This is a genomic window from Butyricimonas hominis (genome assembly GCF_014287455.1).
Lineage (GTDB): Bacteria > Bacteroidota > Bacteroidia > Bacteroidales > Marinifilaceae > Butyricimonas > Butyricimonas muris.
In genome coordinates this window covers 115,343-230,685 of record NZ_JACOOH010000005.1, presented here as the reverse complement: position 1 = coordinate 230,685, position 115,343 = coordinate 115,343, and the positions used below count along the sequence as shown (strand labels likewise).

The window sequence follows — 115,343 nt, the reverse complement described above, 5'->3', positions numbered from 1 at the left end:
GTAACAGATTTAATTTATCATTTGTCGCTTTCATTCGAATTATCATTTTCAATTTTAGAATATATCTTTAAATAATCAGCCACAGTATTACAGTTTTCCCATTCCTCAATAACACAAACAGATATATCATGACACTTAATATTACCATAATATCCTTGTATTATCTCCAAGTTTGTTCCTTGCACCTGTTGAGCAGTCAATTCCGAAACAACACCCTTCAATTTTGGAAAGTTCAAAAATTTCCAAATCTGGGCAGAATTATAAACAGCTCTAAAAGCCACCGGAATATTCAACAACTTATGACTTACATCGTAAATATAACGCACAAGATAATCTTGATCTACATATAAAACAACCGCTTTATCAGCCAAGATCAATTCCCTATTCACTGTTACAACATCTTTTTCAGACCTTAGCACGTTTTCAAAACTTTCAGAATCAAAAAACAAATCCCCCTCCACGAAGATCACTTCATCCGCCCAACTAATAGCCTCAATACCTTTAATCAAACTATAGCCGGAGCCATACGTGTTATACTTATCATTATAGACTAATTTTATCCGAGCCCTAAATCTCTGGCAAAATACATCAACATATTCTACTAATTTATCATACAGATATCCTCCAACAATAATATATTGATCTACTCCATCAGCTTTCTGAAGAATTTGATATAATAAGCTATTTTCAGGTTTATCTTTATAATAAAGACATTTCAAGACCTCTTCTTCCGTGTCCCGATTAAAGCGGGTAGCTGTACCTGCAACTGTAATGATTACGGCTTTCATTCCTTACATTCTTTACCTAAACACATATCCAAACCTTGCGAAAGCTTCACAATAGGCTCCCATCGGGCCCTTTGCCTAATTTTTTCAGTATTCAAAATCCTGCGTTCCGGATCTGAAGCCCGGTAACCTGAAAACAAAATAGCAGGTTCTTTAATCCCTAACTTAGATGCGATTAACTCTACCAATTCAACAATAGATATCTCCTCGTCTGTTGCCACATTATAAACAGAACCATCCAACGCCTCTATAGAACCCAACAATGCAAGTATAGCCCGACAACTATCAATATTATGCAAGAAAGAACGTTTATTTTTCTTCGAATTTTCCAATAACTCAACTTCACCTTTGTTCTTCAAACTTGTTATAATATGGGGAATGATATGCTTGGGATACAACTCATGATCACTATAAACATTAGCAAAACGGATAGAGCATCCTTTAATCAGTCCCCTATCAACCGCATCTTTCATGAAAAACTCCGTCAACAATTTCCCTACAGCATAACTTGTACGTTGGCTATGTTCAGCCGTAGCCAATACTAAATAATCACACTCTCTCACCCCTCCGTTTTCGTTCCACGATTGCATAGAATATACCTCTGAGGTTGAGCAATTAATATAGGCTTTAGCTCCTATTTCTATTGCCTGATCCAAAAAATTCTTCATGCCAGTAACATTTGTCATAAAAGTATTTTCAACTTTATAAAAATGCTCGGTATGAACAACGGCAGCACAATTTATATAAAAAACATCACAACCATCCTCTACTGCTTCAAGAGCAATTCGACCAACCATCTCCATCTGCTTCGCATTATTCAAATCGTATTGGAAGAATTCAAAATTCTCCCTACCGAGTAGATCACGAACCGAATCAATAGAACTAGCAAAAAAATTGTCAAACCCCACTACTCGATTTTCCTCTTTTTTTACTAATTGACGAGCCAACTCATTTCCAGTCATCCCCGTCACCCCACTTATTATATATGCATTCTTTTTCATATCTTATCAAATACCGTTTAACAATCTGTTTTTATAAAACACATCTACCGCATCAGTATATAAACTTTGTTCTAAAGCAATATCATATTCGACAGCATTATAGTGAAATGTATCGGTTCCCATATCCCAGTATAAATATTGAGCTTTGGGATTGTGATTCCTCGGTTGTCCAATCGATCCCGGATTCATAAACACAGTCCTTTTCTTTCCCCTAAACTCAATACATCCTCCAGCATAAAACATTTCTACATGAAGAGGGAAATGAGTATGTCCTGACAATACATAATCATACTTCGAGTAACTTTCTTCTTTCATTGATTCTGAAGTCAATTTTCCCCAGTACACATCCCGCAACTCCCCATGCAAACACAATACAGAACGACCATTTAATAATATTTCTGCATATCCTTCGCCCTGCATTCGACTTTGAATATACTCGTAACTATCAGCTGTCAAAATATCTTTCGTATACTTTAAAGTAACACGTCCCCGTTCACTCGAAAAACGAGAAAAATGTGTACTATCCATCAAAGCCTTTTCGTGATTACCGAATAAATTACACATTACTTCGTATTCTTTTGACAAGGCTTTTATTTCCAGTATAACCTCATTAGGACGCATCCCGTAATTTATGATATCCCCTAAAAAAAATATTCCATCAGGTTTATACTTTTCTTTAAAATCCCGTATTACCGCCTTTAGTGCAGATAAATTCGCGTGTATATCCGATAATATAACAAACTTACTACCCATTCTTAAGAAAATTCATAAAATCATGCTTATTCTCAACAGGAGAAGTTGCTGGACGCCCAAGATCTCCTCTCGAATCAATCCTCACTCGAATTTCCAGTAACATTGGCCCCTTAACTTCCCTTATATTCATCAATATTCTTTCAAGTTCATCTTTAGTTTTTGCCACAAACACATGTTTATATCCACAGGCTTTTGCCACAGCAGGAATATCCAGATAAAATGCCACCGTCGGTTGTCCGCCGACAGACTCATGTGCTCCATTATTAAATACGAAATGCCTGTAATTCATTGGTGCCAACTCGCCAATATTACTAATCGCCCCCATATGCATAATAAAAGCCCCATCACCATCAAAACAAAAAACTTCCCGATCAGTCTTCTCAATAGCAATCCCCAATGCAATTGAAGATGCATGCCCCATAGAACCAACGGTCAGAAAATCTCTCGCATGCCCTTGCCCTAACGCTGTCCTATATTCATATAATTCCCTTGACAACTTTCCCGTGGTAGACACAACAATATCCCGTTCCTTCAAGTGAGCAACAGTGATCTTCAAAGCCTCTTCCCGTGACAACGGATAATCATTTTCTACCTCTTTCTGCAATTTATACTTACCGAATAATCCTTTACGGATAAGCAGAACATGAGAAATACTCTCGTTTTTAACCTGTACAATCGCATTTTGTATTTGTTGCAATGCTAGCTCTTCCCTTTCATCCAATATCGTATACGGAATCTGCATCGCCTCCAACAAAGCAATAGTAACCTCCCCCTGCTTTTTATGTTGAGGCTCATCTTTTATACCCGGTTCTCCGCGCCATCCTACCATAAACAACATTGGCAATTTATACACCTTTTCATCAACTAACGATAACAAAGGATTAATAGCATTCCCTAAACCGGAATTTTGCATATACACCAACGGAATTTTACCTGTTGCCAGATAATATCCGGCAGCAACCCCAACTGCAGCGCCTTCATTAGCTGCAATTAAATTTTTTTCTTCCGGGGTAAAATCTGTAATATACGCACAAATACTTTGCAGTAATGAATCCGGAACCCCGGTAAAGAAATCCACTCCTTGGGCAATAAAGGCGTCGTACACTTTTTTTACATCAACCATCATCAATCTATTTTGTTCCCGGAATCAATTCTAATATTTGTTTTATTGGCATACAATAAGGATCTGCCTCCAGAGATCTTTCATTCTCAAGGATTATTCTTGCCACATTGTACATTGCCGGATAAGAAGCCCTCAACATGTGATTGGCGTAAATCACGATATTTACTCCCCATTCGTTCAGTGCTGTTTCAGTAAACTGATTATACGTCGTGGGTACAACCACGATAGGAGTCACTTTATCTTTCTCTCGGAATTTTTGACAGAACGCCTTTATATCTTCTCCCGACTTGTCTTTACTGTGAATCATCACACCATCAGCACCCGCCTCCACGTAAGCAAAAGCCCTTTCGAGGGCATCTTCTACTGGCTGTCCGCAAATCAAACTTTCAATTCGAGCGATAATCATAAATTCCTTTGTAACCTGCGCATTTTTTCCCGCACGCAACTTGTCACTAAACTCCTCGATTGTAGCTTGGTGCTGTTGAACAGACGTTCCAAACAAAGAATTCTTCTTCAATCCAACTTTATCTTCTATAATAACAGCAGAAATACCATGACGTTCCAACGTCCTAACCGTAAACACAAAATGTTCTATTTTTCCACCCGTGTCTCCATCAAAAATAATCGGTTTCGTCGTGCACTCCAATATATTATTCAAATCCTGCAAACGAGTCGTAAGATCAACAGCCTCGATATCCGGTTTACCTTTACTGGTAGAATCCGTCAAACTACTGGACCACATACCATCAAAAGCTTGTAATTTATCCCCTTTCTGTAAAGAAATACTCTCGATAATTAAACCGGACAAACCACTATGTGCCTCTAGTATTCTCACGATCGGCTTTGCGGCAATCAATCGACGAAGAGTTTTCAGTCGGACATCCGGAGTTGTCCCGATAGCTTTAATGTCCTTATCCAAACCTGACGAATTAATTCCCTTTGTATAAGGGATCTCTATCACTTCGCCTCCAATTTCTTTCATTACACGAAAAACATCTTCCCTAATTTGTTTCAAAGGACCTCCGACCCAATCATCCCCATGAATAATATAATCAGGTTTATATTTCAACAAATTGGGGACATAACTCCATTCTTCTTGCGGAACTACTCGACTAACCCCCTTAATATTAGCAACAACTTCCTCTCTTTGTTCATAGGACAAATGAGGCAAACGCTTATGTGAGGCTATAGCTTTATCGGTTAATAATCCGATCAAAACTTCTCCATATTTGGTAGCTTCCTTAATAATATTAATTAATCCCGGATGCATTATATCCGCCGTCATGCCTAAATAAACCACCTTCTGCATACTCTACAATTCTATATTCTAATTTCAAATTATACTGAAAATCAACCTACTATTTACTCAATAATATGAAAAAATTTATGCCGTATAGAAACTCGCCAAAGATACATAAAATAATACGATTCCCACTATATTTACTGTTCATAAATCAATCCCAGACCATTACACGTTGAATCAATTTATATAATACTGGATCAACCAATTCTAAAGAGCACCTTGAAATTGATAAAGATGATTTTCGGTACATGTAGAGTTTAATTTACAGCCTCAGGCAGTTGTGAGTTGAAAACAAATAATGTACTTTTGTGCGGAGAAAGAATAGAGAGGGGTGGTTTACCCTCCCATAATATAAATAATCACAGGTTAACGCAACTATTTCGCAAATACAGCATCCTTAATAAGTTGGCTAACCTTTTAAAAATGTTTTATGCAAGAATTTGATGTAACGGATTTGATCCGATTGTTATGGAGAAAAAAGTCTTTTATTCTTAAGACTACGTTTATATGTTTGTGTTTGGGCGTGCTTGTTGTGTTATTGAGTTCAAAACAATATACTTCTATTTCCTCTTTTATACCCCAAAAACCGCAAACGGATTTAGACAAAAGTGCTTTGGATGCTTATTTACAAAGGGAGAGTCCAAGTATTTACGAGGCAAATGAAGTGCTAAACCCAGGATTATACCCACGAGTTGTAGAAAATGTGACCTTTCGTAAAAAGGTCATGTATATGCCCGTTTGGGAAGGAAAAGATGGGAAAAAAGTTAATTTAGTGGAATACTTGAGTTCTGATGAGTATCATCCTTTTCATTTTGGCCGTTGGCTAAAGAAATACACGATAGGATTACCCGCCACGATTCGAACGGCAAAAAAGGGAGGTTTTGAAAATGCTATGGAACGAGACACTTCATTGCTTATATTATCACCAAAAGAACAACGGGCAACAGATGTATTGCAAAGAGGTGTGGTTTTATGGATTGGGGAGGACAATGCTTTGTTGCAAGTGACAACAGGAGACCCCGTGGTTGCGGCTCGTTTAGCCCAAAATGTACTGTCGTTGCTGAAAGAAGAAGTAACGAATTACCGTTCTGCAAAAATTGAAGAACAATGGGTATTTTTAAAACGGCAAATAGGAGTAGTTATGCAGGAATTGAAAGCCAAACAACAGGAAATGGCAGAATTGCAGACGAAACAACATATTCTTTCCACTGGAAATATTGATATACAGAAAGGCTATCTATTAGCTGAATATCAACATCTTTACGGTAGTTATCAAGAGTTGAATGGAAAATTGGAAAGATTAAAGTTAAAGACACAGGATAACACGCCGGTATTTACTATGTTAGAAGAAGTTTACGTACCTTATCAAGCATCAGCTCCAAGACGGGGAATTATTTTAACCGCATTCGTGGCTCTCGGACTATTTTTAGGAATGGTATTGGTAATCACACTACCTTATATAGCAGAAGTGACTCGAAGTAAATTTTTGATGCGTCATTTTTCGGTGAAAGGGGATCAAGTAAAAGATGTTGAATAAGCGACTGATAGGAAATCCGCTAGTTGAGAATTTTCTCTCGTTAGCCATTTTGCAGGGGATAAATTATCTTTTGCCGTTGATCACGATACCTTATCTTTACAACCATCTGGGAGTGGAGCATTACGGGTTAGTAAATTTTGCTATTGCTTTTATGCAATACTTTCTGATCGTGACCGATTTCGGCTTCGGATTATCTGGGACTCGCTATATCGCAGAAAACAGAGATCAGAAAGAGGCGATCAATACTTATGTGAATAGTGCAACTTTTTCCCGCATGGGGATTTGTATCGTTTCTTTCGTCATCTTATTGATTTGTTTGTTTCTAATTCCTTCTCTAAGACAAGAAAAGATGTTCTTCTTGTTATTTTTTGGGCAGGTAGTAGGAAATATTATGTCTCCCTACTGGTTCTTTCAAGGAATGGAGCAAATGAGATTTATCACGATAATGACTGTCGTAACAAAAGTATTGAGCCTAACACCTTTATTCTTTGTGGTAAAAGATAGTGCTGATTATTTTTATATCCCGATTTGTTATAGTGTGGGGAGTATCGGGAGTGGAATCATTTGCCTTTATTTGATGAAAAAACGGTTTGGAGTAAACTTCTTTTTTCCAAAAATAAAAAATATTATGACCGTGACAAAAGATAGTGCCAATTATTTTCTATCACGAATTTCTGTTTCGATGTTTACGAATACCAATACCTTTGTGTTAGGATTGGTTTTAGGTAACACCGCAGTTGGCTATTACTCTTTGGCAGACAAGGTTTATCAAGCGTTAACAGGGATATACCAACCTTTAGTGTCTGCAATATTTCCTTATATGACGAAAAACAAAAGAGTAGCCCTTTTCAAGAAGATTTTTATTTGGTCGAATTTGGCTAATATTTGCTTGGTTATTATTGTTGCCTTATGTATATCGGATATTATGCATTTATTGTTTCAGAATGTGGATGAATCTAGTGTGAACGTGATGTATATTTTTCTGCTTGCCTGCTTGGTAGCTTTGCCAAACACATTGCTGGGATATCCATTTTTGGCAGCATTGGGACATCCTAATTTTACAAACTATTCGCTAGTTGGAGTTTCATTGGTACATATTGTTATAATTACTTGTTTGTGGGGTAGCGGATGGATTTCTATTTATAGCGTGGCTTGGGTCGTGGTGATGACAGAAACATTATTGTTATTAGTTCGGGCTTGGGGCGGACATAAATATCAGCTTTACGGACAGAGTATAATAAAAAAAGTAATAAAATGAGTTTGAGTTATAAAGAGGTACGAACTTTTACTCCCATGGGGAAATGGAATACCAGATTGGTAGCGGATTGGCTATGTATGCCGCTGTCTCCTTTTTTTTCAACAAGATTCGTGGAGTGGAAATTGAGACCGAATACAATCACGTTATTCATGATTTTCTTCGGGGTTATGGGATCTGTGTTTTTTGCCTTGCCCGATTGGAGTTTTAAAGTGACGGGGATCATTTGTTTTTATTTGTGGTATGTGATGGATTGCAGTGATGGAGAAGTGGCTCGAATCACAAAACAATTCTCTACATACGGGCGGGATATGGATTATTGGGCACACCTAACTTGTCATCCATTAATGAATTTGGCTCTTTGGTATTCGTATTTGCAACTTGGGAGATATGACGAGAGGCTATTGGCTTTTGTGTTTATAGTATTTATTTCGATAGAATTCCAACATCGGGCTTTATTGACATTTCAAGCCTATCACCGGAAAGAAACAGGCACGGAAAATATTGATAATCCTTCTGTATTTCGATATATTTTCCGACAAATGTACCAATATCCGAATTTTATATTGCTGTTTCCATTAATATTCTTGTTGGAATATTTCACGAAAATTCCCACGTTCTATTTACTCGTGGGATGGTGCTCGTTTTTTGTCGTAGGAGTAGGACAAGCTTTATTGAGAATGATTGCATTTTGTTATAAGGGTTAAGGATGAGCGAAGAAAGAAAAATCGGCTTGAAAGACACGTTATCGATGTTACTATGGGGAGTAGTGATTCTTATTATTACTCGTCAAGTACCTTTCGTGTCGTATAGTATATTCGGTAATCTGGCTTTGCTAGGTATTGTCGTATTGAATATACGTTATAATGCAACCGGATTTTATCGCACATTTCTGCCTATTCTCTGCTGGTGGTTCTTTCTGGTATTTTACGCCTTGCTACAGGGGAACGAAGTGCCCCTCGTGGCTCGCTTTGCTCTGATTATTTTCTTCCTACTAGCGGTTTATTTCATCATTTTACCTTCTCGGATGATCAAGCTGCTGTTCGCTTTTACATTGTTACAATGTATATTTCTAATCGGACTAGAGTTTGTTCTTTTGCTCTTTTTTAATTTAGAGACATATGAACCACTCCGACATTATTTTATCAATCAGGGATGGGGAGACGTTTACACGTTCACGGGATATTTTTATAATATACCGGTAAAAGGTAACGCACTATTACCTTTCGTGTATATGCTATCGTATTTTGTACCTGTATTTCCGGAAAAAAGAAAACGTTTCTTCAGGTGTATATATTTGTTGGCTATCGTATTTGCCGGAAACTTTGCTTACCTAATCAGCTTGTTTTTCTTCCATTTTATACTCTTTTTCTTACAGAATGAGTCTCTCCGACGATTACAGATGAAGGTTCTAGGATTATCTTTTCTAATTGTATTGTTTTTTATCCCCGGATTGATTTTCGTGGAGAATGTCATGTCTAAAAAAGTAGATTCTATGGGGACAAGACAAGATCAAGTGGAGGTCTTGATACGAGATATGGGACAAGAACACATGACTATTTGGCTGGGAAAAGGATTAGGAAATACGGTTTCGGAGAAAACAGCTTATCGGGATTACACTGGAAATGTTTATTTCGAGTTACAGACGGTTTATTTCTTTAATCAATTAGGAATTGTGAATTTTATTGTTTTTATATTGTTGAATCTATTTTTGGCTTACACGAAGATTCGAGATCCTAGGTTGTTGTTCGCTTATTTATGCTATATTCTTTATGCATTTACGAATCCTTATATCTTGGATACGAATCAAGTGATTGTGATATTAACTTTAGTAATGGCAAATAAAATACTTGAAGATGAAAATAGGGTGTGTACTCGTAATGTATAATCCTCAACAGGAGTTGTTGACAGCTTCTTTAGACTCATTGAATAAACAAGTGGATGAAATCTTCTTGGGGGATAATTCTGTGAATATGCCGGATTTTATGGCAACATTACTTACTTTATATCCCAATGTGTATTATCGTGGTTTCAAGGAGAATTTAGGGATTGCCGAGGCACAGAACCGAGGGATCGCTTATTTCCAAGAAAAGGAATTTGATTTCGTGCTATTTATGGATCAGGACAGCTTGGCTCCGAAAAATTTAGTTATTTCTTTACTAGCAGATTACGCTCGTTTGCAGCAAACAGGAATTGCTATCGGAGGAATCGGTCCCCGCCCCTTTAATCGGAGCGAAGGAAAACCCTACGTGGGGGCAGTGAAGAAGGGAAAATTAATTTTACCGGGAATCACGGAAGTTGGAGAAATTATTAGTTCTGCATCATTGATTCCTATGGTCCATTTCAAGCAGATCGGAGGGATGGAGTCGAGTTTATTTATTGATGGGGTAGATCATGAATGGTGCTGGAGAGCCAAGAAGATGGGTGGATGGCGCTTTTTTATTTCAGAGAAAGTACAATTGAGTCATCAAGTAGGAGAAGGTGACCGACCGTTCATTCTTCGGAAAGTGGCTATACCCACGCCTTTTCGTACATATTATCAATTTCGAAATTATTTTAGATTGGTTCATCGGGGATATGTACCCTTGTATTGGAAAGTTTCTAATGGTTTCAAATATAGTATAAAAATTTTTTATTATCCTTTATGCGTCTCTCCGCGTATAAGTTACATGAAGCAAATATTAAAAGGAATTTATGCAGGAATTACAGGTAAATAAGGAAAGCTGTTTTTCGGTATTAATGGCTGTTTACACGAAGGAGCAACCGCTTTTTTTCAGAGAAGCCTTGCAAAGCGTATTTGAACAGAGTTTAACTCCGAATGAAGTGGTATTAGTGAAAGACGGTCCGCTAACTGAAGAATTGGATCAAGTAATTGCTGATTTTTCTAATGAAAGAAAACAATTAAGGGTTATTGCTTTAGAGGAAAATCGGGGACTAGGAGAGGCATTACGTGTTGGATTGGATGCTTGTTCTTTTGACCTAGTAGCACGAATGGATAGCGATGATATTTGTAAACCAAATCGCTTTGAAAAACAAGTTACCTTTCTGAAAGAACATCAAGAAGTGACTATTGTCGGCAGCTGGATAGAAGAGTTCTCTGATTGTAAAGAGAAAATAGAAGCAATTAGAAAATTACCTCAAGAAGATAAGAAGTTAAAGGTATTTATGAAATGGAGGAATCCATTTAACCATATGACGGTGATGTTCCGAAAAAAGGATATACTTGCAGTAGGCGGTTATCAACCGTTTTATCTATTAGAGGACTATTATCTTTGGAATAGGTTAGCCAATGCCAATTATTGCTTTGCTAATATTGGGGATTCTTTGTTGTGGGCAAGGGGCGGTTACACGATGCTGGAGCGACGAGGCGGGTGGAAATATGTCGTATCTGAAAGTCGATTATTAAAATACATGTATAGTTCCGGGCGAATTAATATTGCGGAATTCGGGATAAATTTGATAATGAAGAGTGTGATTCGTTTAATTGGAAAACGATTACGCCATACAGTGTATACGTTTTTTTTGCGTAAAAAAGTAAAATGTGATAAATAAATTCATGACAAGAAAACGACTTTACATGCAAATGACAAACACTCAACAATTCGTCAATAGAATTTACAAAGATGTAAACCTATAGAGAACCCACTGCAATCCTAGCCAAGTAATACCGTAGTCATACCCTACCTCCGGTCTTCCTCCGTTTATCACGCAGAGATTCTATTATCTCCAATATAGAATCCCCGCCCTTAAGGCACCAATTCACCGCCTCCGTGTACTTATTTCTATAGGTCTTGGGTAGTATTACGATAGGTTTTCAGTAAGACATTCACCTCGAATCACAGGAATTGAGCCATATACACGGGAAGATAAATAATTTGCTCTTCTTTACGAAGTTCCTTTGTATAAACGAGATAACGAGAAAGAATCTTATTGGAAAACTTATTGCAGAAAGCATTGATGCTCTCCCGGAAAGATCAATCTTTCTGAAATCGTCTTCATACAATTGAGTAATAGCTCTCTTTACCCCAAATACCCGAAAATCTCAAAATCTTCGTTCACAAATGGACCTCATTATCTCGTGAGAAAACAATAATTACATCAGAAACACTTTCACAAAACTTCCTCCATCCGCACTAGTTCATGATTACGGAACTGCATCACGATACAATGTAATTTCGTGTCATGTATCATCAGCTTCACTCGCGGAGCCACAGCATACCTCTTTATTTGCTCCGTGGCCTCCAACCATTGCATTTCGGCTTTGACATCAGTATCCTTTGCCGACAAATATTTCAATTCAATGATATAACTATGCTTCACCTCGTAATGAAGCAAATCAGGCATCAGGAATATATCACAGTAACCATGGTCCAATTCCATCTCCGGAGCTATCAAGTAATAGGCATTCGCACTCAAGTAAGCGGTAAAGAAACCTTGTATATTGCGCTCTCCCTCGATAGCACTACGCACCGAAGAATTCTCCTTATAGGCATGGGCAATAAATTCCAACGTTTCTCGCCAAGCACCATCGTAGGCCATGTTATCAAACAAATCTATCAAATTGTTCAAATCAATATACCTCCGGCTTTGGTACTCTTCCAACATAAATTCGTAATACTGCTTGCGTACGTTATTATTGGGAATACTCAATACTAAACGAGTACCCCGTGTAGCGGTAATTGTCAACATACCGTAATAAAACAGCAAACTAGGAAACACCTCCGGATTCGTTATCTCAGAGGCAGGAAAAGTCAGTTCCAAATTCGCCACAACCTGTCCTTCTTCCGCAATCTTACGTAACACCCCTTTACGATTACCATCCAACTTATCAAGCTGGAGAAGTTTTTTCATTTTATTATAATCCGTGCGGGTATTAGGATCTATCATCTCCTTGGGTGACTTGCCTAGACTTATGTAATTACGCAAATAATAAAGCACCATGTCGCAATTAAATATCTTCGGGTCACGTACCAAACTCTCTTCCGCAAAACAATAGTTGTCATACCACGGCTTCATTTCCGTTATCATCGCTTCGATATCCGGGTTCCCCGGCAACCGCCCCGCATCCTTATAATATTGAAGCATCTCTCGCACGTCCGTTTCAGAGAATCCCAACATCATGTTGAACTCGTGCTTGGTACTAATATTCCAACCAATATTGAATCCGCTGGTCAAATCGTCCAGTGTCACGGGACTTACCCCCGTCATGAAGATACGCTCGAACATACCCTTGAACTTTTTGAATATCTCGCGATAAAAACCGCTGGCATGGGTTAAAGCACGATACACGTCATTACCTTGCTCGTTAAGCACCACGTTGGTAAAGTTATCATATTCATCGACAATCAAGTAAAGCGGGTACCCCAAGCGTTTTGCCTCCACCTCGATAACACTCAACTTGTCGGCAGCAGACATCGAAGCGTAAAAACTCTCCACCACTCTCGGCAGATAGGCATCCTCGTAAGTTGCCATGAACCCGTCTAACTGACGACAACAATACAAATTGAAATTCTCCTCCAAAGAACTCATGCCCGCACCCGCTTTCGAGAAATCGAGAAAAAGAACTTGATACCTTCCCCGCAACGGCGTGGGATGTTTACCAATCCACAAATTCCCGAAGCGTTTCTCGAACTTCTCTTTCTGCGAAATATCGTAATACGCTTGTAACATACTTAGGAAAATACTCTTCCCGAAGCGACGGGGACGGATAAGGAACAAACTATTAGGCTGTTCTTCCAGCATGGGCAAATACATCGTCTTGTCCACGTAATACTCTACAAAGTTAGAAACACCATAAGGGATTCTCTTTACATTTTCCATCGTCATTTCAGCTGTTCAACTCATAATCAAGAGATAAGCAAAGATAGTCCTTTCCGGTTAAAAGCACAAGAGGGATTTATTACAAAATCGTTCACAAACGAACCACACTATCCTGTGACACGGCAGCAATTACATTACCAACCCGGGGCAATCGAACCAAAACCCGACACACACCCGGCTCATCAAGCAATTCTCCCTCAAGTCCTAAAAGTTTACCTTGAATGACACGAACGGGAGAAGTAACCGGAATATCACCTTCAACAACATCTATTTCCTCCGCGTGATCATTTAAAAGACGCAAGGATGTAATCTGTTGCTCGGAATACACGACAGGGGTTTCGCCCTCTCGTAAAAAAGATATTATGCCGGTAATGTCTTGAATTTTGGAAAACTCGGAACGTGTAAGCCGCACGAATACACAATTGCTAAACAGAGGAACTTCCACCCGTTTTACCTGATTATCCGAATTCCACTCCACCACACGCGAAGGGATATAATACACGATTCCGGCTTCATCAAGTCGTTTTTTTACACGTTTTTCCGCCCGAGAAGCGGTATATATAGCATACCAATTCGTCTGCTCCATTATTCTCTCACTTCTAAATTTTCAGTCACCTGAATTTTATCCAGCACCTCCTGCATGTGGTGTTGAACTCCCTCTTCTTCCATTTGAAAATCAATGGATTCATAAGTAGAGTTCTTGGATTTAAACTCGGGAACGATACATTTCATTTGTTTTACCACGGCAAAGTTATCCCTCGTTTGCAAAGCGATATCAAGAGCTTTGATCGAATCGACAACTTCATTATAATTATATTCACGCACTTTAGCAATCTTGATTCTCTCGTGCACGGTAGGTAAAGTGGTTTCTTTCACGTTAAGTACCTCCTCGTACAACTTTTCACCCGGACGCAAGCCCGTGAACACGATATGAATATCTTTACCTATCTCGTAACCGGAAAGTTTAATCATCTTCCGCGCCAAATCAACGATTTTGACACTCTTACCCATGTCGAACACGAATATTTCACCACCGTTACCCAATGCCCCGGCTTGAAGTACCAACTGGCAAGCCTCCGGGATAGTCATAAAGAAACGGGTAATCTCGGGATGAGTTACCGTAACCGGCCCCCCGGCCTCTATCTGTTTTTTGAAACGAGGGATAACCGAACCATTGGAGCCTAAAACATTTCCGAAACGCGTCGTGATAAAACGAGTATTCGCTATTCGATTTAAAGATTGTGTATAGATTTCCGCGATACGCTTGCTGGCACCCATGACATTGGTAGGATTCACCGCTTTATCGGTAGAGATCATCACGAAACGTTGGCAATCATATTTGACAGCACAATCAGCCACGTTTTTCGTTCCCAGAATATTGGTTTTCACACCTTCGATCGGGTGTTTTTCCATCATTGGGACATGCTTGTAAGCCGCCGCGTGATACACTATATTAGGTCTGCATGTTTTGAATATACCTTCTACCCGACTCTGGTCACGAACATCACCGATCTCGATCTTGTAATCGGTAAAACCACATTCTTCCTTTAATTCCAATTCGATATCATAAAGAGCAGATTCGGCTTGATCGAACAACACGATCATCGCCGGGTTGAAATGAGTCAACTGGCGCACGATTTCACTACCGATTGAACCTGCCGCACCCGTTACCAGCACGACCTTGTTCAATAATTGTTTACGCAAATTCATCTCGTCCATGTGGATCACTTCACGCTCGAGTAAATCCTCGATCTTTATATTTTTAATATGCCGCATGCTCAATTCCCCGTTTATCCAACTCTCGAAACGAGGTACCTCAAGCACGTTGACATTCGCGGTCAAACAGGTTTCCACGATCTCTCGCTTTTTATCAGCCGAAATCTGTTTTTTGGCAATCACCACTTTATCTACCCGGTGACGTTTCAACAGCCCGGGCAAAGCGGACATCTTGTATATTTTGACTCCTTCAAGTACTTTCCCCGCCTTGCGATTGTTCACGTCGATAAAAGCCAACACGTTATAAGTGGCATCTTCCACGTTATCCATGGCATGCTTTGCCATAATCCCGTACTCGTCACTACCACAGATAATCACGTTCTTTTTCGTGCGCTCGGCCCCGACGTACTGGGAAAAGATTTTTTTCACGATCGCACGACTCATCACCATCACGCTTGTCAATCCCACGTACTCGGTAAGAAGCACCGACAAAGGGATGTAAGTCTCGCCAAACACTAGAAAATAGATACCGTCTCCCATCAAAAGAGCTATCTCACCCGCTGTCAAGACGTAATAGATACGCAAAGCATCCTCTGTTCCCGAGAAACGCACTATGCCGGAATAAGTACGCCCCAACACGAAACTGATAATTCGGACTCCCACGATCACGAGGGCTCCGTTCAGAACAAAATCCAACCTCATCCGGTCAATTTGGAAATTAACCCAGATCAGATAGGCAACACTCACAGCCATTATGCACAACGCCACGTCTATCAAGAATACAATCCATCTAGGCGTGTAAGAAAATGAATGCAATGTCCTCATTCTGTAAAGACCATTTGTTATAAAAGCAACCATATCATTATTAGTATAAAATAAAAACCTTCGCGGATTACCATTCCTTAAAGGTGGACATCCGCGAAGGTAATAGAAATATATTAAAAAGAAAACTTTTTTAATATGCTTTTAATACGTTCACCTCTTCCGGCGTTAAAAATCGCCAACGTCCCCGCGGCAGATTTTTCTTCGTGATCCCGGCGAAAAATACCCTATCCAACCGGAGTATCTGGTACCCCAGATGCTCGAATATCCGGCGAACGATTCGATTCCGACCGGAATGAATCTCAATCCCGACCTGAGTCTTATCGTCAGCAGATACCATAACTTCATCGGCTTTAATAAAACCGTCTTCAAGGTCAATACCTTTCCGTATGGCATCCAAATCTCCGGTTTTTACCACCTTATCCAAGAATACGTGATAAATCTTCTTCTGGTTATACTTGGGATGCGTTAATTTTTTAGCCAAATCGCCATCATTCGTGAAAAGTAACACTCCTGTGGTCTGACGGTCCAAACGCCCAATCGGGTAAACCCGTTCTTTGCAAGCTCCGTCGATCAACGACATCACGGTTTTACGCTCCAAGGGATCTTCCACCGTGGTCACGTAATCTTTCGGTTTATTCAACACGAGATATACTTTGCGCTCCGGAACAATCACTTGCTCATCCACTTCAACTTTATCCGTCCGTTTCACTTTCACCCCTACCTGCTGTACAATCTCACCGTTCACCTTCACTCGTCCGGTAGTAATCAAAACATCCGCATCACGTCTGGAACAAACACCTCCTTTGGCAATATAACGGTTTAAGCGCAGTTCTGTTTCCTGTCCCTCGTTTTTCTTGCGAAACTCGATTTGCTTTTTCTTGCTGTATACACTTCTGGATGCCTCCTCGTTATCAAACGATCTCTTGGGACGCTCGGAAAACCGTTCGCGACGATCTCCTCGATCATCCCGATTTCCCTGCTCCCGACGATCATCTCTCCGGTACGCGTCACGATTTCTGTCTTGGAATCGATTTTCTCTGTTTCTATCCTGATCTTGCGGACGTCTTTCACGACGGTCTTCACGGTCTGAATTACGGTAATTATCACGATACTCTCTTCTCTCACGATTATCTCGATTATCTCGGTTATCACGGTCATTGCGATATTCCCGTCTTTCACGAGCATCTCGACTATCCCTGTTATCACGATACTCCCGTCTTTCCCGGTTATCACGGTTGTCCCGGCTATCCCGATCAAAAGATCTTCTCGGAGCACGGTTATTGTTATCCCGATTCTCGAAACGATTGCCTTCACGTGTTCCTCTTTCCCGGTTTCCATCCGTCTCCCGACGATAACGATTCCCGTTGTCGGAATCCCCGGATTGTTCTCTTTCTCTTTCCTTGTTCAAATCACGGATACCATTATATCCACGTTCACGGTCAGACCGCTCCGCGTTAAAACGGCTAGGTCTTCTGAATTCTCTTTCTCCACCCTCACGGTTTTCGAAATTCTGTGTTCTGCCCCGACGATTCTCATCACGATTCTCTGTCGGTCTAGTAATTCTAGGTCTTTTAGTTTCCCTACTCATGTTCTAAATCTCAATTTAATTTTTGATTTTATTTCAATCACGCGAGCCGATGCCCATTTCTAATTTTGAAACAGTGATCACCCTATTTATCTTTCATTTTCAATTTTACATTTTCAATTTTCAATTACTTCGGTGCCGCCCTATAAACGAAAAACGCCACCACAGAGAACAGGATATTCGGTATCCATACAGCTAATAACGGATTCATGTTTCCATTGGTTGCAAAAACTGTTGAAAATTGCATGAATAAAATGTACGAGAAACTGATTAATAAACCTAATCCCAAGTGGAATCCCATTCCTCCCCGTATTTTTCGGGAGGCTATACACACGCCGATTAACGTCAATATAAAAGTGGAAAAAGCACCCGAAAACATCTTGTACTTTTCGATCTGGTATTCCACCACGTTACTGCTTCCCCGCAATTTTTGACGGGCTATATACTCGTCCAACTCCGGCAATGTCAGACGTTCCTTGATTTTCTTCGGGTCTTCAGTAAATTCTTTTACACTGAAATTCAGTACGGTATCGATATCTTCTTTCCCGACAGTATAAGTTTCATTCGTCCCGTCAAATTCCCGTAAAACCCAATTTTTGATAGTCCATTTTTCTTTTTTATCATTCCACACGATAGAATTCGCAGACAATTTGCTGACCAGCGTGTCATCCTTGAACACCTCGTACGTGAAATTATCTCCCCGTTTGGCATATATACTGAACCCGCTCATGTAAATAAACTCACCGGGCGCCACCTGCTGGTGAATATCATTCTCCTTGAAATTATAAGGTTTCCAGATATATTTTTCAGAAAAATCAATCCGTTTTTTATTGGCATTGGGTATAATGAACGCGCTCAACAAGAGTGACAGACCGGCAATTACCCCCGCCGAAATCATGTACGGGCGCACCATACGCCGGAAACTGATTCCCGTGCTCAGAATAGCGATAATCTCACTGTTGTACGCCATCTTCGAGGTGAAAAAGATCACGGATATAAACGTGAACAAGGCGGAGAACATATTAGCGAAATAAGGCACGAAATTCACGTAATAATCGAAAATAATCGCCTGCACCGGGGCTTCTTTTTCAAGAAATTTCTCCAAACGTTCCGAGAGGTCGAAAACAATCACAATACTCAAGATTAGCACCATCGAGAAAAAGAAGGTACCCAAGAATTTCCGGATAATATAGATGTCTATTTTTTTCATTTTCACATGTACCTCGCGGCACTACAATCTTCTTGTAACTTTTTTAATCGTTCTCGTTTTCCACTCTACAAAATCCCCTGCCTGTATATGTCGGCGTGCTTCCCGCACCAACCACAAATAAAACGACAAATTATGGATCGAGCAAATTTGTAAGCCTAAAATTTCATCCGCTTTTATTAAATGTCGCAAATAAGCTTTCGAGTAATCGGTATCCGCGAAACTCAACCCGGCGGGATCGATAGGACTGAAATCATTCTCCCATTTCTTGTTCTTTATATTGATAACCCCTTCTGTCGTGAACAACATCCCGTTCCTACCGTTACGCGTCGGCATCACGCAATCGAACATATCCACTCCAAGGGAAATCGCTTCCAGAATATTTTCCGGCGTTCCCACGCCCATGAGATAACGGGGCTTATCTCGCGGCAAAATCCGATTGACAACCTGAATCATCTCGTACATGGTTTCCGCCTCTTCCCCGACGGCCAATCCCCCGATAGCGTAACCTTCCCGTCCCAAAGCCACGGCATGCTCCGCAGCACGTTCCCGTAAATCTTTATACACGCAACCCTGCACGATAGGAAAAAGTGACTGGTGATACCCGTACAAGGGTTCCGTCGCGTCAAACTGCCGCACGCATCTTTCCAACCAACGCTGCGTGAGTTCCAACGACTTTTTCGCGTACCCGTAATCACTCTGTCCCGGGGGACATTCGTCAAACGCCATCACGATATCCGCCCCGATCTTTCGCTGAATATCCATCACGTTCTCCGGCGTGAATAAATGCTTCGAACCATCTATATGCGAACGAAATACAACTCCCTCTTCCGTGATTTTCCGGCAGTCCCCTAAAGAAAATACTTGAAAACCGCCACTATCAGTGAGGATCGGACCATCCCACGAGTTAAACTTGTGCAAGCCGCCGGCAGCTTCCAATATACCCGTGCCCGGACGCAGATACAAGTGATACGTGTTTCCCAGAATGATTTGGGCTTTAATATCTTCCTTCAATTCCCTTGCATGCACGGCCTTCACGGTTCCCACCGTGCCCACGGGCATAAAAATCGGAGTTTCGATATTCCCATGATCCGTGGTCAACACACCGCATCGTGCCTCACTATTCTTGTCTTTCGCTAAAAGGGTATATTTCATCTAATCATGATTTTGAGCCTGCAAAGATAGCACAAGTAAACGAGAGTTGCAACACTAACTTTTTCGGTTCAAACGAATCATCTCCTGTAATCGCCTAAAACGGGCACAAACTTTTGACCACGTCCCCGCTTTGTCCCTAAAGCATAAACCGACATTATCCTTTATCGAGAATAGTGTCAGCGTGAAGGGTTGCTCTTTATACATTCGCACCCACACGTCATAAGTCAACATACAACACGCACGACATCTCCAAGCATTTTTACGCGGTTCGCGATAAATCATTTCCACGGCACAAGCATACCTCGAACCATCCGGGAGATCCACGAATAAAGAATCCGTATTGAAAACCGCGTTCGTTTCCACCGTAATCAATAATGTCACGGAATCCCTTGCATCCAAATAAGTATAATCATACAACAAAGACCCGCGACACAATTTCATATTCCCTTTCATCTCCGCCATTTTTTGAGGATACACGAAATAAAGCAATCCATCCGGATGTATTTTCTGCACGTAGAAACCTTTCAGATTCTGGGCTCCCAGCGGCAAAGCCATGAACAACACAAACACCAAAAACAATCTTCTCATAACTATTATATATATAAAAATAATCCGACCAAATTTACACCTAGTCGGATTAATACATGTTTCAATTAAATCTTCCGTTTACTCCCCGTAAACCATCACCTTATAAGTACTGAAAATTCCCAAAATACTCTTTTTCTGGCTGTCCACGTGGCTGATTTTCTTAATTCCGGCAGACTTGGCAGCGGCTTGAATAGAAGCATCTCCCGACAGATACACTCCCAAAATATTGTTCACGGAAGCAGTTCCTACCTTTGAGCCCAGCGGGTTGGATGTCACGTGTTCACCTGTTTGCACATCCATGTAAATAGCTCCCATTCCGGCTTGACTTGACAAAGACGCACAGCTTGACATACCCGCTGCCACTACCACTAGTAACAATAATCTTTTAATTGATTTCATAGTTTCTATTTTTAAATTTTAAATATAAGGTTCTTGTAACAACGCTCTTTTTAATATTTTTTCAAAAATACAAGAAAATCATAATTTCCCGTGCAATATAACGATGCGGGAATGACACGATTTTATTGCGAATCTTGCGACTGCATTTTCTCTTTTAACCGCTCGGACAAGTATGAAAAAAAGTCCCGTTTCAAAAGCAGGGAAACCCGAAATAACAGAGTCGTGTCAATACTTTCCTTTTGAAACAAACGATAAACGTTTGAACGATCGCATGACAATTTACGGGCAAACCAACTAATGCTCCGCTCCTGTTTTTCCAATTCCTCCTTAATTAAATCTCCGATACTTTTCTCCATAGTTTTTATCTCTATCCGTTACATCGCGAAAAACAACTGTCTTTCCATGAATTTCCTCTTTTTAACGACCGGGGACACCTTGGTACACCATCCATTTCCCATCAACTTTCCTCACATCCAAATTATCCGTTCTTTCTCTCTCTCCTTTTTTTTCTTTCAACAAGACCTGCACCTTTGCCTTAGTGCCATCTTCCGAAAACTCAATCCCTTTCACGGTTTCCTCGTACTTGGCTGCCTCTTCTTCCATGAATTTCAATACTTGTTTATCTTTAGCTTTTCCCGCTTTGACTATCTGGAAAAGCATATCATTTCCCACCACGTATTTCTCCATGGATGAATAGTTACCCTCTTTCGAGTCTTTATAAAACTTCAACGCCAAATCTTTCACTGTTTCCTCATCCGACTTACCACATGATGCCATTAAACCGCAAACGAGTAACAACATCAAACTAAATAATTTTGTTTTCATATTCAAACGATTAAATTAAACTTATTCCTCTTCTATCACGGCAAATTCATTCCATTTATTAGCTGCTTTATAAGTTTCAAGAGAACCTTTAGGCACAATCAATGTACACTCGGACGCATTCGCAAACGGTGAAAGCGATAAAACCAAAGGTTCTGCCCGATTACAACGCACGTACTTTATGTCCGGCATCCCGTAAAAAGCTTGATATCCCAATGAAACCAAGGTACTCGGGAGAATTATCGTATTTCCTATACTTTTACAAGCAAAGGCATAACTCTTTACCGTAGTCACCCCTTCCGGAATAGTCAAATTACCCGTGAAAGCGTCACAATAACTAAAAGCATTTTCCCCTATCATGCGTAACGAAGCAGGCAACACCAAAGCTCCGGACAAGGACTTACAATTCCAAAATGCGTTATCTCCAATCTCTTCCAAACCGGAAGGCAAAGTCAACGCCCCGTTGAATCCCCTGCAATCGGAAAACACAGAAGCCTCAATCACCTTTATTCCATTCGGTACAATCAAATTACCCGTGAAACCTGAGCAAGATGAAAACGCCCCTTTCCCGATTCGTGTAAGCGTTGACGGAAGACTCAATTGCCCCGTGAAAGAACAAGCTCTAAAAGCCTCCATTCCTATAGTTTCCAAACCGTAAGGTAAAGTCAACGCTCCCTCGAAAGCACAATCGGCAAACGCCTTGTCACCAATCGATTTCACGTTAGAAGGAACAACCAGATTACCGGCTAATTGAATACAATGATCGAAAGCACTCTCCCCTATCTCTTCCAACGCCGCGGACAAAGTTACCCCGGTAATTTTCTTACAATAATTAAAAGCTTCCTTACCAATTATCCGTACCCCATCAGGAATAATTACATCCCCCGTTAACGATTCGCAACCATTAAAAGCCGACTCTCCAATTTCAACACAAGTGGCAGGCAACACCAATTTCCCGTCAAAATAATTTCCATAAAAAGCCCTACGGCTAATCACCTCTATTCCATCAGGCAAAATCAAATCGCCACGCAAACCGGTGCATTGCGCGAAAGCGTACTCGCCTACTTCCTTCAACCCGTCAGGCAATTCCAGTGTTCCGGTAAAATTATTACAAGACTGGAAAGCCGCGTACCCGATTTTCGTCACGCTTCCCGGAAGTTTCAATTCCCCTTTAAAACCGCAATCATAAAAAGCATTGTCCCCAATCTCCTCCAGCCGAGATGGTAACACAATATACCGGAAAGCACTCTTCCCGTGAAAAGCCCGAGCGGGAATACTGGTATCTTCCACCTCTTCCATATCGATACTTGTCAACTTTGTCATGGAATACTTCATGGCGTCATAATCATCCTGTCCCAATGTTCCGCTCAACTTCACCCCGCAAGTAGTCGTCATACGCTCTTTTCCGACCAATTCCCTCAAAGCTCCCGGAGTCTTCACGTGAATATACAGGCTATCGCCCACACCTTGATACACACCGATAGTACGAGCTGTACCATTCTCCCTCACCGTGATCAATCCCTTGCGATAATCGCGGGTAGTGTTCGTATCCACGGAGAATTGCAACGTACTTACTTCCCCGTCAAGAGACGAGATACATTTTAGCCACGAATACTCACTTGGGATGTCCACGCTAGGAATCCCACCGGAAGACACGTTTACCGAAACTATATTCTTCCCGCTACTCACACAACATACATCGTCAACCACCGTACTTCCACCTCCTTGCGAGAAACCGTATCCCTCTTGCTGTGGATAAATGTATACATCGGCATTGAAAGTATTCCAATTGGGCAAGCGTTTAATCTCTTCCGGAAACACTCCGGTCAAACGATTGCCATACAAAACCAATTTCCCCAAACCGGTAATATTACCCAACGATGCGGGAACAATTCCAGTTAATTGATTATTATGCAAAAGCAAAGAATATAAACCAGTCAAATTACCCAATTCTTCCGGAATATTTCCGGATAAATTATTATCATGCAATGCCAAAACCGAAAGAGTAATAAGTTTTCCAAACTCTTTCGGTATATTACCGGTCAACTGATTATACATCAAAAACAATCTTTCTAACTTCTGCAAGTTCCCTAGTTCAGCAGGAATATTTCCGGTTAATTGATTCATATGCAAAAACAAATTTGTTAATTCCGTTAACAAACCCAATTCGACAGGGATCTCACCGGATAAACGATTATCACATAATTCTAAATATTCTAATTTTACCAATAACGACAATTCCTTGGGTATACTTCCGGTTAATGCATTACTACTCAAACGTAATGTCTGCAGATTTGTTAGATTTCCTAATTCTGGAGGAATATTTCCGGTCAATTGGTTTCTTTCTTCACCAAGTCCTAATCCCAAGTATTGCAATTCACTTAATTTTCCAAGCCCAGAGGGAATATTCCCAATTAAATTATTTCCATCTAATTCTAATTTTATAACCCTTCCATCTCCATTACAAGTCACCCCATACCATTCCGACAATGGTTTATCGCTACACCAGTTCGCATTATTTATCCAATTCTGACCACCCGTCGCGTTGTAAAAAGCGATCAACGTCTCCCGGTCCGAAACACCTCCCTCTTGAGTAACCGTGAGAACAACATTTCTCTTCATCCCCGGTTCTCCGACACTTACCACGATTTCTCCCGAACGGGGACTCCCGTTATTGGCGGTTGCCGTTACCGTAAGAGTATTACCGCTAGCCACCGCACTACACCACCCGGTGATTTCCGGATCTATTGCAAACGTCCAAGAACTTTGATTCGTGAGCACCAACACGTTTCGGTTTTCGCCCGCGGGAGCCATTTGCAAGGTATCGTGATTTAGCATCAACGTCATATCCGGCAATTGGATCACGCGAACCGTCTTCTGTAAACTACCCGCCGTGAAAGTAATCGCACACTCCCGGGCAACAGTTGTATTACCATAAGCCTTGGTATAAACGGTCACCGTGTTAGCGTCTTCCATCAACTCGCACCAGTCCGCACCTCCCGTCACCGAAGCCGTCCACTCCTCGGCATTGGTTGTTACCCAAAGCGTCGTGTACGATTCCGATGCATCCACCGCAATCGTGTCCGCAGATACTTCCAACGAGAATGCCGTTCCCAACTGCGCCAGCGAAAGGTTGGCGTACACCTTGCCGTTAGGCGTTGCCACCGTCAACTCGGATTTCCGGGCGTTGCCACCCGTGTTTTTCTTCACGGAGACCACCACCTCGTCGCCCTCGACACGAGTCTCGTACCAGTCTACCGGAGGCGTATGAAGTTGCCACTCGGGCTGATTCGTCACCACCCGCACCCGGCGTTCCCCGCCATCGGCAGAAAGCGAGAATGCATTCTCGGACAACCGAAGAGCCGGATCGGTTCCCAACTGTTCCACCGTGATCAATCCCGTGGCTGTCACTTCCGTCGCCGCACTCGACGAGGTCAAGTTGATATACCCTTTACGGGTAGCCCTCTCGGGATTATCCCCTTTCGGAACGATTTGCAATTTATCCCCGTCCCGGGTAACCTCGAACCAAGCGGCATCGCCCCCCACCGCGTTGTACGTCCACTCGTCCTGATTGGTACTTATCGATACTTCTTCCTTCACGGCTCCCTTTTGTTTGAAAATCAATTGCGAGGAACTGTATTTCACTTGCGGCAATGTGCCCGCTTGGAACACGGAAACCGTCTTCGTCAACTCCTTGCTCCCCTTTCCCACGGTCACGGATATTGTCGCCGAGCGTTCCCGGTTGAACGGGTTCTCGTCGACGGCAATCGTCAACGTCATGCCCTCTGACGTCACGTGACACCACGTCGCCGCCTCTTCCGGCACATCCACCCGGTAAGTCTTGTAATTCGTCGTCACCATCACCGTGCGGCTCTCCGCCTCCGCCTTGAACTCCACGCTGGGATTCGAGAAATCCAACGTGGCAATCGGTCCTACCTCGTCACCCTCCGGGTCAAACTTGTCCGGGTAGCAACCCGTTTGCCAAAGCCCCAACCAAAGCAACAAGGCAAACGCTTTAAATATTCTTGCTTTCATCATAATCCTCTCTAAATTTTTAACTTAATACCCCTACCGTTTCTTCTTTTTCTGGAAATTAATCACGAAACCTATACCCGCAGTATAATCACACATGAAATCGTCACCGATCAAGGCATTAGCCGTCCCCGACAGAACAATATGCCCCAACCGAAAACTCAATCCCAATTCGACCTCCGGACCTTCCTGAAAGTCACTCACGTAACGCTCACCACTCTTGCTCTCCCACTGGCGACCGTATTTACCGAAACCGCCTCCCAAATGAAGAAAACACCAGCGATAAAGCCCCATGCTCACGCCGGCAATATAACTCTCCCGGATATACCCCTTGTCCACCGAGCCTTTCGTGTCATACTCCTCGGTAATCTCCTCGATACGGAATCCCTCCTCTTTCACGTTCGATTTCTTGAAAGAACCGTAAAAACCGAAACGTTTCCCGAAACCTACACGCCCGCCGACAGGTGCCGTACCCGAGTACAAATACTCCGCCGTCATACCCCAACGGTAAGGACTCTCGTCGGGAGGGAACACCGTGTAATACAACCGTTGCTTCGGCGACATCACCAACCGCAACTCCTCCCTCACGAAACCCTCGGCAGAGATATACAACGTCCGCTTTACCTCGTCCGTCAAGTCAAACACGAAGCGGTACACGTGCAAACCGTCCTCGTTCACACTCTTCTCCGGCTGCTCCCCGAAAGTAGACTTAATATTCAAATCCTCCAGCGGCGAAAGAAACTCAACACAAGCCTTCCCTTCCTCGGGAAAGAACGAGGTTCGTGATTCTTGTTGCTGAATCACCAGCTTTTTCTGCGCCTGCAACTGGGCGAACCCGACACTGCAAAACACCAATACCAATAAAAATTTCATACATCTCATATTCATAATTTTAAAAATTCTATTTCACTACCATTCATAACAAAAAACGACTGTCCCGCCGCAACGACATTCGCTACGGCGGGACAGAAAACGATGGAATAATCAAAAATTTAGTCTACTTTCTCGTAAAAAAGATCATTCACGTATTCATCAGGATCACGACGAGTGTCCCAAAGCGTCAGAATATAAATACAATTTTCCACCTCATCCACGTAATACACTATTTTAAAATAATCATGCACAACAATAGTTCGTATCGAAAGGAGTATCGACTCCAATAAAGGATCTAATTTCCCCATCATAGGATTAGTTTCCAACAAAGAGGAAAAATATTTAACCCTCTTGTAAAATTTCAAAGAAACAGAACGACCGAAATTCAAAGAACCTTGTTCCAAAATTTCAGCCAACCGTTCTTTCGCTTTTAAAGACCAAATTACTCGCATAACCACGGAAATCTAACCTCCATCTCTTTAAACACCTCTTCACTTGATTTCACTCGTCCCGCTTCAATATCCCGCAATCCGATTTCTACATCAGAAAGCACTTCTTCCACGATACGAGGAACTCGCGTAGGTTTATCAAAAGATGCATTTCCGCTCAACAATCCTTTCACACACGTCCTCACCTTATCCAAGGTTTCGGAACTATCTATCGCAAGAATATCACGTATCAATTGCATCTTACAAGCGTCCAACTCCATTGTAGTCATATCAAAACTCCTTTCTCTTTGGTTACTTGATACAAAGATACATTTTTTCCATGACAATTCCATCATTTTCTATCTCGTTTCCAGCATGTCAAAGAACGACCGTAACAGGTTCACTTATCCGGTGAAAAGCAAACACCCGCTCACTCCCCGTCATCGAAATCCGAAAGGGAGAAAATCTTATCGGCGGGCAAATCCGTACCGTCCTCGTACTTATCGGGTTGCCACGTGCGCACGTGAATCATCGGGTTCGTTTCATCCTTGAAATCCATCAACAGGAAAACGTACCCCACGTCATGGTAACGGTCGGACGTGAACCCCTGTTTCAACGTCACCCCGTAATAATGCTCCTTGGCGGGATGCTTCACCACCTTGATATCGTCGAAAATGACACGGATCATCTTATTGCTATTGAACACGTTCCGCAAATTCGCCATATACTCCTGTTTCGTCTGGCGTTTATACTCGATGTCGTGATTCAAACGGAACGGGTTATCGCCGCCCTTCACCGACTTGACCACTTTTCCCGTGATGATCAAAGCATTGTCGCTAAACACCTGATCAAGAAACACAAGGTCTTTCCGGTTGTACGCCGTCCGAAAATTCTCCACGAAATCGAGGATCACCTGCCTGCGGCGCAGATCGGTCACCGTGATATTACTCCGAATCACCTTGCTATAAAGATGCATCCCGATAGCGAAATAAACCCCGGTAATCTCCCCCGAACGGGAGAAATTCACGACAGCCTCCTGATAGGTGTCGTCCCCGTACGCCTCGGGGTCTAAAGGTTCCATCACCAAGGGGATATTGCGCACCTGATAACCGGAAGGCGTCTGCAAACACTTCTCGATCACCTCCGTCTCCGCACACCGAAACGGGCTCGTCTTCCACAACGCCATCACGTCCGACACCGCACCGCCATCCAACCCGCATCCCGCCAACTCCGGCTGCCTCCTCTCGAACTGTGCCATATTCACCTCGGTCAACAATTTCGTGAGCGACTGCTGCACCCGCTCTTTCACTACTTCATCCTGCATATCCGTCAAGAAAAAATCCGTACTGTACTGGGCTGAAACATTTCCCCCGAGCATACAGCACGCGCAGAGAAATAACCACCCGAAAAATAGCTTCTTTTTCATAGCATTTATCTGTTTTTTCACACCTTATCAATACAACTGGAACCACACCTTACCTTGGTTCGGGTAATTCTCGAGCCGGTCGCCCTCCGTGCCTTTCGTCAGGTTGCGCCGGGTAGCCATTCCCTTGCCCAAGATAGCTGTCACCTCCCCCGAACGGGAGAAAATCACCATGTAACACTGCTCTGGGGTAACCGCGGAACTCAATTTCCCGAACATCAATTTTCCCTTCTCCTTCTGCTCCACGAAATAACGTTGCAACTCGTCGATTTTCCGGAACGTCAATATCTTATCGAGCATCGGGTTACCCGTACCCCGGGGTGCCTCCTCCTTCACGACCTCGCGCACCACCACCGTGTCACGACGAGTAACCACTACCGTGTCTTTCCGCACAACCGTGACAGTATCCGTCACCCGTTGCACTTCGACCGTCTTCACCGTATCGGGCACCACCTCTTCTTTAGCAACAGCCGTCACGTCCACCCGCTCCTCACTACCGGTTGTATCCTTATCCACGAGAACATCCTTCACCGGAATGTCCGCCAGAGTATCTTTTTTCACCGGAAGCACCTCTACCGAATCCTTCTTCTCTATCGTCTCCCCGGTAGTTGCTTTTTGTCCCGCGAACTTTTCATTCACGTCCCCTTTATATATATAGGCAAACACCCGCTGCTTGTTCTCCCGCGTCAAAGCGATATGCTGCCACTTCTCCTTGATACGCGGAATAATCTCCTTGCCCACCGACAGATCCGACTGGACACCCAGTATCAGGTTCTGCAAAGCCAACTCCCGCGCGTCATTCAGCTTATCCATCGTGACATCCGCGTAATAATAATTACCACTCAACTTGATTTCTTTGATTTTCGCTTTCTCCTCTTGATATTGTTCTTGCGCTCCCGCCACGTGCAAGACAAATAAACAGAGGAAAAACAGATACAACCGTTTCATAATAACATATTTAATAATTCAACTTTTTCACTTTCGATTTATATTCCTCGAATAAATCCAACACGTTATGCGTGGGAACATACGTGTACAACCATCCCTTCAAGGAATAATCCCCCTTCAAAAATTTCTGCCGGTCGCACTCGTAATACAACACGTGATTGTAACCCAAATCGGAGTTCACCATAATAACGGTACCCGTGACCTTTCCCCGGGCAATCTCCTCCACACCAAAATAAGGCACACACTTTTCACCCTTGCAAAAAGCAACCCAGCTATTAACGGGCAATTCCAAATGATCGCGACGCTTACCGTAACGCCTATGTTCAACCTCCATAAACACCTCTTGCCCGATCCGCTCCCCTTCCAAAAAAAGATTCGCGAGAGAGGCTTCCGGGCAATCCTTATCAAACAAAAGAGTAACCACACTATCAGGAGCAACACGATAATAACGGTCGGAACACAACGCCGGAATGATATAATGTTCACCCCTCCGCCTGTAATACCCGCACCCGGGGACAGCCGTCAGCACAGACAAAGGGACTTGCTCCACCGCCGGGGTCTCCGGCATATACAGGAACAACTCTTTCTGGAAATCATCCTCCATCTCGATTTTATCCTTTCCCGCAATTAACCCGTACTGTTTCGGGAAGGTCATCTGCAAAGTGCCCGTTCCGGTGTCCCAGCCCACCTTGTAAGCAGTCGTATCGGCAACGAACACGAAATCCGTCCCCGGCTGGATCGCCGCCACGAACGAAACCAACGCCACGGGACTTTTCTCGAAAGGTACCCCGTTCAACACAAGCCCGACCTTATCATCATTCAAAAGCCGAAGAATCTCGTCCGGTTTATCTATCAAGAGTAAACGCAATAAATAGCGTTCCACAAAATCATAGACCGGACGCAAATACTCCGCCACCACACGTGTATCAAAAAGTTCCAGTCCGATACTCGAGATCAATCCCCCGAACCCCGCTTCCACGCGTACTCTTTTTCCCGGACATATAGCGTCGGCATCATATATTCCCGGCTTCATTGCCGATATACCGCGGGTTTCCAACATTTGTCCTATCTCTTCCAATTGCTTTGTCCGGTAAATCGTTTCCTCTTGCGCATACAAACAATTCACCTCCAAACACATGAACAAACAACAAATATACATCCATCGTTGCTCTATCATATTCCAATTCAAAACCACCTTTTTCACCTTCAACAATATTATTTTCAATCGATTAACGCACGATTAAATTCACAATTCCTCTATCAAAAAACGATCGTTTTATCACGTCACAAAATCAGCCCTACATCCAAAAAGATTTCAACCCTATTTTATAATCATCATTATTTCATCATGTTATTATCGATATATAATACATGTAACATTTTTTATTCAATTATAATTATTTTTCTATTATTCGACCATTAAAATAGACTTTGAATAGGATTTGAATGGGAATTGAATAGGAGATGGTACTAATCAAGTATAAATAATATACAAATATAATAACAATAATTTTACTTATTTTACGATTAATTCTTCCCGTTCCAGTCTAAAACATTCCAGCGTACTCCTTTTTTTAATCTTATATTTTTATCTTTGCCCAAATTAAAAATTAAAAATAATTGTCATGAGGATGATTTATAAGTTTATTGTATGTATGTTTATCGTGGGGTTCGCCCTCCCCGGAAGCGCGCAGAATCAGGGCAAAAAATTCACGTTGAATGATTTCTGCCTGAATTACACCTTCAGGACGCAAGGAATCACGGGACTCCGCTCGTTGAATGACGGGGAACATTACACGGTACTGGAAGACCGGGGGAAAAAGCTTGTCATGTACAGTTATAAAACCGGAAAGGCTGTCGAGACTCTTCTCGATTTGAACGACCCGAAATACGGTGACGTGAAAATGATTCAAGATTACGAGTTCAGCCCGGACGAAAGCCATATATTGATTTACACGAATATCCAACCAATCTACCGTCGTTCATTCACTGCCGACTATTACGTTTTTGATTTCAAGAACAGGGAGTTGAAACCTCTTTCAGAGGGCGGCAGCCAACGTCTGGCGACTTTCTCGCCCGTGGGAACAAAGATAGCGTTCGTGCGCGACAACAATATCTTCATTTCCGACCTGCGTTTCGGTTCCGAGATTCAGATTACTTTTGACGGGAAATTCAACGAGATTATCAATGGAGCTCCTGATTGGGTGTATGAAGAAGAGTTCGCTTTCAACAAAGCCTTCGAGTGGGCTCCCGACGGGTCCGCCTTGGCATTTATCAAATTCAACGAATCGAACGTGAAAATATTTCACATGAACATGTTTCAAGGACAATACCCCGCGCTAAAAGAGAACGCAACTTATCCTTCCAACTATTCCTATAAATACCCGAAAGCCGGAGAAGCGAACTCCGTCGTGAGCGTTCATGTATATGACATCAAAGACCGGGTTACCACCCCGATGAACATCGGGGAAGAAACAGACATCTACATTCCCAGAATCAAATGGACGAAAGACCCCAAGAGATTGGCAATCATGAAATTGAACCGTTTTCAGAACCGTCTGGAAATCCTCCTTGCCAACGCCCGCGTGGGAAGCACAACCGTTCTTTATCGCGAGGAAAACAAGTACTATATAGCGGAAGAAAATCTGGATAATCTGGTTTTCACGGAAGACGGGAAAAACTTTATCATGAGCAGCGAGAAAAACGGTTATTCGCACCTTTATTTATATACCATGGGGGGCAAGGAGGTACAACCTATCACTTCCGGCAATTACGACGTGGTCGATTTCTACGGTTACGACCCGGTGAAGAAATTATATTATTACTCTTCACACGAGGAATCACCCCTTGAAAAATACGTTTATTCCATTGACGCGAAGGGCAAAAAAAAGAAATTAACTCCCACGAAAGGATGGAACGAGGCGGAATTCAGCAAATCGTTTAAATATTTCGTGAACGTAGTTTCCAACGCAGACATGCCTCCCCTGTACACGCTTTACACAGCCAACGGGAAAGCCGTTCGCACGCTGGAAGATAATGCCGCGCTAAAAGAAAAACTCGGGGAATACAATGTAGCCAAAAGGGAATATATCCAAATCCCGGCTGCCGATGGCAAAACCCTGTTGAACGCGTGGATGATGAAACCGACCGATTTCGACGCGTCCAAGGCTTACCCGGTGTTAATTATCCAATATAGCGGTCCGAATTCACAACAGGTAAGAAATTCATGGGGCATGGATTGGGCGCAATACCTTGCACAAGAGGGGTATATCGTGACCTGTATCGACCCTCGCGGAACTGCCGCCCGGGGAGAGGAGTTCCGCAAGTGCACTTACATGCAGCTCGGGAAGATCGAGAGTGACGATATGATTGCCGCCGGGAAGTGGCTCGCGGAGCAACCGTACATCGACGCCCGCAAAGTGGGTATCTGGGGATGGAGCTTCGGCGGGTTCATGTCTTCATTGTGCCTGATGAAAGGAAACGATGTGTTCTCGACCGCTATCGCCGTGGCACCGGTGACGCACTGGGGATTCTACGATTCCATTTACACGGAACGTTTCATGCGTCGCCCGCAAGACAATCCGTCCGGGTATAACGACAACTCCCCTATTAACTGGGTGAAGGACTTGAAAGGAAACTTGTTGTTATGCCACGGAACCGCCGACGACAACGTGCACGTGCAGAACGCGTACGAGTTGGCGGAAGCTCTCGTGCAGGCGAACAAACAATTCGACATGCAGATTTACACCAACCGGAATCACAGTATTTACGGTGGCGTGACCCGGCTGCACCTTTACACGAAATTCGTTGACTATTTGAATCAACACTTGAAATAAAAAATGTATAAGTTGCGATTTAAATCGCAACTTATTTATTTTTTTTATAACTTGCCAACGATAGAAATAATTCGGATTTCACACTTTCGGTCTTCACGAGAACGGGGTTGGAATCTTAAACCATAAAACTAAAAAATAAAACGTTATGAGTAAATGTATCTGTACGTTAGAACCTCAGGCTATCTGGGAAAACTTTTATAAACTGACTCAAGTTCCGCGTCCTTCCAACCACGAGGAAAAAGCGAGAGAATTCGTGATGAACTGGGCAAAGGAAAACGGAATCCACGCTGAAATGGACGAGGCTTTCAATATATTATTGAGCAAACCGGCTACCCCGGGTATGGGAAACCGTAAAGGAGTGATTCTTCAAGGACACTTGGATATGGTTCCTCAAAAGAATGAAGACAAGCAACATGATTTCACCAAGGACCCGATAGAGGCATACGTTGACGGGGATTGGGTAACGGCTGACGGAACCACGCTCGGCGCGGATAACGGTATCGGTGTTGCCGCCGGAATGGGTATCTTGTTGTCAAAAGACATTCCTCACGGACCGATTGAAGTATTGATTACCGCTACCGAGGAAACCGGTATGGACGGGGCAAACGGTATCCGCCCGAACTGGGTAAAAGGCGATATTTTGTTGAATCTCGATTCTGAAACCGAAGGAGAACTATACGTGGGTTGTGCCGGGGGTATCGACGGGGAAATCGAATTCACTTACACGCCGGAAGCCGTTCCCGCCGGAAGTAAAGCATTCCAATTAACTTTAAAAGGATTGAAGGGCGGACACTCCGGAATGGATATCAATTTAGGCAGAGGAAATGCCAACAAATTGTTCTTCCGTTTCTTGAAAGCTGTCAGCAAAGAGTTAGGACTCCGCCTCGCTTCGGTGTCGGGAGGTAACATGAGAAACGCTATCCCGCGTGAAGCATTCGGTATTGTCACCGTTCCGGCTGCCAATGTGGATAAATTCCTTGCTAAAGTGAAGGAGTACGAGGGTATCTTTAAAGCAGAATTAAGCGCTAAAGAACCGAACCTTATCCTCACGGCAGAAGAAAGCGCTATGCCGCAAAACGTGATGCCGGAACAAACGCAATACAATTTAATCAACGCTATCAAGGCTTGCCCGAACGGCGCGATGCGCATGATTGACTCTATGCCGGACACGGTGGAAACATCCAACAATTTAGCAATCGTGAAGGGCGGTGACGGTAAAATCGAGATTTACATGTTGATGCGTTCATCCGTGGAAACAGCCAAGACATCGCTCGCGCAAGTAGTTGACTCCGTGTTTGAACTCGCCGGAGCTTCCAAGATTAATTTTGTCGGAGAATACCCGGGATGGAAACCGAATCCGGATTCAGCTATCCGCAAAGAAATGGAAGAGGTTTACAATAAACTCTACGGGAAGACACCCGCTATCATGGCTATCCATGCCGGACTGGAATGCGGTATCCTCGGCTCGACTTATCCCAAGTGGGATATGATTTCTTTCGGACCGACCATCAGTTCCCCGCACTCTCCGGATGAGAAAGTAAACATCGAATCCGTTGGTAAATTCTGGGAATTCTTGAAAGCGACATTGGCTGCTATTCCGACGAAATAAAAAATATCATTGAAGAGGGTGTGTTTCAACACACCTCCTTCAATATTTATCCTTCTCTTTAGCTATCAAGAGGAAAGATATAATTTTATGAAAAGTTAGAACCCGTAAACACCTATATTTTACAATACTTACAAACATTTCCGCTACAACCAATAGTTTACGAAACATGGTTCCTTTAGTTACGACTTCTGCCTCATCTTCAAGTCATTTACTCTATTTTGCAATATTTTAACGACAACGTATTATTTTCTTTATTATCTTTGTAGGGAAAATTCATATTATTAGAACATGACTTTAAAGAAATTGACGTTACCGGAACTCTTGAAAACAAGCTGTTCCAAGTTTTCAAAAAATTTGTCTTTAAATTTTGTCGCAAGCGGAAAAAGAACTTACCAAGATTTATATAACGAAGTTGTATCTATTGCCAATCATTTACTTCATTTGGGCGTAAAGAAAGGTGATAAGGTAGCCATATTAAGCGCGAATATGCCGAACTGGGGAATCACCCAATTTGCCATCGCGAACATCGGGGCTATTGCCGTACCTGTCTTGCCGGGATTCTGCGCCACGGAATTGCAGAATATTCTGGAACACGCGGAAGTAAAGGTAATCTTCGTTTCCCGCCTACTGGCAAAATGTCTTGAAGATGTGAAAACACCTTATCTAGAACATAAAATCCTGATCAATAACTTCGCCACGATGCCGGAAGGATGTTACCAACCGGAAGATTTGGACAAGTTAGTACCGGATATCGATTTGAATAACACGACTCCTCTCCCGGAAATTTCCATCGAGGAGGAAGACATCGCGTCGATCATCTACACTTCAGGAACAACCGGATTCTCGAAAGGTGTAGTACTGACACACAAAAACCTCGTGTGGGACGCACGCCAATGCTGTACTATCCAACACGTGAGTGAAGCCGATCGCTTCTTGAGTATATTGCCGATGGCACATACTTACGAGAACACGCTGGGACTTTTGCTACCGCTTATGTTCGGTGCTCAAGTTTTCTATCTCGACCGTGTACCGACACCGAAATTACTGGTTCCGGCGATGCAGAAGATTCGTCCTACCGTTGTTTTGTCCGTGCCGTTGATTATCGAAAAAATATACAAATCACAAGTTTTACCCAAATTCACGAGTTCAAAACTCATGAGCGCGGTTTATAAGTTTGCACCGACTCGTAAACTTTTGAATCGTATGGCGGGCAAGAAACTGATGGAAACATTCGGGGGAGAATTGGTATTTTTCGGAATCGGTGGTTCCAAACTGGACGGTACCGTGGAGCAATTTCTGCGGGAAGCTAAATTCCCCTACGCTATCGGTTACGGTCTGACGGAAACCGCTCCCATGGCTGCCGGTTCGAATCCTTCGCAAACATTCCTGCAAGGAGTAGGTCCTATCATGGAAGGGGTTGACATCCGTATCGACAATCCGGACAAATCCGGACAAGGGGAAATCTGGATTAAAGGTCCCAACGTGATGCAAGGGTACTATAAACGCCCGGAACTCAATGCCGAGGTCTTCACCGAAGACGGTTGGTTTAAAACCGGGGACTTGGGTACATTGGACAAGAAAGGTCGTCTGGCTATCCGGGGAAGAATCAAAACGATGATATTAGGTGCGTCCGGTGAGAATATCTACCCGGAAGAAATAGAATCTATCATCAATAATTTCCGTTTCGTGAACGAGTCTTTGGTCGTTGAAAATAGCGGTAAACTTGTTGCCATGGTTCATTTCAACATGGAAGAACTGGAAAAACAATACCAGAAATTCAAAGATCAAGCCGGAGATTATAAAAAGAAGATCAACGATTATATCGAAGAACAAAAACAAGAACTTCGCGATTACGTGAATGCACGGGTAAATAATTTCTCAAAATTACAACTGGTAATGGTTCAACACGAACCGTTTGAAAAAACCCCGACTCACAAGATCAAGCGTTTTCTTTATAATAAAATGAATTAATCATTCTTTTTTATCTAGAATATTTACAAGAAAAAGAGGTTGCCTAGACAACCTCTTTTTCGATTCTTTCAATTTCTTGTATTTATCATTAAATCCGCCGTGAAATTCCCATTCAATTTCGGGTCAAACATATTGATTAATACATTAACTAACTCATTATCTGTTTTCAGAATCATTCCGGTAGACACGCTGATTTTAGCGGGAATAATATCTTCCTCTGTATCCATAGGTCCCAATTCGATGGAAATTTGTTTAATTAATAACTTGAAATCCGTCAAATTATTGTTCTGAATCAACTCTTTAATTCCGTCAATCTCTGAAATAAACGGGAAGTCTGCCAAAGGCAAAGATACATCTTTAAGTATGGTGATCGTGTCTGTTCGGGGAATATCCAAACGGAATTCATCTTCCTCGAGCGGAATGGTGAAAGAATCCGGTAATTCCAATTCAGTCAATAGCGGGGAGATTACCCGAATCAAATTACTTCCCTCTCCACCCTCTTTCTCTATCGTGAAATAGAATAGAGCCAACAATTCATTCAAGGTTCCCTCGGGCAATTCCGGAATAAAATCATCTAACGAAATCTCTTTACCGGAAAAATACAAGGCAAGTCCCCAGTTCTGGCTCATCCATTCACCACACCAACGTTCACGGGGGTCCACGTAAGCCGTAGTTTTGAAAGGTTCTCCTTTAACCCATTGCGTGTATTCCTCCCCCCGGATTCCTCGTACTTCCCAATTATAATCCGTTTCACGTTGCAAAGACTCCGTCCCAAACGAGGTACCTTCCAATTCCATGGCTTCACCCTCGTTAAATCTTATTTCATATTTATCGGCGTTTCCTTTCCAAAGTAAAATCGCACTATTATACGTGTAGCTTGCAACCCTTAAATCCGAAGGGGCGACCAATGCTTCCGGGGTTTTTGTACCGGGATCAGGCACTTCCGGCTCGTTCTCGTTATCATCACTACATCCGACAAAAAGAGATGTCAGAAAAAGTATTCCCAATATGTGTATCCATCTAGTCTTCATATCCAATATTTTTTAAGTTCAAAAGGTGTTCGAGAGGCAAACATCAAGAGTCTTTATACCTCTCGAACAATCTCTATTTCAATCATTCCGTTTTACCGGGAGGAGGAGCCAATATAACCCCATTCTGCTGTTCTCGAATTGACCAGTTAGGGTGACTCTCCATTTTAGACCACAAATTCTGCGGAATTGTCCCTGTCAATCTGTTGCCACTTAAATGTAAAACACTTTTCGAAAGAGTAAAACCACCTTCACTAATTTTCTCCGGAATAGCACCTTCAAAATTATTATCACGTAAATCAAGGTTGTTCAACTTGAAATTAGCGAAATCAACAGAAAGTTCTCCACTTAATTGATTATCTTGCAAATAAAGGTCCTTCAAAGTGGTTACCTTAAATAAAGTAGACGGTATCTCTCCCACCAGCCTATTCGAATCCAGACACAAGTATGTCAATTTAGGCAACAACGCTAAAGTACTCGGTATTTCACCCTCCAACTGATTATTAGTTAATTCTATCCTTGACAATCCCGTCATGTTCTTATTCCAATCCATCGGTATGGTCCCCGACAATGAGTTTCTGGATAATTTAACAGTAGCTAATGCTGTTAATTTGCCCAATGAAGGTATCGTCCCTTCCAAACGATTATCCGATACATCCAATGTTTTCAAGGCATACATATTACCGATCTCCGGGCATAAACCTATCAATCGATTGTTACTCAAGTCAAGCTTAGTTACTTTTACCAAGTTGCCGACAGAAGAAGGAATAATTCCCGTTAATCGGTTATTTTTCAATTCAATGGAAGTAACTTCCCTCATTCCGCCGATCGTTGCGGGAATATTCCCTGTCAATTGATTGTTACTCAAATTTAACGTGGTAACATTTACCAAATCCCCGATAGATTCCGGTATCGTCCCACTAATATTATTACCGCTCATGTTCAGCGTGATCAATGATTTACATCCACCAATATCTTCCGGTATAAAATTGAAGTTATTTCCAGTGATGGTCAAAGTTTTAAGATTCACCAGACTTCCCAATGAAGTACACAGATCGGAGAACGAACTATTGGTTATAGACAACGATTCCAAAGCCGTCAAATATCCCACTCCACCGGGAAGAGCACCTTGCACATTCTTGCAATTGGACAAAGAAAGCGTCTTCAACGACACCATGCGTTCGACAGGTTCTACTGACGTGAATCCAGTCGTAGAAAGACTCAGGTATTCCAATTTTATCAATTTTGCCCAGTTCTCCGACATCGGACCGGCAAAACCGGTTGTGATGGTCAATCTTTTCAAATTCTCGAGATCACCTATCACATCTAACGCATCATAGAAAGAGAAATTCAAGGTCAAATCTTCAAGGCTTTCCAAAGCCCCAAATTCTACCGGAAATTCTGTAAAATCACCTCTCAACGATAACTTTTTCAAGTTCGTCAACCTACTGATTTCCGGCGGTATCGGTCCGGAAACCCTACGCCCGGCAACAGAGTAACTACCACCGAAACTCAAGGTTTCCAGATAAGTAAGTTCTCCGATTTTAGGTGAAATCTGTCCGTTTCCATCCGCCGGGAATGTAAGTTCAATCACTTTACCGTCACGTGTTTTCACCCCATACCACTCTTCTATCGGTTTTTCCATAGACCAAGCTTTCTTAAAAACGTCAGGCCAATTCTCGAAATCCAAAGCTAATGCTATTTCATAGATGATTTTCCGCTCGTCAAGATCCGCTTCTATACCTCCGGCCTGAACGACGGTCAATGTATCAACAGTTTCGTGATTATCTATCCCTCGCACAAAAATTTTAGCCATACGCTGCGTTTTATCAATCGGGTTCTCTGTCAATTTGATCCGCATACTTCCCGATGCTAACCCGAAAGTCACGGGAGCAGGCTGAATCCAATTAGCATGGTTGGGAATAACAAGTTCATAACGCCCGTCAATATTATCCGAGATGTTCAACATGTAGGTTGCTTCTTCCCGCGGAGCTGTCAATACTCTGTCTACAACAAATTCGGAATCCTCGATCACAATAATCTCCCGATCTATCTGTAAAACTTTTATTTCCGCATATAACGAGGGATTATTTCTATCCCTGACGGTAACCACGCAATTTCTGGTTTCTCCATCCATAAATTCATCTACTTGCAGCAACAAACGATCCACTCTGGGCGAACGTTGACGCCCGGGCTCCAAACGCAGCCAGTCCACGTCTTGCGGAATCTCCACGTCATATGTTACATTCGAACGTAAATCAATTTTCAACGTCTGCCCCTCTAGCGGCACGACATATTCTGACCGGGAAAGCACAATAACATCCCGTTGCACTTGATAAACATAGACGGTATCTCTCAACTTCTCGTCCTCGACACTCATAAAAATAATCTCTCCTACCCGGGCACTTTCATCCCGTGTCGCATCAATTTTAAAAGACATGGATTTATTTTCCAACCCACGAGCCAAACCACTACTCCTGCCTTCCGGCAAAACCGTGATCCAAGAGGCGGATGCTGTCGGAATCTCTACCCGATAGTCGATATTAGTCTGCAAATTGACTGTTATCTCATCCCCTTCCATCCCGATATCGTCGAACTTGTCTTTCGAAAGAATGATAGCATCCTTCTTTTTCTGGTACACGGTCAATGTGTACTTCTTTCCTCCCGCTAAAAGCGTGACATTCACACTACGATCATCATACTCCATGTTGGGTTCTAGGGTAAAATTCACAATTGTCGTTCCCGCCCCTCCACTTTTCGGTTCATAGGAACACCAACCATCGCCTCCCTCTATCGTCCAATCAATATCTGAAGTAATAATTGTCCTCTCGGTAAGTCTTCCTGACGGAATAATCAACTCTAAATCTGATATTTCCACCTTGTCGGAGATAAACTTTTTCAATGATTCTTCCTCATCGCTACAGCTATACCCCATGTAGGTTATCAACAATATTATCAGTAATCTTATCGTTTTCATAATCTTCATTGTTAATTAATTAATCCCTACCTTCTTTCGCGCTACATAGTCCCCAAACGGTACTATCGCCGTTTTTAACGATAAACGTCTGCTTCCCAAAGGCAAGCACGGTCAATCCTTCCGATGTCAGAAACAATGGCTCCAATATTTTCTCGTAAGAAAAACCAAACCAAGAATAATCGGTATTCGTCACTGCCCCGCCAATCTCGTATCTCGGAAATTCAGGTTTCGTGAACACGATACAATCTCCGATTCCGTCATCCACAACCGTATGCGGGTATAAAGTTGCATAAGTGGCAATACCGGTTTCCCTACGCATATAGAGTTCCACCCCGGCGTAACCCGCCAGATTCCAGTAGAAACGAAATTCTTCTACTCCTCTATCTTTAGGAACCAACACGTCAAATCCACTTCCACACTCCACCAGATTAAAACCGTCATACTTTTTGGAAGCAGCGACAGCTCCCGAATAACGTACCAGACAATTCTGTTCTTTGCTTTCCGCTCTAAAAAAATGACCTTTCTCGTCGGCATCCACGATACTCATGACACCATTGGCATCAATCGTCACTTCCGAAAAAGTGATACCCGCAAAAGTGACCGGTTCATCAAAACGAATCCCCCGCGGAGTGGAAGACCACGGCAGACGATACGCCTGTACCGAATTTCCTTCCGGGCATACCATGTAAACCATACGCATTTTCTGGCTATACAGGAAGCAAGCCAGCTGATCGCCGATTTGTAAATAATGGTATAACGGTAGTTGCGGGTCAACAGCGAAACGCTGTACCATTTCCCGGTTATGCTCCATGTTATCCCAATCTTCCGAGGCTGCCCATTCCAATATCACTTTCCTTTTCTTTTTCTTCGAGAGAAATTCGATTTTCCGGTCACTGACATTCTGGATCAGGAACTCGTACTCCCCGCCGAAACCGAGTCCCGGTTTACCACCGATAACATCGGGTGTGGGATCCGCCAACTTATGCAATAAGGAATAGGTTCCGAAACTTAATATCGGTCCTTGAGAAGTATTAAAAGAATAGTTACTTTCCGTCACATCTTGATCTCCGTCCCATTGCATCGCTACACGATTGCCGTCATGGAACCTCATCAAAAAGGTAAAAGCCCCGTATTGGCTCGTGTCCGGGTAATATACTAATTTCCAGCCGTGGGGAGCTTCCTGCAACACGGCTTCACATTCTTCTATGTATTTCGTGATCCGGTGAGTTGATATATCATCAAAAACGTAGTCGTTATTTACCTCACACCCCGCGATGAAGGTCAACATCCCGATCAATACGTATATCATTATCTTACTCATAGCTAGTCGTCATTAGATTGTTCTTCTTCATTATCCTGTTTACCTTCCTTCAGAATCTTGGCAATTTCGTCCTGCACCAGTTTACGCAATTGGTGCATATCAATTCCCCAAACATTCTTCATGTACTGTAGCATGATGGTTTCTTTTTCTTTCAATTTTTTTCTTGCTTCCTCGGAATCCGGGTATAAAAACATCCCCTGCCAATTTTCTTCATCCATCATAATAAATTTTGCTACTGTTTCGGCAAAATCCTCGTTAGCATCCGCCGCCGCGTAATTGGACACGAAACCCAATTGATAAGGATCAGAGATTGCAGCCCAATTCGTCGTGTAGTCCATCGCGCTGATTTCCTCGAAAGCCGGCGGATATTTTTCCAACTGGTGCAAGATATGCACGTACTCGTGATGGAACGTATTCGTGTTCCGTAACAACATACCTTCCTCGTAAGGATCGGAATTGTTGATCGAATAGACCGTAATCCGGTTACCCTGTTCCGCTTCACCCAAAAGATAAAGACCGTCCTCCAAGTATCCAGCCGAACCCACGAGCATCAACTGTTTCGGGGCTGTTTTATTGAAGAAAGAGATTCCCCCCAATTTAATATACGGCTCCATCCATACCCGACGAATCACATCGAGAAAGGGAATCACCCGGTCTTCAGAAGGCGGAACCAGATTCAGTTCCTGATTGGTCTCAAAGTCGCGCCATTTATAAATTACATCTATGTTATGAGATTGAGTAAAATTCTCCATGATCCAAACATCCGTTTCCGTCAACGGTTCTGGAGTCGTATCCAGAATTGTATCTGAAAAATCGTCATCATCCGAACAAGCTGCCAACAATCCGGTAAACAAGATTGTAAATATCCAATATTTTAAACGATTCATTTTCATAAGGATAAATTTAAGGTTAACGTTCATTGGGTATTACCCCCACCTTCTGTGCTTCCTGCGGGATTTGTAACGCACGCCGCTTATCGTAGCGATCCAAAGCAATCTCCGTTCCCTCCCAATGCAACGTATGCACCACGGGCAAGTGGAAACGCTTGATATCAAACCAACGCATGCCCTCCTGCATAAATTCCTTGCGGCGCAGGTAGGCAATAGCCATCATCAGGTACAATTTGTTCTTATCGGCATCCAATTCCGCCTTATAGTGAGGTTCCGGACGCTGGTCATCCCATGAAGGTTCTTGGAAATAGGTTATAATTCTCTTCATGTTCAAACCATGCTTTACCGGATCGTAATCCGATGTTCTCATACTCAAGAAGCGATTAATCGTTTGCAAAGCACGTGTCGTATCCCCCAGCATCGTATACGCTTCCGCCCGATTCAACGCGACATCTTCCACCGTGAACATCGGCATATTCACGTAAGTGTTTCCCCAATTAGATGTTTCCGATATATTCTTAAAGTAAGCATAAAACTTTACCATCGATGATACTGAAGTTCCCGTACCTTCCTTCCGGTACACCCAACGCCCGCGTTGAAGATTGTTGGAAGAATTGGGATGAAATAAAGAATAAGCCATCGCCGGACTCAACACGTAACGCGAGTTCTTCGGGGGACAAGTCTGGTACAAATCATTCCAGTAAGTTTCCATACACACGGCAAGCAGGATGTTTGCCAAAGCGGGGTTCGTGTATTCTTTCATGTATTCCATGATAGTCATATTATTCAACACGCTATAATCCCGCATTTCCGTGGCAAAATTCTCCGGTGCCGCCTGTAAAGTATGGTAAACCACCTTATCCCAATCCGTACCCTTGTAAGTATAGAATCGCGCAGCGAACGCGTGAGCCGCCCGCTTCGTGAAATGGAATTTAGGCATAGTATAACTTTTATCGTCTATCAAAACCAGACCTCGGCGAAGATCCGATTCTATCATATCGTACACCTCTTCCATTGTATTGCGCGTATACTCTTTGATCGCCACGGTTTCCGGCTCCGTCACGTAAGGAATCCCCGGAGCCGTCGATGCCGTGGCAGGATCGTAATGTTCCGCCCACAAATTAACGAGCAGGAAATGCCCCAAAGCCCGGCATAACAAGGCTTCACCCCGCATTGCGTTATAGTTCTCCTGATCCGGTTTACTGTCAATCACCCGCAAAGCATAATTCGCTGCGGCGATTCCCTCGTACCATCCTGTCCACACGGCAAAAGGAGAATCCGCATCACTATCCGTCCCGTCCTTCCAATGGTACATCTCATCGTCGGTTACTGCGGTCGCACAACTATTGCTGAACCCTCTATCCGCCACGTTATCACTCATCATCTCGCAAATCACAAAATAACTGGCGCGCGGATAAGCATTCACTAATAATTCTTTTATATCACTTGGACTCTCAACTTTTGCCCGATCGTCCGGTTCCTCATTCAGGAAGTCGTCACACCCGCAGAATAGCAGTAGTCCCATCATGATAAATGTCAAATTACTTTTCTTCATAGCAAAATATTTAGTTAGAATCCAAATTTCAATGTAAACGTGTATTGCCTCGGCACGGGAAGCGCAACCCCACCGGAACGCACGAACTCGGGATCTTGCCCTTTCAGTTTTTTATCCGACAATAACAGGGCTACATTAGAAATCGCCGCTCTTACGGATAAATTATTCAACTTTATTTTCTTCACGATATTCGACGGCACGTTGTAGGTCACGTAAATATCTTTCAAGCGAATGAAATCCCCTTTAGCCACGCGTACGTTAGAATAATTATAAGCATTGTACGCTCTTTCCAGATAAGGGTAATTCTGATTATCGCGCACGGTAGGGATAGCCGGAATATTGGTTATCTCTTCATCTCCGGGCAACATCCAGCGATCAGCAAATTCTCGTCCCATTCCCAACAAATCGGAATACCGGGCACTGAATGAAGGGTAAAGACGCAATTTACTTCCGAACTGGTACGTGAAGAATATACCGACCTTGAAATTCTTGAAGTTAAACGTGTTGTCAAACCCACCAATCATTTTCGGGTCAACCGGTCCCTCGTAAATCAAGTAATCCGTTTTATTCACCTCTTCAAAATTAACCTCCCCGACAGTAGCCACCCCGTTCTCGTTCATCAACACGGGCATACCTTCACTATTCAATCCGACAAACGGTATGGAATAGAGTCCCCGCACAGGGTAATTTTCCTTCGGGTATCCCTCTACCGGCAACAAGTCTATCACCCGCGGGTTCGAGTACAAGTTGGTAATTTTATTCTTGTTGTAAGAGAAGGTCATATTTGTTTCCCACTTGAAAACACGGGTATTGATATTTTTCGTGTTCAACGTGAACTCGAACCCGTGAGAAGTCATATCTGCGTAGTTGGCAAACTTGAAACTCTTTCCCCCGATACCGGCAGACCGCATCAAACCGATCAAATCGAAACCGGAACGTTTGTACCAGTCAACAGTCAGACTGAAACGGTTATTGAATATACCCAAGTCCATACCGATGTTCAACTCGTATTGCTTTTCCCAAGTAATATCAGAGTTCTCCAGTTCCTCGATATAAATACCGTTCTCCCGGTAATCCACCGGACGATACTGTATCGCGTTTCTATATACCACTGCCGCATTAGTGGCGGGTCCCATGTTAGCCGTCAACCCGTATGTCGCGCGGAATGTCCATCTTGATAACCACTCAGTATGCCGCAGGAACCATTCACTCTTCAAATGCCATGCACCACTGACGTTCCACGTCGGCAGCCAACGGGAAGTCTTCGATTTACCCAATTTGTTGGAACCGTCATAACGTACCGTACCGTTCAATGTGTACCGCTCGTTGAAGGAATACCCCGCCGTGGCAAACAGAGCCACAAACCGATCGGTCATATTTTTGTAATCGAAATAAGAAAGTCCTTGTTCTATCGCTTTTTTCAATATCCTGTAATCCACGAAAGGAACATTTCCCCGGTCATATTGCATCCCGTAACCATAGTTCTCGGAAGCCGTACGTTTGGTACTTTTCAATTCCATTCCCACCAACACGCTCACGTTGTGGAAATCATTCAATAAATCGTTGTAACCCGCCATCCCGCGGAAATAATAGTTCAGCAGGGAGTTATCCGAACGGGTATAGAAACCACCTTTCGGCAACACGGAAACAGGTACCCCGGTAATATTATCCGGGTCCCGGTATAAATTACCGTTATATTCGCGTACCATCGTGTTATAATCCGCCCGGTAAGACTCCGCCATATTGGAATTTTCGTGAATCTGGTGTTCCCGGCTACTCTTCACGTAACGCACGGAACCCATCAATTTCACGTTAAGCGGCCTCCACGGTTTCAACTCCACTTCCGCTTGAAACCGCGTATCCAACAACTCGATATCAATCTGGTTATTATCCAACTCGTTCAAGATGCTGAACGGGGCATAATTCATCACGTAATACTCAGGATTTCCATTGTCATCCCTCGGACGCAGCACCCGGCTTGTGTTTAAGGCATAACTGAACGGGTTGATATCAAACGCCCGCGAAATTGTTCCCGCTTGCGCATCCACTGACCGGGAAAGGGTTCCCGGTGCTTTCTGCAAACGCATGGAGCCGTTTGTCAATATGTTTATACTAATCCATTTGGCAAGATCTATCGTTGTATTGATATTCGCCGTAAAACGCTTCACGTCATCCGTGGGCGACCACCCCGGGTCACCGAAATAACTCAAAGAAGCATAGAATCTAGCCTTTTCCAATCCCGTTGTCATGGACACGGAATGACTTTGCTGTATACTCGGGCGGAAAAGTGCCTTGAACCAATTCGTGTTCAACTTCTCGTATTTTTGCAAGAACTTTGCCCGTCCTTCTCGGGTATTCTCAACTTCAAAACCCGACTCGTCATAATAGTCACTCAAGGCATCGTACATTTTACGATAAACACCACCGTTAGCACCGTTCCGTATCCCCACGTAACTCAGCCAGCCTTTACTTTCCAAATCAAGGTACACACCCATCTGTTGCTGAGAATTCATGATGTTGTACTCCCGATAGGAAGGCACTTGCCGCACGGAAAACTCTCCCGAATAATTCAACTTCATCTGTCCTACTTTACCCTTTTTAGTCGTGATTACAATCACGCCGTTCATGGCTCTCGCCCCGTAAAGAGCTGTTGCCGAAGCATCTTTCAATATCTGGAAGGTTTCGATATCATCCCCGTTCAGACCTGCCACGGCGGAACTGATCAAAGTAGTGGCGTCACCCGATGAAAGTTCGTCGGCACTAACCTCTACCACGTCTTCCAACACCACCCCGTCGATTACCCACAAAGGCCGCATTTCCCCGAAAATAGAAGAAGAACCCCGAATTTTCAATTTAGGCGCCGCACCGAAAGTACCCGACACGTTCTGTATGGCAACGCCGGCAGCTTTTCCCTGCAACATACGGGCGATGTCATTCGCCCCGTCCGATTCCAGCTGATCGGCTCTCACCACGGATGCCGCACCGGTAAAGAGTTTACGGTCAATCGTCTGGTAACCGGTCACAACGACCTCGTCAATAGATTGTACATCTTCCTGCAACACGACCTTTCTCAACGCCCTCGTGTCCGTGCTGCTTATTTCCCGGTTCTTGTAACCGACATAAGTAAATATCAAAGTATATTTCCCTCCCGGAAGTGTCAATTTAAATTTTCCATCGGCATCAGAAACCGTACCCGCTTGTGTACCTTTAATCTTAATCGTCACACCGGGAAGCGAAGTATTAGCTTCATCAAAAACCTGACCTTGTATAATGACACTGGAATCCTTTTTCACGGTATCCCGTGTGAAAACGTTCCTTGCCGTCATCACGTTACTTATCTCCCGCTCCGCGAACAAATGCCCGTTCCACGCTACAAGAAAAAATAACAGCAAGTATATATTTCGTAATTTATTCTGAATCATATTCATAAACATTCTTTTTAAATCACATCGATTATTCTTTTGTCAACACGATCCAACGTTTGGAGTCTGCCAGATTCACAAAATAATACTGATTATTACCGGCCGGCACAATCGTGAATCCTGCCGGGTCGGTGAAGAACCGCCGAAATGTTTCGTAAGTAATCTGGGATTCCATGTTCGACCAAAATTTATCATTATTACTTATCACCATTCCCGGAATAAGCGAGAAGCGCAACTGATCATCACGTAATACCTCCATCTCCATACCCAAATCCAATGAACAATTCGCTTCGGCAAACCCGTTTTCCGCCCCGAAGAAACTCAGCCACGGACCGACCATCGTGCCATTGTAATTTAACTGCCACACGATTCTAATTTGTTTCAAACCGGCAAGCACCGCCAACGGATACCCGTTTTTCAACTCCTCGCACATAAACGACATATTGGAAAGCATTTTCACGATTTCCGACATAATAGCCATACTGGGTTCAAGTTTACCAATTTTCGCCAAACCGACCAGATCACTACCGCTCTGCATATCCCTCACCGAATTGTAGAATTGGAAAGGCGGTTTATGACTATATTTCAAACTACCGATAACACCCGGAGTATTCGATTCAAACAAATCCTTTGCCTCGTTATATTTCAATGCGCCCAACACGACCCCGTTTACTTTAATTTTCGGCTGGAAGGCAATTCCTTCTTTCGTCCCGAAAACAGCCGTACGGGCCGTCTTGATTTCTTTCGTTTCATCATCGGCATACGTATAACTTGCGCTACGGGTATCCGGATCATAAATCAGATTAACAGCTGTCTGATTCATCATCAATCCCCTGAAAAAAGGTGCGTCTTTCGGTGGTGCCATCCGTTCGATATTCTTACGGGAAGCCTCCATTAACTCGGTCCAATCGGTTTCCTCGGCGGCAGTAAATACAAGTTTATTGCTGTATTTCTTTCCCAGAAACACGATAGAATCCGCCGAAATACTTTGTATCACGAACTCAAATTCTCCCTGTAATCCTTTTCCTTGGGGTTTGTTTTTCGGATCTGCCAAATAGTGCAGGCAGGAATAAGTGTCAAAACTCAACACCGGACCTTGGGAAGCGTTAAAACTATAAGTAGAAACCGTAGTTTCCTCCACGAAGTCGGTATACACTCTGACATTTTCCGAGTCCAAAAACTTCATCAACACATTATACCCCCCGTGGGTTTCCGGGTTAGGCACGTAAAGCATCCTCCAGCCGAACTCCGGTTTCACCAATTCTTGGGCACAATTATCAATCACTTTCTGAACCCGTACCACCGCATTCTCGTCAAATACCGTATCGTTGTCCACGGTACAGGCAGTGAAGAACAGCCCCAGTATTATCCATGATAAGTATATTTTTTTCATAATCTATGCTTTAATAGTTTCCTTGTACAACATCATCTATCGCCGTGTTTACAAGCTCCCGAAGCCTATCGATATCTATTCCCCACGACTCGTCAAGATAAGTTCTCACCATATCCAGCTTTTTCAGGATATTACTTTTCCCCGTTTCGTTCGAGATTTTCCCCAACAAGGCTTCCCACGATTCAGCCGTGTTTGTCACGTACTCCGCTACCACTTCCGCGAAATCCTCCCCCGGTTCCGCCATCGCATAAGGAGTCACAAACCCCAGAGAACGGGCTTGTTCCACGCTATTTCCCGTCCACGTTGCAGAATAAGTATCCGGCGTAATCTGTTTAAATGCCAGATTATACTCTTTTTTCTGATTCAATATATGCGTAAACTCGTGGTGCAACACCCGGATATAATGCATAACATTATCCCAATTTTTAGGATCATACTCTTCCAACTCGTACAACACCACCTTTTTACCTCCCTCGGCAGTACCTTGCGTCTTGGTACCGTCTTCATTCCAACCCGCACTTCCCAATAACAATATCTGCTTCGGGAAAACCGGATTCATCACGTCCATCCCACAAAGTTCCAAATAGGTATCTATCCACCCGTGCTTCACCATCCGTAAAAAAGGAACAATGGTATCTATCTGCGCAGGTATCAAGTTCTTATTGGTCTCCGTTTCAATATCTTTCCAACGATAAAGAACCTCTATATTATGCGGCTTCACGTAATTTTCAAAAATCCACGTGTCTACTTCATTCCAGACAGGATCCTTTATATCATAGATCGTATCGTCGAACTTGGCATTCTCACTACATCCCATCCATAATACTTGGAAAGAAATCAATATAATAATGCTAAATAAAACTTTTTTCATAGTCATCCGATTTTATCTATTAACGGGGATTCGGTTCCATCCCATAACTTACCGCTGTTACCGGAATCTGCAACAATCGCCGGGGATCATCCTTAGTCAGAATATTCTCATTCTGTGTACCGTATTCCTTGTGTGTCACCTCTATATTGAAGCGTTTGACATCAAACCAACGCATACCTTCCGAACAAAACTCTCTCCGCTTCAGATCGGTGATATATTTCAATACCAACATTTGGTCTGCATCTATCTGATCTTTATACCATGGGTCCAATTCTATACCATTCTTCTGCTCCCCGTAATAACGTTTGATCTTTTCCAATGTCACGGTATGAGAAGTCGGGGTATAGCTGGTAATACGCGTGCTCAGGAACAAATTGATATCCGCCAAAGCCTTGTCATAATCCTTTGTCATCGTGTAAGCTTCCGCCCGGTTCAACGCCACTTCTTCCATCGAGAAAGCCACACAGAAAACATAGGGACGTCCTGTTGTTGACCCAGGATAAGTGTTCTTGAAATACTCGTACGATTTATACAAAACGTAAGTCGGTGCCGCACCATAAATCGGATAAATCAATTTCCCGCCGCACACCGGATCGTTGTCCGGGAATATCTCGTTCTTCTTGCTCAGCGAAAGCCCGTAACGGGAGAAACTCTCCGCCCGCCACCAGATGGAAACCCCGTTGGTCAACAACAATATGGCAGGTTCCCCGTAATTCGTGTACAATTTCATATACTCAATCACATTCGAAGACACGGGTAAATAATTCTGCGTGTAATTTCTTAACAGATCTTTGTACCCAGTTCCTTCTCCCAAAACCTCCGTGCAATACGCCTGTACCTTATCCCATGAATCACCGCGATAAAGATAATAACGGGCTGCAAATGCCGCCCCGGCAGCTTTCGTGAAATGATATTTGGCAACATCGTAAGCGTTATCCCGTAACAGAGGCAAACCTTCCGTCAAATCACGCTCAATAAACTCGTACACCTCTTTCACCGTGTTACGAGTATAAAGCACAAGAGCCTCCTTTTCCGGTTTCTCCACGTAAGCCACGCCTAAATCACTTGCCATCGTCGCCGGATTATAATGTTTCCCCCAGAAATTAACCAGCATGAAATGAGCGTATGCCCGCGCAACAAGCGCCTCTCCTCTATACGGTTGAAGTTCAGAGGGATTACCAAGATTATCAATGGCTTCCAAAGCATGATTTGCCGCCGCAATAGCACGATAACAAGCATCCCAGTATTTCGTGGGCGAATCATAATCATTCGTCGTACTTTCTTCCCAGTTATAAGCCTCTCCCTGCATCTGTGGATATATAGAAATCTGCCACGTACCCTTATCGTCAGCGTTATCACTCATCCACTCGCCTTGCAGCATATAATGTCCCTCCGGGTACGCCGAAACCAACAAGGCCTTGATCGACTCCACATCCTTCAACTCGGTACGGTCATCGGGTACCTCGCTCAAAAATGACTCACAACCGAGGAAAAAAGTCGAAAACAACAATATAATAAAAATATACGATTTCATAAATATCTCGTTATTAATTAAAACCCTAGTTTCACAGCCAACGTAAATTGCCTTGGTACAGGTAAAGCGACACCACCTGAACGGGCAAACTCCGGATCTTGACCTTTCAATTTTTTATCAGCATATAGAATACACAAATTCGACGCAGAAACCCTGAAAGAAAGATTCTCGATTTTCCATCCTTTTATCCAATCCTTGGGAATATCATAACTTAACGTAACCTCTTTCAAACGAATAAAATCGCCTTTTGCCACACGTTCCGTGCTGTAATTATAAGCATTATAAGCTAACTCCAATTCAGGACTACTCTTGTATTGACGGCGAGAAATAATAGCCGGTATCTTCGTATGTTGTTCGTCCCCGGCTGCCATCCAACGATCGGCAAACTCGTTCGGGATTGCCTCATTATCATAGTAGCGATATTTAAAAACGGGATCCAGCCAAATCTTACTCCCGAACTGATAAGTAAAAAAAACGGCTAAACGGAAATCTCCATACTTGAATGAATTATCGAAACCTCCCGTGAACTTCGGGTCTGCTGACCCCATGTATTTCAAGAAATCAGTCTTCTGCACCTCTTGCAAGTTCAAATCCGATACCGTAACCTCGTTATCCTGATTCAAATAAGTCGGCAATCCTTGACTGTTCAAACCTTTAAACGGAATTGCATACACTCCCCTAACAGGCTTTCCCTCCATGGGTGCCCCACTCGGTGATATCAATTGCATCACTTGCGAATTGGATGCCAAATTCGTGATTTCATTTTTATTATAAGCAAACGTTAGATTCGTTGTCCACGAGAATTTCGGTCGGATCATATTCTTAGTATTAACAGTCAACTCCACCCCATTGGACTTCATATCCGCATAATTGGCATATTTTAACGCTTCTCCGCCGATACCCATCGTACGCAGGATTCCGATCAAATCGAACCCGTTACGGAAATAAACATCCGTGCTCACGCTCACCCGGTTATTCCAAAGACCGATATCTACACCCAGATTCAACTCGTATTGTTTCTCCCAAGTCAATTCCGAATTTTCCAACGAGTAAATCACGATCTGATTCTCCTTCTCTGCCTGCGTGGGACGGAAAGAAACATCACCCATGAACACAGCCTTAGCGTTCGTTGCCGGTCCCATACTTGCCGTCAAACCATACGTGGCACGCAACGTCAAAAGAGAGATATTATCTATATCCTGCATAAAAGACTCTTCCTTCACGTTCCAAGCACCACTGACATTCCACGTGGGCAACCACCGGGAAGAAGTCGCCTGTCCCATTCTATTCGAACCGTCATAACGCCCGGTCAAGTTTAACGTATATTTTCCCGCCCATGAAAAACTTCCGGTTACAAACATAGCCACAAAACGATCGTACGCATTCTCCAACCCGAAATACTGATCATTTCGCTCCAGAATCTGTTTGATAATCCGATAATCTATAAAAGGAACGTTTCCCCGGTTATACTGGATACCGAAACCTTTAGAATAAGTTTCCCGACGGTTGGTACTCCGTACCTCCATTCCCGCCATCACGTTATACATATGCCTCTCTGCAATCATCCCGGAATAATTGGTTGTTGCTCGAAAATAATAATTCAACAAACGATTGTCCGTCCGGTTGTAGAATCCCCCTTGTGGCAACACGGAAATAGCCGGCAACCCGGGCGTACTGGGATCTTTATACAAGAAATTATTGCTACCCCGCACTGTTGCATCGTAATCCGCACGATAACATTCCGCCAAATTAGAACCCTCTTTAATTTTATGCTCACGCGTGGACTTCACAAATCGTACCGCTCCTAACAACTTAATATCCCACCCGTCCTTCGGGCGAATCTCAAATTCAGCTTGAAACTTCGAATCCAACATATCAATGTCCAAGTAATTCAAGTCTAACTCCTGCATAATATTAAACGGGGCGTAATTCATCACGTAATACTCCGGATTCCCGTTCTCGTCATAAGGACGCATCGTGCGGCTCGTGTTCAACGCAAAACTAAACGGGTTCAAGTCAAAATTACGGGATATAGAACCATTTACCGGATCAGTTTCACGTCCTATCGTACCCGGAGCCCTCTGTTTACGATAAGAGCTACTTGTCAAAAAATTGAATTTCAAATATTTGTTTATTTCAAAGGATGAATTCATATTAGCCGTGTAACGGGAAACATTATCTCCTATCGTCCACCCCGGATCATTGAAAAAACTCAACGAAGCAAAAAAACTACTTTTATCCGATCCCACGGAAAAACTAACCGAATGACTCTGTTGTATAGAGTTTTTAAATAATATATCAAACCAATCCGTGTTCACCTTTTCATATTTAGACAGATACCGCATTCTGTCCTCAGGGGTATTCTGTAACTCGAACCCGCCAGTCGGCTCATAATTATCCAAAGCATCATACATCTTGCGATACACGCCACCTTGAGCCGCACGGGAAACATCAGCATAGTTTAACCAACCCTTATTTTCCAAATCCCGGTAAAACATCATCTGCTGCTGGGAATTCATAATATTATATTCTTGATACATCGGTTTCATCCGCATCGTGAACTCCCCGGAATAACTCACCCGCATCGAACCTTTACTTCCCCGTTTCGTCGTGATCACCACAACCCCGTTCATGGCACGCGCCCCGTAAAGAGCCGTCGCGGAAGCATCCTTCAAAATCTGTATATTCTCGATATCATCCGAGTTCACACCCGCGACCGACGAACTGATCAACGTGGCAGCATCTCCCGAAGCCAAGTCATCAGCCGAAACATCCACGACATCCTCCAACACGATACCATCCACTACCCACAACGGTTTCTGGTCACCGTAAATGGAAGACGCCCCGCGTACCCTCATCTTCGGTGCCGCACCAAAAGAACCCGACACGTTCTGAATCTGTACCCCGGAAGATTTTCCCTGTAACATACGTCCCACGTCATTGGAACCCGCCACCGCCAAATCGGCTGCTTTCACGATGTCGGCAGACCCCGTGAACAGCCGACGGTCAATCTTCTGGTAACCGGTAACCACCACCTCGTCCACCTGTAAGGACTTATCTTTCATAACAACCGCCAAACTCTTTTGCCCCGTGTAAGGAATCTCCTGCGTTTCCATTCCCACGAACGAAAATTGTAAAATCATGCCGGACACTCGGTCAGCCTCAAACTTAAAATTACCGTCTATATCCGTGGCAGCACCTGTTGCGGTTCCCTTCACGATAACAGCCACCCCCGGAAGCGGTTCTCCTTGCTCATCCTTCACGATTCCCGTGATTGTGACTTTCTTCGGAGGATCTTTCTTGACAACCTCTTTTTTCTTAATCACCACGTTATTCCCGTTCACCGTGTAAGTCAGGTTGGTTGCCTTCAAACATGAATCCAACACCTGCAAGGCCGGACGATTCTTCACGTCCACGTTCAAGTTCACAACAGCCTTCACATCCTGTGCCCCGTACATGAACACGTAAACAGTCTGCTTCTGGATTTCCCAGATCACTTGCTCAAGATTCACTTTCGTCATCTTGAGCGTCACATTTTTATTTTGTGCCAGCACAGGATGCGTGACCAGAATCCCCCCCAACAACAAAATAAACAACTTACCTCTTGCTTTTGAAATTTCTTTTAGTAATTTTTTCATAAACAAAGAGATACTCCTTTCTCTTTTTTTCATACTTTTGTAAGATTAAAGTTCGACATACTTTAATTAACTGTAACAAACAAACACGTGGTGAGCTCCAATTCCCCACGTGTTATTTTTTTATAGACACGTAAACCGTATTATTTTCCAACACAACATTTACCAACTCCGTCCGTCTTAACATATCGAGGATGGGAGCGATATTCTCGTACCGATTGATACATCCACCTAATTCTACCCGTTTCGATTCTTCATCCAAGAACTCGAACTTCACCCCGTACCAACGGGCTAAATTACGGGCAACCCGTTCCATTGACGTATCTTTGAACTTGATTTCCGAGTAATGCCAAGCCGTGTAAAGACTCACATCCACCTCACGCATGTTCAATAAACCGGAAGCCCGCTCGTACACGACCTGTTCCCCGGGTACAATCTCGTGCTCGTGTTCACCGCTTTTCACTGCAACCCGCCCTTTCACCAATGTAGTTTCAAAAGAATTCTCGTCATCATATGCCCGCAAATTAAATTCCGTACCTAACACTCTCACGTCCATTCCTTTCGTTTTCACAATAAAAGGATGCAAAGAATCCTTTGCCACGCAGAAATAACCTTCTCCCTCAAACTCAACCACCCGTTCACCGTGAAACCTGACCGGATAACGCAATTTACTCTCCGCATTCAAGAATACCCGGGTACCGTCCGCCAGAATCATCATATATTCCATCCCATTCAACGTGTGCATTTCATTGTACACAACCACGGAATCCTTCCCTTCATTGCTCCGCGAATAGTCCAAATGATTGGATTCCTTATATATGGTTACCCCCCCACTCTCATCAATAGCCTGATTCCCTGCCTCATCAATCTTCACGATACGCCCGTTCCCCAATACCAAATGAGCCTCTTTGCTCACGTTTATCTCCTGCTGAGCTATCACCTCTTTCTTTTGTTCCGAAGGCTGAAGTACATACGCCAGTGTTATAACCAACAAAATCCCGGCTGCCACGGCGGCATAATTCATGTATACACGCAACCGACGACGCCTTTCCTCCATCCTCTTCCTGTCAACCCGTTTCTCCATCAAGTACCACGCAGACTTCACATCAACTTCCGCCATACGCTCCAATTTCTGTCCGACAAATCCCTCTTCCGCAAAACGTTGAAAAAGAGCCTCATTCTCTTCGGATTCAGCTCGCCACTCCTTCAGCAACAAGTCCTCCTCTTCGGTAGACACATTTGCCAAGTGAGCCGCAATAGCTTTTATAATCTTTCTTTTTTGTTCTTCAGTTTCCATTACTATAAACACAATTCTGGTTATATATATTCACTACAACTTCAATCGCATTTAGGGGTAATGAGAATAGCGTTTTTTTTCAAAAAAAATCACACTTATTATCTAAACAACTGATTTAAAAGGAAAAGAAAAAAGAATAAAAGAATGAATATATCTTTTAACGCTTGTCGCAATTTCTGGTAGGCAATCTTTTTCAAGGTATGCAACGTACCGTCGGCAATTCCCATTTCCTCGGCAATCTCCGCATTTCGTTTTCCCGCCATCGCCCCCGTGATAATGCAACGCATTTGCGTCGGAAGCGCATTCACGGCCTTGTATAACAATAAAAACACCTCGTTCTCTATCTCATCCTCCTCGTAAGCCTCAGCTCCCGTTTGAAGCATCTCTTGTATATACCGTTCCTCTACCCGTGATTTTTTCAACAAATTAAAACAACGATTTCGCACCGATACATACAGGAATCCCCGCACCTCCGATAAAGTAAAATACTCCTCCTTTGTTTCCCAGTATTTCAACAGCACATCCTGAGCCACGTCCCGACCAGCATCCGTATCCCGAATATATTTCATGGCGAAAGAATAAAGCACCGGATAGTAATCTTCAAAAAATACCCGGAAAGCTTTTTTATCCCCCATTCTTATATCCGATACTATATTATCATTCATAAAGACACTTTCACAACAATACGAAATACCACAAAACACACTTTTTCCTCATTCATTCTCAACAAAAGTAATTTTTATAAAAGAAAAAAACAACACAAACAACCATTAATTTACCTAAAAAAACTCCTCAAAAAAAATGAATGTACAACTACTTGTTGCACATTCATTAACTCTTATTAAATTTGTTATTGTTATCTACTCGCCAACATTAAATTAAACACATCCCCATCATTTTATATGAAAATCCAGCAAACAATCTTCACCCAAAAACATCTGAAGGCGATCGCCGATTTTCAATTCTTTTTGGCGGAAAGAATTTCCACAATAGACTAAATCCCCAATTTTCAACATACAATATTCAGACATACCGGCAATCAATTTTTCCGGCAGCAAAGGAAGGTCGTTCATCTTCCTCCGGAAAACTTCCAACTCGTTTACCCGAAAACTATACTCGACATCCCGCAACCCCGAATCGCACTTTTTTAACACGGATACCGCGGCAGCCCCGTCAAAACCATAAGCCATGACAGCAGGTAACCCCATGCCCGCCAATCTCCGCCCGAAATCATCCGCATAGAATCGGATACCAACGCCGATCTCATCATAATAACGCCCGGCAAAACGCTCCGACACATGCTTACCAATCTTCCCCACCCGTAAAACGATCTGTGGGACACAACTCAATTCCCCAGCAAACGCCGGAATATAGAAATCATCATTATTCCTTAACAAAGCGTTATCCCCGATAACGTCATAAGCCACTTCTCCCGAAGCATTATATTCCGCGCAAAGTAATTTCATAACCGTGAACCCAAAGATTGAACCTCAAAAATATTCAATCTCCCAATCTAAAATCATAAATCTTAAATCACTAAATCATCTATTTCTCTTTTGGGTACATGATGCGTCCCGTTCGCCTCCCGCCAATACTTGAAATCCCCGTCTTTCATCGGTTCGAGCACCACCGTTTCCTTCGGCTTGCCGAGGGCTATCACGTACATAATCTTTAAATGTTCCGGCAATTGTAATATTTCCCGCAAAGCCTCGTTCTTGAATGCCTTGATAATACACCCGCCATACCCTTCTTCCACCGCTCCCAGCAAAATGGTCTGCGCTTGAATCCCGTCGTCACACAGGCAATTCTCCACGATAGAGGTATCCAACAACTGGATCAGATAAGCCGATGGACGCTCGCCTTCCTCCGGACCGTCCCAATCCTTCAAATATCCCGCCCAAGCTAACGTATGAAACACTTTTCCACACATCGCTGCGTCTGAAACCGGCTTATATTTCAACGCTTGCGCATTCCTCCCTGAAGCACAATAACGAGTCAGTTTCACGAATTCGAGCAATTCCTCTCGGGAAATCCAAACATCTTGGTAAAACCGACGATAACTCCTGTTTTTCAATAGCAATTCTTTCAACATAAATCCGAACAGATTTTGATATATAAATTGTAAATTTGTTCCGAAACAAAAATAATAATAAAATATGAATTCGTTTCTCCAATTGCTGGCAAAAGATTTGATTCAAAAATACGGGCATGAATTTGACAACCTGACCATTCTGTTCCCGAACAAACGGGCAGGACTCTTTCTTGCCGAAGAATTGGCGCACCTGATCACGAAACCCGTGTGGATGCCCGAAATCCTCACGCTTGGAGAATTTATTGAACGACAAACCGGACTGAAAAAAGCGGAAGAATTACCCCTTATTATAAAACTCTACAAAACGTACCAAGAATATTCCGGTACCACGGAACGATTCGACGATTTCTATTTCTGGGGAAATATGTTACTGGGGGATTTCGACGATATCGACAAATACCTCGTGGACGCCAAAGACCTGTTCTCCAACATCACGGCATTAAAAGAAATCGAGAACGCGTTCCCTTACCTCACTCCCGAACAAATAGAATTTATCCAGAGCTTCTGGCGTAGTTTCAATGGCGAAAAATACAGCCGGGAACAACAGGAATTTCTTAACGTATGGGATAAATTATATCCCACCTACAAAAATTTCAAGGCAAAACTAACCGGGGAAAACCTTTGTTACGAGGGTATGGGGCAGCGACTGTTCTGCGAACGGTTATCCCACTACCACACGGACAAACAACTCATTTTCGCCGGGTTCAATGCCTTGAACCAGTGTGAAAAAAGAATATTCTCTCACTTCCGGGACAGCGGGCAAGCATCTTTTTACTGGGATTATGACCTCTATTACTCGGCAAACGAAAATCACGAGGCGGGACACTATATCCGGGAAAACATGAAGCTGTTTCCCAACGCTTTGGGACTGGAACATTTCAACAACTTTCGCTACAACAATAAAGAGGTAGAATACATCTCCGTTCCCTCCACCATCGGACAAGCCAAACTACTTCCCGCGCTCGTGGAGCAACTCCATCCCCAACCGCGAAAGACATATACCGACACGGCTATCGTCCTTTGCGACGAAACGCTGCTCACCCCCGTGATTCATTCAATCCCTCACTCGATTGACAAAATCAATATTACCATGGGGTATCCGGCACAAAACACCTCCGTGGCAGCACTAATCGGCATGCTGGGCGACCTAAAACGTTACGCCAAGCAAGTGGACGGCGCCACGCACTATTACTACAAACCGGTCATCGCCCTCCTCAACCATAAACTGATTAAAAGCAGTTGCCCGAATGACATCCCGGAAATCACGAACTACATCAACACGAACAACATCGTGTACGTGGCAGAAAAAAGCCTCCAATTCAGCGACATCACCCGCACCATCTTTTCTTCCTCCACGGAAAGCCTGCCGGACTACCTTCTGAATATCTTGAAAAAAATGATTGCCGCCTTCCGACCGGAAGAACAGGAAGGACTGGCTATCGAGAAAGAATTTCTTTTCACGGTCTTCACCGCCATACAGGGGATACAAAACACGTTCCGGGAAGAAAACATCGTCCCGGAAGACAAATTCTATCTACAGGTCATCAACAAAATCCTGCAAGGAATATCCATTCCTTTCTCCGGCGAACCGCTGGAAGGCATGCAAATCATGGGACTCATGGAAACCCGTATGCTGGATTTCAAAAACCTGATTATTCTCTCCGCCAACGAAGGTGTCCTCCCGAAAAGCGGACACGCCTCGTCCTTTATCCCATATAACTTGCGTCTGGGATTCGGGCTCCCTACACCGGAACACATGGATGCCCTGTTCGCATATTATTTCTATCGTTTGCTGCAACGGGCAGAACACGTGAAAATCCTTTACACGGATGTTACCAAGGGAATGACTAGCGGGGAAATGAGCCGTTTTCTTTACCAGATGAAATACGAATCGGGCTTACCCATCCGGGAAACCCATTTCCAAAATAATATTTCCGTGCAGGACAATCCTGTTATTTCCATCTCGAAAAACAAGGCCATTCTGGAAAAATTGCATCGCTACACGCTTCCCGACGAACGAGGAATCTCCCCGTCGGCACTGAACACTTACATGGAATGTCATCTGAAATTCTATTTTAAATATATAGCCGGGATTAAAGAGAAAGAAGAGATAGCCGAGGAACTCGACCAACGGCTGCTAGGTACCATATTCCACCAGAGCACCCAATCCCTCTACCAAACCTTCCCGAATGGCGAAATCACGGAAGAGGGGCTCGACTCCTTGATGCAAAATGACACACTGATAAAGGAACATATTCGCCAGTCCTACCTGCAACTATACGACTCCACGGTATCGCGCATGCTCGAAAGCGGTGCGAACGAACTTGTACTTTCCGTCGTGAAAAAGTACGTGAAAAAAGTCCTTGAATACGATAAAACCCTATGCCCCTTCCAGCTGATTTCCATGGAGAGGAAATACCGGATGTCACTCGAGATTAACACGCTCGAGCACCCGCTTGTCATTCACGTGGAAGGAGATATCGACCGGGTAGACCGGACAGACCGGGGAACACGAGTCATCGACTATAAAACCGGGGCAGACAAGACCGAATTCAAAGACCTCCCTTCTATCTTTGACTCCAACAACAGGCAACGCAACAAAGCAGCTTTCCAAACCCTGTTGTATTGCATGATGTACGAGCACGAGAATCCCGGTACAGACCCTATTTTACCCGGTATATACAGCACCAAACTACTGTTTACCCCGAACTATACCTACTCGCTGAAATGCAACAAGGAACCCATTCACCGTTTCAAACCTTACGAACCGGAATTTCAAGCCCTGCTAACCGAGTTGCTCGAGCAATTATTCTCCCCCGACGTCCCGTTCACCCAAACGGAACTCCCGGAAAAATGCCGCCATTGCTCTTATAACGAGATATGTAAACGAGGATAGCATCGCCCTCCCCACCAATGAGACATTCCTACCGAAGTCCCAACACAATCCTACCCAAGAACTACCCAAATCATCCCCTACATAGCTTGCACCCGTGCTTTTTCCACGACCTTTCTACTATGGAGAATATAGAATATCCACAAATTCATCGCGGCATCAACGAAGCTAGGGTATGATTACGGTATTACTTGGGTAGTTCTTCGGTAGGCTCTCAGTAGGTTTACCCGGGAAAAACTTTACAATCTCTCTTTCGCCATCAAATAAAAAGGAAGCCGGGAGTCGAGATGCTTTTTCACGTGACTCTCCAACTCTTCATCGGAAAGCCCCGCCAACAGGGGACGTGTTGCCCGCTGCTCCCGCAAACGCCCGATAATCACAGGCAAAGACGTATCTAAAAATAACGTGTGTCCCGCCGCATTCATGCGCTCCATGTTATCAAAAAAACACGGCGTTCCCCCTCCCGTTGCCAGCACGAAATCATCCCCCCGGGCACAAAACTCTCGCAAGACATCTCGTTCCAACTCGCGAAAATACCCCTCGCCCTCACGAGCAAAAATATCCGGTATACAGCACCCGGCTCTCTCCTCCACGAGGGAGTCCAAATCCCGGAAAGACATTCCCTTTTCCTCTGCCAATTCCCTCCCGAAGGTGGTCTTGCCGCTCGCCATATACCCGACAATAAAGAATTTCATAACCGCCAATTACTCGAAGTCCAGCTTCATCTGCGACTCGTCACTCAACATATCGGGATTCGTGATTTCGAAATCGACATCCGTGCCACCTTCTTCCGGCTTCTCCTCTTCCCCGCCATCCAAGGGTTCTATTTCCTGAATCTCCTTCACCTCGTAAGTCGTCAAACGCTTACCTCTAGCCTTGTATGACTTCTCGGCAATAAACTCGTCGGCGACAATCGTTTCCGCCGGACGATTCTCATAACGACCGCCAAATACAATCTCGAACCGAGGACGTTTCTCACCGCTCAAGCATACCAGATAAGAACCTTCATTCTCACCGATAAACGAGGTAATTCTCACCGTATCTTCAAACCGGAAACGCTTCAAGTAATAGTATTGCTGCTCGGCATCAAAGAACACTGCCGACCATACTTTCTCGGAATCAAATTTTTCAAATACAAGATAACCCTCCTCGTAGTGGTTGCTCAAATCATAATCGGAAGTATTATACGTACCGTTTTTATTCGCTACCAGTATCCGGTCATCTCCTTGGAACTCGCCCACGTAGCGTCCGCGGCTGTCCGTGTTCAAACGCAACACGTCCTCGTCCAGCCATATCTTGCGCCCGCCCAAGGTTGAAGCCCCTTTCTGCACCAGCGATATTTTGTGTATATCATTCTTGCTCAATAAATTTCCTTGAGAATCACGCCCCTTAATCGCCAATGCGGCAAAATCATACTCGGAAACCAGTTTCTTCATCCCCGGCTTAGGTTTCAGACATACCTTGATCACTTCCGCCTCCCCATTCGGGTTAGCGCTGAAATACAGTACGCGGGAACCTGCCGCCCCTTTGGTCAGATTATACTGCTTGTCGCGGGTAATCCCCGTCACGCAAAATCGCTTTACGTACGACGGCCCATATTTCCCATCCCGGTAAGCCACGTTATATATCGTGCGCTTGTCGTTCTTCTTGAAAACATTCACGTGCAACACGTCCTTACCCACGAACAGCTTATCCGCCACCTTCGTCACGTAATAGGTACCGTCTTTACGGAAAATAATCACATCGTCAATATCCGAACATTCGCAGATAAACTCGTCTTTCTTCAACGCTGTACCGACAAATCCCTCTTCCCGGTTGATATACAACTTCTCGTTTGCCACTACCACTTTCGTTGCCTCTATATTCTCGAAATTACGAATCTCCGTGAGGCGCTCCCGTCCCTTGCCGTATTTCGCCTTGATTCGCTTGTAATACTCGATCGAGTAAGGAATAATATGCTCTATATCGTGTTTCACCCGGGCAATCTCATCTTCCAATCCCTTGATATAATTCTCAGCCTGCTCGGAATTGAATTTCAAGATACGCTTCATCTTGATTTCCAGCAACTGCTTGATATCATCATCCGTCACGGGACGAATCAGATGCGCTATAAACGGCTCCAAACGCTTGCGTACATGCACGACAACTTCCTCTACCGATCCGCTCTCCTCGAATTCCTTGTCTTTATATATTCGCTCCTCGATAAAAATCTTCTCCAAGGAAGAATATTGCCAATCGGTTTCCAACTCTCCCAACTTGATCTTCAACTCCAACAACAACAGGGCAACCGTATCGTCCACCGATTTCCGTAAAATATCGGACACGGGCATAAAGACAGGCTTATCGTTCTCTATCACGCACGAGTTCGGTGATATGGAAAGCTCGCAATCCGTGCAAGCGTACAAAGCATCTATCGTCTTGTCCGACGACACGCCCGCCGCCAGATGTACCAGAATCTCCACGTTTGCCGCCGTGTTATCGTCAATCTTCTTGATTTTGATTTTTCCCTTCTCGTTCGCCTTCAGTATTGAATCAATCAATGCCGTAGTTGTACGCCCGAAAGGAATCTCGGTAATACGCAATAACTTATTTCCCGCGTCTTTCTCGATACGGGCGCGAATCTTCACGCTTCCACCCCGCAGACCGTCATTATACTTCGACACGTCGACCATACCTCCCGTCGGGAAATCCGGGTACAACACGAACTCCTCCCCGCACAGGTAAGCCACGCAAGCATCTAGCAACTCGTTGAAATTATGCGGTAATATCTTGGATGCCAACCCCACGGCGATACCTTCCACTCCCTGCGCCAACAGCAACGGGAACTTGATGGGCAACGTGACCGGCTCTCTCTTGCGACCGTCATACGACAATTTCCAATTCGTGGTCTTCGGGTTAAAAGCCACTTCCAACGCAAATTTCGACAAACGAGCCTCGATATAACGTCCCGCGGCGGCATCGTCCCCGGTAAGAATATTTCCCCAGTTTCCCTGACAGTCCACCAGCAGATTCTTCTGCCCCAACTGCACCAGAGCATCCTTGATAGAAGCATCCCCGTGCGGGTGATACGACATCGTGCTCCCCACGATATTCGCCACCTTGTTATAACGCCCGTCATCCATCTCCCGCATAGCATGCAGTATACGACGCTGCACGGGCTTCAACCCGTCGTTCACGTAAGGCACGGCACGTTCCAGAATCACGTAGGAAGCGTAATCCAAAAACCACTTCTCGAACATTCCCGACAGATGCTGAATCGACCGCACCCGCCCGTTCTCCTCGTGATGTTCCGGTTCTTGAGGCACCACATCCTCTACTTCCTCGTTATTTATCTCTTCGCTCATACAAATTGAAAATTGAAAATTGAAAATTGAAAATGAATCACCTCATCCCAATTCCTAAATCTAAAATTTAAAATCTAAAATTATTAGATTTCATCCTTCTCCACGTACAAGTTATCAATAATAAAATCTTGTCGCTCGTTCGTGTTTTTACCCATGTAATAAGACAAAATCGTCCCTATCGGGTCTTGCTTGGTCATGCGTACCGGTTCCAGACGAATATCTTTCCCGATAAACCCGCCGAACTCGTCCGGTGAAATCTCTCCCAAACCTTTAAAGCGCGTGATCTCCGGCTTCGGTCCCAGCTGTTTGATCGCTTTCTCCCGCTCCGCATCCGAGTAACAATAACGAGTCTCTTTTTTGTTACGCACCCGAAATAACGGGGTCTGCAAAATATAAAGATGCCCGGAACGCACCACGTCCGGAAAAAACTGTAAAAAGAACGTCAACAACAGCAACCGGATATGCATACCGTCCACATCGGCATCCGTCGCAACAATGATATTATTATATCGTAACTCCTCTATTCCATTCTCGATATTCAAAGCCGCCTGCAAAAGATTGAACTCCTCGTTCTCGTACACGATTTTTTTAGTCAAACCAAACGAGTTTAACGGCTTCCCGCGCAAACTGAACACGGCTTGCGTGTTCACGTCCCGCGACTTCGTGATCGACCCGCTCGCGGAATCTCCCTCGGTGATAAATATCGACGATTCCGTCTTCCGCTCGTGGTTCGAATTAAAATGTACCCGACAATCCCTCAATTTCCGGTTGTGCAGGCTCACCTGTTTTGCCCGCTCCCGCGCGATCTTCTGTATACCGGACATCGCCTTGCGCTCCTTCTCGGTTTCCACGATCTTGCGCAGCAACAACTCCGCCGTATCCGGATTCCGATGCAAGTAGTTATCCAACTCCTTTGTCACGAAATCCATAATAAAATTACGTACAGAGGGTCCTTCCGGGGCAATATCTTTTGACCCCAGTTTAGTTTTCGTCTGTGACTCAAACATCGGTTCCTGTACCTTTATACTGATTGCCGCAATAATCGACGTGCGAATATCGGCTAAATCAAAATCTTTCTTGTAAAAATCACGAATGGTCTTCACCACGGCTTCCCGGAACGCGATCAGATGCGTACCACCCTGCGTCGTGTGCTGACCGTTCACGAAAGAATAATATTCCTCCCCGTACTGCCGCCCGTGCGTCATTGCCATCTCGATATCCGTCCCTTTCAAGTGAATAATGGGGTAAATCCCCTCACCACTCATGTTCTCGGACAACAAATCATAAAGTCCCCGTTTCGAATGAAACTTCTGACCGTTAAAAACAATCGTGAGCCCGGAATTCAAGAACACGTAATTCTTGAACATCGATTCCAGATAATCCGAAATGAAGTGATAATTCCCGAATAACTCCTTATCGGCAATAAAAGTCACCAACGTACCGTTCGGCTCATTCGTCGGTTCAATCTCCCGTTCCTCCACGATCAGCGCCTTGCTATAACACACTCGCTTCGTTTCCCCGTCCCGGAATGATTGTATAATAAAACTCTCGGAAAGCGCATTCACCGCTTTTATCCCGACACCATTCAACCCCACGGATTTCTTGAAAGCCTCGGAATCATACTTCGCCCCCGTGTTCATCTTCGACGACACGTCAATCAGCTTGCCGAGAGGTATCCCGCGCCCGAAGTCCCGTACCGAAACCGTACGTTCCTCCACCGTGATAATAATCTCGCTTCCCGCACCCATCGCGAACTCGTCGATACTATTATCCACTACCTCTTTAACCAGTATATATATTCCGTCGTCCATCGCTGCACCATCGCCCAACTTCCCTATATACATACCGGGACGCAAACGTATATGTTCCCTCCAGTCCAGCGTACGAATAGAATCTTCCGAATAATTCTCTACCATATGTCCTCCATGTTTTGCACAAAAATAATCAAAACTCCGCAATTTAAAATCTAAAATCTAAAATTTAAAATCATAAATCGTAAATCTAAAACAGATACGTGATTTCCTTAAACCCGTAAACCCGTTCCATCCCCCCCGTATCCTTCAAAACAAGCTGCCCGTATTCGTTTATCCCCGTGACAGACGCCTTGAATCTTCCGTTCTCGTCCTCCCAATCGAACACCCCCGAACGCCGATACATCACTTGCAGGAAATCCCGTTCCAAAGCCGCATAATCATACACCTGTCCGTACCGCTTCCCGATACACTCCAACAGCTCCTCCAACGCCCGTTCCACTGGAATCTCCTTACCAATAAGTTGAAATAAAGACACCGGATTCGGTGCATCCGACAGGAAGCCGGACTGGTTAATATTCACCCCGATTCCACACAACGAGCCCCCCACGTACGGTCCCATGATAACGTGTTCTATCAAAATACCCGATATTTTCTTATCCCCCACGTAAATATCATTCGGCCATTTCACGGTACATCCTTCCGTGTACCGGGAAATAAAATCGCAAGCCCCCAAGGCAATCACCATCGAAACGGCAAACTGCTCCACCGCCGACAACTCCTCCGGTCGCAATACCACTGTCATCGAAATATTTTTCCCCGGTTCACTCTCCCAATGGTTCCCGACTTGCCCCCGTCCCCGCGTCTGCCTGTGTGTCACCACCACCATTTTATCCTCCAACACATTCCATCCCAACTTCTCCGCCTGATTATTCGTCGAATCCAACTCCTCGTACTCCAATACCCGAAATCCACTTACTTGATATTCACGCATAATTTCACTTTACATTTAAATATAACAATCACCACTTCTGCCTTTCAAGCCAGATTTTAAGAATCGGATCTGCTATAAAATATCCCTCCTGACGAAACTCAACTAATTCTTTTTCTACCATCGACTTACGCAATCTACTTATATTTGAACTCGATCCTAGATTGTATTCCGAAAGAACGGTAGCTATTCCGAACTCCTTATGAATCCCAGCCAAAATAGCCCGAAGGAAATTCATTTGATAAGTCGTCAACAATTCGGTTTGTTGCGTGAAAAGAGGCGTATTCTCGTCCAACAACTCGTTCAAAGCCCGAGCTACCCCTTCCCGTGTTGCCACTTTTTCCGTCTCCAAAAGAGTAAGCCAAGCCAGCTGTTGCACATAGGACGAATGATTTTCTACAATTCGACAAATCTCAGCAGCCAACTCTTCTGATATCACCCTATCAACTTTTTTGAATTGTTTACATATATAAGGAACCCAAACCTCTGTCGGAATCAATTTTAGATTAATTATATCCCCGAACTTGTAAAAAGGCAAACTCCTCTTCTGGAACAATTCATCCATCAAATGTTTTCTACTTCCCAAAAGACAATAAGACACCCTCGAATTATGCTGCCACGCCGAACGCATTTTCTTCTGAACAATCACAGAATCGGGAAACTCTCCGATCTGTTGAAACTCATCGATACAAATCACAATCTGTATACCCTTTTTTTGAGCAATGCGCTCCGGCAACTGCAAAACTTCCTCTGCCGAATGTGTTTTTGACGTAATACCTAAAGAAACAGAATAATCCGAATCCGGTCCCACGCTAAACGCGAATTTCGGTGTTAATCTTGAAATAAACTCGTAAGCAATATCTTTCCACTCGTCAAAACGAGATGAAGTCTGTTTCAAAACAGCCTCGGCAAACATATTATAAAAGTCATATTCGCTCCGGCAAGGAAATATATCAACATAAATCACGCGCAATTTATCCGATTCCACTATCGCTTTCACTTTCTTTATCAAAGATGTTTTTCCCCAACGCCTCGGGGAAGAGAGGATCGTGTTTATCCCATTCTTAAAATTAGAGGAAAGACGGTGTATCTCTTTTTCTCGTCCGATGAAATTCTCCCCGCTTACCGCAACTCCAAATATGAATTCTTTTGCCATAATTACTCTATTAATAGCTATATTTACAACAAAGATAGAATTTTTCCTGAACTTACACAAGTTTGTGTAACACAAACTTGTGTAAGTTCATTTTTCGTTTGAAATCACATATACTCCCGGCTAAATTATCCCGAACGAGAAAGCAATATCCTTGGGAAAACCAATGGTATTCCCAAGGATACACTACCCTTCTGCCGTAGCCCTGCCAAAGCTTCTACAGAGCACAAATATGCCGGGATAGGGTTGCTATATTTGAGCAACGAAGAGGCTATGGAGGAGAGATATTATCCCCCTAGCAACAGGATAGAAATACGGATGATTTAAGATATGAATCTACACGGGTAACTCAACAAATTTCTTATTGTTTTTTTTCTGCATTTCATTAAGACGTTTCGCTATTCCAATGTTGAGGACGTAATAAACAACAATGCCCCGGGCTTTCCCGAGGCATAACAAATTCCGTAATAGAAAATCCGTCTCTCTCTATTTATCCAATCTTTAAATGCAAATTAAAATACCTTCTCATAAACCACACATATCCCCCACCAAGTAATACCAAGCTTGCCACCAAACAGACATAATGCAACTCCGGCAGAGCCAAATACATCGCAACAATCCCCCCTTGTACCAACATATACAACGCGGAAACCACCACATGCGGCATTTTCAGTTCGTTTGCCATCAATTGGTATGCATGCTTCCGATGCGGCAATCCTATATTCTCGTGCAACATCAACCGATGCACGATCGTCAACACGCTATCTACCCCGTAGACTACCAAAAATATGATATAACTAAAATCACCCGTCGTCAGTATTAATTTCCCCAGCAAAAACAAAATAATAAAGGCGATACCGACAGAACCGACATCCCCGGCAAAGCATTTTGCCTTCTGCCGGAAATTAAAAAAATCAAACACTACCACGCCTATTATCATCGTGTAAATCATATCACTTTCAACAAACGAAACAACCCGTGTATTCACGTAAGCCAACCCACAAAGCACCACCAAACTATATCCTCCCGTGATTCCATTTATGCCGTCCATGAAATTATAAGCATTTATAATCCCCGTGCAAATCACCAAAGCAACAAGCAAATACCACCAAGGTAACTCCAGCATTCCCCACTGGTAAAACATTAACAACATCGCCAAGAAATGTATTCCTAATCTTAACCCGGAAGACACCGAACGCACGTCATCCACGAAACTCACCCCAGCAATCAATGTTAACCCCAACATAAACCACGGGTACATGAAACCACTCGCCGCGAAATAAACCAACGCTCCCAAGTAAAATACAATTCCCCCTCCCCGCAACGTGATCCTCGTGTGCGAACTTCTCTCGTTAGGACGATCAATAACATTAAACCTATCCGCCAACCGAAAATAAACTAATTCCAAGGCAAATAACATCACAACCACGAACAAATAACACATCTGAACTTCCAATCTGAAATCGTAAATCTAAAATCTAAAATTTAAAATCAATAAATGATTCTATCGTCTTTCTAAGCCCATCCACGGCTCTCACCGGCATCCGCTCTATCCCCAACGCCCTCTTAATCTTCTCGTTCGAAACCACGTAATTCTCGGTCAACTTTCTCAACCGCTCCAGATTCAACGGTAAATGCAACAAAGTACCCAATCCAGCACAATCTTTCACCAACTCTTTATTCATATGCCATATACGTGTCTTTTTCCGCATCACTTCACACATAACCCGAATTAATTCATTCGTGGATACCGTTTCATCATCCGCCATATGATAAATCCCGGAAGACACATCCTTTCCAATCAGCCCGTTCACCACGTAACAAAGATTATCCACCGAGGTAAACGACCTCCTGTTCTCGAAATCCCCCAACGGCCACGGAATCCCTTTCTTCACCACGTTAAACAATAAATTTAAATTTCCCTTGTTCCCCGGCCCATGAATCATACAAGGCCGCAAAATATACACCTTCTTCCCTTGCATTCTCAATTCCTCATTTTTAACTTTCAATCGCTCCAAAATATAATTCTCCGCAGCAATCTTACTCTCCCCGTAAGGTCCTTTCGGTGTCGGAATCACCTCCTCAGTCAATTTATCCCCCACCACAAAATCCGCTGCCGCCTTTACCGAACTAAAGAAAATAAACTTCTTTGCCGAAGATTTCACGAAATAATCAAACACCTTCTGTGTTAATCCCGTGTTTATCGTAAAATACGTCTCCGCCAATGCCTCATTTTTCGTATCATGCGCTTTCCCCGCCAAATGCACGATCGCATCAAACCCTCCCAATCCTTCCAACTCCTCCCACGAATACGTCCTCGCTACCCCCTCTTTTTCCGGGGTAACAATATCCAAACCATAAAGAACATGCCGATCTTTCAAGGACAACACAAGATTAGAACCCACGAAACCGTGGATTCCTGTAATAAGAATATTCATAAATGTACACCAAATAAAATTAACGACACTCAAGAATAGAGCGTGCCATCTCTTTCATTATATTTTTTCGAGCAAACCTTTTAACAAAATCACCCTGTTCTTGCTCCCCACCATCAAATTTCAATATTTGTTCCACCATACTCTTAACATCAGTAGGTGCAAACAAGATATAATTACTTAAATTCTCTTGAATAAATTGACTAGCATAACCGCCGACACCTGCTATAATAGGTTTATCAAATGCCGCATATTCAAATAATTTTGACGGAAGCACTTTCTTAAATGCCTCCAAATCATTTAAATGTAAAAATAGAAAATCTGAATCATTATAATACCCTATCAACCTTTCTCTTGATACTGGATTCAATAATTCCACATTATGAACCCCCAACTCTTCAATCCTATCCTTCAACAATGTCTTCATTCCCCCATCCCCGATAATCCGAAAAAAATAGCGTTCTCCTAATTTCTGCGCCGCCATTGGAATCACTTTTTCCAACCCCTGTCCACTTCCAATATTCCCGGCATAGGTAATTATTTTTACCTCTGAAACTTGCCGGGCAGATTTCGGAACATCAAGAAAAATATCATCTATCCCATTCGTAAAATACGAATAAGCAGACTTTCTATATTTTTCAAAATATGTTTTAAATCCTTCCGACACTAAATTAATATGCTTTGCCCCCGCAAATGTATACCGTTCAATCCATCCCAAACAGCTCCCTGCCGGAATGCGGAGCATCTTCCTCCCCTTGAATACGTCCTTTATCGTATCAACAAAAATATCACGTATATCCAAATACAAAGGAATTCCCTGTTTACCCGCAATTTTTCTACCTAAAAAAGCTGTAAATAATCTCGAAGAAGAAGCATACACTAAATCATAATGCTCTTTTCCCGCCAATCGCAAGGCCTCTTTATAAAATACCCGAAAAGAACGAGCCTGATCAACAAAACCACTCTTATGCTCCGGTACACGAATCCGATCTATCCTATAATTATCACTTATTTCCCTTGCTTGTCCCTCAACATGAAAAGACCGATAACGATTCGGCTGTGTCGTAATCACATGAATCCAATCTTTTTTATCCATCTGCTGTAATACCTCCCGAAATAATGATGTATTACGAAATGACCCGGCACAAAGATCCGGTTCAAAATAAAAAGTCAAGAATAAAATTTTCATTGTATAATAGTCTCTAGCCTCCTGTCAAAAGAAATTCGAAAACTTCGTCGTTCTTCTCTTTTATTAAATTCTGGAGCATACATAGACGTAAATGGTGCAATCTCACGTGCTCCATCGAACTCTATACAGTAATCCGATCCGACAAGCCTGTTTCCATCTAAAACAATATTCTCTTTAGGCATGAAATGCAAATAAGCTGCCCCCTCTTGAGCAACTTCATCAACAATTCGGATATGCTCTTCCACCTTTTCCACACCACGGGTATGCAAACACCCCAAACGTTTATAACCATCATGTACGGCAACAATACGTTCTTCTTCATCACAAAGGACTTGAACCCTTGCCCGTCGAGCCACACGATGTCCCGCCCAAACCTGACTGGAATTTTGTCCGGATACAACCACGGTATTGTGAGCTACCGTACTTCTTTCATAAAAACGAGTATTATTCACCTCGTACGTGGAAGTTCCGGTATCGACAATGACAGGCCGTCCATTGACATATAACTCAAAACTAAATGTATCCGCATGTGCATGCCCCAGTTGATACTCCGGTCCAACTTCCCCAACATCAACAAACAACTCGAACTTTCCCCATCGAACCTTCCGATACCCGGACTCTTTCAACCTCACTTTTTTACCACAAAATATCCCCAATCGTTGACCATATTCAATTAATTCATTGGCTGTCGGGGCTATCCCCATAGCTGCATCATTCAGTAGTGGAATCCTCCCATCACTACAAACAACTTCTTCCAACCATCCCAACATAACTTCTGTCTTCTCTTTCAGAATATCTTCCAACTCCTTTCCGAACAAAGCATTATTACGTATCAAATTATAGCAATCCAATATCCGATACAACATTATACAGTGATACATAGGACTCCTCTCAAAATGCCCACCATCACCCAGCACCTGTTCCTGCAACTCCGGTATTAATATCGCTTTTGCCTTCTTATAGAAGATATGATCGTTAAAATAATAGGCTCCGAATAATAATGCAAAACCATTTTCCAACAAATGATTTCCCAACAAATGGTATTCAAGTTTATGAACTAACAAACTCAATTGGGCGTATAGAACAGTATCAATGTCAACATCATTTACACCACTACACGACAAAAAACGAATCCAATTTATAGACCTTAACGACAATGGATAAGGCTCCATACCCATTCTGGCTTTCGGAAGATGTTGAATGAAATCCCGAATCAATCTTCTCCCCACCTCTACGTCCATACTTTTTTGATTCAAGAACTCAAAATAATTCAAATTATATCCCCACAATCTTCCAAACTCAACAAACTCCCAATCAACTTTTTCTCCAAAAGATTTCTGTAAGTTCAAAAACTTAAAAGAATTGTCTCCAAAATACGTGATTTCATTCGGGATTGACGGTATAAAATTCAAAATTTGCCCGCCAGAAGTCATACTTGATGATTCTAAATATTGTGGAAAAAATCGTTGAAGCCACAACTTAGCACGATAACGCCACTGAATCGGTTTCAAGTACTTTACCGTATTCCATAGTATATCAATCTTACTGGAAATTGACATTTATTAAAAAAAACAATCCGACAAAATTATCCAATCTCTATCCAAGTCTTTTTCTTCAAACTCTCAATACAAGCAAAAGAAGCACGAGTCGTATTTACAATACTTTCAAATGGAATCAAGGCTTCTCCCCCTTTCTGTACTCGCTCATTCAATAAAGCAAATTGACGTTTGTGCCCTTTATCCATCGTCCCCGTCATTTTTGAAAATCCTTTCACGCCAAACCCTTCCAGTCTCCTCCAATTATCCAACACCAACACCTTTTCTTGCGAGAATACCTCAACACGCTCTTTCGCATAAGATTTCGACCCATTAGCAAAATAATTAATCACGGCATTTGTACCATTTTTATATTTCAACAAAATCGAAACATTATCCGTATTCTCTTGTGGGTTCTCTCCCAATGCATTCATACAAACAGCTATTACCTTACTATCTGCAAGGAAAGAACACAAATCAATAAAATGGCAAGCTTCACCTATGATACGCCCTCCTCCCACTTCCATATCCTGCACCCACACTTCTGGTGGAATATATCCAGCATTCATTGTTGCCACGATATTTTTAGGTCCACCACCAACCAACGCTTTCATTTTTACAGCAAACGGAGAAAAACGACGATTAAAACCAACTGTCAACGTTATTTTGTCGTTCACCTTCATGTACACATTTTCTATATTTTGCAATTCCTCCTCGTTCAAACAAAGTGGCTTTTCAACAAAAACACTCTTACCCGCCTCCAAAGTTTCCATCACCATCGAAGCATGTAAATTATGTCTTGTTGTAATAATTACCGTATTTATTTCCGGATCGTTCAACATGACATGATAATCAGAAGTCGCATTCTCCGCTTTGGCTTTCTTGGCCAATACTTTCGCAGTCAATCCTTGTGCACTGGCAATATATTTTATGGGAGCATTTACTTTTTTCAAAGCAGGGATAATTGTTGCAGAGGCAAAATTCCCTGCACCAATAATTCCTAATTTGCCACTTCCAACCATCGCACGATTCTCCCCAACGGAAACAACTCTCTCTATCGTTGAATCAACCGGGAATTTTAAGATCGAAGCTATCGATCCATGTTTACGCATATCTCCATAGATCTCCGCGTAATTGCCCAGTTCCACCTCTTCCGTGATCAGCGGTTGTACATCCAGCACCTTCGATGATATTGCCCCAAGTATAGTTTCAAAATTTCTCTTCTCTGTCCATCTCACATACGCCAACGGGTAATCATGCCCCTTATTCTCATATTCCTCATCATATCTCCCTGCTCCATATGAACAAGATACCTGAAAGGATAACTCTTTCTTATAAAAATCATCCCTTCTCATATTCAGTCCAATCACTCCGACCAACACCACCCGTCCTCTCTTACGAGACATCAGACAAGCCTGATGAATCACCTCGTCCCCTTTAGCTGATGCGGTAATTAATACCCCATCCGCACCAATACCCCCGGTCATCTCTTCAACATACTTCACAGGATCAATCCCACTTTTAGGATTAATCGCATATATACCTTTATCTTTTGCAATATCAACCTTTTGCTGATCAAAATCTACCCCGATCACTTTACAGCCATTTGCCTTTAGTAACTCTGCCGCAACCAATCCAATCAATCCCAATCCAATCACCACAACACATTCCCCCAGTTGAGGATTCAACAAGCGAATTCCTTGTAAACCAATAGAACCAATTACCGTAAACGTAGCCTCTTCATCTGTCACATTATCAGGTATCTTAGCCACTAAATTCTTGGGGACACAAACATACTCCGCATGATTTCCATTAGAAGCAACCCTATCTCCAACCGCAAATTCAGTTACTCCTCTTCCCACTGCCACCACTTTCCCCACATTACAATATCCTAATGGAAGCGGTTGTCCCAGTTTATTAAACACAGCTTCCAACGTCGGTTGCAATCCATCCGTCTTAATCTTATCCAACACCTGTTTCACCTTATCCGGTTGCTGCCGAGCCTTATCAATTAAATTAGCTTTTCCAAATTCCACCAACATCCGTTCCGTTCCCAACGAAACCAATGTCCGAGTTGTTTGAATCAAGACATATCCCGACTTTACCTGCGGAACCGGAATTTCCTCCAAAATTGTTGCTCCTGACTTAAGGTCTTGTATAATTTGTTTCATACTATATTTTTAATTTCAACTTACCAGCTTTAGTCTTAAAAGGACTATTAATTATCTTTATTTCATAATTAATATTTACATTAGATAAATCTAATAATTCAGTTCCATCTAAAATGTTATCATTTTCTGTTACTAAATAAAATATAACTTTTCCTCTATCAAGTTGTTCTACTTGAACGAAATTCACCAAATTAAAAGCTTTATGATGTCTTCCAAAAATCAAAGCTGTCAAAGCTATTCTATTTCCATCCAAATCTGTAATATAATCTGCATTACGCCCTTCTGTAACACTAAAAGATTCCAGTATCCCTTTTTCATCCTCAACCCCCTTTACGATATCTCCAGTACTATACCGAATCAACGGCATATTAAAATTATGATAAGAAGTTCCTATCAAATTACTATCCACGACCTCAGGATATCCATACGAAATAAATGGTTTATACTTATTATTTTTAGCCTCGTCATAAGCCAACACACACATTTCACTATGACCATACCAAGAAATATAATCCAAATTCCACACTTTAGTAAAATACTCCGTAATATTAGAGTGAGGAAATTCAGAAGCTAACAAACAAGCAATTAAATTTTTACGAATAATTTCTTGCTCTCGAAAATCACAAAATAGTTCTATACTTTTAAGAAACTCAAAAATAGTAGATGGATAGCCATGCAAATATTTTATTTTTCGAGTTTTAAATAAATTAACTATTTCATCTTTAAATGAATCTACCCCCTTATATGTATTCAGTACAAATTCATTATGAACAGCATTATACACAAAATTTTTATCCCCTAAATTTTTCCCTCTTAAGGTTAATTTCAAATCTGTATAATAATAACCTTTCAATTTCCATATAGTATGCATATGTGCCCATTCTCTTGCAAAAGCATTCTTATCAACATAAAAACTAAATGGTTCTCCTGTCGTTCCTCCCGTATTTATCAGCATTTTTCCACTGAATTCTTTCACATGATTTCTTAACATCGTTTTAGTAACAATAGGAACCTTCTTTATATCTTCCAAACTTTTTATTTTCAAATCATATACCCCCATTTGCCTGTAAAGATTATTATAAAAAGAATAATGATCTCTAGCGAATTTAAATATTCTTGCAAAATGATTAATAATATATTGCTCTTTATCAATTTGTCCGTCATCTATTCCCTTTATAACATTCAAATATATTGAATAACTAGAGCCCAATCGGATATGAAAAGGTATTTTTGCTAAAATATGTCCCATCGGATAAGACACATTCTGTAGTATATTCTTAATTTTTTCTTTTAACATGTAAATACTGCGATAAAATATCTATAGGTAATTGCCTAATTTTCACCCATTTATCCAAACATCTATTTAAACCTAAGTTTGTGAAATCTTTATAAATAGGAAGTAATTTTCTTTTATGAAAATGATTTTGTTTATAAAAATCAATATAATCAGAATCGCTTAACCCGTTTATATTAACACATATTCCAGAAGTTAAAAATTCTTCTAAAGTAAACGAACATTCTAACTTTATAGCTTTTCCGTCTACTTCTTGTTTATGATAATAAATAAGTAGATGTTCTAATTCCCCCGTATAATGAACAGAAATACCGTATAACGCATCTTTTCTAAATTTGACATAGCAATTATCATATTTACCTTGAGGAAAGTAGAAATTACCTAAACTATAAAAAATAACCTTACCATTATAAACTTCGACGCTATTTATAATATGTGGATGATGTCCAAAAATCCCATCAACACCTTTATCTATTAGATAATGAGAAAATTTTCTATCAGCTGGATGTGGCAAATTTTCAAATTCATAATTCCAATGCAAAAATAGAATCAATTTATACGTCGGAAACTTTTTTTTATACAAATCAACTTGTTGTTCCACCCATTCATATCGGTAAGGATTTACTCCCATTTTATTTTTTCCCGCTAATCTACAACGAATTACTTCCCACCCAAAAGATAACACAATCATTCTCTCCGCATGATTAATAAAAGGCAAAGAAGCCTGTTCTATATTTTTTCCAAATCCAAGCGTATGAATTTCATTTTTAATAAATGTTGTAATAAAATCTTCTGGATCAAAAGTAAAATCACCAATATGATTATTAGCCAAACTAACGCATTGCACATTCAAATACTTCAATATATTTAAAACTGCAACATCTGAATAAAGAGCTATGCCGTTAGTCACTTTTTCTCTATTCAAAAATTTCAATGTTGATTCGAAATTCAATAATTTCGGTTCATTGATAAACTCTTCACCCAATCCTTGAAAAGTAGAAGAATTATATGAATAAGGAAAAACAAAATCACCACAAAAAAGCATAATTCACACTCCTTTTAATTCATATTTACTATTTTCGTAACTATTATATCGACTCTATTATTTGCATATATTTCTCTAATCTTTGAATATTATTATCATACTCAGCTAATTGCTTTATTTCTTCTATAATTAACCTTTCTTTTAGTGTACTATCCATACTTAATCTATAAATTTTATCCGCAATCTCTTTTGCATTTAAAGCATCAAAATAAATGGCAGCCTTGCCACATAATCCCTTAGCAAAACCTATAGACGAAGTCATTATTGGTTTTCCCATTCGCATTGCTTCCGGGTAAGAAGCCGAAAAGCACTCTAACAATGTTGGTAAAAACATAATATCCGACTGTTCATATAAAAATGGACATTGACTAATATCAACTTTCCCTAAAACCAACACTTCTGTGCATTTGTTTATCTCTGGAAAAGCGGATTTATCTATAGTCAAAACAAATCGGAATTTAAATGATGGATATCTAATTTTCAAACATTTACATACATCTTTAATTATAGCCAAATTTTTATGAGGATAATTAGATGCTATCGTTAATAATGTAATCCCATCAAATACTGGCAATTTTATGGATCTATCCCATAAATTTGGATCATCAAAAACAGAGTTATAAAAATTAGTAACAGTAAAAACATTATTTGTTTTAAATATTTTTTTCACTCCTTCTGTAACATCTTTATTTTCTGTTACAAAATAATCAACTGTATGCTGAAAGGCATATTTTATTAACGGCAACACGATTAGGAATCGAACTTTTTGTTTCCAACTAATTATATTCCAAAATGGAGAATCTTTATAAATATAATGGGGATAAGCAAATCCACAAATATGTTTCACTTTAGGCCGCCAATAGGAAGGACCAAAAATAGTAAATACCCGTTCTATATGATGTTTTTCAACCAATTTATCTAAAAAGGAATCTCTACCTAAAAAAGCATTCAAAATAGATCCATTTTTATTGTATTCTACTATTTGAATAAAAGGGAAATCCAACATTGACCAAGGAGGTAATTGAACTTTATTCGAAACGACAACAACAAAATTATGCTGTGCAAATTTATTCAATCCCCCAATAATTGTATTAGCAACTTGTAACCCTCCTCCTACTTTGAGATTAGAAGCATTAATCAAAATATTCATACATTCATTTATTTGTAAATACAATGTTTACAATTCATACTTGAACATTAAAATATCACAAACAGCATAACTATAGAGGTGATATCATCTTGTAATATTTATATCGTATTATTTTTAGAAACAAATTAGGTATACAACATAGCAAGAATTTTAGAAACAATATTTTTCTATTTCTTTTATTTTTAAAAAAAATATATAATTTCATGTCCACACACAACATCCAACGAACTAGAATTCTTTCAATAAAAGGATATTCTTGTAAAAACATTTCTGAAATACCCTTTTGTTTATCTAGTTCATATCGAGATAAAAACACATCTTTTCTTTTCTTTTGTACTGAATCAATATGTTTCCTATATCCTACACCATTAATATTATAATAATATATTTTAATATTTTGTCTCGTTACCCGGAACCAAAAAAACCAATCTTCACAGAGAGGGAACCTCTCATCATAATTGTTTACAATACGAAATATGTCTCTTGAAAGAATCAAACCAACTGCAAAAATTGGATTAAATCTCAATAACACTTGATTTTGTTCTTGCGCAGTAATCATATTAGATGTAAAATAAGTTCCTTGAGATGGAATTCCAATTTGAGTATCATGAAAAGGAGAGTCGTTAAAAATAGAGAGATTTGTATAAAGTATTTTTATTAAACCTTGACTGTCTAATATATAATGAATAACTTTTGTCAAATAATCAGGATAAATAATATCATCTGCAGCCATTAACTTTATCCAATCTCCATGAACAACACCTATTCCTCTATTTATATTTCCAGCAGTACCTGTATTTTGAGAAGAACATAATAATTGAAAAAATTTAAATCTATCTCTATTATGCTCTATCCAATTTTTACATACATCAAGGGTTTCATCTTGTGAGGCATCATCAGAAATAATCAATTCTATATTAGCATATGTCTGTTCTTTTATGCACTCCAATACATCAAGTACATATTTAGCGGAGTTATAAGTAACAACAACAATTGACACTAATGGCAATTTTTCTATATACAAATTATTCATTACATTGAGATAATTTTTGAGGCATAACAATTAAAAGGAAAAAAAATACTACATTAAAAATACCTGGACGCTGATAGATTAATCCTCCGAAAAACAAAATATAAAGAATCAGATTCTTTTTATGATTCTTGATTAATAACAGTGCAAACAGACAAAAGAAAAGCAACATCACCCCAAACCACAAAATTCCATGCGCATAAATTAGAGATTTATATGTAGAACTTCCATCCATAATTGAAACAAGAGAATTTGTTCCTTTACCTAAAAAAACGGCTGGACTATACAACATTTTTTTATAATGCGTCTCAAAGCCTTCAAATGAACGAGTACCTCCAAATTGTCCCGAAGAGGTTACTTGCCATCTATCCAATACTAATGTCTTTACAATTTCAGTATCTTTAAAACAAAACAAGAGTATTCCTAGTACCGCCAGAATAAAAATAAATATTTTAGATTTTGGCATTGACACTAGAAAAAAAAGTAAGGAAGAAAAAAGGAAGAAAAAAGAAAAAGACATAATCCCTGCTATAAAAAATATTATATTTTCCCATTTTCTTAAATTATATTTCTCACAATACAAAAACATACTAGATAGCGTACCCATAACACCTGGCTCATCAAAATAGCCAGCAAAACGAATATCCGCAAATCTAAAAGAAGAATCATACACAGCCAAAAAAGGATATATTCTATACCCACCATCTTTCATTGGATTTAGAGGAGTTGCAAGGTGATAAGATATATCAACAGAAAGCCAATAAGTAAGAAAATAAACAATCAAAGAAAATAAAAACATTATTGCGAATATCTTTTTACCTGCATTATAAAAAATAAGTTTCCTTTCATCTTCTATAAGATAGATAAAAACTAATGATAATAGTGATAACAATGTAAATACAGAACTCCCTATTGATTTGTAAAAAAGTATACACAATAATATCCCCATTAATATGTATCTCGAATTAGAGTTCCGTTTTTGCAAATTGATAACAGATAATAAAACTATTATTATCTGAAAAATATATCTAAATAAAGAATTATCCCATACAAAATAAGGGAGTGAAGTTATAAACAAAGATATTCCAAATAAATAAGAGAAAAATATATTAAAAGCAGAAGCCTTAATCGACAGATTCACAATCATAAATATTAGCGTTCAATTTTGAATGTCAGTCAAGGGAAGCCACCCTAAAGCGTATTTTCCCACCAATAAAATCAAAAGTTGAACTGATTTTTAATATTTGTTATTACTTACTCCAATAGACAATAGCTATAAGTTTTCACAATCTTTACATCCTTTGATAATCTCGCCAAAGAATTTCTTGAAGAATCCCAACACCAGTAGCCCTGTATCTTGCAAGTCGATATGACTATATAATATACAGCCGATATCCTTGTCACTATCGAAAAACAACGCATAAACCTTTCGGCGCTTGATTACAAAGAATTTATTTCTGTATAAAAATCCAATTCTCAGGCTCAAAAATCATAAAAGAATAGAGAATAATAAGTACAGTCCGAATAAAACATTTTCTATTTACAGTTAGCCACTCTTTACAAAATCCCACCGTATTATCTATCGAACAATCATCAGATATAACCAACTCAATATTTATACATTTGATTTCTAGCAGATTCAAAAATTTCTACTACCCAACAGTAAAATTATAAGTTACTACAAGTATTGATACTAATAGATTTTCCATTTATTTTCAATAATACAAAAATTGACCTTCAAATTCTTTTTCTACTAACTCGTATTCATTTATTAATCCAGCATGCTCATAAATAGAATCAACATCTCTATGTTCAACAAAGTAAGCCCATAAACGATTTTCATCCTCACGATTAAATATTCTTACTAAGCTATTAGAAATTTTTCTAGCCGGAATCCCTCCAATTAATGGAAACTTTTCCATGCTAAAATCCTTATTTACCAAGCTATTGGAAGTCACAACAGAATAATCAGGTAATATCGTTTTACGAGCGATAGTCGTCCTATTACCTATCCAACACCAATTTCCAATCACAACCTGCCCCATTATATTTCCAATTTCACCTGTTTCCACATTCTTCATAAAATGGAATCCACTATCAAAAATTTGAACCTCAGAAGTTATACTACATCCCATTCCTATTACAATTTTATTATAAGCATATAACTTCACGTTATTACCCAAAAAACAAAACTTACCAAATTCAATTCTACCTGTAGGTTGAGAATAAATACCGTAATCAATTGAAAAATGAACTGCTCCTTTAAAAATAATTATACCTCTATTATCTATCATTGCAGAACCAGCTGATGCCTTAAAACGATCTCTATTACGTCCTAATTCAATCATACCAGTAAAAATTGGGGATTCAATAATTACTGTACCTAAATGATAAATTTTTAGTTTCCCAAAAACAAATATCGGAAATTTTAAAGCTTCTTTTAATGGAAATAGCTTGAAATTCACAAGAATAGTTTTATAAATATTCAACCCATCCTTTCTGTAATCATTCCATTTTTTCAACTTAAAAACAACATTATACAATAAACGATGCCTTTTTATATATTTCACTACATTACTCATACTCTACTTATTTTTCCAATAGCGAAGAAATATTTCTCTCAATCCTATTCGTTTATCTAAATCTATAAATGCCTTTAAAAAGGAACAAATGATACACAATGTATAAATAAATATCTGCAACCTTCCTTCTAGAAAAAAGGCAGACAATAATGTCCCTATAATCAATAATAGATAAATCGATAACATTAAAAAATATTTATCATCAAAATGAAATTTTGAACTTTTATGCACAAAAACAAAACAAATACACAAATGAAAGATATTAGCTAAAATAAAAGCAATTCCTATTCCTACTAATCCATAACAGTAATATCCTAAAATATAAATTAGCAACATAAAAATTCCAGCTATACTTTCTTTCACAAAATACAGTTTAGTATCAGCTTTCGCCAACATAATAAATGTCATAGCCCACGAGGCAACCTGAAATAAAACACCCACGATAGCCAATTGAAGCATGGTAGTTATTGGAACGAATTCTTCACTATACAAAAGAACTAATAAGAAAGGTGCGAATACGATAAATACAACAATCAAAGGAGCAATTATTGATATTCCCATTGTAATCTGATAATTAGTCATTTCATTAAGCTTGTCATTCCATTTATTGATTGCTGATAATCGAGGATAAAAATCGGTAGCCATAGCCGAAAATACCATTCTTACATAATTCTCTATAATCATAAAACACGCTGAAAATAAGCCAACCTCATTTACACTACCTGTATTAGAAATAAATATTCTTATAATATACATGATCAAACTTCCAAGCAAAGAACTCAACACTAACATGATTCCAAATTTCACCATTAATTTACTTTGCTTAAAAATCTGCCCCAATGGCAAATAAAAAGGTAGTACTTTTAATTTACGAGCATAAAGCCAATAAATACTACAAATAAATACCGATGAAAGAAACAAGGAAGGAACGATACCTTTAACTCCATAAAAATAGTAGAGTGGAATTGACGTAAGTAAGCCAAGAGTAGCCCCTAGCATGGACGATTTTGCCAATTCTTTAATTCGACGAGTTCCCCTTAAGAGCATGGATTGCCCATTTCCCAATTGTGTTAATAAAATGACTCCCGAGAGTATGACAAAAGACCACCTATGAGCACTTGTTCCAAAAGTTAACTCACTTAGAGAACCGGCAAAAATAATACAAACAATTGCACCAAGTAAACCAGTAAACCAAATAATCTTTCGAACAACTGTAAAAGTGATGGAGATACGTTTTTCATCTTGAGTGCCATAAGCCTCCGCTATATCTCTCACCCCACTCTGCTCAACCCCAAAACCAGTCGCTTGATTCAATAACTGAATAGTCGAAGTAAAGAGACTTATTATACCTACTCCTGTCGGTCCCAAAAGAATTGCAATAACTTTTGCTCTTATGATCCCAACAATAATATTATATACCTGTACACCACCAAAAATACTTGTTGCTTTAAAAATTTGCCTATATACTTCCTTTTGTTCAAGCATTTTAGAAATTATTCAAAAGCGAAACAATATTTACAACTTCTTCTTCCGACATTACCGGACTTATAGGTAAACTCAACTCTTCAGAATGAATTCGTTCTGTTATCGGAAATGACAAGTTCGACCATTCTTTATAGCATTCTTGTTTATGAGGAGGTATTGGATAATGTATCACTGTTTGTACCCCATTATTCGATAAGTACTGCTGTAACACATCTCGTTGTTTACACCTTACCGGGAAAAGATGAAACACATTCGCATCCCAATCTTCAACTTTCGGCAAAACCAAATTTTCATTAACAATATTTTTTATATAATATTGAGCGACACGCTTCCTATAAGCATTAGCTTCATCAAGGTATCGTAATTTGATTCTCAACACAGCTGCTTGAATTTCATCCAAACGGCTATTCCTTCCAGTATATTTAAACACGTATTTACGGATAGAACCATAATTTGCCAATGCTCGTATCACGCTCGCCAATTCAGCATTATTCGTCGTTACAGCACCAGCATCGCCCAATGCTCCAAGATTTTTTCCAGGATAAAAACTATGTCCAGCAGCATCGCCCAAAGAACCTGTCTTTTGACCTCTATACAAACACCCATGAGCCTGTGCATTATCCTCTACCAATTTCAAATCATATTTTTTTGCAAGTTCTCCGATATGATCTGTATATGCACATTGCCCATATAAATGTACGAGTAAAATTCCTCTGGTTCTAGAAGTTATAGCCGCTTCTATTTTCAGATCATCGATCTGATAAGTCATAAGGTTTGGTTCGACTAAAACTGGTTTCAATCCATTTTCCGATATTGCTATTATAGAAGCGATATATGTATTAGCAGGAACGATAATCTCATCTCCTACATTCATCACCCCCATCTCTATATAGGCGCGAAATATCCAAATAAGGGCATCTAAACCATTGGCTACCCCTATCGTATGTTCTACACCAATATACTGACTATACTCCTTTTCAAATTCATTATTTTCTTCCCCTTGTAAATACCAACCAGAATCAAGCACTCGACTGACCGCTTGATGAATTTCCTCTCCATATTTTGCGGTCACTTTTTGTAAATCTAAGAATTTTATCATAATTGTTTATTCATTTTTACTAAATTCCCATTCATTGATATTACAAGATATCCAAATTGACAATACAGATTAAAGGCCCGAACGTTATCAGTCGAAACGTGCAAATAAAGTGTAGTAAGATTCATTATTCTAGCTCTTTGCTCTATATATTGAAGCATTTTTTTACCTATTCCTCTTCCCCAATATTTTTTTTCCCCTATATATCCCCAGTACTCCCCTTTATCAAATGTTTTATGCTTAATTCCACATGCTCCTATTGGAATACCATTATATTTTACACCCCATATATAATAATCAACTTGAAACGGTAATAACAAAAACCAATCTTCTTGTTGACGTTTTGTCATAAAAGGAGTACCCGTTAATATGCGTATTTCATCATCAGTTAACCACTTCCAACTTGATTCCAAAAAATTACGATCAAACTCTACAAACTCTAAACTAATCATAACGAAAACGTGTATTTTAAAGAAACAGAGCAACCTATATTTTCCTTAAATTCACAAAGGCCATAATTAGGTATTCCATTTTCAGAAGAAGGTCCAATATCAATCCATCTTATTTTCGATGCAGCATAATATTCAAATACTTTGTAAGCCAAATAGTTCATTGCCCTCAATTCTGTATAGCCAGGAACATCTCCCCAATAAATCACTTGTACCACATCTGCTGCAACATGAAAAACCTGTGCTGCCGCCACATCTTTGGCATTATGGGTTAAAATAAAAAAATCGGCTTTTATAACCTTTATCGTATTCAATACATTTTGCAAACTCATCCTTAATGGATATCCTTTACTTTCTCTATTAACACGAATCACATCATAGACCCTCTCGACATCTGTTATAGATTCCGAATTCAATTTTTCAAACCCAAAGCCTTGTTTAAAAGAATTGTGAAGATTTTTTCTCGCACTTCGATCAATACATTCCTCATAAGAAAAAAAATCTCGTGTTTCAAACTGGTAATTCAAGTCTATATGTTGAACACCAAAACGAGAACGTTCAAAAATTCCAATTTCTTTGGCAATAAAAGAAGGAGCATAAATAGATGGCGGTAACGAGATTTTTATCAAAAAACCCGTTTTTGAAGCGTAATCTTCCAACAACTTAACCGCTTTTTCCAAATACTCTAAACGAGTATTAGATTTAACAAATGTAAATCCTCCAAAAGGTGCAGAAAAAGGAGATAATAACATATTCTCCCTCTCCCCTAAGACTATTCCCAAACGAACCTTTTTATCTATAAAAAGTAAATAATGTAAAGATTCACATTTATCTGAATTTAATTCCGAAAATTCTACTGTATTGAAAACATGAAATACGACATCGAAACTATTCTTATATTCTTTTGCAGAAACTCTACTTAATTCCATTATTCTTGTAAACTATAAATTCATGATAATTCCGAATATAATCTGCTTCATTATATTTTTGTGAGGCCAACACCAAACAAACTGCTCCAGAGGAAAAATCATCAAGAGTACGCCATATCCCTGGAACTATTAATAATCCTTGATAAGGTCTATTAAGGACGAAAGTACGTTTTACACTTCCATCGTCTAATGTGACACTAAAACTCCCACTTGCTGCCACTACTAATTGATACAAATCCCGATGGGCATGTCCTCCTCTTGATTCTCCCCCAGGTATATCATACAAATAATATGTTCTTTGTACATCAAAAGGAACCGTTAGATTATTTTCAACTACCGTAATATTTCCTTTTTCATGATGATGTTTACTCAATTCTATAAGTGAACAATCATAAACTGTAGATTTTATCATTTTATCCATCTTCTAAACTCCTCGTAATCATATATATAGTCAGCAAGAGAATAACGAGTAGAGGCTATAATTAAAGCGAGAGAATTAGTTGAGAAATTTTCCATTTGTCTCCACATTCCCTGTGGTACGTATAAACCATAGTAAGATCTATTTAAAGAATAAATTTCTTTTTTCTCTCCATCATCGAGAAGTACGTCAAAACTACCAGAAAGAGCCACTATAAACTCTTGATTCTCTTTATACGCATGTCCTCCCCGAGTTTCTCCCCCAGGTACATCGTATATCCAGTAACTTCTCTCTATTTTGAAAGGAATATGTATCAATTCCTCCACAAAAGACAAATTTCCTCGCGTATCTAAAAATTTGGGAAGTTCTATTATTCTCGCTTGCTTAATCATATATTATCGTTATTTTCCTTTATCAAGCTTAAAAGATATTTTCCATATTGATTTTTTTTCATTGCTTCTGCTATCTTTTTCACTTTTTCTTTTGTAATCCACCCTTTACGATAAGCTATTGCCTCCAAACAAGCGACTTTCAATCCTTGTCTTTTTTCTATCACTTCCACAAAAATTGAAGCATCAGATAAAGAATCATGAGTGCCCGTATCTAGCCATGCAAAACCTCTTCCGAGTAATTTTACTTTTAATTCTTTATCTTCAAGAAATTTCTGATTTACCGCCGTAATCTCCAGTTCTCCCCTCTCGGAAGGTTTTATTACTTTCGCAATATCAACAATTTTATTCGGATAAAAATACAACCCTACAACAGCATAATTAGATTTCGGTTTTTCTGGCTTTTCCTCTATACTCAATATATTTCCACGTTCATCAAATTCCGCTACTCCGTAACGCTCTGGATCATCCACGTGATAACCAAATACAGTAGCTTTACCCTTTTTCTCAGCTTGATAAACCGCTTCTTCCAGCATTGGCCTAAATCCCTGTCCATAAAAAATATTATCTCCCAACACCAAACAAACGCTATCATCTCCTATAAATCTTTCTCCAATAATAAACGCCTGTGCTAATCCATCCGGACTTGGTTGCTCCGCATATTCAAAACATACTCCATAATCAGAACCATCTCCCAACAAACGACGAAATCCCGGTAAATCTTGCGGAGTAGAAATAATCAATATGCTCCGAATTCCTGCTAACATCAAAACCGAAATAGGATAATAAATCATCGGTTTGTCATAAATAGGAAGTAATTGCTTACTAACACCTTTAGTTATAGGATATAGTCGACTCCCACTTCCTCCCGCTAGAACAATTCCTTTCATACAGACATCAAATATATTTATTAACTATTCGTTCACATGCCTTTCCATCTCCATAAGGATTTACCGCTTCGCTCATTATTCCATAATAACTTTGGTCTTCTAATAAATGGGAAACTTCCTCTACAATTCTATTAAAATCCGTACCAACCAATTTCACGGTTCCCGCCTCCAAGGCCTCTGGACGTTCCGTTGTATTCCGCATAACTAGAACAGGTTTTCCTAATCCTGGAGCCTCTTCTTGGATTCCACCACTATCAGTCAACACAATTGTTGATTTTTCCATCAAGTACACAAAACTCAAATACTCTAATGGTTCAATAAAAAATATGTTCTTCAGATTCGATAAATCTTCTCCAAACACTTCATGTATCGGCTTTCTTACATTCGGATTTAAATGCATCGGATAAACAAAATCCACATCCGGAAATTTTTCAACTAATGCTTTTATTGCTTTACAGATATTAACAAAACCCTCACCAAAATTCTCTCTTCTGTGTCCAGTTATTAACACTAATCCCTTACCTTCATTTAAACGATCTACATCGTACCCAGCATTGGTCAAAGAACAATTCAACCCAAAGTTTAATATTTTATCATTTTTTATCCGCTCAACAACCATGTATAAAGCATCAATAACAGTATTCCCTGTTACTGTAATTTTTTCATCACAAACACCTTCATCTAACAAATTTTGACGACTTAAAGGTGTCGGTGCAAAATGATAGGTTGCAATTCGACCAGTTATCTGGCGATTCATCTCTTCCGGCCAAGGACTATAAATATTATGCGTTCGCAAACCAGCCTCCACATGACCTACCGGTATTTGTTGGTAAAATGCAGCCAAAGCAGCTGCCAATGACGTTGTAGTATCTCCATGCACCAATACCACATCAGGCTTAGTTTCTTTTAAAACATCACGCATCCCGGTTAAAACCCGTGCTGTCACATCATATAAATCCTGCCCTTGTTTCATGATATTCAAGTCATAATCGGGCACAATCTCAAATATATGAAGTACTTGATCCAACATTTCCCGATGTTGTCCTGTCACGCAAACGACAGTCTGGAATTCTTCCGGATATTTTTGAAACTCTTTCACCAAGGGAGCCATTTTAATCGCCTCCGGCCGAGTCCCAAAAACTAACATTATTTTTTTCATCGAAATAATTTATTTCTTGTAAATACCACAAAAATCAAGAATCACCTTCCGGTCTGTCCACCGTAAAGCCTTAAATTCATCATGAGCCACCAACATCACCACGATATCCGCTTGCTCATAAGCTTCTTGGTAACTTGTCAATTTAAACACCTTATGTTTTTGCACGTTAGGCTCTACGACAAGAATATCTGCATTACTGCAAGATTGCATTACCCTAGTCGTGATGTATTTCGCTGGGGATTCCCGCAAATCGTCTATATTCGGCTTGAAAGCCAGTCCCATCATTGCGATAACAGGCTTACGATTATGTTGTAATTCAAATTTTAACATCTCGTTCTGTACTTTTTCCGCACACCAGAACGCTTTATAGTTATTTATCTCTCGGGCATCAGCAATAATCTTGGATTCCATAGGGAAATCTGCCGTAATAAAATAAGGATCAACAGCTATACAATGTCCCCCAACACCACAACCGGGTTGAAGAATATTCACTCGGGGATGTTTGTTAGCCAAATTAATCAATTCCCACACATTAATCCCGGCTTTGTCACAGATCAAAGATAACTCGTTCGCAAACGCAATCTGCACGTCTCGCGAAGAGTTTTCCGTCAATTTACACATTTCAGCCGTACGAGCATTGGTCCTATGTAAGATCCCTTGAACAAATTGTGAATAAAACTCAATAGCCTTATTCGTTGACGCTTCATCAATTCCCCCGATCACACGATCATTATGCACTAATTCATAAATCACGTTCCCCGGTAATACTCGTTCTGGACAATAAGCTATATATATTTTATCTTTCAATTCCGGTCGTTCTCCATAAATCAAATCCCGCATTTTCTCCGTCGTGCCTATGGGAGAAGTGGATTCTATAACATACAAGTCTCCTGCTTTTAATAAGGATAACACGGAACGTGTTGCCGCTTCCACGTAAGAAATATCAGGTTCGTGATTTCCTTTAAAAGGAGTTGGAACTACCATAAAATAAGCCTCACAAACTTCCGGTTTTAAGGAAGCTTTCAAGCGCCCATTTTTTACCACCTCTTGCAAATATCCTTCCATTCCCGGTTCCACAATATGCAATTTTCCCCGGTTTGTCAACTCCACCACACCCGGATTTATATCAACCCCAGTAACTTCTATACCATGTTTTGCGGCAATAATTGCCGTGGGCAGACCGATATAGCCTAACCCCATAAAACAAGCTTTCATAAATTATTTTAAATTAATATATTCTTTCGTTGCTAATAGATCAAAACACAAGGAAACGACATTCATATTTTGCTCTTTTGTTATTAACCTCGCCAAAAGGTTGTCTTCTAGAAGATTTATATTTTCCAATCGATTGCTCTTCCCTTCACCTCCAATTGTAGTCTCATAAAATTCAACAGCCCGATACCATCCCCATATATTCTCTTTTTCTAAATCACCAAGATTTATTTCAACATGATACTCCTGTTCCGTTACGATTTCTTTCGCTACCTCCGCATACCTCTGCTCTCCCATGAAATAATAACAACTACACAGCATCCGACACATCTCCGACGTCCGACAAGTTAAAATAATCTTATCACTCCCTTCTGAAAATAGTATCCCATAAGCCGCATCTAAGGCTATATCCAAAAAATCCATATCGGAATACGTCAAATATGTTTCCATCAAATCCGCAACATGCCCAACCCGTTCCTCTAATGTAATGGAAGGATCTTTAACCAAGTCAGCCAATTCCCCCGCGATCTCCCGTATTCGCTCGTGAATCATCCACTGGCTACCATACACTTCTTCCAGCCAAGGATTTACCCTTACCATTGAATAAACCGATAAATACCCGTGCAATAAACCGGACAACGCAGACGAGGGGAATTCCTCGATTGGAATATCCGATAATTTTTTGTACAAATCATTAAGATTCATCGCCACAATCGCTATTTAATTTTTTCTAAGAAAGAACCGGGGATATATGACGTGGCAATAGAAACCACGCCTTCCAGTTTCACGATCACTCGTTTATGTCCTTTAATCCGAATTAATTCGCCCTCAAGACCAATCAACGGGCCTTTGATTACTCGTACTCGGTCACCACGCTTCAATTCTTTATTGATTACCTCAACTGTACTATCCGAGAAATCGAGCGAGAACATAAAATCCCGCATTTGTTTATCGGGAACAACCAATAAATGACGAGTTGCCAAATCTTTTAAATATACAACATTTATACCTTGCTCGTTCACTAAGGAATAAGCGGTCACTTTATCGGTTTTGATAAAAATCAAATGAGGAATAAGTAGCACTCGCACATGCTTTTTCCCAGAAGGAGTTTCTCGTACTTCGTCCCGCATGGCCAAGTAGTTCTCCACTCCCATCCCGTCTAATCGTTTCTTGATTGTCATCTCCTGGTTGATTTTGGTGTACGCCGCAAACCAGTACAACTTTCTTTCTACACTTGACATGCTTAAAGTTTATCGTCTTCGAATATTTCTCGTGATTGGTTACAAAAAGAAAATAGGAAAAACGTCTGGACACACTTCGTGCATTGACCTTTTTACATTAGGAATTTACGTTTTTACCATATGCCCCACTTATCATCCTTAAACAGGTACAACTTGTGAGAACTGTCTTTTCTCGGGGAAACCGATCCTTTCAATTATTTGTCACAAATGAACACACGCCAATTTGTTTCAAAAATTGCAATCAATCTGAAAAACTATCCGATTAATGCGTTGCAAATATACCAAATTTTCGGATTACGCAAATTCAAGAGCAATTATTTTTCTTTTTATAGAATCGCTCTAAAATATATTTCAACTATAAAAAAGGAGCAGTCCCAAAAGTAATCTTTGGGACTGCTCCTTTCTAACGATATCGAAATCTAGTATAATTCTTGGAATAATTCAAAGAATGCCTGCGGATGCAAACAAGCGGGACATACTTTCGGGGCTGTTGGTCCCTCGTGGATATAACCGCATTTGCGACAATACCATCTCACGGTTTGCGGACGTTCGAATACCAAATTTTCTTGCAGATTGGATAACAATTTACGGTATCTTGTCTCGTGATTTTTTTCGGCCTCGATGATCATTCTGTACATCACGGAGATATCCTTGAATCCTTCCTCTTCCGCGACTTTGGCAAATTCGGGATACAAGTGATGCCATTCGTCATATTCTCCCTCGGCAGCTTCAATCAAATTAGAAGCCGTGTCGGCAATAATACCCGCAGGATAAGCCGCCGTAATCTCTAACATACCACCTTCCAAACGACTGAAGAAGCGTTTAGCATGAGTTTCTTCCTGCAATGCCGTCTCGTAGAAAATACCGGCGATCTGTTCGTAACCTTCTTTCTTGGCTACTTCGGAGAAAAACGTGTAACGATTTTTTGCCTGTGACTCCCCGGCAAATGATTTCAATAAATTGGCTTCCGTCATGGAACCTTTAACATTTTTTGCCATAGCTTTTTCCTTTTCTATACGAAAAGAAAAAGTTGCAAGTTACAGGTTGACAGGTTGCAAGTTCAAATATAGTTTGTTTCTAAATAACCTGCAACCCGCTAATTTGCAACATATCACCGGAAAGGTATTTCCCGGTGGTATAAATACCATTCACATTTACGCATTTTCATCCTTTAGTTCTCGTTCATTAAAATATAATTTTGTAACCATAGAAATTTATGGAGAATAAATTTTCACACAACAATTAGATATGTCTGAGATATTAAACAAATTACGTGAAGATATTCACTTCATCGAGGGGATGAACAGCTGTATGAATTGCGGGGTATGCACCGCCATTTGTCCGGCCGCAGAATTCTATAATTACGATCCCCGGGTGATCGTGGAAACCGTACAAAGAGGAAACGAGGAAGAGATTGAGGAATTACTGAAAGGAGAAACTATCTGGTATTGCGGGGAATGTATGTCATGCAAAACACGTTGTCCTCGTTGTAATACTCCCGGACTGATTATCATGGCGTTGCGTAAGGCTTCGCAGGAACTGGGCTATTTCGTTTACTCTGAAAAAGGACGCCAGCAATACGCTTTAAAGCACGTGATCGGGGAATCCATTCTGGCTAGGGGCTACTGCGTGACACCCGACCTCGTGAAGCCGGAGATGCATCCGGAACAGGGGCCGGTGTGGGAATGGATTTACGAACATCTGGACGACGTGTACGAACGCATGCACTCGAATTATCGCAAACCGGGAGCGGGCGCCCTTCGGGAAGTAGATAATGAAAGCATGGAAGAGTTAAGAAAGATTTTCGACGTTACCGGCGGTACGGACTTTCTGAACAATATAGACCAATATTCTCAACGCGAGGCAAACAAAGAAAAGGTTGATTTGGAAGAAGCCTATTTCTTGAAAACATACATGGAGAACACGGGAGAACATCAATAATGCAATTGAAAACTAATTAATTTATGATTTATGAATTATGATTTACGATTAATAGAAACATTGGTTAGCGAGAGGGAATCATCTAATCTAAAATCATAAATCAAGAAATTAATAGGATTTAAAATTTAAAATCTAAAATTGGAAGATGAATTTAGAGGGAAAACAACAGATATGGAATGATTATCAGAAAGAGATCGCGGATGATCATTATTTCTACGCGAGGAGTTGTATCCGGCAGACGTTCTTCCCGGGTTCGGAATGGGCGTATTTGGACATCATGAAGAACAGACTGGGTAAAGATATCATCGACGACCCGCGCCACACGACATGTACCGGGATCGGGTATCATTCCGATATTGTTCCGGCGGAAACAATCATGACCGTTGTGGCACGCCACTTCGCGCTGATGACAGAGGCGGGATACGAGAACATGACCCCCTCGTGCATTACCTCTTTCGGGATATATACAGAGATTCTGGAAACGTGGGAACACCATCCGGAAATTGAAGAAAAGATCCGCGAATACTTGTGGAAAGCCACGAAACGGGAATTCAAGAAACCGAAAAATCTGGCACACACCTCGGATATCGTCTACAAATTCAGAAACGAAATTGCCGCACAGTCTAAATATAAACTGGTGGACGTCCACACGGGAAGACCGCTAAGAGGAGTCGACCACATCGGGTGCCACTACTCCAAAATGTTCCCCACGAAAGGGATCGGGGGAGCTGAATTTCCCGCCGTACTGTCCGGGTTAATCTACGCGTGGGGCGGCGACGTGATTGATTACCCGGAAAGAAGACACTGTTGCGGGTTCGGTTTCCGCCAATACCTTGTTATGGCAAACCGGGGATACTCGGTAGCGAACTCGAAAAAGAAATTCGAATCCATGCAACCGTATCAACCCGACTTTATCGTGAACAATTGTCCGGGATGCGCCATGTTTATGGATAAATGGCAATACACTATCAGTGAAATGGAAGGAACCACCTACGGGCAGGACGGGTACGGCATTCCCGTGCTGACCTACGAGGAACTTGCCGCGTTGGTATTGGGTTACGATCCGTGGGAAATCGGCTTGCAGATGCACCAAGTATCCGTGGAACCCTTGTTAGACAAGATGGGAATCCCTTACGATCCGGACGCGAAATACAAAAACGTGCGAGGTAAAAACATAGGCACCCCGAAATGTCCCACGTACTTGAGAGTTGCAAATTTATAATGTTAAACCGCGAAATTGAAAAAAGAACCATGAAGTCATTCATTTTCAATTTTCAATTTTCAATTTTCAATTGAATACATGGCAAAAGTCATCATCATCGGTGGAGGTCCGGCAGGCTGCGAGGCTGCACACCAATTGGCAAATCAAGGTGTCGAAGTAGAGTTGGTCGAGAAAAACAACGAAACAGGTGGCAACTTGAATAATTGGTATCAATTGTTCCCTGACCGCAAATACGCTAAAGATTTAAACACGATACTAAAAGGACACTTGGAACACCCGAATATCCGGCTTCATCTCGGGATGGAACCGACTAATATCGAGAAAGATAAAAACGGGAAATTCAATGTTCCCTTGTCAGACGGAAGCCTCTTGGAAGGTGACTCGCTTTTGGTTGCTACCGGATTCAAGATATTCGATGCCCGGCGGAAAGAAGAGTATGGATACGGGATATACGAGAACGTCATCACTTCCGTGGAATTGGAAAACATGTTCTACAATCACGCCATCACGATGGCTGACGGACATACCCCGAAACGGGTTGGAATCATCCATTGCGTGGGTTCCCGTGACGAAAAGGTATGTAATTACCACTGTTCCAAACTCTGCTGTATCACGGGAGTGAAACAAGCTATCGAGATACGGGAGTTGTTACCTGAAGCAGAAATCCTCTGTTTCTACATGGACATGCGTATGTTCGGTCCGGGATACGAGGAAATGTACCGCGATGCCCAAGAGAAACACAACATCAAGTTTATCCGCGGGCGCTTGTCCGAGGCCGCCGAGAATATGCAAAAACAACTGCAAATCAAGGTCGAAGATACACTTGTCGGGAAACCGTTACGGATGGCGTTGGACATGATGATATTGTTGGTCGGCATGGAATCCTCGGAAGGCACCCGTCAGACCGCGGAAAAATTAGGTTTGAATCTAGCTCCAAACGGATTTATCCAGTCACAAGACCCGCACTACCGGAATAACTTCACCAACATGGAAGGCGTCTTCGTGGCAGGATGCGGAAGTGCCCCGATGAACCTGACCGATACGCTGGCAGATGCCCGCTCTGCCGCAAGTTCAATAACACAATACTTAAATAATTTATGATTTAGAATTAAAAACGCAAAAAGCGTCAGCCCGTGCGGTTGGAATCTTAAATCTAAAATTTAAAATCTAAAATTAAAAGGGTATGATAAATTTCTGGGGATATAGCATATCGGAAACGAGGAGTATCAATTACGACAGAAACGACAAGGCGATGACAGAATACATTGCCAAGACCGTCCCGAGCAGCAAGCTCTGCATCGGTTGCGGGGGATGTACTGCCGGTTGTACCGCCGGGAACCTCACGAACTTCAACATCCGTAAAGTGCAAATGCTCATGAAACGGGGTGAAACGAAAGACACCAAAGAGCGACTGCAAAAATGTATGCTGTGCGGGAAGTGCATGCTAGTATGTCCAAGAGGCGTGGAAACCCGAAAAATGATACTCGAAATGCTGAATTTCATAAGAAATAACCATAAACTAGAAGATTGAAGCTATGTACTACGACCATTTTGTCCTACCTTTCACGATTGGGCTTATAACGCTACTGGTCTACTTGTGTATCAAATACTACAAGTGGATTAAGAGTTTTCCCAAGGAGGAACGCAAGAAAATCCGTAAAGGGTTATTCTCCTTGCAAACGATTCGTTCCGGGTGGGAAATATTCCGGGAGAGTTTGCTACATCACAATATATTCAAAACCAACCCGATGCTGGGTTACATGCACATGACCTTCGCTTTCGGTTGGTTTCTGCTGATAGTTGTCGGGAAAATCGAGTCCATGATATACCATACCAGTGCATTTAATCCCCCCTATTTTGCCATCTTTTTCCGGTATTTCCACCCGGCTAATGAAACCTTCCCTTACAGCGAAACTTTTGCATTCTTGATGGATTTAATCCTGCTATTCTTGTTAATCGGCATAGGATTAGCTGTTACCAAGCGGTTCTATTCCCGCCTTTTCGGGATGAAGAAAACAACCAAACAGAGAGCGTACGACTTATTGATACTGACCGTACTCTGGTTGATTTTCCCGGTACGATTTCTTGCCGAAAGTTTCACGAGCGGTTTGAATGGCGGGGGAAGTTTTCTCACGTATAACGCGGGAAACTTCTTTAGCGGCTTCCTCCCGTTGGAACACCTATCCTATCCGGCATGGTGGGTTTATTCATCCCTTCTCGGGTTATTTTTCTTGTTATTACCCTTTTCGCGCTACATGCACATTCCCACGGAAATGGTATATATTTTCTTGAAGAACTGGGGAGTAAAACAAGGTAGAGAATACAACGGGTTCAGTGAAATACAAGTCAACTCCTGCTCCCGTTGCGGAATCTGTATCAACACGTGTCAATTGAACAGCTCATGTGGTATTAATGACACGCAACCGGTCTATTTCTTACGCCGTATTCGTAATCACGAACCACTCTCTCAACAAGCCGAAGATTGCTTGATGTGCGGTCGTTGCGAAGAATCATGCCCCGTGGGAATCAATTTGAACGCCATCCGGCAAAGTCAACGCCCGGATACCATTCGTGTGACGAAAGACACGTACACTTACGTGCCACAACCGCAAGTAAAAACGGCGAAAGTAGCTTACTTTGCCGGTTGTATGAGTCACCTCACTCCCGGAATTATCAAATCCATGCAGCAGATATTCGCGAAAGCTAACGTCGATTACTCGTTTATTGACGAAAAAGCCGGAGTCTGTTGCGGACGCCCGTTAGCTCTTTCGGGAAATTGGCAAGCAGCTCAAGTTGTTATGGACAAAAATCAGGAAATGATTGAGGCGTCAAACGCCGATATACTTGTCACCTCCTGCCCGATATGCTACAAAACCTTCAAAGAGGATTATACTTTGAAGGCAAAAGTAATGCATCACACGGAATACATCGAAATGCTACTCCGGGACGGTAAACTAAAGGTCAACAACATGGATCTGAAAACCGTGTTCCACAATCCATGCGAATTGGGACGAGGAAGCCGGATCGTGAGTGCCCCGGAGAACGTGTTGAATCAAGTAAGTTACAAGATAACAACCGTGTACGACGGCAAAAAATCACTTTGTTGTGGTGGTAGTCTGGCAAACACGGCTATCGATTCCAAACAAAAAACAAAAATCAGCGGGGACACGGTAAAAGCTTACGCCGCTTATCATCCGGATGTAATCGTAACGGCATGCCCGTTATGCAAGAAAACATTAAGCAAAACTTCAACCAAGATTCCGGTTCGAGATATAGCGGAACTGGTTGCGGAAGCATGAAAAAAGCCGCAATTGCGGCTTTTTTCATGCTCTAATCATCAAGTTCAACCCTCACTCCTTCAATCTGTTCAACATTCAAATCGCTCTCGTTACTATTCGATGCGATATCATAATGCGGAAGAGGATTTTTCTGTAACTCGATATTCTGTTCCCGGTGTACAAACACATCCATTGCCAGATAAAGAGCGTTACGCATTCCTTGCTCATCACCTATATTCTGTCCCACGATATCATAACCGGGCTCCGTCAAGGAGGTAGAACAAATCACGGGAAGTCCGGCTACATAACAAGCGGCACTTTCTTCATCTATTGCCTTAAACGCTGCCACTCCTTGATCGTAATACATCGCGAGAACGGCATCAAACTTCTCGTACATTTTCTCGGAGAAGAACCGATCGGCAGAGAATGGGCCTATTGCCATGATTCCCTCTTGACGAGCCTGCTCAATAGCCGGCACGATGATATTCACCTCTTCATCACCGTTCTGTCCGCAATTCACTTGAGGATTCAAACCCAACACGGCAATTTTAGGTTTTGATATCGTGAAATCAATTCTCAATGTATCATCCAACAACATCAATTTTTTCAAGATATTCTTCCGTGTAATCTGGTGGGGTACATCACGTAATTTTGAATATTCCGTCACGAATCCCATTTTCATCTTCTCGCTCACGAAAAGTGACATAGCCTCGGAAGTATTATAACGTTTTGACAAATATTCTGCCAAAGAATTTGCCTCTTCCTTTAGAAAACTTTCCGGTCCTTGAGGAGCCAACGTCAACACGTCAATCTCGTTACGCTCCAACTGATCCAGAGCGTATTTTAAAGCAATCATCGAGGCTTGATCCGAATCAGGAGTCTCCTTACCTAAATCCACTTTCACGTTGTCATCCACACAATTGATAATATTAGATCTTTTCCCGTTCGCCTCTCTAGGTTCCCGAATCGTGTTCAAATTAAAATTCTCCACGTTTAATACCTTCCGGTAGTAGGCTGCCACTTTGGGCGACCCGTATAGAATAGGGACACACAACTCACAAATCCGGTTCTCCGCCAACAGTTTTATGATCAATTCATAAGATATTCCGTTTACATCTCCATGCGTGATACCTACATTTAATCTATTTTCCATATTATACAATATTTCATTTGCACAAAGATAATGAAATAGTTCATAAAGTTTATAAGGTTCATAAAGTTTATAAAGTATAGCTCCCTAACGTAGGCTTTACCTACGGCAGCAGAACTGCCGATAAACTTTGCCCGAAGGATACCCGTTACTTTATGAACCTTAAAAACCTTATAAACTTTAAAAACGAAAGGGGCGTTAAGCCCCTTTCTATCTATTCTCTATCTCTTCTTTCCGGTCTCGGACCTCTATCATGGCGAGGACCTCTATCCTGTCTTGGGCCGCGGTCTTGACGATCTCCGCGATCCTGACGATCACCACGGGGACGATCGTTTTGTTGCTCCATCCCTTCGGGTTTCGGAAGCAACACTTTCCGGGAAAGTTTGAACTTACCGGTTTTAGGATCTATATCGATCAATTTCACGCGAACCTTATCACCTTCTTTCAAGGCATCTTCCACTTTTTCAATACGTTTGTGGTCGATTTCAGAAACGTGCAGCAATCCGTCTTTACCGGGCATAAATTCAACGAAAGCACCGAATGCAGTGATCGTTTTCACGACACCTTCATAAACTTCCCCAACCTCCGGCTTGCTAGCGATAGCTTTGATACGGGCAACCGCGAGCTCGATAGCCTCGGCGTTGCTGGCAGAAATATCCACGATACCTTGATTACCCACTTCCTCGATAACGATAACGGCACCGGATTTCTCTTGAATATCTTGAATAATCTTTCCACCGGGACCAATGATAGCACCGATCTGGTCTTTATCCACCGTGAGAGTCACCATACGCGGAGCGTGCGGTTTCAACTCCGGACGAGGCTCAGGTAAGGTTTCTTTAATAATATTCATGATATGCAAACGTCCCTGTTTTGCTTGCTCCAAAGCTTTCTCCAGAATCTCGTAAGGAAGTCCGTCAACCTTGATATCCATCTGGGTAGCGGTGATTCCATCCACGGTTCCGGTTACCTTGAAGTCCATATCCCCCAAGTGATCCTCGTCACCCAAGATATCCGACAACACGGCATATTTTTCATTATCGGTAATCAATCCCATCGCGATACCCGTTACCGGTTTCTTGATTGGGATACCGGCATCCATCAATGCCAATGTTCCGGCACACACGGTAGCCATGGAAGACGAACCGTTAGATTCCAAAATATCCGAAACGATACGCACGGAGTAAGGATAACCATCCGGCAACATACGCTTCAATGCGCGGTGAGCCAAATTTCCATGACCTATTTCACGACGTCCCACACCGCGGGAAGGCTTTGCCTCACCTGTAGAGAACGGCGGGAAATTATAGTGCAACAAGAATTTTTCTTTTCCTTGTTCCGTGGCTTCATCAATAATCTTTTCATCGAGTTTGGTTCCCAGAGTAACGGTAGCCAATGCCTGTGTTTCACCGCGGGTAAAGACAGACGATCCGTGAGGTCCGGGTAGAGGACCTGCCTCACACCAGATAGGACGAATCTGATCGGTAGTACGACCGTCCAGACGCAAACCCTCGTCCAAAATCATTCTACGTACAGCTTCTTTCTCCACGTCATGATAATAACGACCGACAAGCATCTTCTTCGCCTCTCTCTCCTCTTCCGGAAGAGATTCCAAATACTCATCTTTCACCTGAGTGAACAATCTCTCGCGCAAATGTTTATCCGCGTTGCACTGGCGGGCCATAGCGTAAGCCTTGTCATAGCATTTAGCCCAAATATCTTTACGAAGTTCCTCGTCATTCACTTCATGACTGTAAACCCGCTTCTCTTTACCGACAGCCGCAGCCAATTCCTCTTGTACCCGACAATGATCTTTTATAGCCTCGTGAGCGAAGATAATAGCCTCCAGCATCTCTTTCTCGGACACCTCGTTCATCTCACCCTCCACCATCATGATATTCTCGTAAGTAGCGGCAACCATAATATCCAAATCAGCCGTCGCCAATTGGCTTCTGGTCGGGTTGATCACCAACTCGCCATCCACACGAGCTACACGAACTTCGGAAATCGGTCCGTGGAAAGGAATATCACTCACGGCGATAGCGGCAGATGCAGCCAACCCTGCCAAACAATCCGGCATCGTCTCGGCATCGCCCGAATACAATGTTACCTGCACGAAAGTCTCGGCATGGTAATCATCCGGGAACAAGGGACGCAACGCACGGTCTATTAAACGGGATACCAGAATCTCGTAATCGGAAGTTCTTCCCTCCCTGCGAGTGAATCCCCCGGGGAAACGTCCCAGAGAAGCGAACTTTTCTTTATAATCCACGGACAAAGGCATAAAGTCCACGTCCGGGCCTGCATCCTGTGCAGAAACAACCGTAGCCAGAAGCATCGTATTGCCCATCTTCAACATAACAGCCCCATCGGCTTGTTTGGCGAGCTTTCCGGTCTCTAGCGTAATTACCCTACCATCTTTCAGGGTAATGCTTTTTTCAATTACATTCATAGAAATAATAATACTGTTAAAATATAAAACATTTTAACGGAATTCTTTAAGATAAAAGGAGGAGGAGGGGAGGATTTTAATAAAAAGACGATCCGGGCAATCCGGATCGTCCGGTATGTAATTACTTACGTAAATTCAATGCTTTCACGATAGCACGATATCTCTCGATATCTTTCTTCTTCATGTAATCAAGCAACGCTCTACGTTTTCCAACCAGTTTAATCAAAGATCTTTGAGTAGCGAAATCTTTGTGGTTTTTCTTTAAATGCTCGGTCAAATGAGCGATACGGTAGGAAAATAAAGCTACTTGTGACTCAACAGAGCCGGTATCTTTATTAGACTTCCCGTACTGTGAAAAAAGTTCTTCTTTCTTTTCTGATGTCAAATACATGATGTTCAGTTCTTTAAATTTAAAAATTATTTTAACGCCGCAAAGATATACTTTATTCCGACATCAAACAATCTTTTCCATCCCTTTTTGTATTTTTGTACTCAAAATTACAACGACATGATCAGAAAAGGGAAAACACTAATATACTTCATCATGCTATTCATTCCGGCTCTCGCGTTCGGGCAGAAAGCCAAGATCGCGTTCGAGAAAAACACGATCGACGCAGGTCTGGTACAGGAAACCGGAGGAAAAATCACGTATAACTTCAAATTCGTGAACAAGGGCAAAGCACCGTTACTAATAAAATACGTAGAAACGACTTGTGGATGTACTGTTCCAAAATGGAACCGCCGTCCGATCCTGCCACAGGACAGCGGAACCATCTCCGTGGTCTTCAACCCGAAAGACCGTCCCGGTACCTTCTCCAAGAAAATTATCGTGTACACCAATGGTAACCCGCCCAATCTTGTCTTAAAATTAAACGGAGAAGTCGTGGGCAAACCCGCGGACATAGATAAAGAATATCCCTTCACAGCGGGAGAGTTACGCGTCAACACGGACACCATCTCCATAAACCAATTAAAAACAAAACAACAAATCGTGAATATGATCAATACCGGCAAAAAAAATATATCCATTACATCCATCGTCAAACCCGACTACCTAGAAGTAGATTACACCCCCTTCACCATGGAGAAAGGAATGATCGGCAACCTCATCATCCGCTACACCGGAAACGAGAACACCGCGTTCTCTCCCGCCGATCGACTTGTAATCCAAACCAGTCAAGGCGAGAGCTTCAACTTCTCCCTTGTTTATTAATCATTTTCAATTTTGCATTTTCAATTTTCAATTAGTATGGTTTATCCTGAAAATTTCGAGACAAAAATAAAATTCGACAAAATAAGACAACTTATCAGCAACAACAGCCTGAGTGACATGGGACGTGAGCTGGTAGACAATATCACGTTTTCATCCGACGCGGATTGGATTCGCACCTCACTCTCCGAAACGGCGGAATTTATACGCATCTGTCAGGAAGAAGAGAATTTCCCGGTATCTTATTATCACGATGCCCGTCCTTTTCTCGCTCGCGTAAGAGTCGAAGGGCTATTTCTGGAAATAAACGAACTGGTAATACTAAAAAACTCGCTGGAATCATTGAACGCCATTACCCGTTTTTTCAACAACAAACAGGAACAATACCCTTCACTGGTCGCTCGTGCCGGGGACATACGTGTATTCCCGTATATATTGCAGCGTCTGGATTCCATCGTTTCCAAATTCGGCACGATAAAAGACTCCGCCTCCCCTGCCCTCGCGAATATCCGGCATAGTATCACAAAAAAACAATCCGGAATATCCCGCCGCATGCAAGCCTTATTGCAGAAAGCACAGGAAGAGGGCTGGGCGGACAAAGACACGAACATATCCATCCGTGACGGCAGAATGGTTATTCCCGTTCCCGCCGCCTACAAACGAAAAATAAACGGTATCGTGCATGACGAATCGACAACCGGAAAAACATCATATATCGAACCCACGGAAATCATCGAAACCAACAACGAGATCCGGGAGTTGCAATTAGAAGAAAAACGGGAAATCACCCGTATCCTCCGCCAGTTCGCGGATGACATACGTCCCTATATCGACGACTTGATCCCAGCATACGATTTCATGGCTTTCGTGGACTTCGTTCGCTCGAAAGCTCTTTTCGCCATTCGGGTAAACGCTATCGTACCCGTCTTCGAGAATCGTCCCGAGATGTTATGGTACAAGGCAAAACATCCCCTGTTATACCTTAGTTTAAAAGCCAACGGCAAGGAAGTCATACCTCTGGATATCGAAATCAACGAGGAACAACGTATCGTCCTAATCTCCGGCCCTAACGCCGGGGGTAAATCCGTTTGCTTGCAAACTGCCGGACTCTTGCAGTACATGTTCCAATGCGGCATTCCCGTACCCGTGGAAGAATCGAGTAAATTCGGGATATTCCGCAAGATACTTATTGACATGGGTGACGAACAATCACTCGAAAACGATTTGAGTACATATAGTTCCCATCTGGTGAACATGAAAAATTTCGTGCGTTACGCGTCAGACGATACATTAATCCTAATCGACGAGTTCGGAACGGGCACGGAACCCATGCTGGGAGGAGCCATTGCCGAAGCAATACTGAACGCTTTGAACCAGAACCAAGTGAAAGGAGTTATCACTACCCACTACACTAATTTGAAGCACTTTGCCTCCTCTGCCCCGGGCATCGTGAACGGTGCCATGCTATACGATTCCCACCGGATGCTTCCCTTGTTCCAATTGGAAATCGGCAAACCGGGTTCCTCTTTCGCATTCGAGATAGCCAAGAAGATAGGACTCCCGAAGGAGATTCTCGACGATGCCGCCGGCAAAATCGGGGAAGACAGGGTCAACTTCGACAAGCACTTGAAAGAAATTCTACGGGACAAACGGTACTGGGAAGAAAAACGGAAACGCATTCACGACAACGAAAAACGCCTCGAGGAAGTGCTGGAGCGTTACAAGAAAGAACTGGATGATGCTTCCAAATTAAGAAAAGAGATTATCAAAGAAGCGCAGGAAAAAGCAAAGGAAATCATATCCGGTGCGAACAGCACGATAGAGAGAACCATCCGGGAAATCAAGGAAAGCCAAGCAGAAAAAGAGCAAACGAAATTGGCAAAGGCTGCCTTTGAAGAAGAAAAACAACGCCTCCTCGCGGAAGAACAAGGCGAAGAAGAACGTCTTCAAAAGAAAATCGAGAAACTGAAGAACCGGGAAAAGAAACGTCAAGAACGGGGAAAACAACCGCAAACCGCCACGCCGGAACAAGAAACCCGAAAAACACTCGCGCTCAATAAAGGAGATCTCGTGCAACTCGACAATAAAGCTATCGGCGAAATTATCGAAATCAATGATAAAAGCGCCGTGATTGCCCTAGGCGGACTGATGACAACCGTGAAAACGGAACGTCTAACGAAAGTATCCAACAGCGTGGCAAAGAAAATAACACAAAGCAAGCCGAGGCAAAGCACCTCGTCCTATCTGGAAAACATCAGCCAGAAACGCATGGACTTCAAGCCGGAAATTGACGTCCGCGGGTTGCGGGGGGACGAGGCTCTCATGAAAGTAGCCGAATTTATAGACTCGGCTGTCATGCTGAACATGAAAGACTTGCGTATCCTGCACGGGACGGGTACCGGTGCCCTTCGGCAGATTATCAGGGATTACTTGAGAACGAATCCCGTCGTCGGTCATTGCGGGGACGAACACGTGCAAATGGGAGGCTCAGGAATCACGGTTGTCAAACTGGATATCTGAAAAACACGCCAAACTAAAATAGTGGACACGAGAGAACCAAATTTCTCTCGTGTTTAAGTCAAAATAAGTTAAATAATAAATATATTTAATATACGTGACTTGTACTTGATTAATATCAACTCCCATTCAATTCCCATTCAACTCCCATTCATCCCCTATTACAAAGGTTGAATAATAGAATTTAAATTGAATTTGAATAAAATTTAATAATAGCAAAATACATGGTATAACTATAGTCTATTCTAGCCCGATAACTGAATTGGACAGAAATTCACCTCGAACAAGGAAGAAAAACTGTAAAAATTTTTTGACAAGAGTTTATCTTGCATTTTTGAAATAAGCATATACCAATATACAGTATTATCATGACCAATAATAATAAAGTTATTGATCATACCGTGAACACGGGAATTCTACATGAAAAATCAACGACTTAAATCTTTCTTTTTTTCAAACATTTTTTGCATGATTCGGTCATATTCCATATCATCCAATTCCACTTCCAACATGACTTTCCGTTTGGAAGAAGTCGTTTGTAACTCATTCACACGGTCTGCACCAATAACTTTATTCTCCTCTCCTAAACACTCCGAAAATACGCGAAACAGATCGACATTCAACACCATGCAAATTTGATACAACAGATGTGTATCAATTGATTGACGCTTGAAAAGATTGTACACAACTGTCCTCTCCTTATTAATCATCCGAGCGAATTGACTGATACTCAAACCACTCTTCTCAAATTCTTGCCTTATTATCTCTCCTATATCTAATTTCATGGAATAAAAATACGAGAATTATACAGACAAAAGAACCGCCATCTGTATTATATAATCACAAAAATGTTGCACAATTCTTGCATAAGTAAATTTTATACCATACTTTTGTAAAGTTAATACAACAATTCACTTGTTATTGTATAAATAAACCTATAGAATTATTCAATGTTTAATAAAAAAAGTGTTATGAGAAAAATTGGTTTACTAGTTGTTTTAATAACTATGGTAATGTTCTCTTGCGTGGACGACAAAGAATCTGCAACAGTTGAACAAATGCGTACGGCAAAAACTGCATGGTTGCAAGCTCAAGCCGAAATGATAAAAGCACAAGGCGAAGCCCAAAAGATTTTAGCCGAAACAGAGAAATTAAAAGCGGAAAATGACGCCAAAAACGAGGCTGCACGTATCGAAATAGAGAAATTGAAAGCCCAAGCTGAAGCCGCGAAGACCGAAGCCGAGGCTGAACAAATCCGTGCAGAAATCGAGAGAATCAACCAAGAAGTGGAGCAAGCTCGTTTGGAATTCGAATACCAACAACGGTTGAACGAACTGGAATACCAAGTAGCCGAGGCAAAAGCCGCCTACAAATTACAAGAATTCCAAAACAAATTAAACCAAGCTATCATCGATGGCAAATTAAACTCGGGACTTATTGAAGTGTACAATCAATACACTTCAGCATTAAATAAGTTGCGCGGTGCAGAACTTAAAGTTTCCCAAAAACAACAGGAAATTGCCACGAAAGAGAAAACGATTAACAGCGGTTATGATGGCTACGTGAAAGGGCTGCAAACAGAAATTGCCACAGCACAAAAAAATATCGAGGAGGCTAAAGCAGCACTGGAAACATGGATGGAAAACAACACAGATGTGACTAAAGACGAAGCATCTAAAAAAGTTGAAGAATTAAACGCCCAAAAAGAAGCGTTGGATAAAAAATACAGCGATTTAACCTTAAAATTAATCGACTTACAAGCCGACCAAAGCAAATTGCTTGCAGCGCTAGATGCAGCTAAAAAAAATCAAAGCAACGCTAACAATGCAAAAAACAAAGCTGGAGAAGAGCTAGAAAAGGCAACCCAAGCGTACGAGGATGCTGAAAATGGTCTAAATTCAGCTAAACAAGATATCATCAACGAGTTCCCGGAATTTGAATACGGGGTTACTACCAATATCGAGAAAAAACAAGCAGAGTTAGAAAAAGCAACCGCCGAAACGGCAAAAACATTAGCAGAAGCAAAGGTTGCTTTAGAAAAAGCAAAGACCAGTATTCCGGAATTATTCGCCACCAAAGAAAATGCTGAAAAAGCTGTTGAACCTATTCAAAAGGAAGCAGAAAGATTGACAAAAGAATTAGCTGAAGCAACGGAGGAAAAAGCTGTTTGCGAGGGGAAACAAGCTGCATTGAAAGAAAAAATGGAAACAGAAAAAGGCGTGTATGACAACCATCTCGCCGAAGTAAAACGGCTAACCGAGCTTTTAAAAGACGAGTCATTAAGTGCCGATGAAATCGCCGGATACCAAAGAGAGTTAAAAATCGCAGAGGAACTGGCAGCTGAAACAAAAATAACTTACGATGCCGCTAAAAAAGCACACGACGACAACGAAGCCGCACTCAAAGAAGCAAAAGATAGCATCGAAGAGTTAAATAAAGAAATCGAGAAAAATGCAAAAACTTTAGCTGAAGCAGTGGTTGCAATGGAAAAAGCCGAAAAGACTTACAACGACACGATGGAAGCCGTGAAAGAGGGCGGTGAATTGCAAAACAAGATCGCAATAGCGGAAAGTAACGCTAATAACGCAGAAGAAGCTGAAGCTAATTTCAAAGAGAGACTAGAGGCTGCCAACAAAACTCTTACCGATTTCTTAGCTGATAAAGAAAAAGCAGAGAAAGCTTTTGCCACTGCCGAAGAAACTTTGGAAGCATCCGTAAAAGCTGTTGAAGATGCAGAAAAAGCAATAGAAGATTCTGAATACTCGGCTATCAAGAAAGAAAGAGAGAACATCGAGAGTGAAAAAGCTGTTTACGATGCCTTAATCACTAAATACGAGGAGTTAATCAATGATGGTTCTCTGACAGAGTACAAGGAAAGTATCGAAGCTAAAATCAAAGAGTGTAACGAAAATATCGCCACATACACTGAAACCATTGAGGAAAATCAAGCCCTAATCAAAGAATTCGAAGCAGCAGAAGAGGCTGAGAAAGACGAAATCGTTAATAGAGGTCATGAAACCTTGAGGAATGAAATTGCAATACTTGAACAAGAAATCAAGAACCTGCAAGAAATCATCGTATATAACCAAGCAGAAGTTGACCGTTTGAAAGGAGTTATCGACTCTTTGGAAGAAGCTGAATAAAAATACTGACGAACACATCATCGGGCGTTAATCGCCCGATGAAAACAAACACTATTCTAATATGTTAAAAAGAGTATTGACAATTGCCATCATCATGACGGGTTCGGTTCTGCTGGCGAATGCACAAGAGAAGCAAGAAGATGTCACCCCGAAGAAAGGAGACAAGGCAGTTTCCTTGAACTTGGGCGTGGGTTCTTTTGTCGGCATGGAAGCCCCGGCTCCGAATCTAAGCAGCTACAATATCTCTGCACCTCAAACCAGCTGGTTTGACAAACAGCTATCCTTGAACTTCGAGTTCAAATGGATGTTTGCAGAGAAATGGGCATTAAAAGCGATGGGAGGATTCTCGTTCAAAAACAACCCCGAGTACAAAGCCGTTCCCGGCAGTAGCACCGAGGGAAAATTTGAAGAAGGGGACGTCCCGGATTACAAATTCGTAACCTCGAAAGATAATTTGAAATATTCCGTGGTACTCGGGGCTGAACGTTACGTGAAAACCAAATACAATAAGTTATTTTTCCGCTACGGGGGTGAGTTCGGGTTTTCCTACGGACGCCAAACGGCAAAAGCCGACGACGAATCTTACTTGGGTAAATCCGTCGGGGAAGCATTCGGCTACCGGGTAGCCGGGGTGACCGGCTTCGATTATTTCGTTTCGAAAGCATTTTTCATTTCAATCGAAATACGCCCGTTGGCATACGACTACACGGTGTACAATATTCGCCCGCAAGTCGGATTAAAACTTCTATCTTCAGACAGACACGGTATCGACTTTTTGTCTAACCCAATGTTGAAAATCGGATTCCGATTCTAACAAATTATATTGCAACCAGAACGTACGGGAGTCTTTCCCGGGAGTAGCAGAGGATGTTTTGACACATCCTCGCTCTTTTATATAAAATATAGCTGACAAAAGATTTTTTACAGGGAAAAGAGTAATATTAATCTGACACGATACAGGCGGCAGAGTCACCATTTCGCAAACGAAATTCCCCAAAGCGATTATGTAGAATATTATTTGTATTTCTAAATTAAATGTTATAATTTTGCGTCGTACGAGTGTTTAGCCTAGTTTTGAAAATATCATGTATCGGATTCCTTTCGAAAAGCCAAGTAGAAAGAGGTATTCATACATTTAAAATATTTGAAAATGCAACCAGCTCGGAGAGGCCGGACAACTCTTCGAGATATTGAAAGGGATACCGAGTGTATCCCTTTCTCCTTTTTTCTCCCGCCGTGCATAATTATTTTCAGCTTTTGCATAATTATAGTGGTGATTTATAAGGTTTATCATTCATTATATCGTATTTTTGTCATGTAATCAAAAAAACCAATTTATGTCTAAGATTGTTGAGGTAAATGTTCAATCCGAAATCGGAAAACTGAATGGAGTTATCCTCCATACACCAGGCGAGGAGGTAGAAAACATGACTCCTGAAAACGCTGAGAGAGCGCTCTACAGCGATATTTTAAATCTATCAATTGCACGAAAAGAATACAAACAGCTCAGTGAAGTCTTGGGTAAGATCACGAAAACTTATCAAGTAAGAGACTTGCTGACGAACATTTTAAAGGACGATGCCATCAAGTTGGAAGTGCTCAACCGCATCGAAAAAATAGAACCTTTTATCGCGGAAGAAACACCCAAAGGTTCGATCAAGGATAAATTATTGGATGAAGATGCAGAAGATTTAGCCCGTTTACTCATCGAAGGGGTGGAAATGAAACGGGACACGTTGACCAAATTCCTGAATAAAGATTGGTATGACCTGCGTCCGTTGCATAATTTCTTCTTCACTCGCGATGCATCCATGAGCATGTATAACGAGGTACTCATCGGCCGCATGGCAAATGCAGTACGCGATCGCGAAGCCGTGATCATGCAGTCTATTTTTGATTTCACCCCCGGGTTCAAAACACACACCCTTAATTTGAACACGACAAACGACCCCACCCGCAAATTAACAATCGAGGGAGGTGACGTTCTGATCGCTCGTGACGATATTTTAGTAATCGGTAACGGGGCACGTACCACCACTCGCGGTATCGATGCACTGATGTATAACTTCATCAACCGGAACGAAGATAAAGTACAACATATTCTGGTACAGGAATTACCCCATTCTCCAGAATCATTCATCCACTTGGATATGGTATTTACCTTCTTGGATAAAGACAAATGTATGGTTTACGAGCCCCTGATTATGAGCCCGGGCAACTACCAGACCGTGCATATCAAGATTCAACACGGCAAATTAATCAGTATCCGCAGGGAGAAAACCTTGTTACATGCGTTGAAAAAACTGGGAATGGACTTGGAGCCCGTGTATTGTGGCGGCGAAGACGAAACTTGGAACATGGAAAGAGAACAATGGCACAGTGGTGCAAACTTCTTCTGCGTGGCACCGGGTAAAGTCATCGGTTACGCTCGTAACAATTATACCGTGGAAGCCATGAGCAACGCCGGGTTCGAGATTATCCGCGCTTGTGACGTGATTAGCAATAAAGTAGATTTAAAGAACTACAACAAATACATGCTTACCATTGAAGGTTCGGAACTTCCCCGCGGAGGAGGAGGTGCCAGATGCATGACCATGCCGATCAACCGGGATGAAGTAGAGTGGTAAAGAAATGAAAAAAGCCTCCGAACGGAGGCTTTTTTCATTTCTCCCCGATATATAAACTGGCGATTCCGAACGTCAACCGTTGCTGAGAAACATTAGCATAACCGGAACGACGCATGATTTCCAAGAACTTCTCTCCTTGAGGGAAAGCGAATACCGAAGCCGGCAAATACTCGTAAGCCTTCCGGTTACCGGAAATAATCCCTCCCACGAAAGGCAGTATATTTCTGAAATAAAAATTGTATAGCTGTTTCATAGGAAATCTTTCAGGCGTGGAAAATTCTAAAATAACCACCTTTCCCCCGGGACGCAACACCCGGCACATTTCCGTCAACCCCTGCTCCAAGTGCTCGAAGTTACGTACGCCGAAAGCCACTGTCACGGCATCAAAAGTATTATTCCCGAACGAAAGATTCTCACTATCCCCGTACTGGAAATCGAGTTGGTCTGCCAGTCCCTTGTTTTTCGCTTTCTCACGGGCAACAACCAACATATTCTCGGATATATCCGCCCCAACCACACGCTTCACGCCATGCTTCAACGCCTCGATAGAAAAATCACCCGTACCGCAAGCGATATCCAACACCAGCTCTTTCCGCCCGGCTCCTACCACTTTCATCGCTTTTCTCCGCCAACGTTTATCAATCCCCATAGATAACAAGTGGTTCAACAAATCATACTTGGGCGCAATCCCGTTGAACATCTCCTGTACCTTTTCTTTCTTTGCCATTATTTTTTCATTTATTTCAACGGCGAAAATAATCAATTTTTAGCTTCTAAAACAATAACCGCCTGTATAACTCAAAACAAAACATGTATAAAGTACACACGAAAAAATCGTGAGAACCCTTTGCAGAGAGTCCTCACGACACGAAATATAAACTCAAATCAAAACCTCCGAAAGTATAGTTATTTGCTCGATGTACCGCTTTCCAGAATACTGACAATCGAGAACAGGGAAAAGCATATCGCTCCCAAACCGATCAGTACACGCGAAGGTACAAAGAAAGCGTTATCCAGTGACGCCTCTTCAAAAAGGAAGGCTCCCAAGAAAAGAGCAAACAAAGCTGTCATGACCGGAATCAAAGGTATCCGGTTCGCCAATTTACATTCTTGACGCCACACCTTTGCCAATAAAAGAACCTTACTGGAAATACTGAAACAAACCAGCCCGAGGCCAATCAAGATAAAACCGGTAGTATTCACGGGAGCCGCTGCAGCCAACAACTCTACAATTCCCCCTACAATACAGATAGTCCCCATGAAAAATACCAGTCTAGGCCAATTTTTTCTATCTTTTTCCCCGTAATCATTCCTGATCTGACGGGAAATACTTGCAACCAAACCAATCAGACTCGTACATATACAAGCCAAGCCCGCCATGACACTCCCGGCAACCAGATGATCGCCCTCGGAAGCCCCGGACAATAAAACGATAGCCCATACCCATGCCACCAAAGCCAGCACGATAGTGATTCCTATCAGCGTGGATTCCGTCGTCGCTGAAAAACCTGCCGGGTTAATTTTATCACTCGTCCCGTGGGAATTTCCCGGAATCAATGTAAATTTAGTCGATGAAGTCGCCGCCGTAGAGATACAACCGGCGATTAATGCCACCCCGCAAATCACGTGCCCCGGCACGAACATATTCTGCGGTTCCGCCATGTTCAACAAAGTGATCCCCCAAATCATAGTACCCAAGGCAAACAAATACCCCATGGCAGGCAACAAATACTTCACCACAGGATTATACGTGTGGATCAACTGACGAATGATCGTGGCAGCCGTGGCATAAAGGGCTAAACAAAGAACTCCTAATGAAAACACGACCGGCCCTGCCACCCAACGAGCTTCATCATTCCCGTAACCGAAAATATACCCCCCGAAAAAGAAGCAAATCAACGCCATCAATAAGGGAATTAAACGAAACAAAACACTAATACCGTAATTCATAAGCAATTCATTTTAATACCTATGCATATACGGCGATTAACATATTCGGTTAACCCGTTTCTTTGAAAATTATATTAAAAAACCTAATCATTCAGTACCTTCCACAACATATCTTTCAACTCCGTGATGCCGCTTCCCGTGACGGAAGAAATAAAAACGTAAGGAATATCCGGCAAGTCCTGTTCTATTTCCGCCATGAGTTCCCGGTCTATGAAATCGGACTTCGTGATTGCCAGCAATCTTCTTTTATCCAACAATTCCGGATTAAATTGCTTCAACTCGTTCAGCAATATCCGGTACTCCTCGTGAATGTCCTTACTATCACACGGCACCATAAATAATAATACCGAATTTCGCTCGATATGACGCAAGAATCGCAATCCCAATCCTTTACCAAGGTGAGCCCCCTCAATGATACCGGGGATATCCGCCATAACAAAAGAACGATTATCCCGGTAATTCACGATTCCCAAGTTCGGTACCAACGTTGTAAAAGGATAATTGGCAATCTCCGGTTTCGCTGCCGACACCACGGACAACAAGGTCGATTTTCCGGCATTCGGGAATCCCACCAATCCCACGTCGGCAAGTACTTTCAACTCCATAATCACGGTACGCTCCACGCGCGGTTCCCCGGGTTGCGCGTAACGAGGTGTCTGATTCGTGGCAGAACGGAAATTCCAGTTTCCAAGACCACCTCGTCCTCCTCGAACGGCAATAGCCGTTTCACCGTCCCGGGTAATCTCACAAACCGTTTCACCCGTGTCCGCATCCCGAGCCACTGTCCCGAGAGGCACGTCCACGATTACATCTTCCCCGTCCGCCCCTGTACACAAATTACCGCTTCCACTCTCCCCGTCGCCCGCGAACACGTGACGTTGGAATTTCAAGTGAATCAATGTCCAATAATTACGATTCCCACGCAAAATCACGTGACCGCCGCGTCCTCCATTTCCCCCGTCAGGCCCGCCTTTAGCGGAACGCTTATCCCGGTGCAAATGCATGGAGCCCGG

Annotated in this window: 91 protein-coding genes and 1 pseudogene (2 of these 92 running past the window's edge); 20 read left to right on the top strand and 72 right to left on the bottom strand. The window is 42.0% G+C overall.

Features of this window, described 5'->3' with window-relative positions; translation table 11 throughout:
• The 6 genes in view from H8S64_RS12445 to aepX are tightly spaced (at most 7 nt apart) and all read right to left on the bottom strand, a layout consistent with a single transcriptional unit that may run on beyond the window.
• A protein-coding gene (locus H8S64_RS12445) for a hypothetical protein (RefSeq protein WP_186976332.1) crosses the window boundary here: on the bottom strand, positions 1–34 show its 5' end (the start). It extends 1,139 nt beyond the left edge of the window; only the first 34 of its 1,173 coding nucleotides appear in the window; its start codon is at positions 32–34; the stop codon falls past the left edge of the window.
• Entirely contained in the window at positions 18–788 is a 771-nt protein-coding gene (locus H8S64_RS12440; RefSeq protein ID WP_186976331.1) for a DUF6564 domain-containing protein, read from the bottom strand. Before H8S64_RS12440 ends, H8S64_RS12445 begins: the two co-directional genes overlap by 17 nt.
• Positions 785–1,786 (bottom strand): NAD-dependent epimerase/dehydratase family protein, encoded by a 1,002-nt coding sequence (locus H8S64_RS12435; protein WP_186976330.1) that lies wholly within the window; start codon positions 1,784–1,786, stop codon positions 785–787. Before H8S64_RS12435 ends, H8S64_RS12440 begins: the two co-directional genes overlap by 4 nt.
• A gap of 6 nt (positions 1,787–1,792) precedes the next feature.
• Entirely contained in the window at positions 1,793–2,539 is a 747-nt protein-coding gene (locus tag H8S64_RS12430; RefSeq protein WP_186976329.1) for a metallophosphoesterase family protein, read from the bottom strand.
• Positions 2,532–3,662, bottom strand: a complete 1,131-nt coding sequence (gene aepY, locus H8S64_RS12425) for a phosphonopyruvate decarboxylase (protein WP_186976644.1) — start codon at positions 3,660–3,662, stop codon at positions 2,532–2,534. The genes H8S64_RS12430 and aepY overlap by 8 nt, the downstream gene beginning before the upstream one ends.
• A gap of 7 nt (positions 3,663–3,669) precedes the next feature.
• Entirely contained in the window at positions 3,670–4,971 is a 1,302-nt protein-coding gene (gene aepX, locus H8S64_RS12420; RefSeq protein WP_186976328.1) for a phosphoenolpyruvate mutase, read from the bottom strand.
• Positions 4,972–5,395: 424 nt separating this feature from the next.
• On the opposite strand from aepX, the gene H8S64_RS12415 reads away from it, so the two are divergent.
• The 6 genes from H8S64_RS12415 to H8S64_RS12390 are packed head-to-tail and all read left to right on the top strand — an operon-like array spanning position 5,396 to position 11,309.
• The gene (locus H8S64_RS12415) at positions 5,396–6,502 is read left to right on the top strand and encodes a Wzz/FepE/Etk N-terminal domain-containing protein (RefSeq protein WP_186976327.1); all 1,107 of its coding nucleotides are present in this window, start codon (positions 5,396–5,398) and stop codon (positions 6,500–6,502) included.
• Positions 6,492–7,760 carry a flippase gene (locus H8S64_RS12410; RefSeq protein WP_186976326.1) on the top strand — a complete coding sequence of 423 codons (1,269 nt, stop codon included), beginning with the start codon at positions 6,492–6,494 and terminating at the stop codon, positions 7,758–7,760. Before H8S64_RS12415 ends, H8S64_RS12410 begins: the two co-directional genes overlap by 11 nt.
• Complete coding sequence (locus H8S64_RS12405) at positions 7,757–8,464, top strand: CDP-alcohol phosphatidyltransferase family protein (RefSeq protein WP_186976325.1); 708 nt, start codon at positions 7,757–7,759, stop codon at positions 8,462–8,464. Before H8S64_RS12410 ends, H8S64_RS12405 begins: the two co-directional genes overlap by 4 nt.
• Positions 8,465–8,466: 2 nt before the next feature.
• Positions 8,467–9,645: a hypothetical protein gene (locus H8S64_RS12400; protein ID WP_186976324.1), complete on the top strand. Its 1,179-nt coding sequence runs from the start codon at positions 8,467–8,469 to the stop codon at positions 9,643–9,645.
• A complete protein-coding gene (locus H8S64_RS12395; protein WP_186976323.1) occupies positions 9,614–10,474 on the top strand; it encodes a glycosyltransferase family 2 protein in 861 nt (286 codons plus the stop codon). The genes H8S64_RS12400 and H8S64_RS12395 overlap by 32 nt, the downstream gene beginning before the upstream one ends.
• The gene (locus H8S64_RS12390; protein WP_186976322.1) at positions 10,452–11,309 is read left to right on the top strand and encodes a glycosyltransferase; all 858 of its coding nucleotides are present in this window, start codon (positions 10,452–10,454) and stop codon (positions 11,307–11,309) included. The genes H8S64_RS12395 and H8S64_RS12390 overlap by 23 nt, the downstream gene beginning before the upstream one ends.
• 558 nt (positions 11,310–11,867) lie before the next feature.
• Here H8S64_RS12390 and H8S64_RS12385 read toward each other — a convergent pair.
• From H8S64_RS12385 to H8S64_RS12305, 17 genes and pseudogenes are all read right to left on the bottom strand, one after another.
• Positions 11,868–13,577, bottom strand: a complete 1,710-nt coding sequence (locus tag H8S64_RS12385) for an ATP-binding protein (RefSeq protein WP_186976321.1) — start codon at positions 13,575–13,577, stop codon at positions 11,868–11,870.
• 91 nt (positions 13,578–13,668) lie between these two features.
• Positions 13,669–14,163 (bottom strand): UpxY family transcription antiterminator, encoded by a 495-nt coding sequence (locus tag H8S64_RS12380; RefSeq protein ID WP_099293630.1) that lies wholly within the window; start codon positions 14,161–14,163, stop codon positions 13,669–13,671.
• A gap of 89 nt (positions 14,164–14,252) precedes the next feature.
• Positions 14,253–16,118 (bottom strand): annotated as a pseudogene (locus tag H8S64_RS12375) (polysaccharide biosynthesis protein); the annotation flags it as partial.
• Between the two features lie 130 nt (positions 16,119–16,248).
• The gene (locus tag H8S64_RS12370; protein WP_099293632.1) at positions 16,249–17,706 is read right to left on the bottom strand and encodes a pseudouridine synthase; all 1,458 of its coding nucleotides are present in this window, start codon (positions 17,704–17,706) and stop codon (positions 16,249–16,251) included.
• Positions 17,707–17,830: 124 nt separating this feature from the next.
• Positions 17,831–18,913, bottom strand: coding sequence for an LptF/LptG family permease (locus H8S64_RS12365; protein WP_099293635.1), 1,083 nt, complete (start codon positions 18,911–18,913; stop codon positions 17,831–17,833).
• 21 nt (positions 18,914–18,934) lie between these two features.
• Positions 18,935–20,065 carry a tRNA guanosine(34) transglycosylase Tgt gene (tgt, locus tag H8S64_RS12360; protein ID WP_099293637.1) on the bottom strand — a complete coding sequence of 377 codons (1,131 nt, stop codon included), beginning with the start codon at positions 20,063–20,065 and terminating at the stop codon, positions 18,935–18,937.
• A 54-nt stretch (positions 20,066–20,119) separates the two neighbouring features.
• Positions 20,120–20,653: a hypothetical protein gene (locus tag H8S64_RS12355; protein WP_099293639.1), complete on the bottom strand. Its 534-nt coding sequence runs from the start codon at positions 20,651–20,653 to the stop codon at positions 20,120–20,122.
• 78 nt (positions 20,654–20,731) lie between these two features.
• The gene (locus H8S64_RS12350; RefSeq protein WP_227215890.1) at positions 20,732–21,052 is read right to left on the bottom strand and encodes a TRL-like family protein; all 321 of its coding nucleotides are present in this window, start codon (positions 21,050–21,052) and stop codon (positions 20,732–20,734) included.
• A 122-nt stretch (positions 21,053–21,174) separates the two neighbouring features.
• Positions 21,175–21,408 (bottom strand): hypothetical protein, encoded by a 234-nt coding sequence (locus H8S64_RS12345; RefSeq protein WP_099293641.1) that lies wholly within the window; start codon positions 21,406–21,408, stop codon positions 21,175–21,177.
• 61 nt (positions 21,409–21,469) lie between these two features.
• A complete protein-coding gene (locus H8S64_RS12340) occupies positions 21,470–21,877 on the bottom strand; it encodes a DUF4878 domain-containing protein (protein ID WP_099293642.1) in 408 nt (135 codons plus the stop codon).
• A 21-nt stretch (positions 21,878–21,898) separates the two neighbouring features.
• On the bottom strand, positions 21,899–25,912 hold the full coding sequence (locus H8S64_RS12335) for a leucine-rich repeat protein (protein ID WP_186976320.1): 4,014 nt from the start codon (positions 25,910–25,912) through the stop codon (positions 21,899–21,901).
• Between the two features lie 30 nt (positions 25,913–25,942).
• Positions 25,943–26,779 carry a hypothetical protein gene (locus tag H8S64_RS12330; RefSeq protein ID WP_186976319.1) on the bottom strand — a complete coding sequence of 279 codons (837 nt, stop codon included), beginning with the start codon at positions 26,777–26,779 and terminating at the stop codon, positions 25,943–25,945.
• Positions 26,780–26,898: 119 nt separating this feature from the next.
• Positions 26,899–27,231 (bottom strand): type II toxin-antitoxin system RelE/ParE family toxin, encoded by a 333-nt coding sequence (locus H8S64_RS12325; protein ID WP_186976318.1) that lies wholly within the window; start codon positions 27,229–27,231, stop codon positions 26,899–26,901.
• Complete coding sequence (locus tag H8S64_RS12320) at positions 27,222–27,497, bottom strand: hypothetical protein (RefSeq protein ID WP_186976317.1); 276 nt, start codon at positions 27,495–27,497, stop codon at positions 27,222–27,224. The genes H8S64_RS12325 and H8S64_RS12320 overlap by 10 nt, the downstream gene beginning before the upstream one ends.
• 140 nt (positions 27,498–27,637) lie before the next feature.
• The gene (locus tag H8S64_RS12315) at positions 27,638–28,633 is read right to left on the bottom strand and encodes a nuclear transport factor 2 family protein (protein WP_186976316.1); all 996 of its coding nucleotides are present in this window, start codon (positions 28,631–28,633) and stop codon (positions 27,638–27,640) included.
• Positions 28,634–28,660: 27 nt separating this feature from the next.
• The gene (locus H8S64_RS12310; protein WP_186976315.1) at positions 28,661–29,578 is read right to left on the bottom strand and encodes a hypothetical protein; all 918 of its coding nucleotides are present in this window, start codon (positions 29,576–29,578) and stop codon (positions 28,661–28,663) included.
• Positions 29,579–29,588: 10 nt separating this feature from the next.
• Positions 29,589–30,782 (bottom strand): hypothetical protein, encoded by a 1,194-nt coding sequence (locus tag H8S64_RS12305; protein ID WP_186976314.1) that lies wholly within the window; start codon positions 30,780–30,782, stop codon positions 29,589–29,591.
• Positions 30,783–31,203: 421 nt separating this feature from the next.
• On the opposite strand from H8S64_RS12305, the gene H8S64_RS12300 reads away from it, so the two are divergent.
• The 3 genes from H8S64_RS12300 to H8S64_RS12290 all read left to right on the top strand — a co-directional run bounded on the left by H8S64_RS12300 (position 31,204) and on the right by H8S64_RS12290 (position 36,994).
• The gene (locus tag H8S64_RS12300; protein WP_255469523.1) at positions 31,204–33,414 is read left to right on the top strand and encodes a S9 family peptidase; all 2,211 of its coding nucleotides are present in this window, start codon (positions 31,204–31,206) and stop codon (positions 33,412–33,414) included.
• Between the two features lie 145 nt (positions 33,415–33,559).
• A complete protein-coding gene (locus H8S64_RS12295) occupies positions 33,560–35,023 on the top strand; it encodes an aminoacyl-histidine dipeptidase (RefSeq protein ID WP_186976313.1) in 1,464 nt (487 codons plus the stop codon).
• 288 nt (positions 35,024–35,311) lie between these two features.
• Positions 35,312–36,994 carry an AMP-binding protein gene (locus H8S64_RS12290; protein WP_186976312.1) on the top strand — a complete coding sequence of 561 codons (1,683 nt, stop codon included), beginning with the start codon at positions 35,312–35,314 and terminating at the stop codon, positions 36,992–36,994.
• 68 nt (positions 36,995–37,062) lie between these two features.
• On the opposite strand, the gene H8S64_RS12285 is transcribed toward H8S64_RS12290, so the two are convergent.
• The 14 genes from H8S64_RS12285 to H8S64_RS12220 all read right to left on the bottom strand — a co-directional run bounded on the left by H8S64_RS12285 (position 37,063) and on the right by H8S64_RS12220 (position 59,009).
• Positions 37,063–38,025 (bottom strand): hypothetical protein, encoded by a 963-nt coding sequence (locus tag H8S64_RS12285; RefSeq protein WP_186976311.1) that lies wholly within the window; start codon positions 38,023–38,025, stop codon positions 37,063–37,065.
• Positions 38,026–38,107: 82 nt separating this feature from the next.
• Positions 38,108–40,999, bottom strand: coding sequence for a leucine-rich repeat domain-containing protein (locus H8S64_RS12280; protein ID WP_186976310.1), 2,892 nt, complete (start codon positions 40,997–40,999; stop codon positions 38,108–38,110).
• Between the two features lie 19 nt (positions 41,000–41,018).
• Positions 41,019–42,320 carry a DUF4302 domain-containing protein gene (locus tag H8S64_RS12275; RefSeq protein WP_186976309.1) on the bottom strand — a complete coding sequence of 434 codons (1,302 nt, stop codon included), beginning with the start codon at positions 42,318–42,320 and terminating at the stop codon, positions 41,019–41,021.
• 2 nt (positions 42,321–42,322) lie between these two features.
• Complete coding sequence (locus H8S64_RS12270; RefSeq protein WP_186976308.1) at positions 42,323–43,213, bottom strand: substrate import-associated zinc metallohydrolase lipoprotein; 891 nt, start codon at positions 43,211–43,213, stop codon at positions 42,323–42,325.
• A gap of 16 nt (positions 43,214–43,229) precedes the next feature.
• Positions 43,230–44,765 (bottom strand): RagB/SusD family nutrient uptake outer membrane protein, encoded by a 1,536-nt coding sequence (locus tag H8S64_RS12265; RefSeq protein WP_186976307.1) that lies wholly within the window; start codon positions 44,763–44,765, stop codon positions 43,230–43,232.
• Between the two features lie 14 nt (positions 44,766–44,779).
• The gene (locus tag H8S64_RS12260; protein WP_255469522.1) at positions 44,780–48,193 is read right to left on the bottom strand and encodes a SusC/RagA family TonB-linked outer membrane protein; all 3,414 of its coding nucleotides are present in this window, start codon (positions 48,191–48,193) and stop codon (positions 44,780–44,782) included.
• Positions 48,194–48,218: 25 nt separating this feature from the next.
• Positions 48,219–49,580, bottom strand: coding sequence for a DUF4302 domain-containing protein (locus H8S64_RS12255; RefSeq protein WP_186976306.1), 1,362 nt, complete (start codon positions 49,578–49,580; stop codon positions 48,219–48,221).
• Between the two features lie 10 nt (positions 49,581–49,590).
• Complete coding sequence (locus H8S64_RS12250) at positions 49,591–50,451, bottom strand: substrate import-associated zinc metallohydrolase lipoprotein (protein WP_186976305.1); 861 nt, start codon at positions 50,449–50,451, stop codon at positions 49,591–49,593.
• A gap of 19 nt (positions 50,452–50,470) precedes the next feature.
• Positions 50,471–51,985 (bottom strand): RagB/SusD family nutrient uptake outer membrane protein, encoded by a 1,515-nt coding sequence (locus H8S64_RS12245; protein WP_186976304.1) that lies wholly within the window; start codon positions 51,983–51,985, stop codon positions 50,471–50,473.
• A 17-nt stretch (positions 51,986–52,002) separates the two neighbouring features.
• A complete protein-coding gene (locus H8S64_RS12240; RefSeq protein ID WP_186976303.1) occupies positions 52,003–55,656 on the bottom strand; it encodes a SusC/RagA family TonB-linked outer membrane protein in 3,654 nt (1,217 codons plus the stop codon).
• A gap of 79 nt (positions 55,657–55,735) precedes the next feature.
• On the bottom strand, positions 55,736–56,917 hold the full coding sequence (locus H8S64_RS12235) for a FecR family protein (protein WP_186976302.1): 1,182 nt from the start codon (positions 56,915–56,917) through the stop codon (positions 55,736–55,738).
• Between the two features lie 98 nt (positions 56,918–57,015).
• Positions 57,016–57,582, bottom strand: coding sequence for a sigma-70 family RNA polymerase sigma factor (locus H8S64_RS12230; protein ID WP_186976301.1), 567 nt, complete (start codon positions 57,580–57,582; stop codon positions 57,016–57,018).
• A gap of 228 nt (positions 57,583–57,810) precedes the next feature.
• Positions 57,811–58,383, bottom strand: coding sequence for a fumarylacetoacetate hydrolase family protein (locus H8S64_RS12225; protein WP_186976300.1), 573 nt, complete (start codon positions 58,381–58,383; stop codon positions 57,811–57,813).
• 62 nt (positions 58,384–58,445) lie between these two features.
• Positions 58,446–59,009, bottom strand: a complete 564-nt coding sequence (locus H8S64_RS12220; RefSeq protein WP_186976299.1) for a nitroreductase family protein — start codon at positions 59,007–59,009, stop codon at positions 58,446–58,448.
• Between the two features lie 64 nt (positions 59,010–59,073).
• Here H8S64_RS12220 and H8S64_RS12215 point away from each other — a divergent pair, with 64 nt between their 5' ends.
• Positions 59,074–61,905 carry a PD-(D/E)XK nuclease family protein gene (locus H8S64_RS12215; RefSeq protein ID WP_186976298.1) on the top strand — a complete coding sequence of 944 codons (2,832 nt, stop codon included), beginning with the start codon at positions 59,074–59,076 and terminating at the stop codon, positions 61,903–61,905.
• 236 nt (positions 61,906–62,141) lie between these two features.
• On the opposite strand, the gene H8S64_RS12210 is transcribed toward H8S64_RS12215, so the two are convergent.
• The 28 genes from H8S64_RS12210 to rbr form a co-directional block, all read right to left on the bottom strand.
• Positions 62,142–62,597, bottom strand: a complete 456-nt coding sequence (locus tag H8S64_RS12210; protein ID WP_255469521.1) for a shikimate kinase — start codon at positions 62,595–62,597, stop codon at positions 62,142–62,144.
• Between the two features lie 9 nt (positions 62,598–62,606).
• Positions 62,607–65,246: a DNA gyrase/topoisomerase IV subunit A gene (locus H8S64_RS12205; RefSeq protein ID WP_186976297.1), complete on the bottom strand. Its 2,640-nt coding sequence runs from the start codon at positions 65,244–65,246 to the stop codon at positions 62,607–62,609.
• A gap of 83 nt (positions 65,247–65,329) precedes the next feature.
• The gene (locus tag H8S64_RS12200) at positions 65,330–67,162 is read right to left on the bottom strand and encodes a DNA topoisomerase IV subunit B (protein ID WP_099293681.1); all 1,833 of its coding nucleotides are present in this window, start codon (positions 67,160–67,162) and stop codon (positions 65,330–65,332) included.
• A gap of 85 nt (positions 67,163–67,247) precedes the next feature.
• Positions 67,248–67,991: a biotin--[acetyl-CoA-carboxylase] ligase gene (locus H8S64_RS12195; protein ID WP_099293683.1), complete on the bottom strand. Its 744-nt coding sequence runs from the start codon at positions 67,989–67,991 to the stop codon at positions 67,248–67,250.
• 28 nt (positions 67,992–68,019) lie between these two features.
• The gene (locus H8S64_RS12190) at positions 68,020–69,144 is read right to left on the bottom strand and encodes an AAA family ATPase (RefSeq protein ID WP_186976296.1); all 1,125 of its coding nucleotides are present in this window, start codon (positions 69,142–69,144) and stop codon (positions 68,020–68,022) included.
• 487 nt (positions 69,145–69,631) lie between these two features.
• Complete coding sequence (locus H8S64_RS12185; protein ID WP_186976295.1) at positions 69,632–70,585, bottom strand: MraY family glycosyltransferase; 954 nt, start codon at positions 70,583–70,585, stop codon at positions 69,632–69,634.
• Positions 70,586–70,619: 34 nt separating this feature from the next.
• Positions 70,620–71,579, bottom strand: a complete 960-nt coding sequence (locus H8S64_RS12180; RefSeq protein ID WP_186976294.1) for an NAD-dependent epimerase/dehydratase family protein — start codon at positions 71,577–71,579, stop codon at positions 70,620–70,622.
• A 19-nt stretch (positions 71,580–71,598) separates the two neighbouring features.
• On the bottom strand, positions 71,599–72,765 hold the full coding sequence (locus tag H8S64_RS12175) for a glycosyltransferase family 4 protein (protein WP_186976293.1): 1,167 nt from the start codon (positions 72,763–72,765) through the stop codon (positions 71,599–71,601).
• Positions 72,762–74,006, bottom strand: a complete 1,245-nt coding sequence (locus H8S64_RS12170) for an alginate lyase family protein (protein WP_255469520.1) — start codon at positions 74,004–74,006, stop codon at positions 72,762–72,764. The genes H8S64_RS12175 and H8S64_RS12170 overlap by 4 nt, the downstream gene beginning before the upstream one ends.
• A gap of 344 nt (positions 74,007–74,350) precedes the next feature.
• A complete protein-coding gene (locus H8S64_RS12165) occupies positions 74,351–76,471 on the bottom strand; it encodes a bi-domain-containing oxidoreductase (protein WP_186976291.1) in 2,121 nt (706 codons plus the stop codon).
• A gap of 1 nt (position 76,472) precedes the next feature.
• On the bottom strand, positions 76,473–77,768 hold the full coding sequence (locus H8S64_RS12160) for a phenylacetate--CoA ligase family protein (protein ID WP_186976290.1): 1,296 nt from the start codon (positions 77,766–77,768) through the stop codon (positions 76,473–76,475).
• Positions 77,749–78,810 carry a CapA family protein gene (locus H8S64_RS12155; RefSeq protein WP_186976289.1) on the bottom strand — a complete coding sequence of 354 codons (1,062 nt, stop codon included), beginning with the start codon at positions 78,808–78,810 and terminating at the stop codon, positions 77,749–77,751. Before H8S64_RS12155 ends, H8S64_RS12160 begins: the two co-directional genes overlap by 20 nt.
• Before the next feature lie 43 nt (positions 78,811–78,853).
• On the bottom strand, positions 78,854–79,960 hold the full coding sequence (locus H8S64_RS12150; protein WP_186976288.1) for a glycosyltransferase: 1,107 nt from the start codon (positions 79,958–79,960) through the stop codon (positions 78,854–78,856).
• A 70-nt stretch (positions 79,961–80,030) separates the two neighbouring features.
• Positions 80,031–80,993 carry a glycosyltransferase family 2 protein gene (locus H8S64_RS12145; protein WP_186976287.1) on the bottom strand — a complete coding sequence of 321 codons (963 nt, stop codon included), beginning with the start codon at positions 80,991–80,993 and terminating at the stop codon, positions 80,031–80,033.
• Entirely contained in the window at positions 80,986–82,137 is a 1,152-nt protein-coding gene (locus H8S64_RS12140) for a hypothetical protein (protein ID WP_186976286.1), read from the bottom strand. The genes H8S64_RS12145 and H8S64_RS12140 overlap by 8 nt, the downstream gene beginning before the upstream one ends.
• A 568-nt stretch (positions 82,138–82,705) precedes the next feature.
• Positions 82,706–83,572, bottom strand: a complete 867-nt coding sequence (locus H8S64_RS12135; RefSeq protein WP_186976285.1) for an acyltransferase — start codon at positions 83,570–83,572, stop codon at positions 82,706–82,708.
• 3 nt (positions 83,573–83,575) lie between these two features.
• A complete protein-coding gene (locus H8S64_RS12130; RefSeq protein WP_186976284.1) occupies positions 83,576–85,057 on the bottom strand; it encodes an O-antigen translocase in 1,482 nt (493 codons plus the stop codon).
• Position 85,058: 1 nt separating this feature from the next.
• The gene (locus H8S64_RS12125) at positions 85,059–86,156 is read right to left on the bottom strand and encodes a DegT/DnrJ/EryC1/StrS family aminotransferase (RefSeq protein ID WP_186976283.1); all 1,098 of its coding nucleotides are present in this window, start codon (positions 86,154–86,156) and stop codon (positions 85,059–85,061) included.
• Positions 86,153–86,605 carry a GNAT family N-acetyltransferase gene (locus tag H8S64_RS12120; protein ID WP_186976282.1) on the bottom strand — a complete coding sequence of 151 codons (453 nt, stop codon included), beginning with the start codon at positions 86,603–86,605 and terminating at the stop codon, positions 86,153–86,155. The genes H8S64_RS12125 and H8S64_RS12120 overlap by 4 nt, the downstream gene beginning before the upstream one ends.
• Positions 86,602–87,531 carry a GNAT family N-acetyltransferase gene (locus H8S64_RS12115; protein WP_186976281.1) on the bottom strand — a complete coding sequence of 310 codons (930 nt, stop codon included), beginning with the start codon at positions 87,529–87,531 and terminating at the stop codon, positions 86,602–86,604. The genes H8S64_RS12120 and H8S64_RS12115 overlap by 4 nt, the downstream gene beginning before the upstream one ends.
• Positions 87,518–87,943, bottom strand: coding sequence for a sugar 3,4-ketoisomerase (locus H8S64_RS12110; RefSeq protein WP_186976636.1), 426 nt, complete (start codon positions 87,941–87,943; stop codon positions 87,518–87,520). Before H8S64_RS12110 ends, H8S64_RS12115 begins: the two co-directional genes overlap by 14 nt.
• The gene (locus tag H8S64_RS12105) at positions 87,940–88,341 is read right to left on the bottom strand and encodes a sugar 3,4-ketoisomerase (RefSeq protein ID WP_186976280.1); all 402 of its coding nucleotides are present in this window, start codon (positions 88,339–88,341) and stop codon (positions 87,940–87,942) included. Before H8S64_RS12105 ends, H8S64_RS12110 begins: the two co-directional genes overlap by 4 nt.
• Entirely contained in the window at positions 88,338–89,228 is an 891-nt protein-coding gene (gene rfbA / locus H8S64_RS12100; RefSeq protein WP_186976279.1) for a glucose-1-phosphate thymidylyltransferase RfbA, read from the bottom strand. The genes H8S64_RS12105 and rfbA overlap by 4 nt, the downstream gene beginning before the upstream one ends.
• A 7-nt stretch (positions 89,229–89,235) precedes the next feature.
• The gene (wecB, locus tag H8S64_RS12095) at positions 89,236–90,387 is read right to left on the bottom strand and encodes a non-hydrolyzing UDP-N-acetylglucosamine 2-epimerase (RefSeq protein ID WP_186976278.1); all 1,152 of its coding nucleotides are present in this window, start codon (positions 90,385–90,387) and stop codon (positions 89,236–89,238) included.
• 9 nt (positions 90,388–90,396) lie between these two features.
• Positions 90,397–91,602 carry a UDP-N-acetyl-D-mannosamine dehydrogenase gene (wecC, locus tag H8S64_RS12090; protein WP_186976277.1) on the bottom strand — a complete coding sequence of 402 codons (1,206 nt, stop codon included), beginning with the start codon at positions 91,600–91,602 and terminating at the stop codon, positions 90,397–90,399.
• Between the two features lie 3 nt (positions 91,603–91,605).
• Positions 91,606–92,310 carry a hypothetical protein gene (locus H8S64_RS12085; protein WP_186976276.1) on the bottom strand — a complete coding sequence of 235 codons (705 nt, stop codon included), beginning with the start codon at positions 92,308–92,310 and terminating at the stop codon, positions 91,606–91,608.
• Between the two features lie 5 nt (positions 92,311–92,315).
• Positions 92,316–92,840 carry a UpxY family transcription antiterminator gene (locus H8S64_RS12080; RefSeq protein ID WP_186976275.1) on the bottom strand — a complete coding sequence of 175 codons (525 nt, stop codon included), beginning with the start codon at positions 92,838–92,840 and terminating at the stop codon, positions 92,316–92,318.
• Between the two features lie 419 nt (positions 92,841–93,259).
• Positions 93,260–93,838, bottom strand: a complete 579-nt coding sequence (gene rbr / locus H8S64_RS12075; protein ID WP_099293724.1) for a rubrerythrin — start codon at positions 93,836–93,838, stop codon at positions 93,260–93,262.
• Between the two features lie 250 nt (positions 93,839–94,088).
• Between rbr and H8S64_RS12070 the strand changes: the two genes are divergently transcribed.
• From H8S64_RS12070 to H8S64_RS12050, 5 genes are all read left to right on the top strand, one after another.
• On the top strand, positions 94,089–94,781 hold the full coding sequence (locus tag H8S64_RS12070) for a 4Fe-4S dicluster domain-containing protein (RefSeq protein WP_186976274.1): 693 nt from the start codon (positions 94,089–94,091) through the stop codon (positions 94,779–94,781).
• A 145-nt stretch (positions 94,782–94,926) separates the two neighbouring features.
• The gene (locus H8S64_RS12065; RefSeq protein WP_186976273.1) at positions 94,927–96,003 is read left to right on the top strand and encodes a CoB--CoM heterodisulfide reductase iron-sulfur subunit B family protein; all 1,077 of its coding nucleotides are present in this window, start codon (positions 94,927–94,929) and stop codon (positions 96,001–96,003) included.
• 78 nt (positions 96,004–96,081) lie between these two features.
• Complete coding sequence (locus tag H8S64_RS12060) at positions 96,082–97,104, top strand: FAD-dependent oxidoreductase (protein ID WP_186976272.1); 1,023 nt, start codon at positions 96,082–96,084, stop codon at positions 97,102–97,104.
• Positions 97,105–97,186: 82 nt separating this feature from the next.
• Positions 97,187–97,534 carry a 4Fe-4S dicluster domain-containing protein gene (locus H8S64_RS12055; protein ID WP_186976271.1) on the top strand — a complete coding sequence of 116 codons (348 nt, stop codon included), beginning with the start codon at positions 97,187–97,189 and terminating at the stop codon, positions 97,532–97,534.
• A gap of 4 nt (positions 97,535–97,538) precedes the next feature.
• Positions 97,539–99,302 (top strand): (Fe-S)-binding protein, encoded by a 1,764-nt coding sequence (locus H8S64_RS12050; RefSeq protein ID WP_186976270.1) that lies wholly within the window; start codon positions 97,539–97,541, stop codon positions 99,300–99,302.
• Between the two features lie 31 nt (positions 99,303–99,333).
• Here H8S64_RS12050 and H8S64_RS12045 read toward each other — a convergent pair whose 3' ends face one another.
• The 3 genes from H8S64_RS12045 to rpsO form a co-directional block, all read right to left on the bottom strand.
• A complete protein-coding gene (locus H8S64_RS12045) occupies positions 99,334–100,434 on the bottom strand; it encodes a PdxA family dehydrogenase (protein WP_186976269.1) in 1,101 nt (366 codons plus the stop codon).
• 211 nt (positions 100,435–100,645) lie between these two features.
• Positions 100,646–102,883, bottom strand: a complete 2,238-nt coding sequence (gene pnp / locus H8S64_RS12040; RefSeq protein ID WP_186976268.1) for a polyribonucleotide nucleotidyltransferase — start codon at positions 102,881–102,883, stop codon at positions 100,646–100,648.
• A gap of 121 nt (positions 102,884–103,004) precedes the next feature.
• Positions 103,005–103,274, bottom strand: a complete 270-nt coding sequence (gene rpsO, locus H8S64_RS12035; RefSeq protein ID WP_099293740.1) for a 30S ribosomal protein S15 — start codon at positions 103,272–103,274, stop codon at positions 103,005–103,007.
• Between the two features lie 117 nt (positions 103,275–103,391).
• On the opposite strand from rpsO, the gene H8S64_RS12030 reads away from it, so the two are divergent.
• Together H8S64_RS12030 and H8S64_RS12025 are read left to right on the top strand one after the other, a co-directional pair.
• On the top strand, positions 103,392–104,096 hold the full coding sequence (locus H8S64_RS12030; protein ID WP_186976267.1) for a DUF1573 domain-containing protein: 705 nt from the start codon (positions 103,392–103,394) through the stop codon (positions 104,094–104,096).
• Positions 104,097–104,132: 36 nt separating this feature from the next.
• Entirely contained in the window at positions 104,133–106,613 is a 2,481-nt protein-coding gene (locus H8S64_RS12025) for an endonuclease MutS2 (protein WP_186976266.1), read from the top strand.
• A 425-nt stretch (positions 106,614–107,038) separates the two neighbouring features.
• On the opposite strand, the gene H8S64_RS12020 is transcribed toward H8S64_RS12025, so the two are convergent.
• On the bottom strand, positions 107,039–107,395 hold the full coding sequence (locus H8S64_RS12020) for a helix-turn-helix domain-containing protein (RefSeq protein ID WP_176555135.1): 357 nt from the start codon (positions 107,393–107,395) through the stop codon (positions 107,039–107,041).
• 186 nt (positions 107,396–107,581) lie between these two features.
• Between H8S64_RS12020 and H8S64_RS12015 the strand changes: the two genes are divergently transcribed.
• The 3 genes from H8S64_RS12015 (at position 107,582) to H8S64_RS12005 (ending at position 112,380) form a co-directional block, all read left to right on the top strand.
• Positions 107,582–109,753 carry a hypothetical protein gene (locus tag H8S64_RS12015; RefSeq protein WP_186976265.1) on the top strand — a complete coding sequence of 724 codons (2,172 nt, stop codon included), beginning with the start codon at positions 107,582–107,584 and terminating at the stop codon, positions 109,751–109,753.
• Between the two features lie 61 nt (positions 109,754–109,814).
• On the top strand, positions 109,815–110,567 hold the full coding sequence (locus H8S64_RS12010) for a BT1926 family outer membrane beta-barrel protein (protein ID WP_099293748.1): 753 nt from the start codon (positions 109,815–109,817) through the stop codon (positions 110,565–110,567).
• Between the two features lie 523 nt (positions 110,568–111,090).
• Complete coding sequence (locus H8S64_RS12005) at positions 111,091–112,380, top strand: arginine deiminase (protein WP_186976264.1); 1,290 nt, start codon at positions 111,091–111,093, stop codon at positions 112,378–112,380.
• 34 nt (positions 112,381–112,414) lie between these two features.
• Here the strand turns inward: H8S64_RS12005 and ubiE are convergent, their stop codons facing one another.
• From ubiE to obgE, 3 genes are all read right to left on the bottom strand, one after another.
• Positions 112,415–113,107: a bifunctional demethylmenaquinone methyltransferase/2-methoxy-6-polyprenyl-1,4-benzoquinol methylase UbiE gene (ubiE, locus tag H8S64_RS12000; RefSeq protein WP_186976263.1), complete on the bottom strand. Its 693-nt coding sequence runs from the start codon at positions 113,105–113,107 to the stop codon at positions 112,415–112,417.
• Positions 113,108–113,286: 179 nt separating this feature from the next.
• Complete coding sequence (locus tag H8S64_RS11995; RefSeq protein ID WP_099293754.1) at positions 113,287–114,330, bottom strand: DUF2776 family protein; 1,044 nt, start codon at positions 114,328–114,330, stop codon at positions 113,287–113,289.
• An 83-nt stretch (positions 114,331–114,413) separates the two neighbouring features.
• Positions 114,414–115,343 carry the 3' portion of a GTPase ObgE gene (gene obgE / locus H8S64_RS11990; protein ID WP_099293756.1) on the bottom strand. Its footprint extends 60 nt past the window's final position, so 930 of the gene's 990 nt are visible here — the last part of the coding sequence; the start codon falls outside the window, past its right edge; its stop codon occupies positions 114,414–114,416.

What these genes read in the sequence shown, in the direction of transcription:
- H8S64_RS12280 (WP_186976310.1), bottom strand. Translation starts at nt 40,999, where the DNA reads ATGAAAACGATAAGATTACTGATAATATTGTTGATAACCTACATGGGG.
- H8S64_RS12105 (WP_186976280.1), bottom strand. Translation starts at nt 88,341, where the DNA reads ATGATTAAGCAAGCGAGAATAATAGAACTTCCCAAATTTTTAGATACG.
- H8S64_RS12165 (WP_186976291.1), bottom strand. Translation starts at nt 76,471, where the DNA reads ATGAAACAAATTATACAAGACCTTAAGTCAGGAGCAACAATTTTGGAG.
- H8S64_RS12140 (WP_186976286.1), bottom strand. Translation starts at nt 82,137, where the DNA reads ATGATTGTGAATCTGTCGATTAAGGCTTCTGCTTTTAATATATTTTTC.
- H8S64_RS12290 (WP_186976312.1), top strand. Translation starts at nt 35,312, where the DNA reads ATGACTTTAAAGAAATTGACGTTACCGGAACTCTTGAAAACAAGCTGT.
- H8S64_RS12435 (WP_186976330.1), bottom strand. Translation starts at nt 1,786, where the DNA reads ATGAAAAAGAATGCATATATAATAAGTGGGGTGACGGGGATGACTGGA.
- H8S64_RS12210 (WP_255469521.1), bottom strand. Translation starts at nt 62,597, where the DNA reads ATGAAATTCTTTATTGTCGGGTATATGGCGAGCGGCAAGACCACCTTC.
- H8S64_RS12160 (WP_186976290.1), bottom strand. Translation starts at nt 77,768, where the DNA reads ATGTTAAAAGAAAAAATTAAGAATATACTACAGAATGTGTCTTATCCG.
- H8S64_RS12025 (WP_186976266.1), top strand. Translation starts at nt 104,133, where the DNA reads ATGGTTTATCCTGAAAATTTCGAGACAAAAATAAAATTCGACAAAATA.
- H8S64_RS12285 (WP_186976311.1), bottom strand. Translation starts at nt 38,025, where the DNA reads ATGAAGACTAGATGGATACACATATTGGGAATACTTTTTCTGACATCT.
- H8S64_RS12300 (WP_255469523.1), top strand. Translation starts at nt 31,204, where the DNA reads ATGAGGATGATTTATAAGTTTATTGTATGTATGTTTATCGTGGGGTTC.
- H8S64_RS12330 (WP_186976319.1), bottom strand. Translation starts at nt 26,779, where the DNA reads ATGAAATTTTTATTGGTATTGGTGTTTTGCAGTGTCGGGTTCGCCCAG.
- H8S64_RS12050 (WP_186976270.1), top strand. Translation starts at nt 97,539, where the DNA reads ATGTACTACGACCATTTTGTCCTACCTTTCACGATTGGGCTTATAACG.
- H8S64_RS12180 (WP_186976294.1), bottom strand. Translation starts at nt 71,579, where the DNA reads ATGAATATTCTTATTACAGGAATCCACGGTTTCGTGGGTTCTAATCTT.
- H8S64_RS12015 (WP_186976265.1), top strand. Translation starts at nt 107,582, where the DNA reads ATGAGAAAAATTGGTTTACTAGTTGTTTTAATAACTATGGTAATGTTC.
- aepX (WP_186976328.1), bottom strand. Translation starts at nt 4,971, where the DNA reads ATGCAGAAGGTGGTTTATTTAGGCATGACGGCGGATATAATGCATCCG.
- pnp (WP_186976268.1), bottom strand. Translation starts at nt 102,883, where the DNA reads ATGAATGTAATTGAAAAAAGCATTACCCTGAAAGATGGTAGGGTAATT.
- H8S64_RS12070 (WP_186976274.1), top strand. Translation starts at nt 94,089, where the DNA reads ATGTCTGAGATATTAAACAAATTACGTGAAGATATTCACTTCATCGAG.
- H8S64_RS12335 (WP_186976320.1), bottom strand. Translation starts at nt 25,912, where the DNA reads ATGATGAAAGCAAGAATATTTAAAGCGTTTGCCTTGTTGCTTTGGTTG.
- rpsO (WP_099293740.1), bottom strand. Translation starts at nt 103,274, where the DNA reads ATGTATTTGACATCAGAAAAGAAAGAAGAACTTTTTTCACAGTACGGG.
- H8S64_RS12275 (WP_186976309.1), bottom strand. Translation starts at nt 42,320, where the DNA reads ATGAGTAAGATAATGATATACGTATTGATCGGGATGTTGACCTTCATC.
- H8S64_RS12005 (WP_186976264.1), top strand. Translation starts at nt 111,091, where the DNA reads ATGTCTAAGATTGTTGAGGTAAATGTTCAATCCGAAATCGGAAAACTG.
- H8S64_RS12440 (WP_186976331.1), bottom strand. Translation starts at nt 788, where the DNA reads ATGAAAGCCGTAATCATTACAGTTGCAGGTACAGCTACCCGCTTTAAT.
- H8S64_RS12380 (WP_099293630.1), bottom strand. Translation starts at nt 14,163, where the DNA reads ATGGAGCAGACGAATTGGTATGCTATATATACCGCTTCTCGGGCGGAA.
- H8S64_RS12270 (WP_186976308.1), bottom strand. Translation starts at nt 43,213, where the DNA reads ATGAAAATGAATCGTTTAAAATATTGGATATTTACAATCTTGTTTACC.
- wecC (WP_186976277.1), bottom strand. Translation starts at nt 91,602, where the DNA reads ATGAAAGCTTGTTTTATGGGGTTAGGCTATATCGGTCTGCCCACGGCA.
- H8S64_RS12045 (WP_186976269.1), bottom strand. Translation starts at nt 100,434, where the DNA reads ATGGAAAATAGATTAAATGTAGGTATCACGCATGGAGATGTAAACGGA.
- H8S64_RS12405 (WP_186976325.1), top strand. Translation starts at nt 7,757, where the DNA reads ATGAGTTTGAGTTATAAAGAGGTACGAACTTTTACTCCCATGGGGAAA.
- H8S64_RS12390 (WP_186976322.1), top strand. Translation starts at nt 10,452, where the DNA reads ATGCAGGAATTACAGGTAAATAAGGAAAGCTGTTTTTCGGTATTAATG.
- H8S64_RS12415 (WP_186976327.1), top strand. Translation starts at nt 5,396, where the DNA reads ATGCAAGAATTTGATGTAACGGATTTGATCCGATTGTTATGGAGAAAA.
- H8S64_RS12230 (WP_186976301.1), bottom strand. Translation starts at nt 57,582, where the DNA reads ATGAATGATAATATAGTATCGGATATAAGAATGGGGGATAAAAAAGCT.
- H8S64_RS12190 (WP_186976296.1), bottom strand. Translation starts at nt 69,144, where the DNA reads ATGGCAAAAGAATTCATATTTGGAGTTGCGGTAAGCGGGGAGAATTTC.
- H8S64_RS12150 (WP_186976288.1), bottom strand. Translation starts at nt 79,960, where the DNA reads ATGAATATTTTGATTAATGCTTCTAATCTCAAAGTAGGAGGAGGGTTA.
- H8S64_RS12340 (WP_099293642.1), bottom strand. Translation starts at nt 21,877, where the DNA reads ATGAAAACAAAATTATTTAGTTTGATGTTGTTACTCGTTTGCGGTTTA.
- H8S64_RS12250 (WP_186976305.1), bottom strand. Translation starts at nt 50,451, where the DNA reads ATGAAAAAAGTTTTATTTAGCATTATTATATTGATTTCTTTCCAAGTA.
- H8S64_RS12430 (WP_186976329.1), bottom strand. Translation starts at nt 2,539, where the DNA reads ATGGGTAGTAAGTTTGTTATATTATCGGATATACACGCGAATTTATCT.
- H8S64_RS12065 (WP_186976273.1), top strand. Translation starts at nt 94,927, where the DNA reads ATGAATTTAGAGGGAAAACAACAGATATGGAATGATTATCAGAAAGAG.
- H8S64_RS12175 (WP_186976293.1), bottom strand. Translation starts at nt 72,765, where the DNA reads ATGAAAATTTTATTCTTGACTTTTTATTTTGAACCGGATCTTTGTGCC.
- H8S64_RS12320 (WP_186976317.1), bottom strand. Translation starts at nt 27,497, where the DNA reads ATGACTACAATGGAGTTGGACGCTTGTAAGATGCAATTGATACGTGAT.
- H8S64_RS12145 (WP_186976287.1), bottom strand. Translation starts at nt 80,993, where the DNA reads ATGAATAATTTGTATATAGAAAAATTGCCATTAGTGTCAATTGTTGTT.
- H8S64_RS12325 (WP_186976318.1), bottom strand. Translation starts at nt 27,231, where the DNA reads ATGCGAGTAATTTGGTCTTTAAAAGCGAAAGAACGGTTGGCTGAAATT.
- H8S64_RS12400 (WP_186976324.1), top strand. Translation starts at nt 8,467, where the DNA reads ATGAGCGAAGAAAGAAAAATCGGCTTGAAAGACACGTTATCGATGTTA.
- H8S64_RS12355 (WP_099293639.1), bottom strand. Translation starts at nt 20,653, where the DNA reads ATGAGAAGATTGTTTTTGGTGTTTGTGTTGTTCATGGCTTTGCCGCTG.
- H8S64_RS12130 (WP_186976284.1), bottom strand. Translation starts at nt 85,057, where the DNA reads ATGCTTGAACAAAAGGAAGTATATAGGCAAATTTTTAAAGCAACAAGT.
- rbr (WP_099293724.1), bottom strand. Translation starts at nt 93,838, where the DNA reads ATGGCAAAAAATGTTAAAGGTTCCATGACGGAAGCCAATTTATTGAAA.
- H8S64_RS12115 (WP_186976281.1), bottom strand. Translation starts at nt 87,531, where the DNA reads ATGGAATTAAGTAGAGTTTCTGCAAAAGAATATAAGAATAGTTTCGAT.
- H8S64_RS12205 (WP_186976297.1), bottom strand. Translation starts at nt 65,246, where the DNA reads ATGAGCGAAGAGATAAATAACGAGGAAGTAGAGGATGTGGTGCCTCAA.
- H8S64_RS12385 (WP_186976321.1), bottom strand. Translation starts at nt 13,577, where the DNA reads ATGGAAAATGTAAAGAGAATCCCTTATGGTGTTTCTAACTTTGTAGAG.
- H8S64_RS12060 (WP_186976272.1), top strand. Translation starts at nt 96,082, where the DNA reads ATGGCAAAAGTCATCATCATCGGTGGAGGTCCGGCAGGCTGCGAGGCT.
- H8S64_RS12345 (WP_099293641.1), bottom strand. Translation starts at nt 21,408, where the DNA reads ATGGAGAAAAGTATCGGAGATTTAATTAAGGAGGAATTGGAAAAACAG.
- aepY (WP_186976644.1), bottom strand. Translation starts at nt 3,662, where the DNA reads ATGGTTGATGTAAAAAAAGTGTACGACGCCTTTATTGCCCAAGGAGTG.
- rfbA (WP_186976279.1), bottom strand. Translation starts at nt 89,228, where the DNA reads ATGAAAGGAATTGTTCTAGCGGGAGGAAGTGGGAGTCGACTATATCCT.
- H8S64_RS12055 (WP_186976271.1), top strand. Translation starts at nt 97,187, where the DNA reads ATGATAAATTTCTGGGGATATAGCATATCGGAAACGAGGAGTATCAAT.
- H8S64_RS12215 (WP_186976298.1), top strand. Translation starts at nt 59,074, where the DNA reads ATGAATTCGTTTCTCCAATTGCTGGCAAAAGATTTGATTCAAAAATAC.
- H8S64_RS12265 (WP_186976307.1), bottom strand. Translation starts at nt 44,765, where the DNA reads ATGAAGAAAAGTAATTTGACATTTATCATGATGGGACTACTGCTATTC.
- H8S64_RS12310 (WP_186976315.1), bottom strand. Translation starts at nt 29,578, where the DNA reads ATGAAACGGTTGTATCTGTTTTTCCTCTGTTTATTTGTCTTGCACGTG.
- tgt (WP_099293637.1), bottom strand. Translation starts at nt 20,065, where the DNA reads ATGAAATATACCCTTTTAGCGAAAGACAAGAATAGTGAGGCACGATGC.
- H8S64_RS12295 (WP_186976313.1), top strand. Translation starts at nt 33,560, where the DNA reads ATGAGTAAATGTATCTGTACGTTAGAACCTCAGGCTATCTGGGAAAAC.
- H8S64_RS12135 (WP_186976285.1), bottom strand. Translation starts at nt 83,572, where the DNA reads ATGAGTAATGTAGTGAAATATATAAAAAGGCATCGTTTATTGTATAAT.
- H8S64_RS12365 (WP_099293635.1), bottom strand. Translation starts at nt 18,913, where the DNA reads ATGAAAAAAATAGACATCTATATTATCCGGAAATTCTTGGGTACCTTC.
- H8S64_RS12220 (WP_186976299.1), bottom strand. Translation starts at nt 59,009, where the DNA reads ATGTTGAAAGAATTGCTATTGAAAAACAGGAGTTATCGTCGGTTTTAC.
- H8S64_RS12235 (WP_186976302.1), bottom strand. Translation starts at nt 56,917, where the DNA reads ATGGAAACTGAAGAACAAAAAAGAAAGATTATAAAAGCTATTGCGGCT.
- H8S64_RS12350 (WP_227215890.1), bottom strand. Translation starts at nt 21,052, where the DNA reads ATGAAATCAATTAAAAGATTATTGTTACTAGTGGTAGTGGCAGCGGGT.
- wecB (WP_186976278.1), bottom strand. Translation starts at nt 90,387, where the DNA reads ATGAAAAAAATAATGTTAGTTTTTGGGACTCGGCCGGAGGCGATTAAA.
- H8S64_RS12110 (WP_186976636.1), bottom strand. Translation starts at nt 87,943, where the DNA reads ATGATAAAATCTACAGTTTATGATTGTTCACTTATAGAATTGAGTAAA.
- H8S64_RS12080 (WP_186976275.1), bottom strand. Translation starts at nt 92,840, where the DNA reads ATGTCAAGTGTAGAAAGAAAGTTGTACTGGTTTGCGGCGTACACCAAA.
- H8S64_RS12315 (WP_186976316.1), bottom strand. Translation starts at nt 28,633, where the DNA reads ATGAAAAAGAAGCTATTTTTCGGGTGGTTATTTCTCTGCGCGTGCTGT.
- H8S64_RS12155 (WP_186976289.1), bottom strand. Translation starts at nt 78,810, where the DNA reads ATGCTTTTTTGTGGTGATTTTGTTTTTCCTTATTCATATAATTCTTCT.
- H8S64_RS12020 (WP_176555135.1), bottom strand. Translation starts at nt 107,395, where the DNA reads ATGAAATTAGATATAGGAGAGATAATAAGGCAAGAATTTGAGAAGAGT.
- H8S64_RS12370 (WP_099293632.1), bottom strand. Translation starts at nt 17,706, where the DNA reads ATGAGTAGGGAAACTAAAAGACCTAGAATTACTAGACCGACAGAGAAT.
- H8S64_RS12395 (WP_186976323.1), top strand. Translation starts at nt 9,614, where the DNA reads ATGAAAATAGGGTGTGTACTCGTAATGTATAATCCTCAACAGGAGTTG.
- H8S64_RS12245 (WP_186976304.1), bottom strand. Translation starts at nt 51,985, where the DNA reads ATGAAATCGTATATTTTTATTATATTGTTGTTTTCGACTTTTTTCCTC.
- H8S64_RS12185 (WP_186976295.1), bottom strand. Translation starts at nt 70,585, where the DNA reads ATGTGTTATTTGTTCGTGGTTGTGATGTTATTTGCCTTGGAATTAGTT.
- H8S64_RS12225 (WP_186976300.1), bottom strand. Translation starts at nt 58,383, where the DNA reads ATGAAATTACTTTGCGCGGAATATAATGCTTCGGGAGAAGTGGCTTAT.
- H8S64_RS12255 (WP_186976306.1), bottom strand. Translation starts at nt 49,580, where the DNA reads ATGAAAAAAATATACTTATCATGGATAATACTGGGGCTGTTCTTCACT.
- H8S64_RS11995 (WP_099293754.1), bottom strand. Translation starts at nt 114,330, where the DNA reads ATGAATTACGGTATTAGTGTTTTGTTTCGTTTAATTCCCTTATTGATG.
- H8S64_RS12260 (WP_255469522.1), bottom strand. Translation starts at nt 48,193, where the DNA reads ATGAATATGATTCAGAATAAATTACGAAATATATACTTGCTGTTATTT.
- H8S64_RS12195 (WP_099293683.1), bottom strand. Translation starts at nt 67,991, where the DNA reads ATGCGTGAATATCAAGTAAGTGGATTTCGGGTATTGGAGTACGAGGAG.
- H8S64_RS12170 (WP_255469520.1), bottom strand. Translation starts at nt 74,006, where the DNA reads ATGGACGTAGAGGTGGGGAGAAGATTGATTCGGGATTTCATTCAACAT.
- H8S64_RS12125 (WP_186976283.1), bottom strand. Translation starts at nt 86,156, where the DNA reads ATGATAAAATTCTTAGATTTACAAAAAGTGACCGCAAAATATGGAGAG.
- H8S64_RS12240 (WP_186976303.1), bottom strand. Translation starts at nt 55,656, where the DNA reads ATGAAAAAAAGAGAAAGGAGTATCTCTTTGTTTATGAAAAAATTACTA.
- H8S64_RS12030 (WP_186976267.1), top strand. Translation starts at nt 103,392, where the DNA reads ATGATCAGAAAAGGGAAAACACTAATATACTTCATCATGCTATTCATT.
- H8S64_RS12010 (WP_099293748.1), top strand. Translation starts at nt 109,815, where the DNA reads ATGTTAAAAAGAGTATTGACAATTGCCATCATCATGACGGGTTCGGTT.
- H8S64_RS12120 (WP_186976282.1), bottom strand. Translation starts at nt 86,605, where the DNA reads ATGATTAGTTTAGAGTTTGTAGAGTTTGATCGTAATTTTTTGGAATCA.
- ubiE (WP_186976263.1), bottom strand. Translation starts at nt 113,107, where the DNA reads ATGGCAAAGAAAGAAAAGGTACAGGAGATGTTCAACGGGATTGCGCCC.
- H8S64_RS12200 (WP_099293681.1), bottom strand. Translation starts at nt 67,162, where the DNA reads ATGGTAGAGAATTATTCGGAAGATTCTATTCGTACGCTGGACTGGAGG.
- H8S64_RS12410 (WP_186976326.1), top strand. Translation starts at nt 6,492, where the DNA reads ATGTTGAATAAGCGACTGATAGGAAATCCGCTAGTTGAGAATTTTCTC.